We start from the raw sequence: 113534 nt of genomic DNA, 5'->3' as shown, positions 1-113534 counted from the left end.
CCCGCTGGCCGCCAAGGCAGGTTCGCCGACAACAGCTTTGGCACTGTGGGCAATTCCGGCCCTCATGGCACTGCTGGTCTTCATGCCGCTGGCGTTCTCGAGCAAGCGGACCACCGTCTCTCCAGGTGCTCACGTCTCTCCCTGGGCCTTGCTGGCTACGCGCAAGGGCCTGCTCTTCACCACAGTGTTCGGCATCCAGTCCTTGCTGGTCTACACGGTGGTCAGCTGGTTGCCCCACATCCTGATATCGAGGGGGCTGGAACCGGTCACCGCGGGCTTGATGCTGGGAATCGTTCAGGGGGTCAGCATTCTTGCCGTCCTGGCGGTGCTCTGGATGGCTTCGAAGCCGGGGCTGCAACGCGCAGCTTTCGTATTGACCGCCAGTTGCTCAGTCTTGGGCTTCGCTGCCTTGCTGTTCTTGCCGGTGGAATTGTCGCTGCTTACCTCGCTATTGATCGGGCTTGGATTCGGCGTGTTCCCGCTGGTCATGCTGATGCTCAGCCGCAGCGGGGGAAGCGCGGAAGAAACCACGGCCCTATCGACGGTGGCGCAATCGGTTGGCTACCTGATTGCCGCTATCGGCCCCTTTGCACTGGGGATCATGCAAGGCGCCCTGGGATCATGGACGACCGGTTTGGTGATCATCCTTGCCTGCGCCGTGGTGCAGCTGCTGTTCTGCTACAAGCTCGGGGGCCTTCGACAGGATCATGAATCAAGGTACCTCGTTGAGGTGGATGCGGCATCCGAGAAGGGGCAGGCATGAGTGCCACGCCGATGCGGCGGCCCCTGGCCGATGAAGTAGCCGCCAAGCTGCAAGACGGGGTAGCCCAGGGGCGCTGGCCCGTTGGCGAGCGCATTCCTTCCGAGCCCGAGCTGATGACGGAGTTCGGCATTTCGCGCGGTACCCTGCGCGAAGCCATCAAGGCCTTGGCGCGCACCGGCATGTTCGAAGTCCGCCGGGGCGACGGGACCTACGTTCGGGCCACCAATGAGATCAGCGGCACCGCGCAGCGGATTTACCGCGAGCACTCGGACCGTGACGTGCTGCAGGTTCGTTTTGCCCTCGACACCCAATCGGCGAGGCTCGCCGCCCACGCAGCCGATGCGCAAGTTGTCCAGCTTTTGCGCGCGCTCCTGGCGCAACGCGATGAAGCGTGGAAGGCTCGGGATTTCCAGGCCTGGTCGCAGGCCGATTGGCAGTTTCATCTGGAAGTGGCGCGCGCCTCCGGCGTCCCGCTGATGCATGAAATCTACGAGGGCTTCGGCGATGTTTTCCACGGTGCCAAGATGGTCCAGCGGCTCGCCGAGGGGTTTGATGGATGCCTGCGCGAGGGGCATGAAACTCTGGTCGACGCCATCGAAGCCAGAGACCCTGAAGCCGCGGCCAGAACCGTGATCGAGAATCTTGACTACTGCATGAGCTGGATGCCATAGCCGCCAAGACGGTCATTGCTGTTCCGGCGCTGGCTGGGCAAATTCCCAGCGGACGTTTTCCTTTGTGGATTCATTCAGGAAAATGCCCTGTGAGCTTGGCGACATTTTGCTTTCCCGTATCGATTGGCGGGCGGGTTGGCATTGGGGCGCGACCCCCGGAAATCAGCGTAATAAATAGCCTGACAATGCAATTTTCCACCAGCGTCCGGGTTCAAATAAGAAGTTGACAATATTCAACCTTTTTTAGATGGTTGAGTAATGTCAACTTCTGCACCGCCCTTAGAAACCGAGGCAAAACCTGCAGCCGCCATGAAGCCGGCGCAGGTAATGCTTTCCATTTCAGGCCTGATGGCCGCGATGTTCACCGTATTGGTGTCATCGACGGTGATCGCAACGCCAATGCCATTGATCGTTGCCGACCTGCACGGCACGAATACCCAGTACACCTGGGTACTGGTTGCGGCCTTCCTCTCCATGACCGTCACTACCCCGATCTGGGGCAAGCTCTCAGATATCTTCAACCGCAAGGCGATGCTGCAAATTGCCTTGATCATCTTCGTAGTCGGTACCGTAGCGGCTGGCTTCTCCAGCCAGATCGGTGGCGACTCCCACGAAGGTGCCATGTCATGGCTCATCGGCTGGCGCCTGGTCCAGTCCATTGGTACCGGTGGTCTGATGGCCCTGGTCCAAGTGGTGATCGCAGACATCATTTCGCCTCGCGAGCGTGGCAAGTACATGGGCATCATGGGTGCCGTCATGGCTGTCGGCCAGATTGGCGGTCCGCTGCTAGGCGGCGTTATAGCCGATAGCTGGGGCTGGGAATGGTGCTTCTTCGTCTGTGTACCATTCGCCGTTGGCGCATTGATCCTGATTCAGGCCACCTTGCGCATCAAGCACGTGCGGAAGGATGTCAAGATTGACTTCCTGGGTTCAGCCTTGATCATTGCCGGTATCAGCCTGCTGCTGATCTGGATCAGCCTTGGCGGCAAGGACTCTGATTCCGGTGGATTCGCTTGGAATTCCTCGCAGAGCATCACTATGGTCGCTGCGGCCGGCGTGCTGATCATCGCTACCGTGTTCTGGGAACTGCGTGTCAAAGAACCAATCATCCCAATCCGCCTGTTCGCACAACGCACCTTCGCTCTGGCATCGATCGCTTCGATCGCCGTGGGCGTCACCATGTTCGGTACCTCGGTCTTCCTGAGCCAGTACCTACAGCTTGCGCGCGGTTTCACTCCTACCCACGCAGGTCTGCAGACCCTGCCAATGGTTCTTGGCTCCATGTTCGGTGCCATCATCGTTGGCCAGCTGATCTCGCGCACAGGCCGCTGGAAGAAGTACGTTGTCGGTGGCGGCGTTGTCTTGAGCGTTGGCCTCTACCTGATGTCGCGTATCGACTACGACACCCCACTGTGGTTCGTTGACCTTGGAATGTTCCTGCTGGGTCTGGGCTCAGGTGTGCTGATGCAGAACCTGGTTCTGGTTACCCAGAACTCCCTGCCACCGCGCATGATCGGTGCCGGTTCTGGCGCTATCGCCTTCTTCCGTAGCCTTGGAGGAACCATCGGTGTTTCGGTACTTGGTTCGGTCTTGGGTACTCAAGTCGCCGACAAGATGAAAGACGGTCTGGCCAATGTGGTTGAAGAGATCAACAAGGCTACCGGTGTTCCACAGCTCTTGGTTGATAATCCAGACTGCGCAGACAGCCTTAAGTCCCTATCTAGCGGTACTGTTCCTGCAATCAATGATTTGTGCGAACCGGTACGCAACATTGTGGAAAGCTCTTACGGCCAGTCCATCGCCTTCCTGTTCTTGCTGGTTGTGCCGCTGGCTATCGTCACCTTGATCTGTGCAATCTTCCTGCCTAATAAGCCACTGTCCAAGAAGACTGCTTCGGAGCAGATTGAAGAGGAATTGGGTGGAGAACTTTCCGCACTTGAACCAGCTGAACGCGGTGGCCGTGGCTACGAGGAACTCGTTGCCACCGGCGCGATTACTCTGCCATCGGAGGATGAACTGAGCGAGGCTCGCCGCCAGGTGCAACAAGCCCGCCGCATGGACGAGCGTGACCTCGTCGAACAGGTCATGCGCACTCGAAGCGCTCAGCCAGGTGCTGACACCTACACCGACATCCACCAGCCGGGCACTGAGCCAACCATCTCCCAGCCACTTGAAGCGGCAGAGATCGATGCCCACCATGAGTCCGCTCGTGTCGAGTTCATGGTGGAAGAACTCCAGTCCACTCTGGACAAGGCACGTGCTGCCCACGCTCAGATTGAAGAGCAGGTTGGCGACGTTGTTCAGGCGTTGAAGTCTTACGACCTGCGTTTGAACGTGCTGGGGGAGCGTGTAAACGACACCGAGCGTGTTCAGCGTGAACTGCAACTGCAGGCTCGTGCCGAGCGCCGTGCGGTGAGCCGCATCCAGGGGCGCCACGCAGCTCAGGCAAACAGCCCAGAATCAGGGGCTGCTGAAGAGCCTATCAAGCCATCGCCAGCCAACAAGGAAGCAGCAGGCGGTGCGGCAGGGCAAACCCGAGGTGACGAGTCGTGAACCACGTGCACGGTGCAGCGCTAGATGATATCGAGGCGGCCTTTGCCCGTCTGGCTCCCGCGTTCAAAGGACGCATGGCACGCAATGCCAGGCTGTTCCATCCGGAACTGCGTGGAGCAGGTTTCTCGGTACTGCGCGCAGTCCTGCTCAGTGCCGTGAGTCGGCCTGATGCGGATCTGACCGTTTCCGAATTGGTTGCCGGTTGTCATATGGATAAGTCCGTAGTATCTCGACAGCTCAAAGATCTCAAGCAGTGGGATCTTATCCAGCTGGAGCGTTCTCAGCATGATGCGCGGGTCTATTTGGTTAGCCCCACAGATATGGCCATCAAGAGATTCCAGGAAATCAAGGGTTCAACTCGTGCTGATTACCATGACCTCTTTGCCACATGGGAACTGCAGGATGTCACGGAACTGGCTTCACTTCTCCTGCGATTCTCAGAGCAGATTGAAGAGCGCTTCCGCGACTAGGCGTTGACAGAGCAGAAGAAAGCCCTCGGGTGGTAGTTGATCAAAAGATCGCTTACCGCCCGAGGGCTTCTTGCATGCTTGGCGCTTCAGGTCATCGACAGGCTCTCGCCGCGGCACCAGCCGTTTTTGGGTGGTTCTTAGACAGACTTCATCCGCGCCACGTTATCGCGGACCACTGCTTGGAAATCTCCGCCCGATGCGGCGAAGACCTTGCGCTGGCGCTGGTACTCGGCACCGGATTCGATCAGGTGAATGATGCCTTGCAGTTCTTCGGAGCAGCCCAGTTGTTCTGCCACTGGGGCGAGGCGCTTGACCTCGGCACGCAGATGATCAGTCACCAGCATTTCATCACCCTGGGCGTTCAGAATGATGATGGCATCCAGACCATAACGGGCTGCACGCCACTTGTTCTCAACGCGGAACCAGGCTGGCATCACTGGAATCTTGTAACCAGCTTCGATCGACATTGACATGTCGTGCACCAGGCACTGCGTCAGGGCGGTAATCGCGGCAATATCATCCAGCGAGCTCAAGCCATCGCAGATGCGCATTTCAACGGTTCCCAAACGGGGTACAGGGCGGACATCCCAACGAATTTCTGAGACATCATCAATCACGCCGGTGTGCAGCATGTCTGCCACGTGTGCTTCGTATTCAGACCAGGAACCAAAATGGAATGGAATGCCTGCAGCAGGTAGCTGCTGGAACATCAAGGAGCGTTGCGAGGCATAGCCTGTGTCCTCACCACCCCAGTATGGGCTGGAAGCGCTCAATGCCTGGAAGTGCGGCTGGTAGTTGATCAGCCCATCGGTGATCGGCAAAGCTTTGTCGCGGTTGTCCAAACCGACATGCACGTGTACACCGTAGATGACCATCTGACGGCCCCACCATTGGGTCCGGTCAATAAGCTTGGCATAGCGGTCCTTATCGGTGACCGGCTGCAAAGTTGGCGGAGCAAAAGGATGGGAACCAGCAGAGTAAAGGTCCACCCCATGATCACCGGCAACATCGTTGAGCATGCGCACATTGCTACGTAGTTCATCTGCAGCACTGGCAACAGTGTTGTGCACTCCAGTGACAACCTCAACGGTATTCATCAGAAGTTCAGGCTTGACGGTAGGGTGCTCGTCCTCATGGCCAAGGCCGGCATCATCCTTGAGCCGATTAAGTACTTTTTCAGCAACAGAGCACAAGTCCGCACTTTCGCGATTGACCAAAGCGATTTCCCACTCAACGCCGATAGTTGATTGGGCTGATTGGGCGAACTCGATTTTTTGCACGGCGCTCCTAGTGATGACGTCTCGGACGGATCACTCCGGAGCCGATAAAACAGGACTGAAAATTCACCGAACACGATGTTTCTCCAAACCTATTCTATATATTGCAACTCACTGGACGGGATACTGAACCGGTGGGAGGTGTATCACCTCAGATTAGTGAGGAGCCACCTCAAAAGCCACACGTTTTTCACCAATACGTGCCAGCATCAACGTTGCCCGGGTCTTGGCGCTCTTCGATACACCCGCCAGCAGGATCTTTCGCAGTTCCTCAGGGGTCGCGTCAACGCCGCGCTTCTTGATGTCCAAAGTGCCAATGCCATTGGCCTTGACCCAGCTGCGAAGCTTCTTCACGTTGTAATCATGGACCGCCAGGACCTTGAAGCCGCGGGCGAAAGGGGTGAAGATTTGCTCTTCGTGGGTGAAGTACGCAATGTGCTCATCCAGGAGATGGCCACCGGTGGTCTCTAGAAGTCTTGAGATCAGGTGTGAGCGGATCACTGCGCCATCCGGCTCATAGATGTGAGCTGCTAGCTCTCCGACTTCTGCGGCCGGATCATCCTTGGCTGCTACAGAGCTGGTCAGTTCGTGTGCGCCATCTTTGTCTATGACCAAGGCTGCGCGTACAACATCCTCGCGCTTGAGCTTGCCGAACCACAGGCAGGCTTCGATGACAGAGCCGTGATCCGAAATCCATACGGATTCGGCGTTGGCGGGAATGGCTTCATGAGGCAGGCCCGGGCCCAGCTTCACGCCGACATCAAGGCCGGCGTCCACGAGTTTCTCAACAAACGACAGTGGAGGGGAGAAGGCTTCCGGATCAAAGAGCCGGCGGGTGCTTCCCGCGACATCGGTCCGTCGAGCCGGGTCTAGCCAGACGCCGTCGATTCCGGTGAGGTCAGTTTCCTCGGCACCGCCGTGAACAACCGTGGCATTTTCAAATGGCATCAGGTTCAAAGTGGTGGCTGCTGCGGTCGTTTCATCTTTCTCCACGGCAGTGACTTTGAGGCCAGCGCTAGCCAGTGCAATGGAGTCGGTGCCAATGCCGCACCCGAGGTCAGCTACATGGGTGGCCCCGGCTTTGGTGAAGCGCTGTGCATGCAGTCCCGCGATGGTCAGCCGGGTTGCCTGTTCCAGGCCTGCCGGTGTGAAGATCAACGAATCCGCGAAAGGGCCAAACTTCACCCGTGCTTTGTAGCGAAGCTCGGACTGCGCAATTGCAGCACGAACGACCTGAGGATCGTGGCCCTCCTTGCGCAGTTTTTCGTTCAGCGTCCACGCAGCATCCTTGGACGAGACCATGGATGGATCAATGGTGGAGAGCAATTGCCAACCTTCAGCTGAAAGCAGGGCGGCGAATTGTTCGTTGAGCGTTGAGTCGTTTGAAGCCTGGGCCATAGTTCAAGCCTAACGGTGATACCTTGCCTGCATGATCATGGAACTGGTCTCGTCTAACTGGCTGATGTGACCTATGTGACGTATTAGCGTCATATTCGGAATCTCTTAGCAGTGCTTGCGAGTCGCGTCAGCGGGGTCACAGGGAAAAATTCGCAATTTCTAATCCACCTGCTATGCAAGAAATTATGAAATGTGAATCCGCTTTGGATAAGTGATGCTTTTTCATGGAACGTCATTTGTTTAGGAAGCGTAATCCTTTGGGCAATCCCGCCAATCTTTCTAGCGGGTAAAGGATCGGCTCAATTACAGTCTGCCGCTCGGGTTCATCTATACGCCGCCAGTGCCTGCTGCTCCGGTCCACGATCAAGAATTGTTCGCGGATTAACTGAAGTGACTCAGGTCGCATTCGCGCATGCTTTGGTGTTCCATGGCACCTGTGAAGAAATCTATGCAGAGAACGACAATGACGTCGAGCAACCGAACTCCAGCAGACAGTGCCGCCCTGAGGGATCCTGCGCCACTGGCCCATAACCAGCTGAAGCGCGGCATGAGCAGCCGCCACCTTCAGATGATCGCCATCGGCGGTTCCATCGGTACCGGCCTGTTTGTCGCCTCGGGCGGAACCATTGCTCAGGCCGGACCCGGCGGCGCCTTGGTCGCTTACGCTGCAGTGGGCCTCATGGTCTACTTGCTGATGCAGTCGCTGGGGGAGATGACCGCCAAGATTCCAGTGGCCGGCTCCTTCCAAACCTTCGCCACCCGATTCGTCTCCCCATCCTTCGGCTTTGCCATTGGATGGAACTACTGGTTCAACTGGGCCATCACCGTCGCTGCTGAATTGGTCGCTGCCGGCATCGTCATGAGTTTCTGGCTGCCGGATGTCCCCGGCTGGGTGTGGGCAGGACTTTTCCTCGCGGCGTTGACCGCCCTGAACGCACTGTCAGCCAAGGCTTTTGGCGAAGGCGAATTCTGGTTGGCTTTGATCAAGGTAGTCACCGTGATTGCCTTCCTGGCTGCCGGCGTTCTGATGATCTTTGGAGTCCTCGGATCCCAAACTGATCCACTTGAAAACTGGAAGGAAGGTAAAGACGTCTTCCATGGCGGCTGGCTTTCGATCATCTCGGTCTTCATGATTGCCGGGTTCTCCTTCCAAGGCACCGAGCTGGTTGGCGTGGCCGCCGGTGAAGCCAAGGATCCCCGTCGCGAAGTGCCCAAGGCCATCCGCCGGGTCTTCTGGCGCATCATGCTCTTCTACATCGGCGCCATCTTCATCATTGGTTGCCTGATCCCATTCGCTGACCCAAGCCTGCTGGCCAGTGGCGAAGCCGACGTTGCCTCCTCGCCGTTCACCCTGGTCTTCGAACGCGCTGGCATTGCCTTCGCGGCGGCTGCCATGAACGCGGTCATCCTCACCGCGATTCTCTCCGCCGGCAACTCTGGCCTGTACGCCTCGACCCGCATGCTCTACTCGATGGCCCACGATGGAAAGGCTCCGAAGATCTTCGGAACGACCAACTCCCGCGGCGTGCCCGTGATGGCTTTGCTGGCCACAGCAGCGGTAGGACTCTTCGGATTCCTCACCGCACTGGTCGGCCAGGGTGCTGCCTACACCTGGCTGCTCAATGTCTCGGGCCTATGCGGCTTCATCGTCTGGGTGGGCATTGCCGCCTCGCACTATCGCTTCCGCCGCGGGTACCTGGCCCAGGGGTACTCCGTCAAGGATCTGCCGTACCGTGCACCGTTCTTCCCGCTCGGTCCCATCGTGGCGTTCCTGATGCTCATCGCGGTCATTGCTGGCCAGAACTACCAGGCAGTCCTGGCCGGACACGGGCTGGAAGTGCTTTCTTCCTACATCGGCTTGCCGTTGTTCCTGGGCTTGTGGCTGGTGCATCGACTGGTCACCAAGTCCAAGGTGGTCAAGCTTTCCGAAATGGACCTCACCGCTCCGGAAGATATCGAAGAGTCGGCGGCTGTGCGCTCTGCGCGAACCGGTGTGACGAACTAAGGGCTTTGATTAGCACTCGCCTTGACCGAGTGCTAAAGCTCGTCCTAAAGTCAGTGATGGAAGTTCTGCATGCTTGCATGCAGAATCACCGCCTGACTGGATACCACCAACTGGCACCGCGACGACGGTTGGTCCAATGCCATAGGGCGCACCCCTACCACCATTGGTTCATACACGAAAAGGAGAGACCATGTCTGTCTCCATCAAGCCGCTCGAAGACCGCATTGTCATCAAGCAGGTCGAAGCCGTTACCACCACCGCTTCGGGCCTGGTTATCCCAGACTCCGCCAAGGAAAAGCCACAGGAAGGCACCGTTGTCGCAGTAGGCCCAGGCCGCATCGACGACAAGGGCAACCGCGTTCCTGTAGACGTTGCTGAAGGCGACGTAGTCCTGTACTCGAAGTACGGCGGAACCGAGGTCAAGGTCGGCAACGAAGAGTACCTGGTGCTCTCGGCTCGCGACGTACTGGCAGTCGTCGTAAAGTAACGCCAACCTCGCAGCACCACGGATCCACGGATCCTGGTGCAGCCGAATTTTCAGGAGAAAATGCATGGCTAAGCAGCTAGCATTCAACGAGGAAGCGCGACGCGCACTCGAAGCGGGCATTGATAAGCTCGCGAACACGGTGAAGGTCACCCTCGGCCCACGTGGTCGCAATGTGGTGCTTGCCAAGACCTGGGGCGCCCCGACCATCACCAACGATGGTGTCACCATTGCGCGTGACATCGATCTGGAAGATCCATACGAGAACCTTGGCGCGCAGCTGGCCAAGGAAGTAGCCACGAAGACCAACGACGTAGCAGGCGACGGCACCACCACCGCCACCGTGCTCGCTCAGGCACTGGTCAAGGAAGGCCTGAAGAACGTCGCCGCCGGCGCCGCTCCAGGCGATGTTCGCAAGGGCATCGAGCTGGCTGCCGAGGTTGTCTCCGAGGCACTGGCCGCCAATGCTGTAGAGGTGGCCGACAAGGTCGCCAACGTAGCTGCCATCTCGGCCCAGTCCGACGAAATCGGCGAGCTGCTGGCCGAGGCTTTCAAGACTGTTGGTACCGACGGCGTCATCACCATCGAAGAGTCCTCCACCACCGCTACCGAATTGGTAGTCACCGAGGGCATGCAGTTCGACAAGGGCTACCTCTCGCCACAGTTCATCACCGACCAGGAGCGCCAGGAAGTTGTCCTGGAAGACGCCCTGATCCTGATCAACCCAGGCAAGATCTCCACCGTGGCAGAATTCCTGCCACTGCTGGAAAAGGTCCTAGAAGCCAAGAAGCCACTGCTGATCATCGCCGAGGACGTCGAGGGCGAGGCCCTGTCCACCCTGGTGGTCAACAAGCTGCGCGGCCTGCTGAACGTGGTTGCCGTCAAGGCTCCAGGCTTCGGCGATCGCCGCAAGGCCATGATGCAGGACCTGGCCATCCTCACCGGTGCCCAGGTTGTCTCCCCGGAACTGGGCCTGTCCCTGGACCAGGTTGGCACCGAGGTTCTGGGCTCGGCACGCCGCGTGACCATCACCAAGGATTCCACCACCATCGTTGATGGTGCCGGAACCGATGAGGATGTTGCCGAGCGCGTTGCTCAGCTGAAGGCTGAGCTGAACCGCACCGACTCCGAGTGGGACCGCGAGAAGCTCTCCGAGCGTCTGGCCAAGCTGGCTGGTGGCATTGGCGTCATCAAGGTTGGGGCTTCCACCGAGGTCGAGCTCAAGGAACGCAAGCACCGCATCGAGGACGCCGTGTCCTCGACCCGTGCTGCCCTGGAAGAAGGCATTGTTGCCGGTGGCGGTACCGCTCTGGTTGACGCACTGTCTGCTCTTGACTCCGATAGCTCCATCGTTGGCCTTGAAGGCGACGTTGCAGCCGGTGTGGCCATCGTGCGCCGCGCACTGGTTCAGCCGCTGTTCTGGATCGCTACCAACGCCGGCTTCGACGGCGCAGTAGTTGTCTCCAAGGTGGCAGAGTCCCCAGCCAACGAGGGCTTCAACGCCAAGACCGGTGTCTACGAGAACCTGCTGCACGCAGGTGTCATCGACCCGGTCAAGGTCACCCGTTCGGCACTGCGCAACGCAGCATCGATCGCAGCCCTGGTGCTGACCACTGAAACCCTGGTTGCCGAAAAGGCCACCGAGGACGAGGAAGAAGCACACAGCCACTAAGCCGCTGTTAAGGCTATGAAGCCGCCGCCGGACCACGTTTTCGCTTGGACCGGCGGCGGCTTCATTTTGCCCTGAAGTGGCCAGCAGGCGAGCATGAGATGAATTCATGGAATGCGCAGCGTGATGAGCATCAACGCGCCGAAAAGGACTGTGGGGGTTCGCGGTGACGCGCAATTAATCCGGCGCACGTCAGCTCACTACAGTCTGTGAATTTAATGCTTTGAGGGGTTCAATGGCTGAACTCCTCTGTAGGTGGCGCACAGGGTGAATTGGTAGCATGAATGGTTGTCTGACGTGTCAAGGATCAGTTCGACCGAAGACCTGCCCGAGTTCCCGACGGAAGCTTAGCCTGTGACTCACACCCTCAACCAGCCCGGAGAAAGCGCCAAAAGTGCAGCCTTCCGGGGCGACTTGCAGGGCCTTCGGGCCCTCGCAGTGCTGTTGGTGATGTGCTATCACATCTGGTTCTCCAAGGTCTCCGGGGGAGTGGACATCTTCTTGATGCTCTCCGCCTTCTTCCTCACTTCGTCCATCGCCCGACGGATTGCCCGTGGCAAGCGCCCGCCACTGATCACCGGTTGGTTGCACCGCTTTTCGCGGCTCATCCCGCAAGCGGCAGTGGTCATCATCAGCGTGGTGGTAGCCACTTGGATCGTCCTTCCCAGCACTCGTTGGCTGGAACTGATGGACCAATCCACGGCCTCCCTGTTCTACACGCAGAATTGGTATCTGGCCAATCACCAAGTCGACTACTACGCGTTCAATACCTCTTCGGCCTCTCCGCTGCAGCACTTCTGGTCTTTGTCTGTCCAAGGACAGATCTTCATCCTCTGGCCGATAGTCCTTGCTGTCAGCGCGCTGATCTGGAAGCTGTTCTTTTCCCGCTTCAACTTCGCTTGGGTGGCAGGCACTTTCTTCGGAGCCATCTTCATTGGCTCGCTGGCCTTCTCCATCAACATCACCGCAAACAACCAGCAGGTCGCCTACTTCCACACCGGAGCGCGCCTGTGGGAATTTGCCCTTGGCTCCTTGCTGGCCTTGGCCCTGCCATGGCTCTCAACCCTGCCCGAGAAGATCCGCCGCATCACCGGCTGGACGGGCATGTTCACCATCATCGTCAGCGGCGCGGTCTTGGACGTCCAAGGCCAATTCCCCGGCTTCATGGCACTGATCCCCACCGTTGCTGCCGCATTGATCATTGCCGCTCCGGAAACTCGCGCCTGGGCTAACCCTTCTGGCGTGCTCTCGCTCAAGCCGCTGGTGAAGCTCGGAGACCTGTCCTACGGCATGTACCTGTGGCACTGGCCGATGCTGGTCTTCTACCTTGAAATCGCGCACAAGGAGAAGGCCTCCTTTCTCGCCGGAGCCCTGCTCATCGCAGCAGCCATCACAGCTTCATGGATCACCACCAAATTCATCGAAAAGCCGGTCATCGCTTGGCAGAATAATTTCAGCTTCCCGCGCTGGATGCCCAACACCGGACTGAAGATCATCAGCCAGGTCGCCGTGGTGGGCATCGGCATGGGCGTTGCCAGCCTGGCGGTCACCGCATGGGAAAACAATGTGGAGCACCGCCGCGCCATGGCCGCCACGCAGACCGTGATGGATAACCCGGGTGCCACCGCCACCGATGACTGGGACCCGTCACCGGCAGCACTGACCCTGCCGCTGGCCACCGAGCTCGAAAACGAATGGCAGACCCCGGGCAACCCATGCGCCGGATCCAATAATCCCAAGGACGAGCGGATCATGTTCTGCGAGCAGGGCGGGAACTTTGATGGTTCCCCGGATCTGGTCATGCTAGGCGACTCGCATATGCAGCACTGGTCCTCGGCCGCGGCCGCTGCGATGGAAGAATCCGGCAGAAGCTGGGTCCTGGTCTTCCACCCCGGCTGCCGCTACGGTTCCGACGCAGACCGCGACGAAGCCGAATGCGCCGATTTCCAGGACGCTGCAGAAGAATACGTCGCCAACCTGGCTCCCAAGATGGTGCTCACCACCGCCAGCAAGACCGTGGCCGCTCCGGACGAGTACCTGCGCAGCCCGGGCGAGCAGGAGACCATGGTGGATCACTATGCCGAAGCGATCCAGCCGTTCCTGGATGCCGGCAGCCAGGTCATCGCCATGCGCGATACCCCGCGCTACACCTACTCCATCCCGGAGTGTGTCGATTCGAACCCAAGTCATCTCGAAGCCTGCGATGGCTCCGCCCACGAAGCGTTGGCGCAGATCAACCCCGTCCAGGAATTCCTGGCCGAGCACGATTACGGCTCGCAGGTGGTGTCATTGGATATGACAGGCTTGCTCTGCCCTGACGGGGTCTGCAAAGCTGTGATCGGCAATGTATCGACGTACCTGGATGATTCGCACCTGTCCAAGACGTTTGTGCTCAGTGCCAAGCGCCAGTTCGCGGACGCCTTCAAGGAGGCTACCGGCTGGCAATAAGTCCTCTCGGAGACCTGGTGGGGCATGAGCTTGGACACAGTGCCCCGCAAGGGAATAACTGCAGCGCCAAAAGGGCTCTACCATTTAATCAACCTCCGTTCTCGCCCCGAAAGGTTCCTACGTGACTGAGTTCAACCCCTTTGCATTTGAAGGACTCACCTACGACGACGTACTGCTGTTGCCTGGCCCGACGGATGTGATCCCCTCGGAAGCTGATACCACCACCCGCTTCACCAAGCGCATCAACATCCAGGTGCCCATCAGCTCGGCGGCCATGGACACCGTCACAGAAGCCCCGATGGCTATCGCACTTGCACGCCAGGGCGGCATCGGCGTGATCCACCGCAACCTTTCGATCGAGGATCAGGCCAAGCAGGTTGACCAGGTCAAGCGCAGCGAGTCGGGCATGATCACCGACCCTGTCACCGTGAATCCAGGCGCGACCTTGGCTGAATGGGATGAGCTGTGCGCGCAGTACCGCGTCTCGGGCCTTCCAGTCGTGGACGAGAACCGCAAGCTTCTGGGCATCATCACCAACCGCGACACCCGCTTTGTTCCCCGCGAGCAGTACATGACCACCAAGGTCTACGAAGTCATGACCGGCATGCCGCTGGTGACCGCCCAGGAAGGCGTAGCTCCTGAAAAGGTCATCGAACTGCTGTCCAAGAACCGCATCGAGAAACTTCCGCTGATTGATGACGAGGGCAAGCTGACTGGCCTGATCACCGTCAAGGACTTCGACAAGGCCGAGCAGTACCCGCTGGCCACCAAGGACGAGGAAGGCCGTCTGCGCGTTGCTGCTGCTGTTGGCTTCTTCGGCGAAGGCTACGAGCGCGCCATGACCCTGATCGACGCCGGCGTTGACGCGCTGGTCGTTGATACCGCGAACGGCCACTCCCAGGGCGTGCTGGAGATGATTGCCCGTTTGAAGAAGGACCCTGCCGCTGCCCACGTTGATGTGATCGGTGGACAGGCTGCAACCTTCGAGGGGGCCAAGGCCATTATTGATGCCGGTGCTGACGCCATCAAGGTCGGCGTGGGCCCTGGCTCCATCTGCACCACCCGCATCGTTGCCGGTGTTGGCGTGCCACAGGTGACCGCCATCTACGAAGCAGCCAAGGCCGCTATCCCAGCCGGCGTGCCAGTGATCGCTGACGGCGGCCTGCAGCACTCGGGCGACATCGGCAAGGCGCTGGTTGCCGGCGCTGACTCGGTCATGCTCGGCTCGCTGCTGGCAGGTACCGCAGAGTCCCCAGGTGATCTGGTGTTCATGGGTGGCAAGCAGTTCAAGGCCTACCGTGGCATGGGCTCGCTGGGCGCTATGGAGACCCGTGGCAAGAACACCTCGTACTCCAAGGACCGCTACTTCCAGGCTGACGCTCCTTCCAACGAGAAGCTGATACCTGAGGGCATTGAGGGCCAGGTTCCTTACCGTGGCCCACTCTCTGCAGTAACCCATCAGCTCGTAGGTGGCCTGCGCCAGACCATGTTTTACGTTGGCGGTCGCACTGTTCCAGAGCTGAAGGCTCGTGGCAAGTTCGTTCGCATCACCGCAGCTGGATTGAAGGAATCGCACCCACACGACATCATGATGACTGTTGAAGCACCGAACTACCGTTCGCGCTAATCACATTTGCAAATATCCCGTCCAGAATGACGCTTACGCGTTGTTCCGGGCGGGATTTTGTCTTAAGAAGTCAGCCTCATGCTTGGCCGTTTTGCGTCTGTTGACCGTGGAGTTTCCAGATCCACAGGGCCTAGCGACCCCGACGCATAGGCGAGGAAATGCTACTGCGATTCAGAGATGGAGCGTAGGATTCGGCGGCACCAAGTCCTGCAAAGCCACTTCTAAAAGGTGCGGAGCCCAGTGCCCAAACACTGAACCCGGCCGCCGTAGGATGAACCATTTAGAGGGCTTCAATAATGAGATTCAAGAGGGCCACGATAAGTCTCGAAACACTGGTGAGGGTTTGGACTTTCATGGCTCTTGGCTTGCAATTACAAGTCTTGAGGCACTTCTCGGGCTTATTTATTCACGCGACGAGTATCAAGAAATAGGCGCCTGGCGCGCCTTGCGATTCGACTGGATTCTCCACACGACAAGCCACATGCCTACGCCAAGCGCGCATCCCAAAGAATTGGCCACCACGTCGGTGAGCGTAGCGAATCGGTTGGGAAGGAAGAGATGCTGGCCTGACTCGATCAATCCAGAGGCCGCGGTTCCTAGCACGCACGCAGTGATCGGCCGGCGCAAACCAACGGCCAGAAAAAATCCCAGCGGCATGAAGAAAAGGACATTCGCAGAGAATTCCACGAATTCGTAGTTCACGAACTCAGGTACGCCGTGATCATGCAGCCAGTTCAACGTCCAGGCCAACTGAGGTCCGGCTGATGAGTCCACCGGTACAGGCCAAAACGCGATAGCAACCATCGCAAGTATGTACAGCACCGGCAACGCCCACATCCGGAGCGTTCGGCGGCAAGGCAGAGTTCTCAGTGGAATCCTCGGAAGAGCTTGTCAGTTCGAATGTCGTGGCTTTGTTGCCATCACTCGCTGAGTAAATTCTAGTACTTCCTAAGGGCCGGTTCGGTTGCCTTGCTACCGTGCATCAACCAGGCGGTTCAGACGTTCGGAGAAGACGAGCCCCATCGCGGCAAGAAGCAGGATGAAGATGGGGAAGAGCCACAATCCCACCCACGATGACAGGACGCCGAATAGCGGTGGCATCAACGTTGAGCCCAGGTATGCGGCGGCCATCTGGACGCCGATAATCGCGTGGGAGTGCTGCCGTCCGAAGCTAGCTGGCGTCGAATGGATAATCGCCGGATAGATCGGGGCCGAGCCCAGGCCGGCCAGAGCGAGACCTGCTAAAGCGACGGCATGTGTTTCCATCGGAAACAGAAGCATCAGGCCACCGAGTCCCACCAGCAAGAAACCGCCTCGAATCAAAGTGCGATCGCCGATGCGATCAGCGAAGAAGCCGGCGAGGAATCGTCCACCGGTGATGCCCAGCAGGAAGAACGACGCGAAAGCCGCTGCGGTCGCAGGGTTCACTCCACGGTCGCCGGCCAGGTAGGTCGTGGCCCAGAGAATCGATGTGTTTTCCAATGCGCAATAGGCGAAGAACGCCAAGAGAACCAACAAGACGCCCGGAATCCTGATGACTTGTTTGAGCGTCAGATGGGAAGTCCTGGAGGCAGATGCCTCAGAGCTTCCGGGACTGGCGTCGACTTCGGTGAGATGGGCGCCGCTCGGCGTCAACGTATTAACCTTGCCCCACAGCGGGAGGGTAAGAGCCAGAACAACGATGAGAATCACCTGGATGATGCCGACAACGTTGTAGGCTCCGGGCCACCCCATTCCGGAGGTCAGGGCATGGCTCATGATCAATGGGCTGATCGAAGCGCCGACACCCCAGAAGCTATGGAGCCAGTTCATATGGCGTGCCGCGTAGTGCAGAGCGACGTAGTTATTAAGGGCAGCGTCAACTGCGCCAGCGCCCAAGCCATAGGGGATAGCCCAGATGCATAGCATCCAGAATTCACTGGCGAAAGAGAACCCGAACAACGCGGTTGCCGTCAGCCCCACACTGACCGCGGTGACCAAGCCGGCTCCGAAACGGCGGGTCATCCGTTCCGAAGCCAAGCTGGAGAAGATGGTTCCAATGGCAATGATCATGGTGAGGATGCCAGCGAAGGATTGCGGTACCCCAAGGTCTTGATGCATCACCGGCCAGCCCGCGCCAACCAGGGAGTCGGGAAGGCCGAGGCTGATAAAGGCGAGATAGATGATGGTCAATAGAAGTGAATACATGAAGTGTTCGTGTCTTTCGCGGTGCTTGGGGTGAAAGCATCGCCACAGAACTGACGACCATTCAAATTATATGTACGAGTGTACTCAAATCTCGTGTATATTCACTGCCATGACTGGAAATTATTTTGAAGGAGACTCCCGCAGCAACCGCGAGCGCATGCTTGCAGGTGACTTGTACATCGCGGACGATCCGGAGAATGAACGCCTCCACCAGCGTGGCGTGCAGCTAGCAGACGCCTATCACCGGGCTGACGTGGCGGCAGATCCTAAAGCGCGCGAGATCCTCGCTGAACTTGTCGGCACCCTGGGGGAAGGCGCTCACGTCAATTCGCCGCTCTTCGTGGACTACGGGGAAAACCTGCACATCGGCGCGCGAACTTTCATCAACTACAACCTCACAGCACTGGACGTCGCCACCATCACCATCGGCGAAGACTGCCAGATCGGGCCAAACGTCCAGCTGCTGACACCCACCCACCCAATTGATCCACAGCCACGACGCGACAAGCTTGAAGCAGCGCAGCCGATCACGTTGGGGGATAACGTGTGGCTCGGTGGTGGCGTGATCGTATGCCCCGGGGTAACTGTCGGCGAAAACTCTGTGATCGGTGCAGGCTCCGTGGTCACCAAGGACATTCCAGCCAACGCCATTGCCGTGGGAAACCCGGCACGCGTGATCCGGAACATTGGATAATTCGATGCCCGCTCAACAGCCCTCCTCCGGTTCACGTCTGGGCCGCCGCAATGATCCAGAGCGCCGTGAAAAGATCATGGACGCCTGTTTAGAAGTCATAGCCCAGGCCGGGGTCACCGGCACGTCTCATCGAAAGGTCGCCGCCCAGACAGGCGTTCCGCTTGGAGCCATGACCTACTACTTTGACGGCATGGACGACTTGCTGCACAGCGCCTTCAGCCGTTTTGCTACCAGCATCAGCACCGGATTCGAGCGCCGCATGGCAGCGGCGACCGACCGGGACTCGGCGTGCGATGCGGTTTTCGAGCGGATCCTCGAAGCCAGCAGTGGCCAAGGCCATGAGCTGATTCTGTCCCACGAGCTCTACACCCTCGCCACCCGCGATGCCTCCTTCCGGTCCATCACCACCTGGTGGATGGGACGCAGCCAATTAGCGCTCGGGGCACACTTTGACCCGCTGACCGCGCGTCTGCTGGACGCCATGATCGAAGGGCTGACCATTCATCGAGCCCTCGACGCGGAACCTCGCGATCCAGAGGAAATCAAAAGCGCCATCGCCCGGATCGTTGGCGCATAGGGCGCGTGGCCGTTGAGGGACAGCGCACGCTGGAAGATCTTCATCCGTACGATTGTGTATTCGAGAGGTCCATCTGTTGGGCACTCTGAGTGCTGGAAAAGCTTCGCAGGCTCAATGAACGAGCCAGTCATAAGACGGCAGAAAAAGTGATCGCCCGAGATTTCTCACCCCATCCCCACGCTGGGGAACAGAGTGTGCACACGTAGAATAAAAACCAGAGCGCACCAACCGGAGCGGAATCCCACGCACCGTGCGCGACCGCCAATAAAGGACACTAATTTGGGCCAGCCAGCCAACCTGAAAAAGCAAGCACGAGAACGCATGGCGCGCACGGGGGAGAGCTACACCACCGCGCGCAAGAACATCCTCACCGGGAAACCGGAAAGCCCTAAGGCTGCCCGTGCTGCACAGGCCCGCGACTATGCCAAAGAAGCGCGAGAGGCCAAGGCAGGAGCCAAGCCCAAAGCCCCCAAGCCGGCACCAGCGCCAGCTCCACAAGATGAGCTGCCCGAATACCCTGCTCCAGAAGACGTCATTCAATACGACGCAGCACTCTGGCACCGAGTCCTCGTCCAGGCAGGCGTCACCAACCCGGTGACCGATGCCCCGCTGAGCCAGGCATTGTTGGCAGGCCTCGCTGGTGGCATCGGCTTCATGGTCTTCACCTTCGAATACGAAGAAACCACCACCGCAACCCTGGTCACCCGCGCCCACCCTGAGCCATACACCCAGAACCTGCTGGCTCGCTGCGGCGCCAAGATCAATGAACGCACCACCGGGTCATCCCAGAAGGCCGTCGAATACATGGATGCGGCACTGGATGCCGGACGCGCTGTCGTCGTCCGTGTAGCCATCAACGCCTTGCCATGGATCGATGGCAATGAAGTGGATGAAGCGGAAACCATTGACCTGGTAGTCGTCGGTGATCACGAAAATGATCTGCTGGTAGATGACGGTTCAGGCGTTCTGAACGTCATCAGCCCCGAAGACCTGGCTTTCGCCCGAGCCAAGCGCAAAAAGGAAAAGCACTGGCAGGCCTGGGTTCCATCCACGCGCTCGCCGAAGGCGGAGACCCTTGCTGCCAATGCCTTGGAAGCCATCGAAGAAACCACCTCGCGCCTGCTGGGAACCCGCGAGCTCTCCGGGATCCCGGACCACTTTGCCAAGAACTTCGGCATCACCGGCATGCACACCTTCGCCACCCGGTTGCGCGACACCACCACCAAGACCGGCTGGACCCGCATGTTCGCGGAACCTGCACGGCTGGCCGGTGGCATGAACCAGCTCTCCGGGTTCCTCACGGACACTCGTTTTGGCGGTGAAGGAGCACTGCGCGGACTGTACGCGGACTTCCTCGATGAAGCCTCCGGATTGCCTGGCCTATCGGCCCTGGGTGCGCACAGCGCGGATTATGTACGGATGGCCCAGCTTTGGGATGACTTCGCAGAACTGGTTGACCCGGACATCGATGTGGATGAGCGCAGCGCAATGTTCGAGCGCATGGCCCAGGCCATGGAGCGCATTGCCGAGGCCGAGCACAAGGCCGCCACAGCACTGGCGGCCACCGCACAATCATTGGCTTCCGAAGCCCGATAACGCAGACCAGACGCATTACCCGCCCCGCCCTTTGGTGAAGTCCGTTCGCCGAAAGGCGGGGCGTTTTTTGCCTCTACCTGTCACTAGATTGTTGCGGCAAGATGCTAGATATACATCATGGCCGATTGCCCCGGCACCAGGAAAAGCGGGAATTCGGCTCAGACTTGGTAACCTAGTTAGGTGAGTAACGAGATTGAGATCGGCCGCGGCAAGCGGGCACAAAAGGCATATTCCCTGGACGACGTAGCGATCGTACCGAATCGCCGTACCCGTGATCCGAAGGACGTTTCGGTGTCCTGGCAGATTGACGCATTCCAGTTCGACACCCCTATCCTGGGCGCACCGATGGACTCGGTGACCTCACCGGCCACCGCCATTGCCCTGGGCCAGCTCGGCGGCTTGGGCGTGCTGAACCTCGAAGGCCTGTGGACCCGTTACGAGAACCCGGAAGCCGTGCTGGCTGAAATCGCCGGTTTGAAGTCCGAGGCGGCAACCCGCAACGACCCGAAGATCACCGCAAAGCTGCAGGAACTGTACTCGGCACCCATCCAGCCGGAACTGATCACCTCGCGCATCTCCGAAATCCGCGACTCCGGCGTTGTTGTTGCCGGCTCGCTGACTCCGCAGCGCACCCAGGAGCACTACAAGACCGTGGTAGCTGCGGGCGTGGACATCTTTGTCATCCGCGGCACCACCGTTTCGGCTGAACATGTCTCGAAGACCACCGAACCACTGAACCTCAAGCAGTTCATCTATGAACTCGACGTCCCGGTCATCGTAGGCGGCGCCGCTGGCTACACCCCGGCAATGCACCTGATGCGCACCGGTGCTGCCGGTGTCCTGGTCGGCTTCGGCGGCGGCGCTTCGTCAACCACCCGCCGCACCCTGGGCATCCATGCGCCAATGGCTACCGCCATTGCCGACGTTGCCGCCGCACGCCGCGACTACATCGAGGAGTCCGGCGGACGCTACGTCCACGTCATCGCTGATGGCGGCATGGGCAACTCCGGTGACATCGTCAAGGCCATCGCCATGGGCGCCGACGCCGTCATGCTCGGCACCGCGCTGGCTCGTGCCGAAGAAGCTCCAGGTGCCGGCTACCACTGGGGCATGGAAGCCGTTCACGAGGCCAGCCCACGTGGGGACCGCGCCAAGGTCGGCACCGTTGGTTCGCTGGAAAAGGTCCTCTACGGCCCATCGCATGAAACCAATGGCACCTCGAACCTGGTGGGCGCGCTGCGCCGCTCGATGGCCACCACCGGCTACTCGACCCTCAAGGAATTCCAGCGCGTTGACGTGGTGCTTTCTCCTTACGAGTCTGACCGCTACTAGTCGCCAGGAATCGAGCCCAGTTCATGCACCTGAACTGGGTTCGATTCGTTTAAAGCCGCTGGCGCTCAACGAACAACCCACGCGGTTTGTTCCCACGGGCTAAAAATACTGCCGCTAGGCCAATCTCACGCCCTCATCATTTCGAGTTCTACGGCAAATAGAAGTACGGTTAGAGGGTGTTTAAAACCGCTCTGAAGCTCAAGTGGATCGGCGCCCTCCTTGCTGCGCTCGCCCTCGCCACCGGATTCGTCGCCCTCTCCGGATGGCAGTTCGGCGCCTCCGAGAGCGAACCGGTCGTCAAGGTCGACAAGACCGAGAAGCCGGTGGCGCTGACCAAGCACGTGGACATCGGCACCGAGCTGCTGGGCACCACAGCGGATCAAATCGTCACCTTCACCGGAGAATTCGTCCCCGGCACCGACCGCCTCATCGATGACCGCGTCGAAGATGGCCAAAAGGGCGTATGGGTCATCAGCGAATTCAAGGTCGATGGCGCCAAGCAGGACGCTGGCATTGCGGTGGTGCGCGGCTGGCAGCCAGAGGAAACCACGCCCTCGGCTGCTCCCACGGGCGAACTGAAAATCACCGGACGCCTGCTGCCGAACGAAGGCCCGGAAAACGAACACGACCTGCGCAGCACGACCCTGCCTTCGATCACCTCGGCGCAGCTGGCGAATATCTGGGACTCGGTCCTGTACAACGGATTCATCTCGGCCCACGAGATCACCACCGCCAAGGGCCAGGCTGTCGAGCAGCCGGGGATCGACATGATCTACGTCGGCCCGCAGCCGCAGGAAGCCCAGATCAACTGGCTGAACGTCTTCTACGGCATTGAATGGGTCCTCTTCGCCGGCTTCGCGATCTTCCTCTGGTACCGCATGGTCCGCGATGATTATCAGCGGGACCTTGATGAGATCGCCGAGCGCGCCGCCGAAGCCCGCGAAGCGAACCCCGGGCAGACGCCACCGGCCACCAACGACTAGCAACAAGCACACCGACCTCTTTCATGACTCGGAAGGAATCACCAGCCATGTCCAGCACCACCCCCGCACCGAAGCCCCGGAAGTTCGGCGGCACCCCAGCGCAGATCCGCAGCGCCGCGAAGTTCTACAAGGTCTTTGCCTACATCACCGGTGTGATGCTGCTGCTGCTCGTGGTGGAGATGATCTTCAAGTACTTCTGGTCCTTGGAACTCTTTGTCGGCGGCACCCTGGCCGACGGGGTGGCGAACTCCATTGGCCTGCACAACCGTGCCGAAGTGACCGGGGGAGCGAACATCTCCCTGGGCATCCTGATCGCCCACGGCTGGCTGTACGTGGTGTACCTGTTCGCCGACTTCCGCCTCTGGTCGCTGATGCGCTGGCCATTTATGCGCTTCATTACGATCGCCCTGGGTGGCGTGATCCCGTTCCTGTCCTTCTACACGGAGTCCAAGGTCCACGCTGAAGTCGACCGCGAACTGGCCGCCCACCCGAAGGCCGCGAAGCGCTACTAGACGGGCAAAAACCATCACGCGGCGGGCGAACCAGGAGAACGGGTTCGCCCGCTGCGTGCGTTGGGCAGGGGCATCGGGGGTAGCGGCGGGCCGCTAGGTGACGCTGATGACAGCGCTCCGGCTGTTTCGCGGGCGGCGAACCGCGTAGACTGTAACGGTGACTACTGCTCCCCTCAATCCAGAACATAAGCCGGTTCTGGTCGTCGACTACGGGGCCCAATACGCGCAGCTCATCGCTCGCCGCGTACGTGAGGCCCGTGTGTACTCGGAGATCGTTCCGCACACCCTGTCCACCGAAGCCATCCTGGCCAAGAACCCTGCAGCGATCATCCTCTCCGGTGGTCCCTCCAGCGTCTACGCCGATGGCGCCCCATCCGTCGGGGCCGACCTGTTTGAAGCCGGCGTGCCGGTCTTGGGCATTTGCTACGGCTTCCAGGCCATGGCCAACGCCCTGGGCGGAACCGTCTCGGAAACCGGCCTGCGCGAGTACGGCCGCACCGCAACCAACTTTGAGGGCGAAGCCCGCTCCATCCTGGCAGGCGCCGCACAGGCTCCCACCGTGTGGATGAGCCACGGCGACTCAGTCTCCCAGGCCCCAGAAGGCTTCGAAGTGCTGGCCACCACCGCCGGCGCGCCGGTTGCCGCCTTTGCCAACGAGGCCAAGCGCCTCTACGGCGTGCAGTGGCACCCGGAAGTCAAGCACTGCGAGTTCGGCCAGGACGTCCTGGAGAACTTCCTGTACAACGGCGCAGGCCTGGCCGGCGACTGGACCGCTGACAACATCGCTGACGAGCAGATCGAGCGCATCCGCGCCCAGGTCGGCACCGGCAAGGCCATCTGCGGCCTGTCCGGCGGCGTGGACTCGGCAGTTGCCGCGGCACTGGTGCAGCGCGCCATTGGCGACCAGCTGACTTGCGTGTTCGTCAACCACGGCCTGCTGCGCGAAGGCGAAGCCGAGCAGGTCGAGAAGGATTTTGTCGCTTCCACCGGCGCAAAGCTCTACATCGCTGACGAACGCGAACGCTTCCTTGCCGCACTGGACGGTGTCACCGATCCGGAGACCAAGCGCAAGATCATCGGCCGCGAATTCATCCGCGCCTTCGAAGCAGCCGAAGCAGCGATCATCGCTGAAGCAGCTTCCGAGGGCGAGCCGGTGAAGTTCCTGGTCCAGGGCACCCTGTATCCGGATATCGTGGAATCCGGCGGCGGCGAAGGCACCAGCAACATCAAGAGCCACCACAACGTGGGCGGCCTGCCAGAGGACCTGCAGTTCGAACTGGTCGAGCCGCTGCGCACCCTGTTCAAGGACGAGGTCCGCGCCGTGGGCCGCGAGCTCGGCTTGCCCGAGGAAATCGTTGGCCGCCAGCCATTCCCTGGCCCAGGCCTGGGTATCCGCATCATCGGTGCCGTCAACGAAGAGCGCCTGTCCATCCTGCGCAAGGCCGACGCGATCGCCCGTGCCGAGCTGACCGCTGCAGGCCTGGACGACGAGGTCTGGCAGATGCCGGTGGTGCTGCTCGCCGACGTCCGCTCGGTAGGCGTGCAGGGCGATCACCGCACCTACGGCCACCCGATCGTGCTGCGTCCGGTCTCCTCTGAGGATGCCATGACCGCCGACTGGTCGCACCTGCCATACGATCTGCTCTCGAAGATCTCCAACCGCATCACCAATGAGGTCGATGGGGTCAACCGCGTGGTTCTGGACGTCACCTCCAAGCCACCAGGAACCATCGAGTGGGAGTAATCCCGCGACCCTGCTAGCGAACCCGGCGTCCAGCTAGCGGATCGGAAGCGGAACCGGCTGGCCGGTGAGGTGCACCTCGAAGAGGTATTGCTCATCGTCCCCGGTTCCGCTTCTCGCAGTTAAAACGTGTTTCGCACACCTGATCTGCAGGGCTTGTGCACTACGTTAGAAAGAGGCGCATCTGCACCGCAGTGCGCCCGAAAATGGTCGGTTCAGTGAAGGGAATGACTGTCGTGGCTAGTGGACAGAATGCTGCCGCCGAGCGGGTGGCAACCTGGGTGAAATCCCTGGGGCAAAGTGCCGGTGCCGATACCACCTTGCGGTTTGCTCCGTCGACGTCCAACAGCATCGACATCACCCACGCCAACCCCTCGGGGCTGGCCCAGTTCCTGGCAGGACGGCGCACCCGGCTGTCCACGCTGCTGCACGACGCTGAGCAGTACGCCACCGCGCGCCGCACCGCCCGCGCCCTGGCCTCCAAGATCAGCGAGCTCTGGGAAGAGCGCGGCATCGACGTCGGCTACCTGGCCGCCGGTGTCGCCAACTGGCGTGCCGTGCACGATGGAAAGAGCGAACCGGTCTCCGCGCCGATCATGCTAGGCCGCATCACCCTGACCAAGCACGTGGATGCCGATGACTACGACCTGCAACTGGTCGGCCGCGCCACCGTGTCCCCTGCCTTTGTCCGCCAGTTCGAGGCAGACCACAATGCCAAGGTGGACGTCAGCGCCGTTGACTCCGCCGCCTACTCCATTGCCCGCTTTGATCCGGTGCGCGGCATGGATGCCCTGCGCCACCAGATGGCCGAGGTTCCCGGCGTGGTCGTGGGCCACCGGCTGCTGCTGTCCACCTTCTCCGAGCTGATGGACCCCGCAGACCCGGCCAAGCTCACCGGCTCGCACCCGGTCATCGAGGCGCTGATCCGCCATGACCTGAGCGAGAAGCAGGCCAAGAACGCCGCCGACTCCAAGGCCTCCGAAGCCCTGGCCAACCTCGTGGCCGCCAAGCCGGGCAATACCGCGGCCAAGCCCGAAGCGCAGAAGCCAGGCGAAGCCGCCAAGGACGCGGCCGCCAAGAGCAGCGAAGTGCAAAGCGATGAGGGCAAGCCGGGCGAAGACGGCGGCTCGCGCCTTCGCCGGGTGCGCAACATCCTCAAGGACAGCACCCGTCCCCGCAAGCAGGCCGGCGCACCGGAAGAACCCTCCACCCGCAAGGTCCACACCGGCAGCAGCACCCTGGCCAAGTCCTCGGATGAGCGCGACCCGGAAGACGAGCTCTACCTGCTGGATGCCGACGAGTCCCAGTCCAAGATGCTCGACTACATCGCCGCCGGCGAATCGGTGGCCATCAACGCCGCCGCCGGCACCGGTGCCACCCAGACCGCGCTGAACGCCGCTGCCCTCTTGGCAGCCCAGGGCAAGCGCGTCCTGGTGGTGGCAGAACAGCGTTCGGCCGCCGAAGAATTCGTGCAGCTGTTCAACGAGCAGCTGGATGCCGCCAGCCTCTTGCTGGAACCCAACGAGGATCCGGAGCAGCTGCGCACCCTGCTCACCAAATCCATCCTGCGCAATGAGAAGGCCACCGAACCGCAACTGGGTTCGATGTTCAAGCGCCTGCGCGAATCCCGCCACGCACTGCACGAACACGTGAAGTCCCTGCACTCGGTACGCAGCCGCTGGGGCTGCTCGCCCTACCAGGCCATGCAGGAGCTGGCACGCCTCTCCGCGCTGGAACCGGCACCGTCGACCACCGTGCGCCTGAAGCGTTCGGTCCTGGACTCCATGGGCCAGCGTGGACATGTCGCAGCGCAGCTCAAGCGCGCCGCCCAGCTTGGCGCCTACTCCAAGGAACACACCACCAGCCCATGGCATGGTGCGCCGCTGCGCAATGCCGAAGCCACCGAACAGGCACTGAACTTGGCCAGTGGCCTGGGCCGGGATTTGCCGATCCTCCATGAGCACATGGAGAAGATCGCCAAGCAGTCGCAGATCCGCCTGGAAGACAGCTACGACAAGTGGGGCGACCAGCTGCAGCTGCTGGTTGCCGTGCGCGGCTCCCTGGACAAGTTCGAGTCGGACATTTTCGAGGGCGACATTGATGATCTGATCGCCGCCACCGCGACCAGCGCCTGGCGCCGCGAGCATGGCGTGGAAATGGGCTCCATCGTCCGCTCCCGCCTGCGCAAGATCGCCAAGGAATACGTTCGTCCCGGCATGCACGTCGCTGACCTGCAGGCAGCCCTGCAGGCGGTCTCGGTGCAGCGCGACGCATGGCGCGCCATCGCCACCAGCCAGCGCAACCCGCAGGTCCCTGGCGGATTGCTTGACGTCGAGGCCGGCTACCACGACGCCGGAGCCCGCATCGACAAGCTGGCCGGCATGCTGCCGCCAGCCCTGGGCTCCCGCTTGCGCGAAATGCCTATCGCCGAATTGCTCGATACCGTCGCAGCCCTGGTTGACCGCCGCGAAGACTTGGGCGAACTGCCAGAGCGCACCCTGATCTCCGAGCAGCTCACCGAAGCTGGCCTGGGAGATCTGCTCGATGACTTCGCCGAGCGAGAAATCGATGCCGATGCCGTGGACAGCGAACTGGAACTGGCGTGGTGGCAGTCCGTGCTGGACGCCATGATTTCCGGCGATGACTTCCTCGCGATGAATGACGGCTCCAAGCTGGAGAAGATCGAAGCCGACTACCGCCTGGCCGACGGCGCGCACATCGCCTCCGGCCCGCAGCGCATCCGCTGGGCCCTGTCGCGCAGCTGGAAGGCCGCTCTGGCTGACCACCGTGCAGGATCCCGCGCGCTGCGTGACATGCTCAAGTCCGGTGCCCCGAGCATTGCAGGCTTGCTGCAGCTGGGCGCGCCATTGGCGAATTCGCTGACGCCGGTCATCGTTTCCGCCCCGCTGCTGCTTGGCAGCGCGCTGCCTGAAGATGCGGAATTCGACGCAGTCATCCTCCTGGAAGCCAACTATCTGGCCCTGCGTGAAGTGCTTGATGCGCTGCGCCGCTCCAGCCAGGTCATCGCCATCGGTGATGAAATGCTCGGCGGGCCAAAGCGCTTCGAAGTTTCCGTTGACCCCACTGCCCGCGTCATCGAGCACAAGCAGGATCGTTCGGCGCTCTCGGCACTGAACAAGGTGCTGGTCGCCGGCTCGCTGTCCACCGTGTACCGGGGGATTGACGAAGGATTGGTGGAGCAGCTGTCCACCACCTTCTACGACAACAGCATCTCGCGTCTGCCAATGGCTGTGAACATCAGCGGCAACTCGCCGCTGTTGCGCAGCGAATACGTACCGGACGCCACCGGCTCGCTGGCCAACAGCGAAGACGGCGTGCAGACCACCGCCGCCGAGGTAGCCCGCGTTGTTGATCTGGTCTTCGAGCACTTCAAGAACCAAGGCCATGAGTCCTTGGCGGTCATCGCTTCGAACCGCAGCCATGCCTCGGCCATCGCCGAAGCGATTCGCGTGCAGCTGCCGAATCACAAATACGCCATGGATTACCTGCGATCCAAGCAGGAATCATTCGTCGTGACCACTATGGACCGTTTGATCGGCCTGCGTCGCGATGCGGTGATTTTCGCATGGGGCTACGGGCGCACTCCTCATGGAAAGACCTTGCACGAATTCGGTGCGCTCTCGCGTGAAGGCGGCGAGCAGCTCTTTGTTGCAGCGATGACCCGTTCGCGCAGCCATATGACTTTGGTTTCCAGCCTGCTGCCAAGCGACGTGGACCTGAACCGCGTGTACCGCGGTGCCCGTCAGTTCTTTGAGCTCTTCGGACGCGTGGAAGCTGGCGATTCCGGTGTCAGCGCCATGCGCAACCCGCGATTTGACCCGCTGGTCTCGGACCTGGCCCGCCGCCTGCGTGAACGCGGTGCCATTGTGGCTGAAGACTACCGTGGTGTCCTTGACTTGTCGGCTCACGTCTTCGACTCGGCAGATAGCGGGATTCGCCCGCTGGCAGTGGTCTACGACGGCACCGAACATTATGCGGAATTGACCGTGCGCGAGCGCAGCCGTCTGCGCCCTGAATTCTTCGAGAAGCACGGCTGGCGTTATGTTCCGTTGTGGACTATCGATGTCTTCACGGATCCAGGAGCGGTGACTGAGCGCCTGGCCAAGGCCCTGCAGCTCAAGGCTCCAACCAGCGCGGCCACGACTGAAGACTCCTCATCGCGCAGCTCGGTGGCAGCGGCTCGTCCGGTATCGGCACGAGATGTGACTACTGAACCGGCACCAAAGGAAAAGAGCGGACTGCTGAAAACAGCGAAGTCCAAGTTGGATCCTAAGGCCGGCGCAGCCGCTGAGGTATCAGTCGAAGAATCAGCCGAGGACAACGAGGCGAAGGCGCCGGAAGCACCGGCGGCCGGTGAATCGAAGCCAACCACCCCGGCACCGGTTCCGGCCAGCCAGGCAACTGAACAGCCGGCGTCCGAGAAGTAATGACTTCTGAGCAGGAACCAACGCGCGGCCGTCGCAAGCGGCCGCGCGTGGTCGCACCACCACAACATCTGGAACAACGTGTCCAGCTCACCGGCAGTTACGCCCCGGTGCCGCACTCGGAGTCCGTTGACCGTGCCCTCGCTGAGCCGCAGGCTGCCGCCGGGTCGGCGACAGATGCTGCCGGGAAAACTCCACAGCGCAGCGCCGATCCGTTGGCGGAATTCATCGCCAAGGACCAGGACCCGCGACTGTGGGGCGAAGCTAAGGAAGATCTCGCGGAATTGATGAAGCGCGAGAAGCCACCGCACTGGGGCTGAGGTCCAAACTAGTCGACCAATACCGCAGAGACCTTGCCGCGAGAGACCGCGCCGGAAAGATCATCCGAGAGGCTGCTGGCCGCGGCGACAACGATGATCCCTTCGCCGCTCGGGACAGTGCCATTGAGCATCCCGAATTCCGAATCGGAAGCACTTTGAGGAACCCACAATACGGGTACGGATTTTGCGATCGTGCTGGATGCGATCTCACGGTCAAAACCATCGCCGGTGGTCAAGACGATGTCCACCAGCTGTCCGGGCTGGAGCAGGGTCACCGTGGCCGGATCACTCAAACGCAGGGGAACCGCCACGGTGCCATCAACGGCACCAGCCAATAATTGCTCGCCGACCAGCGCGTACTTGCGGATCACCGTTCCTGCATCCAATCCAATGGCGATGCGCTGGCCAACCAGCTGTTCCGGGGAATCAAAGATTTCGTCATCGGCAGGGTCAAGGCGAACGGTCTGCACCGAAAGGTGATTCGCGGAAATCTCGCTTCCCGCCGGAATATCGGTGGCCACAACCACCACTTCACGCTGGGTCAGCTGGCCTGAAGAAAAGACGTTGAGCAGGCCAGCAACGGCCAAAAGCGTGAAGGCCAATGCCAAGGGTTTTCGATAACGCCTCAGCAACTCGCTGCGGTTGCGGGCTGGGCGGACTTTCGGCCGGGGGATGGCGGGCGGACGGGCACGCGCGGAGGACTTGAAGAAATAGCTCATGGCACCATGCAAGCGGTGTGCCACGGGCCTGCGATGCTCTACGCGACGAATTGTGCGTAAGTGCCTCTCGCGCCAAGCCCTAGATGATCTGGTGGACTTCCGCCGGCGTGAAGACCAGATCCACCGGCTGATCATGCTCAGCCACGGGGAAAGACCCCGCTGGAACATATTCATTGTCATAGACAATCGCTGCGACACGCACCGGGGAGTCCTCGATCAATGGCAGGAAACGGTCATAGTATCCGCCGCCCTGGCCAAGCCGAAGCCCCTGCTCATCGATGGCCAGGGCAGGGATGATCAAGGTATTAATGTCATCGAAGATTTCAGTTCCAAAGCGGGGACCTGCTGGTTCCATGACCGGCGCCAGCGCGCTGCGCTGGAATTGCATGCCCGGGGTATAGGCGGCCCATGACAGCGCGAACTCCGGTTCGCACACGGGCAAAAAGACCTCGATGCCTTCATTGACCAATGCGTCGAGCAGCGTGGAGGTATCGGGTTCACCCAGGGAGGAAGTGTACGCGGCGACCTTGCGTACGATGCCGGTACTCTGCGTCAGATAGCCAAGAACAGTCTTCGCCAATTTCCCGCCCAGCTCGGCACGCGTGGCGTTATCCATGGAATCCCTCGCCGCGCGGATGGATGCACGGACGGCTTTCTTTCCGGAGTCGTGGTTCTTCGCAGGGTTCGCAGTCATGACTCCAGCTTACGCACAACGCAAAGAAATGCACCTGGCTTGCCACGCAGTGCGCTTATGCGACTCGGGAGTATTACGATGTGCTCATGCTCTTCTCTCGCCGTGCCACGCGACTGGTCCCCGAATTGAGCTCGGACCGCTTGCTGCTGCGTCAGTTGACCATGCGGGATGAGACCGAATGGATCAACCTGCGCTACGTCAATTCGCAGTGGCTGCAGCCATGGGATCCCACCAGCCCCATGGGCCCGCCTGAGTCCATGACCTTCCGCCAGATGATCGTGGGCAAGGACCAGGCAGCCCGTGAAGGAACCGGCTACTCGTGGGCCATTGCGCTGCCACAGTTGCATCAGTCCAGTCCACCGCTCATCGGGCAGGTCTCCGTATCCTCGGTGCAGTATGGGGCCGCGCGGACCGCTTCCATCGGTTATTGGATTGACCATCAGCATGCAGGCTTCGGCCTGATGACCGAAGCCTGCGCCGTGGTCATTGATCATTGTTTTGATGACCTCCAGCTGCACCGCCTTGAGATCAACATCCGTCCAGAGAATGCGCCGAGTTTGCGAGTGGCGGAAAAACTTGGATTCCGCGACGAAGGAGTACGAAAAGCGTACCTGCACATTGATGGCGCATGGCGTGATCACCGGACCTTCGCATTAAACCGCGAAGAGCTATCAAGCACGATGCTCGAACGTATCTACGAAGGTTGATTCTGTTTGCGTGCTTCTCAAGCCAATCCGCATTTGTGGAGCACAAAGTAGTGGCGAAAACTTATAGACACACCGACATATATGCGTGTCACCGCAAGATCGGTTGCATAGGGTTGATTTGAAAGAGCCGTATTCGGTTCTGGAAGATTTGACCGATCGAATCGGTGATGGAGGACGCACATGGCTGGCACGTCACAGAGCGCTTCGCAGGAAGTCGCTGCGAGAAAACTCAAGATACGTGTGCGCTATGGCCGATTGTCCGTCGCCCTGATCGGTGCACTGGCAGTTATCGCCACGGTCCTCGGAGTCGGGCTGGCTCCCTTCACCGCCTTATCCTTCGGCACCGTAGGCATCTTCGCTCTCGTCGCGGTGCTTTCCTTCGCCACCTTGCGCATGCTCGCCGTCCGCGACCGCAACCGCAAGCTGTTAGACCACTTGGAAGCCACCCGCCAAAAGGCGCTGCAGACCCCGGCATTCGAAGATGCAGCCAACCAGGTCATTCACCGCAAGCACGATGGCGACGAAGTCTTCGACGCTCGTCCAGGATCTTCCCGCCGCGCACCAGCCATCACCGCTGAGGAACTTCGCGCCGAAGCACTGCGAGTGGCTCACGGCCACGGCGGTGTGAAGCAGCCTGACACCTGGGCACCTACTCGCGTTCCCAAGCCAACCTACGTCGAGGCATCCGAGCGCATCGCCAAGGCTGCCAAGAGCGCGAATGAAACTCCTGCACCACGGGTACAGAAGACTCCATTGCCAGTTGAAGAGCCGCTGCGTCCAAGCAAGCAGATCAGCCTGAAGGCTTCGGAAGATGCCAAGCGCCTGGCCTCGGAGGTTTCTGCGGAAGATCGTGCCGCAGTAACCTCGGTGGCCTCCAAGCGCGAGGAGAGCGTCAAGGAGACCGCCGCCAAGACATCTGAGGCACCTGTCGCGGAAACCGCCGTTCCACCAGCAACTGGCACCTTGCCAACCACTGATCTCGCGGTATCAAATACCAAGCCCCGCTTGAACTTAGATGCCGTAATGCAGCGCCGCCGCGCCTAGAACTTGTTATAAGCAAACAGCTGGCCCTCACTGAATATTCAGTGAGGGCCAGCTGTTTGCCGAAGGCCGAGGACTCAGAGGATTACTCAGTTCATCATGTCTTCGGAAGGCAGTGGACCGCGGTTTCCACGGTGATGGGCGAAAACCAGCGTGGTTTCGGTGTGGCCCACCGATTCGTCGGTAGCCAGGTTGTCCAGCACCCAGTCGCGCAAGTGATCGGTGGAGCCCACGGCGATGTGCAACAGGTAGTCGGTGCCGCCGGAAACGTGGAACATCGACAGTACTTCTGGAAGGAGCGGGATGCGCTCGACAAAGGTATCGATCTTTTCGCGGTCGTGGGCGCGAAGCTTTACCGAGATGAGAGCCTGGACGGTGCGGCCTACGGTGCCGAGATCCACTTCGGCGTGATAGCCGGTGAGGATGCCGCGCTCTACCAGGGAACGGGTGCGCAGCAAGGCGGTCGATGGCGCGATACCTGCACGCTGGGCAAGCGTGGCATTGGAGATGCGCGCATTGGCGACCAATTCGTCGATGATGATTCGATCGATTTCATCTAGGTCGACGTTTGAGGAATGCTCTGAGTGCTGGGACATAAGAATATTTCATCACATCCGGATGCCTTCAGCGGGATATTTGGCCAATAATCCGTATCATGCCCTGAGCGATGGGGAAAATAAACGGTGAACAAACCGATATATTGGGGTTATGACACGACGTTCAGAGCATACCGGTGAATTCTTCGATACCAGACTCGCAGCATACTGCTTGGTGGAACACGAAGGAAAGATACTGCTGACGCTCTGGGATATGCGGCATCGTGATCCGAAATTCACCCCTCGCTGGTCGCTCCCTGGTGGCGGCATCGATCTGGGCGAGCCAATTATCGAAGGCGCCAAGCGCGAAGTCTATGAAGAGACCGGATACGCAGTAGGGGAGCTGACCCTGCTGGATGTCACCACCGGAGTGATTCCCGGCGCCAAGCGGTACTCCGGTGAAGGGCACGCCATGCAGACCGTGGCGGTGACCTACCGGGCAAAGCTCACCGGCGGCGACCTGCGCCACGAGGTCAACGGCTCGACCAGCCAGGCCGCGTGGTTCACGCGCGAGGAAATCCAGCAGCTCAATTGCATCGAGCGCGTGGACAGCATTTTGCGACTGACCGCGCCCCGCGAGTAACCGCCGGATCAAAAGACTCTGCCATAGAATCAATAGCGATATGAACTTGCGAAAAACCTCCCGTCTTGGTGTCTTGAGCCTTGCCCTGTTGTTGCCCCTGTCCGCCTGCACTGCTGATGAACAGAGCGCTCCCTCGGAGTCGAGCCAGAGTGCTGTGCTCAAGCTGGCGCGTGGCGAGCAGCCTGCGGAGCAGGCCCTAGCCGAGGTCTACAAGAACGCCCTGAAAGACAAGGGCTACGACGTTCAAATCAACAAGTCCTCCGAAAACCCGTACCAGCAGGTTATCGACGGGCAAGCAGATATCGCTGTGGACTACGCCGGCGCCGCGCTGAGCCTGTCCAAGGATCGGGCAACCATCGCCGGCGAAGACGGCGTGCTGTCGGTTGACGATCTCAAGAAGTTGCGCACCGAGATCAATGACTCGAATGACAAGATCGAGGCGCTGGATCTCAGCGCGGCTGATGCCGGCAAGGTCTTGGTGATGAGCTCGGCTGAAGCGCAGACACACAGCGTCGATTCTCTTTCGTCGCTGGCAGGCGCCTGCGAGAAGCTCACCATCATCACTGACGATTCGAATACCAAGAGTCTTGAAGCAACCTTGAAGACCGAAAAAGCAACCTTGAAGACCGAAAGCTGTGAAAAGCCGAAGGTCTCGGTGGTGAAGACCGATGATCTAGCCACCCAGCTGCGTGCCTCGGTGGACCGTGCAGTGGCCGTCAGCGCCGGCAACGCGATGATTTCCGATGAAGGATTCAAGAGCATTCCCGACACCGCCAAGCTCTTCGACGCGCAGCCGATCATGCTGCTGGCGAGCAGCGCCGTCGACGATAAGGCGCGCGGTGAATTGAACAAGGTCACCGGGGATCTGTCTCAGCAGACCCTGGTGGATCTTAACCGAATGGTCAACGCGCCAGGGGCGATGAAGCCCGCGCAGGCGGCGACCCGCTGGGAATGGATTATCGAGTAGCACTCCGTGGCACTGCTCCAGTAATTCGACCCCCCAAGGATTTCGGCCGCACCCGACGGCGGTCGAGTAACAAGGTGTGTTCTACACGCCTGACATGAGAAAGTGTAATCATGGCAGAATTCAAGCAATCGACGAAACTGCACAATGTCTTGTACGACATCCGTGGGCCGCTACTGGAGCACGCCCAACGCATGGAGTCCGAAGGGCACCGTATCCTGAAGCTGAATATCGGCAATCCCGCGCCGTTCGGCTTCGAAGCGCCTGACGCGGTGCTTGTCGACATGATTCGCAACCTGCCAAACGCCCAGGGCTACTCTGATTCCCGCGGCATCCTCTCGGCACGAACCGCGGTCTCGCAGTACTACCAGACCCGAGGCATCCAGACCATTGGCGTGGATGACATCTACCTCGGCAACGGCGTCTCCGAGCTCATTACGCTCTCGCTCAACGCGCTGCTGAACAACGGGGATGAGATCCTGATCCCTGCCCCCGACTACCCTCTGTGGACCGCTTCGGTCTCGCTGGCCGGCGGCACCCCGGTGCACTACCTGAATACCGAGGAAGAGGGCTGGCTTCCAGATCTTGAGGATATGGAATCCAAGATCACCGATCGCACCAAGGGCATCGTGATCATCAACCCGAATAATCCCACCGGTGCGGTGTACCCGAAAGAAACCCTTGAAGGGATTCTGGAACTGGCACGCAAGCACGGGCTGATTGTCTACTCGGATGAGATCTACGAAAAGATCCTCTACGATGACGCCGAGCACATCAACACGGCGTCGCTCGCCGATGACGTGTTGATTCTGACCTTCTCCGGCTTGTCCAAGGCCTACCGCGTGTGCGGTTTCCGTGCTGGATGGATGGCGATCTCCGGTCCAAAGCACCAGGCCGCCGATTACATCGAAGGCATCAACCTCCTGACCAACATGCGTCTGTGCGCCAACGTGCCAGCGCAGCATGCCATCCAGACCGCGTTGGGCGGATACCAGTCCATCAACGACTTGATCCTGCCTGGCGGACGCCTGCTCGAACAGCGCGATGCCGCCTACGACCTGCTCACCGCCATCCCGGGTGTCTCGGTGCAGAAGGCCAAGGGCTCGCTCTACATGTTCCCGAAGCTGGATCCAGAAGTTTATCCGATGCATGACGATGAGGTGTTCGCCCTTGAATTGCTCAAGGCGCAGAAAATCCTGATTACCCAGGGCACCGCATTCAACTGGGTACGCCCAGATCATTTCCGGCTCGTGACCCTGCCGAACGTGCGGGATCTGACGGATGCTGTGGGTCGTATCGGACAGTTCCTGGAGGACTGGCGCGCCCGCGCTTAGCCTTAGCGAGAAAAACACCATCGCGCGACACATTCAAAGTCATGCGGTGGTGTTTTTCTTTGCCGCGGCATGGCCAATTGACCGGCACGCGGATTTCTTCGGGACACCGCCAGCTGTTGCCAGTACGCTGGCAATTACCTAGATTCACAGTAGTGAAGTCCATAGAAGGAGTCGGTTGTGAGCTCGTACCCTGCGAACCTGGTTGAAGCCCTGCGCGCCGAGCCGGGCCTGAAACTATCAGAGAGGGCAGCCAAGGATCCTGACTGGTGGCCCGAGGACGCGCCGCAGGATAAGAAGGCCGCGCAGAAGCGCATGGAGGAGATCGCCCAGCCGCTCTCGGACCTGCAAGAGCGCCTGTTCGCCGCTTCGATCCAAGGTCAGGAAGCTCCGTCAGTGCTCCTGATCCTGCAAGGCATGGACACCTCGGGTAAGGGCGGAATCGTTCGCCACGTCCTTGGCATGCTGGATCCCCAAGGAGTGGAGCATCACGCGTTCAAAGCGCCAACGGCAGAAGAAGCCTCGCATGATTTCTTGTGGCGCATTACCAAACACTTGCCCGGCAGGGGAAAAGTCGGAGTTTTCGACCGCTCCCACTATGAGGATGTCCTGATTGCCCGGGTGAAGGAATTAGCCAGCCCGCAGACCTTGGACTCCCGCTATGCCAAGATCGTGGACTTCGAGAAGCAGCTGCTGGAGCAGAACATCCATCCCATCAAGGTGATGCTGCATATCAGCAAGGAAGAGCAGTATGAGCGGCTCGCCGAACGCCTAGAACGCCCCGACAAGCACTGGAAGTACTCGCCCGGGGATATCGATGACCGGTTGCTGTGGGAAGACTACCAGCAGGCGTACGAGATCGCCGTGAATCGGACTGATAACAAGACCGCACCGTGGCAGGTGGTGCCTGCTGACCAGAAATGGCGGGCACGCTTGTGCGTGGCTGAACTGCTGTTGGATACCTTGCAGCGAATCACCGTGCCGTGGCCCGAAGCAAACTTCGATGTGGCTGCTGAAAAGGTTCGGCTGGAAGCTACCAAGTAGGCAACCGTCAACGAGAAGCTATTCGCCGTCCGCGCCAACCTGCTTGGCGCGGGCCTGCTCCAGGCGCTGCGACACGCCATTGAGCCAATTCTCGCAGTGTGCCGCAAGCGCCTCGCCGCGCTCCCACAAAGCCAGCGAGGCCTCCAAAGCGACTCCGCCGGTTTCCAATTGGTTGACCACGGTGAGCAGTTCTTCGCGAGCCTGCTCGTAGGAGAGCTTGGCGATATCTTCGGGGATTTGTGCAGTCATGATGGCTCCAGGGTGTATCGAGTTAGTTCGCGGCATCGCCGGCGGGAATGGATTCAGTGGTTTGAGCGGCTAGCTGGCCGGAGGCTAACCGGATGAAAACATCGGTGTTGACCGGCGCATCAGCGGCTTCCCGTACGATGCTTCCATCGGCCAGCTGCGTCACCGAATAGCCCCGGTCCAAGGTTTGCTGCGGCGAAAGCGCCCGGACCTGCGACTTCAAATGGGTGATCTCGTCGCGGGCACGCTGCACCCGGTAATGCAACAGGTCGGTGGACCGCTGCCGATACCGGGCAAGGTCCTCTGCGCGAGTGGTCACCATGACCTGCGGATTGGCCAGCACCGGTCGTTCGCGGACGGCCGCCAGCAACTGGGTTTCGCGTTCCAGCAAGTTGTTAATGGAGCGCTCAAGTCGATTGCGGGCCAGCTGCAGGCCGGTGAATTCCTCATTGAGATCAGGCACGATGCGCTTGGCCGCATCCGTGGGGGTGGAGGCGCGCAAATCCGCCACGTCATCGAGGATTGGCCGGTCGGCCTCGTGCCCGATGGCCGAGACCACCGGAGTCTGCGCGGCGAAGACCGCGCGGACCAGGTCGTCGTTGGAGAAAGGCAGCAGATCTTCCAGCGCGCCGCCACCGCGGGCAATAACGATCACATCAATATTGGGGTCATTATCGAGCTCCTTGAGGGCCGCCATCACCTGGTTGGCTGCGTCCACACCCTGCACCGCGGTATTGATGACCCTGAATTGCGCCGAGGGCCAGCGCAGCGTGGCATTGCGCAGCACGTCCTTCTCGGCATCCGAGTCGCGTCCGGTGATCAGGCCGATGCGGCCCGGCAGCACCGGGAGCGCTCGCTTATGCTCCGGGGCGAATAATCCCTCGGCACCAAGGGCTTGGCGAAGGCGTTCCAGCCGAACCAGAAGTTCCCCCAAACCAACCGGCCGCAGATCCGTGGCGTTCAGCGACAGCCGTCCGGTCTTCGCGTAGAAGCTTGGCTTCACCTGCGCGACGACACGGGAACCAACCTGTGGCGTGGTCTCCAGCTTGCGCATGGTTGAGGCCCAGATGGTGACGGAGAAAGAGAAATCGGCGTCCACATCGCGCAGGGTGAGGTAGGCGTGTCCGTTGCGGACATTTGCTTCCAGCAACTGGCCTTCCACCCATACCACCGGGGAATTCTCGATATGGATCTTGAGCTTCTCCGAGAGGATGCGTAAGGGCCAAGGATTCTCCGCCGTGGTCTGCCCGGCGGTGCTTGGCAAGCTCGCTGGTGTCTGGGGCTCCATTCGGGCCGCTCCTTGGGAATCGAAACATGGCACCAGCAGACGCGATTGCTGCGGCACATGCGAGACTACCGCATGGCACCGACAGATCATTGAATTACGGGGAGGGTCGGGGTGGTCGAAGGTGGAGCGATGATGACGGAACGGGCGAAGTTTGTGGTCATTCTCTTGGTTCAAGATCCCCAAGCAGGGTATTTCCAACAATTTGGTTAAGTCCGGATTTTGCTCTTGCCCGGTCGCTTCGACGGGCGGACACTGTTGAGCATTGGGGAAGCACTTTTTGAAGGACGCAGTGCCATGTTTGGGGAAACATCTCGTCGCGCCACCGCACGATCTGTGGGCTCGGTGGCTCTGGCCATCGGGCTCATGACCGGATCGATTCCATTCGCTGCGGCCGCAATGCCCGCGGGCAACATAGTGCCGGCAGCCCGGACGGCAAGTGTCGCGGTGGCCGCCGAGCTATCCATCGACTTGCCAGCACGGGTGCGCACCACCGACATCCTGAACCTGCGCACTGGACCTTCCACCTCGTATTCGGTTCTGGCGAGCATTCCCAAGGGCACCTCGGTCCCGGTCCTGGGGCGGGCATCAAACGGCTGGTACAAGGTCAGCTATGACGGGCGCACCGGGTATGTCAGCAACTACTACGTCGTGGCAGCCACGGTGCGAACCCTCGACAGCCTGAACCTGCGCACCGGCACTTCCACCAGCTACCGGATCCTGGTGACCATCCCGAAAGGGGCCACGGTGCCGGCCTATGCCCGCGCCTCCAACGGCTGGTATCGGGTCAGCTACGGGGGATACACCGGCTGGGTCAGCGGCAGTTATGTCACTGCCTATCCCAAGCCACCGGCAACACCACTGAGTAAGGGGCCAAACCGCACTTCGCGGGTGGTGCTGACTTTTGATGATTGCCCAAGTAACCTGAGCTCCTACAAGGCAGCCATTGACTATGCAGCCAGTGCCAACATCGGCCTGGTGATAGCACCTACCGGCGATTGCCTGTCTTCCTATAAGTCCCGCTACGGGGCGGATCTGGCCAGCCTGGCCCGAGCCAAGGGCCAATGGGTGATCAACCATTCGGTCAGCCACCCTGATCTGCGGCCGCTGAGCTGCCAACAGGTCGGAGCGCAGCTGAGCGGTTCCGGAGTGCACACGAACTTTGGACGCCCGCCCTACGGGGCCATCGACGCTTCAGTCCGTTGTGGTTACGATTCGCGTGGCATGGCACCGTGGACCTGGACACGGGATACCGAGGACTGGAAGGTGAAATCCAAGTCCATCACCATCTCCAGGGCCTCCGCCGCCTCGACCGGCGACACCGTCTTGATGCACATGCAGTGGTACGGCTTCTCGCCGGATTCGCTGCGGCAGATCAAAGCCAACTTGGCCAAGCGTGGAATTGGGGTCTGCCGCGCCTACCGGGGCAGCGATTCGGCCGGCTCGATTCTCACTACCAGCGTCAAGCTGCCCAGCTCGCTGCCGTGCTGAGCAGTGACAGCGGTGCGGTGGAGGTGGAACTCACAGGGCGCAAAGGGTGGCACGCATCATATGAGCATGGGCTAACTTGCATGCAGTTCGTAGACTAGAGGTATGGCTACTTCCACTTCCATTCCGGTATCGCTGCCAGTCCCACGGATTCCGCGCGTTCGCCGCACTCCGGCCGAGATCGCAGCGGCCTCCCCGCAGGTATCCGAGCGCAAGGTCCTGCTCGCGGCCCCGCGTGGCTACTGCGCTGGCGTGGACCGTGCTGTAGTGGCCGTCGAAAAGGCCTTGGAGCACTATGGCCCTCCGGTCTACGTGCGCAAGCAGATCGTGCACAACCTGCACGTGGTCTCCGAACTCGAGGCCCGCGGGGCGATCTTCGTGGAGGAAAACGAAGAGGTCCCGGAAGGCGCACTGGTGGTCTTCTCCGCCCATGGCGTCTCCCCGGCAGTGGTCCAGTCCGCAGCCGATCGCAACCTGCAGACCATTGATGCCACCTGCCCGCTGGTGACCAAGGTGCACCGCGAAGCCGTGCGCTTCGCCAAGAACGACTACGAAATTCTGCTGATCGGCCACGAAGGCCATGAAGAAGTGGAAGGCACCTACGGCGAAGCTCCGGAAGTGACCACCATCGTGAACAATCCGGAAGAAGCCGACACCGTCCAGGTGAAGGATCCGGACAAGCTGATCTGGCTCTCGCAGACCACCCTGAGCGTGGATGAGACCATGGAGATCGTGCGCCGGTTGCGCAAGCGCTTCCCGAATCTGCAGGATCCGCCCAGCGATGACATCTGCTACGCCACCACCAACCGCCAGGCAGCGATCAAGAACATCGCCCCGCAGGCCGACCTGGTCATCGTGGTCGGCTCAGCCAATTCCTCGAATTCGGTCCGCCTGGTCGAGGTGGCGCTTGATCACGGGGCCAAGGCCGCCTATCGCGTGGACTTCGCCAACGAGGTGGACGAGTCCTGGTTCGAGGGCGTGTCCACCGTGGGCGTGACTTCCGGTGCCTCGGTGCCCGAGGTGCTGGTGCGCGAGGTCGTCTCGCTGCTGGCCGACTACGGATTCAACGACGTCTCCGAGGTGACCACCGCGGAAGAAGACATCATCTTCTCGCTGCCCAAGGAAATCCGCGGCAAGCTCAAGGAAGCCGGCGATGAGGAACGGGCCCTTGGTGGCCGCGGTGCCCGCCCGCAGGGCAACTAAAGAATTCACGCGCCAGTAGATAATTGAGCGCTCATCACTAGCAAAAGGTAGAATTTTCTCCCGTGGCTCTTACTATCGGAATCGTCGGACTGCCCAACGTTGGCAAGTCCACCATGTTCAACGCGCTGACCCGTGCCCAGGTGCTGGCAGCCAACTACCCGTTCGCAACCATTGAACCCAACGTGGGTATCGTGCCGTTGCCAGATTCGCGCCTGAAGGTTCTCGCCGGAATCTTCAACTCCGAGCGCATCCTGCCAGCGACCGTATCCTTCGTGGATATCGCCGGCATCGTCAAGGGCGCTTCGGAAGGCGAAGGCCTGGGCAACAAGTTCCTGGCCAACATCCGCGAAGCCGACGCCATCTGCCAGGTGACCCGTGCTTTTGTGAACGACGACGTCATCCACGTCAACGGCAAGGTGGACCCGGAATCGGATATCGAGACCATTGCTACCGAGCTGGTGCTGGCCGACCTGCAGACCATCGAGAACCAGCTGCCACGCCTTGAGAAGGAGCTGCGCAGCAAGAAGATCGAGAAGTCCTTCATGGACAACCTGCTGGCAGCCCAGAAGGTCCTGGAAGAGGGCAAGACCCTGTTCGCCGCCGGCAAGGCCAATGGCGTGGACCTCGAAGAGCTGGCACCGATGCAGTTGATGACCAGCAAGCCATTCATCTACGTGTTCAACACCGATGAGGCAGGCCTGGCCGACAAGGACATGCAGGCTAAGCTCTCCGAGCTGGTCGCCCCTGCCGAGGCCATCTTCCTGGATGCCCAGTTCGAGGCCGAGCTGGCCGAGCTGGAAGAGGATGAGGCGCTGGAGATGCTCGAAGATGCCGGCATCGAAGAGTCCGGGCTGGACAAGCTGGCTCGCGTTGGCTACGACACCTTGGGCCTGCAGTCCTACCTGACCGCTGGTCCAAAGGAAACCCGTGCGTGGACCATCCGCCGCGGCGCCACCGCTCCGGAGGCCGCCGGCGTGATCCACACCGACTTCCAGCGTGGCTTCATCAAGGCCGAGGTTGTGGCCTTCGATGACCTGGTGGAGCTGGGCTCCGTTGCCAATGCCAAGTCCGCAGGCAAGGCCCGCATTGAGGGCAAGGACTACATCATGAAGGACGGCGACGTCGTGGAGTTCCGCTTCAACGTCTAGGACTTCTCAGCTCAAGCGCCCTCGGTTTCCTTCGGAACCGGGGGCGTTCGTGCGTCTGGGAACCGAGTCATCGGAAAATTATTCTGGGCGGAGAAGATAGTTTCTCCGCAACACGGATGCCGTTCAAGGGGCACCAGCCATTTTCCCTTTAGGTGCAACGCCGAAAGCAGCCGACGCTACCAGGCCCCGCGTTGCGGCGGGTGAACGGACGGCCCCAGAACCTGATCCGCGCCGCCATCCGGTTGAACTTCGCTTGTCCCTAGGGTCCTAGCTAGGGGTGCAAACCGAAGCGCGCTACCGGGCCTGACCCATCCGGGTGCTCTTCTTCCGCCGGCCTCCGCACGTTTGAGGCCCATCGAAACATATGCGCGGAACCCAGCTCGTTTCGCAAACTTGATCCGTCGACGCTGCGTCTCGGTGAATCCGAGCTTGGTGTACAGAGCGAGGGCAGCGGTGTTGGTGTCCTTGATATCGCGCAGCACGAACTGGTCGGCGGGCAGTTCCAGAAGCCGGCGCATCAGCGCGGTAGCTACGCCTCGGCCCTGATGCTGCGGTGCTGTCGTGACGAAGGCAATCTCGGTCAGGCCATCGCGGGCATCATCGTATGACCCCATGAATTGGCTTTGGATGATCCGATAGCTGATCAACCCGTGTAGTGGACCGAGCACGCGCTGGAGCTCGTGCCGATCCAGCCGGAAGCACTCCTGTTCACCTTCGGTGACGGCCGCGACAGCGGCGGGCTTGCCATCGACCAGCGCAATATGGAAGCACTCCAGGACGAGCATCGGAGCGAACGCATCGGCGAGTTTTTTCGCGTTCTTGGAGAAGAAGGCGAAATCCTCGGCGAAACCTTGCGTGAGAACTTCCGAGATCTGGTACCGGCACTCCTCTCCGAGTTCGTCCGCACGGGCGACTTCGATATTCATTGTGGACCTCCAACTAGTACTCGCGGAATCAGGTCGACATCTGGCTGCGCGGATTCCTCGCCCAGGCCAACGTGCATGGTGGTGATGCCGGTCAGTATGACTGACGAGCAGGGAAAGGCAGCCCATGGCTTGTCGGCTGATTCATTGTCAGACGCCTCGAGGACTCTTCAGGGCCATTGCGTTCTGGATGGCCATCAAGGGTGCACGTGTTCCGCGGTTATGGCTATTGCCCTGCTACAGCACCGGCCGCGTAGGCGGCCTGGGCGACATGCTGGGTAGCATCATCAATGAGGGAGACCAGACGCACTCCACGAGTCACCGGGGGATCCCAGTCATGGTCGATCACCTCGTCCAGGTCTTCTTCTGAAAGCGTTCCGGTGTACTCGATGAGAGACTTCAAGCAGGCTTGAACATAGTCCACGAGCACCTGCTGGTCTGAAACCCGGATCTGATGGGCCTGATTGCTTGAATGGCCGTAACCTACGGAATCGCCGAGGTCACCCAGACCGAATTTGCCGCGGTAGGATTCCCAGACTTCGTTCCCTCCGCTCAGATGGGCCAGCTGAACGTCGATTTCCCTGCCTGCGTGCCACAGCAGCCAAGCAATCGAGTTCGGGTGCCCGGCTGGGTGGGCATTGAGCTGCTCGGCAGAAAGCGCCGGGAGGTTGCGGGCAGCCTCGACGGGGCGCTGGGCGAAATCGGCAAAGACATCCGTAATGTTCATAAGCCCATTCTGCACGCGTACTGGATCCTTGGCCATGAAAGCTGAAGTCCGAAGGCCCGGAGACCATGGGGAGAGGTAGGCTGAACCTGGCGACAGTGCTTCCTGAAACACGGAATGGACGAGGAAGGATGGCGATGGGCTCCGACGGATTATCCGCTCTGCGCACAGGCTGTGACTGTTAGCTTGATTTGGCGGTTTTCGCGCAGCTACTCAGGGCGGTTCAACCGATTCCGATAACGAGCGTGGAACGCGCTGCTTCAACAACGTCATCGGTAATTGTGTCCAGCTCACTGATCTTCATTACCCTCTGCATCTGTGCGAAGAGCCGATCAATCAGCCGGAAATTACCGCGCGTGATGCGCGCGATCGCCGCGACAGCTTGCGTATCGGTGAAGTCCTCCAAATCCAGGGTTTTGCCGAGGGCACGCCACTTTCGTTGCAGTACGAAATGCAGTTCATCCTGCGCAAGCGGACGGTATTCGTGGGCGAAGCCGACACGGCTATAGAGCTGAGGATATCGGCTGAACTGCTTTTCTATGCCGGGCATCCCAATCAGCATCAGAGCGATATTGTTCCTGTCATACCTATCTCGCAGCACTTCCAAGGCAGTGGCGTTGAGTCGTTCCGACTCGTCGACGATGATCAGCTCCACATGCTTGTCTTGATTCATCGGACCGTTCGTGACGCCTACAGTATCGAGATGTTGGTGAATGCCGATCGAGGTCCGATTAGTGATCAGTGAGAGCTCTTCTTTGATTTGCTTAGGTGTCGTCAATACCCCTGGGGTGAAGAAGACGGTCCGCGTTTTGGCTAGATCCTTATAGATTTGGAGGTCACTGTCCTCCAAGCGACCCCATTCCTCTACTAATGCCGCGGCTTTCGGGCTCCAGTTGGCATAGCGTTTAGCCGAGAGGGTTTTGCCGATTCCAGCTTGTCCGTAGCAGATCCCGATGGTCCGCTGCCGGCGCACAGCATTGGCGAACTCAGTGAAGCGGCGATGCGCCTTTGTTGCGATAAAAGTTGAAGGTGCCATTATTCGTCCTCTGCGTAGGTGCGCAACTTCGTTTTCTGCGCTCGGTGGACCGCCGGATCAGGCTGGGATACCTCCGTTGCTGGTTGCCCGGCCGGTAGAAATTCTGCGACGGCGGCGATTCGTTCTTTGATTTGTCCGCGCAATTGACGCTTGCGTGCGGAGCGTGGCTTCTGGATGTCCTTGAACGTCACTGTGGCTCGTTCATGCACGGGATCCACGGCTTTGCAGATGAGCTGGCCACGGTGAAAGACCTGGATCTCGGCAACGTCCCGCGGGTCATAGCGGAGAATGACGGATTCTCCGACGTAGGCAGCCAGCAACGGTGAAATGTAGCGTAGCCCTTGGAAATGCACGCCAACGCGGTGGACGATCCGTGGCTTGGCGACCGTGAGCAGCAGCAGGTTCAGTTCATCGATGGTTTCAGGCAGACGTGGTAACCAACCGTTGCCCTGCCACGCTGTTTGAGGCGTTTCCTTGATCTCTTGGTGCTCGCGCTGGTGGTAGTTCTGCCCAATGAACTCACCCAGCGCCATGTCCAGTTCACCGATGGACAGCCCCGGCTTGGGGTTGCGCGCATTGTGCAAGTAGCCGGGCAGCCGGGCTAAGAATTCGGTGTTGAGGGTGCCGAAGAATCGTTCAATCTTTCCCCTGCCCTGCGGCCGGGCCACAGCGGAGAAAATGATTTCGAAGTGCAGGTCTCGGGCGGCCTGCGCCAAGTGGTGGCTCGTGAAATCGGTTCCGTGGTCGACATAGAGCACATCAGGGATTCCGCACATCGCCCAATCTACTGTCTTTTTGGGCCAGATCGCCTCACGCAACGCCAATGCCGTATTCAAGGATGAGGGAGCACCGGTGAAGAGCATGTACCCGCAGAGGGCTCGCGAGTAATCATCCATGATCGTGGTGAGCCACGGTCGGACGGACTGGTGGCCAGAGCCAAAAACCAGGATGTCGAGCCCGGTATGATCGGCCTGCCACACCGCGTTCGGACGTTCGGCGCGGCGGCGCCAGACCAATTCATATTTATCGCGGTACACCGCCGTACCTTGCTGCGCCAGCGTCATCATCCCCGGATCTATCGCGCCGACGATCGAGCGGACGGTGGAGTAGGAAACCGGTGCCCATCCTTGGTGGAGCGCTACCTTGTTGACTTGTTCGTGGATGGCTGCCGTAGTCCTGGGCGGTTTAGCTAAGACGAGGCCTTCGACCAGGTTCACGAATTCGCTGGGCATCCGGCGTCCGCGTTTGCCCGGTGCCACCGGTTCCAGACCAGGCTTCCCGTGGAGCTTGAAGCTCTGGTGCCATCGCTGCATTGTCCTCAGGCCGATATGGTGTTCCCCTGCCAGAACCGTCAACGGCACTCCGTCTTCGACGTGTTGCCGCAGTATTTCCCAACGTGCTGTTGCTTTAGCCAGGTAGTCACTAGGAGTTCCTGCTTTCTCGGTATTGCTGCCAATCTGGTCTTGCCCCAGCGGTACGTCCCTGCGCGTTTCGCTTCGCAGGGACATGGCCGATCACAGACTCTTGGAAGATGCGGGCTCTTGGCCCAAGTGGCGGTAGAACGTTGCGCGGCTCCAGCCAACCATGCGTGCTGCGTCTTCGGCGGTGCGTCCCCTGGCGCGGGCGTCTTCGGCGGTGCGTCCCCTGGCGCGGGCATCTTTGGCGATCGCGAGCTTGTCGGCAATCACCGCCGGGTCCGAGACCGACCGGCCGAAACGGGTTCCGGATTGCCGGGCGGCGGCAATGTCGGCGTTGACTCGTTCAACGATCAATTCGCGCTCGTACTCGGCCAACGAAGCAAGCATGTTCAGCATCATCCGACCGGTCGATGTGGCCGGGTCGATGCCATCGGAAATGGAGCGGACAGTAATCCCGCGCCCCCTGCAAAAGGTTCACGGTATTCAAGACATCGATCAGGGAGCGGCCCAGCCGGTCAACCCGCCACACCACGACGGTGTCGCCGGCTTCGGCATAGTCCAGCAGCTTCTTCATCCCGGGCCGATCGATCGCGCTGCGGCTGCCGGAAGTCACGTCGGCGAACACGTCGCGCTTCTGCACCCCTGAAGCAACCAGGGCATCGAGCTGCAAGGCCGAGTCTTGGCTCGAAGTGCTCACGCGCGTGTATCCCAAATGTCTCACCTGCCCCAGTGTGGCTCAAAACCCCTGCACGGCAAGCAGGTAAGACCTTTTTGCGTTGGGACGACTTTGTAATACGGTTGGACTCCTTGCCGTTACGGAATATTGAGACGGCATGGCCGGGCTGAGGAGAGTGTCTCAATAATCTTTAGATTTGTAAGACAAGAACTAACGACTACCGAAGAGTGTGGCGCCCTGTCCATTCCTTGAATCTCGGGCATTTAGCGACTGGCGCGAGTGTGATCAATTGGGAATCCACCCAAACGCAGATGGGTGCTAGGGGATTGAATGTAGAAATAACTTAATCGAATGGCTTGCTATACCCCAATCGTATGATTAGGATCACTTTTATGACGAATAAGAAAGTAGCCCTCCTCTTCTCTGGAGGCCCTGATTCCAGCACACTCCTTTTTGATCTGATCGACCAAGGTCGTGAGGTTGTTGCACTCACTTTCGATTTTGGTGAAGCCGAAGGTTACAAAGAACTCATTGCCGCGAAATCAATTATTGGAAGGGTAGGGGTTGAACATCATTTCTTCGATTTCTCGGGTCCATTGAAGGAATTCTATGGGCTGAACCAACCACAATTCATGCGCGGGGCGCAGTGGACCACCATGGAAACCCCGCCAGTCAATGAAAGCAAAGACATTCAGCCGTTTGGTTCAAGTATTGCGCTCTTACTGGCCGCATCGTGGGCAGTGAAGAATGGTATCGAAGACGTTTTCTACGCTGTTCATGCTGAAGATGCTCGTTTCGCAGACAACAAACTCGATTACTTCTCCTTGCTTTCAGATGTAACAAGTAAGTGCGAAGGTGAGCAATTCCGCATTAAGTTCCACACTCCATATATCAGCATTCGTAAACACGAGGTGTTCGCGAAGGGTGCCTCATTGGAGGTGCCGTTCAATGAAACGTGGAGTTGCGGGAAAGGGCTCGAAGCCCACTGTGGAACCTGCCCCACTTGCCATGAGCGAGCTGGAGCATTCGCGGTGAATGGAATTAAAGATCCGACTCTGTACATCAACGAATTTGCACAGGTGTTGGAGCCAAATTCACTTTGAAAGAAAAAGTCTCCCTGACGCAAGAAGCCACACCGCTACCCTCAAGCAACAAGGCAGCGGTGTGGCTCCTTGCGGTGTCACAAGGATTACAGAGCTTCGGAACATCCGTCTTCGCAATCTCACTTGCCCTCTTGGCCGGGCAAAATGGTGACTTCCTTGGTCTTGGTCTCGTATTGGCGGCCCGCACCATACCGACAGTCGTAATTGCACTTTTCGGTGGAGTCGCCGCCGACTTATGGTCTAGAAAATTATTGGCTATCCTGACACTACTTGGTGTAGCCGTACTAAATGTTGCCACGCTATTCTCGGTAGTGCATCAAGGGCTTGGACCAATAACACAAGTGATCTCCCTAGCCAGTGGATTCATTTCTGCGTTTGGCGCTCCTGCCCTGTATACATTGCTCCCTAGTGTTGTAAGCGCCGAGAACAATTTCAGGGCAAATGCTGTCGTTAGAACCTTCCGTAATGCCGGCTCATTGCTGGGTCCTATTCTTGCAACCTTTGTCAGCACAACATTCCAGACGACTTCCGGCATCGCGTTGAGCTCTGTGTTCTTCGTTTGCTCTGCGCTTTGCATTCTGCCAGTCAGGATCTCTGGGGTGGCCGCTAGAAGTGAAGGCATTAAAAAGGACATCCGTGTTGCATTTTCAGCTTTGAAAGACCAGCGTTGGTTTGGTTACTTACTGCTATTTTGGGCTCTCTTCTTAGCACTGCAATCTGGCTTCACATCGGTATTACAACCAATAGCTGCAACAAGTAAAGCTGGCCCGGCCTCCTATGGTGCGATGGCAGCTGCGTTGGCTGTGGGTTACCTGATCGGAAGCCTTTTATGCGCCAAGTGGAAGGTCGAGAAATTCTTGCTCACTGCGAGCGTTGGTTTTTTTGCTTTGTGCAGTTTGCCCAATTTCGCGCTGGCGGCATTTGCACAGCCGTTGTGGTGGTGTCTAGCTGCGATTGTCGCAGGACTGGGGTTGGAAATATCGGGCGTAGCATGGGGCTCAGCTCTTCAAACGCGCGTTCCCGAAGAACATCTGGGTAAGTTCTCCTCTCTTGACTATGCTGTCAGCTTTGGACTGTTGCCAGTCGGATATGCCCTGTGTGGATTTCTCGGAGCGTCCTTGCCTACGAATTCATTATTACTTGTTGGTGGCTGGATTTTATTGTTGGGACCCTTAGCTTTTCTCACTGTTTCCCATCGGTTCGATGTTAAAAAGAGCCTGTCAGCAGGACGAACGGACTTTGAATCGTCTAAGAAGGTATGATCCTGCAAAGGTGTATTCCAAACCTGAAATACTCAAGGCAAACAGATGGTTCGAGGTGGCCAGCCGCCACCCAGCGTTACGATTCAACCGCCGTATGAAGTTAACAATCACTGCGTACAGGCGCATTCAGGCTGCCCGACGGCCAAGGGGCTACGCTAGAAACGCCGCGACGGTTTCGGGAATCGGATCGAAATCATGGCTCCTTCGGCATCGCCCAATGCGCCCGACAGCGAGGTGGATGAGAACCAATGAATCGAGAATTACTTGACTGATTACGACCCTCGAATTGTCGCGATGTACGACGGAGAAAATCCTGACGGGCCCGACCACGACTACTACCGATCCCTCGCCGCTCAGCCTGGCGTGCGGCGCATATTGGATCTCGGTTGCGGTACCGGAATTCTCACCGTCACCTTGGCGCAGGAAGGGCGTGAAGTCGTGGGCATGGATCCATCGCCGGCCATGCTTGACTATGCCCGCCAGCGATCCGGCGCTAGCGAAGTCCTATGGGTCGAGGGCGACTCACGCGCCCTTGATCATGGGCTGTTCGACTTGGCGGTCCTGTCGGGTAACGTGGTGCAGCACATTCCGGACCAGCAGTGGGAACGAACCTTGCAGGATTTGAGGCGCAGCCTGTCCTCCGGATCTGTTCTCGCCTTTGAAAGCCGAAACCCGGAACGGCGAGCGTGGGAATCCTGGGCGCGCGAAGAGCCATCCACCAAAGACACGCCATTTGGCCCGGTGACCGAATGGTGCCAGGTTCAAGAACTCAGCGAAGGGAAGATACTCCTGGAATCATTCTCGAAATTCGCGACCCCGGGAGCAACAGTGCAGGAAGACCAGGTGCTGGCCTTCCGCACCGTCGAACAACTGGAAGTCCAGTTGCAGGCAGCTGGATTCAAGGTCGACGCAATCAGGGGTGACTGGAACCGGACACCATTTGACGGAAGCCAAGCGGTCATGATTTTTGAAGCGCGGGCAGCATGAGCGTGTTCGGGCTCGTGGGACTTCAGGATGCGCGCGCTTTGCAACGGCTCATGGAATCCAACGCAGGCTATGCAGTGCGCATCCGGGGCCATGGCGTTGAGCCCGGAGCGGCGCAGGAAGCGCTCACGGCGCTGCCACCCAGCGCTGTTGCCGCCCAGAAGCGTGGTTATGGATTGTGAGAAGGCAACCGATTGCTGGCCTTCGCAGATGTCATCATTGGCTGGCCCGAGCCAGAGACCGCGCATATCGGGCTGCTCATGACCGACTCCGAGCGGGTTGGCGAGGGACTTGGACGAAGGCTGCATGAATCCATCGTCACGGAGTTGCGCGGAGCCGAAGGCCTGTGCTGCCTTCGGCTTGCCATCGTGGATGCAAATGCGGACGTTGCTGAACCATTCTGGAAGAAGATGGGCTATCAGCCCACGAGCCAGGTGGCACCCCATCGACAGGGGACCGTGGAATCCGCCTCGCGGATCTGGCGCCGACAGCTTGGCTGCGGCGCAGAAGCATCAGCCGGGACTATTTAGAACAGCGGCCAGGGAACTGCTGGCATCTCACCGCTCGGGCCGGGGAAGCGGGCATCCTGGCGAAGCCGGAGGCACCGCTGCTGCAAAGCCTCGAGCTCCACATCGCTGAGCAGCTTGCCCAATTCCTCGCCCAGCGTTGCGCCCAATGCGGTGGTGACCCGGTCAATGCCGGAGAGTTCCTCGTCGTCCAGCGGCTGGCCGATCCACCCCCAAAGCACCGTGCGAAGCTTGTGCTCATCATGGAAGCTCAGCCCATGGTCTACTCCATAACGGTGGCCGTCGGGCATCGCCAGCACGTGGTCGCCCTTGCGGTCCGCATTATTGGCCACGATGTCGAAGACCGCCATCCGGCGCAGCGCAGCGGTGTCCTCGTGGAGCAGGCTCACCTGGCGCCCCATATCGTCTTGACCGTGCAAGACCGTTTTCCAGCCTTCGGCGGGGAGATTGCCGGTGGCCACGAGATCCACCGCATGCTGCTCGGAGTCCACTTCTTGCCACAGCTGCACCATGCCTTCGCCAAAGGGGCCATCGCGCAGCCAGGTCTGCGGAACAAGGTTCCAGCCCAGCGCCTCGGAGACGAGGTAGGCGGCAACTTCGCGGTTGGCCAGGGTATGCTGCGGGAAATCCCAGAGCGGCTTTTCACCGGCAATGGGCTTGTAGACCACGCTCAGGCCACCGATGGTGCCCAAAAAGGTGGCGTTGGATGCCGTGGTGATACGGCCGGTGAGTTCGAGTTCGCCGGCGAGCAGATCCGGCTGGGTCATGGAAGCTCGGGATCCTGGCAGGTATGGCCCTCCGGATCAATTGGATAGCCGCACGAGGAGCAGACCGGGCGGCCGGCGGCAACGACTTCGTGCGTGCGCATGGCAAAGGCCCGTGCCGTGCCCACGGGCATGCGCACCTGCATGACGGCCTCGGGCTCGTCTTCGGGATGCGCTTCGTCAAGGGAAAATGCTTCCAGCACCACCTGGGCCACGGTGGCATCCCACCCCAGGTTCATAGACCCGACCCTGAAGGCTTCGTCGACCTCTTCCAGTGGATCGTTATCCACCAGCTCCACTGGAGTATGGGTCGGAACGCTGAAAGAATTCCCCGCTACGGTCGCGATCTGATCGAGAATCTCATCGATCATTTCCGCGACGACGGCTGCCTGCTGCTTTTCCAGGGCAATGCTCATCATGTCTGATCCGGCGCGTGCTTGCAGATAGAAGGTGCGGGAACCGGGCTCGCCGATGGTGCCAATGACCACTCGATCCGGCCAGTTGAATTCGTGGACTTCGCTCGCCATGTCTGCTTCCTTAGTTTCCTGCTCCGCCACCCACAGGGGCGTCAGCTGCTTGCAATCCAGGGGCCAGCCAAGACAGGTCCCCGTCGTCGGTATTAACCGAGTGCACACGAGGCGAACCCGAACCGTAGTGGACAATCGATGCAGATGCCGGGCCGACGGTGATGCGCTGGAACAGGTCCAAGTGCATGCCCAACGCATCAGCCAGTACCGACTTGATGATATCGCCATGGCTCACGGCAACCCACACCGCTCCCGTTCCATGTTCTGCCTCGAATCCGGCGTCAAGGCGCCGGATCTCGGCAACGGCCCGTGCTTGCATTCCCGCCATCGACTCGCCCTGCGGGAATATGACAGCAGAGGGGTTGGCTTGCACCTGGGTCCACAGTGCCTGGGCGGAAAGGTCTGCCAGGTTGCTGCCTTGCCAGGCGCCATAATCGCACTCGGTGAGCTCTGGTGAAAGTAGCAGTTCGCACGCGTTCTTTTGCGCTCGGATAATGTGTTGGGCGGTCTGCTGGCAGCGCTCCAGCGGACTTGAAACGATACCTGCCAGTGGCACATCGGCCAGCCGCAGCGCAGTTCTTGCCGCCTGCGTCTTGCCGGTTTCGTCGAGGCTTATTCCAGGGGCTCGTCCGGCCAGCACACCAGAGGCGTTGGCGGTAGTGCGGCCGTGCCGCACAAGAATTACTGTGGCCATGATCCCAGCCTAGCCATCTGGTGGAAGCCATGCGAGAATTTGGCGGTATTCCGCCCTGTTGCGAAGAAGCGCACCTTATGCCCAGAGCGCCTCGCAGCGGCCCAGGAGCACTGTCCTCCCTCGGGCGAATCAGCAAGAGCCTGCAAGCACAGGTGGCGGAAACCGCGCTAGTATCAGATCTGGTTCACCAAGCTGCGCGGCGTGGTGGGCAATCGGCCACATCAGGGGAGCGGACATGGGCAATGGCCAGTGGATTCAAGTAGGCAATGGCGTCTTCCAGCGGCGCTATGACCCGCTGGATGTTTCCATCGGACTGGTTTTGGGACCCGCCGGAGCAGTGGTCATCGACACTCGCAATAATCCCGCCGAGGCCTTGGCGATCATCGAGGATGCGGCCGAAGGCTTCGAGCTGCCCGTCATGGCCGCCATCAATACCCACGCCCACTACGACCATAGTTTCGGCAACCAGGTCTTCAAGGCCAAAGGCATCCCCATCTATGGGCACCATCTGATTGCCCGGCACTATGCGGACTACGAGAAACCCCATCTGGACAAGGTCAAGAACTATCCCGGCACGGAGCCTGACAAGTCGTGGCAGGAGGTAGTTCTCACCCCGCCCACCGTCCCGGTCGACGCGCCAACCACCATTAGCCCGGGCGGCAGGGACATCGAGTTGTTGCCGCTGGCGCCGGGCCATACCGATACGGATCTTGCCGTGCGCATCCCCGATGCAGGGGTCTGGTTCCTCGGCGACATCATTGAGGAATCAGGACCGCCGATGTTCGGATCCGGCGCGCATCCGCTGGGATGGCCACTGGTCCTCAAATCCCTGTTGGAGCGCATCGGCGAGTCTGATGCCATTATTCCTGGGCATGGGACGCCGGTGGATCGCGCTTTCGTTGTTCGGCAACAGCAGCAGCTTGAACTGCTCGCCGACGAAGTGAGCGCCGCCCACGCGCGAGAGATCCTGGCCGGGAAGATCCGATTTTCTGCGGGCCTGCTGCAAACCTGGCCAGTTCAATTCCTGCGCGAAGCGCTCCAAGACGTGTACGCCCAGTTGGGGGACTAGTACTCGTTCTTGATGACGAAGTAGGATCCGCGGATGGTGCCGGCCAGTTTGGACTTCTGGCGGGCGAACTTGAATTTGTCGGCGAGCTCCTCGGGAACCTCCATGCCATCAGACAGCTTGAACCCTACGGCGCGCTTGTCCCCCTCGGCAAGTCCGTAGAGCACGTTGATGGACAGCCCCGATTCGTAGAAGACGTAGGCCCGCTTGGCTCCGTCGGCTTCAAAGACACAGGCCTGCAAGGGGCGGGAAGCGATGTGGAGATCGCGTTCCTCGGCCAAGATGTTGTGGACCCATGCGATGACGCCGTCGGCATCCGAGGCATTTTCAAGCACCAGATCGTGATCGAATTTGTTCTTCAGGTAGCGGGCCTCATTTGCCCGCAATCCGGCAAGAGCCTGGGCCACGGGGGAGGATTCGAATCCCTCGGTGGCGACATCCTTGAAATCGACAACATACGCCATATTCAATCCTTTGCACTGGAACTTTGACGGTACAGCTCATCGTAGGCGATCAAAGCGGATGCTTTCAGCCGAACGCGCTCAACCCGGTCAGATCGCGGCCCAAGATCAGCGCCTGGATCGATTCGGTGCCTTCATAGGTATGCAGTGCTTCGATGTCCCCCACATGGCGGATCACATGGTTTTCCAACAATATCCCGTTGCCACCGAGCATGTCCCTCGCCGTCGCCGCGACCCGCCGGGCGGCCCGCGTATTGTGGTACTTGAGCAATGAAGCCTGTGCCGGACGAAGCCTGCCAGCGGATTGTTCGGCCGCCACCGCGGCACACTGCAGCTGCATGTTGGTCAGCTCTGCGAGCATTTGCGCCAGGCGCTCTTGCACCATTTGATGTGCGCCCAGCGGCTTGCCGAACTGTTCGCGCTGCTTGGCATATTGAAGCGCGGCTTCGAATACGAACAATGCATGGCCCAGCGCCGACCAGCCCACATTGACCCGGGTATCAACCAGCGCCTTCGATACATCCTTGAATGAAGTCGCGTTGGCCAGCAGGGCTGAACGCGGCACGCGCACCTCGTGGAGCCTGATCTCCGCTTGCTCGATGGCCCTGAGCACGCCCTTGCCGCGAACGGGGGTGGCCTCATATCCCGGTGCTTGCTGCTCAACGACGAATCCCTTGATTTGCCCATCAGCCTGGTCCCGGGCCCACACAATGGTGATGCCGCCTGCTGCTCCATTGCCAATCCATTTCTTGTGGCCGTTGAGTATCCACGAGTCGCCTTGCAAGCGAGCGCTGGTTTCCAGGCTGACGGAGTCAGAACCATGGTGTGGCTCGGTCAGCGCAAATCCACCCAGCAGTGTTCCGGTGGCGACCGGTTCGAGATAGCGCTCTTGTTGTTCCACGGTGCCGAAGAGCTTCAAGCTGCGCAGAACAAGTCCTCCCTGCACTCCGGCGGCGGCGGCCATCGATCCGTCCGCCCGGGAAATCTCCATGGCCACCAGGCCTGCGGCGATCGGGGAGAACACCGCATGACCGGGAATCTCCAGGCCATCGGTCAGCAGATCCAGCTTGCCCATACGCCGGACCAATTCCGCTGGATAGTGCGCTGCGTCCCAGTGCCCATTGATGACCGGGATGACTTCCTGGGCAAATAGCCGGGCCCGCTGCCAATGGCACCGGTCCGCCGGGGTGATTCCTGCGAAGGCTGATAGATAGTCGGTGTCCAGCGGCTGGCTCAGGTCGTAGGTTTTCCAAGGATCAGTGGTCACGATTTCTGCCCTTTCCCAGCGGCGCATATGGCCCGCAGATCTATCCGCTCCGGCGCAATGCTAAAGCCTTTCAATGATGGTGACGTTTGCCTGCCCGCCGCCTTCGCACATCGTTTGCAGGCCCCAGGTGGTGCCGCTGCGCTCCAGCTCGTGCAGCAATGAGGTCATCAAGCGGGCCCCGGTGGCGCCGATGGGATGGCCCAGGGCGATGGCACCGCCGTTGACATTGACCTTGGCCATGTCCGCGCCGGTTTCCTTCTGCCATGCCAGGACGACCGCTGCGAACGCTTCATTGATTTCAATGCGGTCCATGTCCTTTAGCGACTTGCCCGTGCGTTCCAGCGCATGCTGGGTGGCACGAATTGGTGCTGAGAGCATCATGATTGGATCATCGCCGCGCGCGGAGACATGGTGGATGCGCGCTCGTGGCTTCAAACCGTATCGCTTGACCGCCGCCTCCGAAGCTATCAGGAGCATGGCCGCGCCATCAGACATTTGCGAAGCAGTGGCAGCAGTATGCAGCCCGCCTTGGACGATGGGGGCCAAGCTGGCCATCTTGCCGCGATCCACAGCCCGGGGTCCTTCATCCGCCCGTAATTGGCCAAAAGCCAAGATCTCACGGTCAAAGTATCCAAGCTCCTGGGCTTTGAGCGCCCGTTCGTGGGAGCCGACAGCGAAGTCCTCGAGCTGTTCGCGCGATAATCCCCAATGCCTGGCCATCATTTCCGCACCACGAAACTGGGAGATCTCCTGACCGCCGTACCGGGCGGCCCAGAGCTTGGAACCTCGATAAGGGTCAGGGAAGCCGAAATCTGCAGCTGCGGAGTTGGAATAGGAAAGCGGGATGCTGGACATCGATTGGACACCGCCCGCCACCACAAGATCGCTGCTGCCGCTCATCACCGCTTGGGCCGCATAGGAGACTGCCTGCTGGCCGGAGCCGCATTGGCGTTCCACAGTGGTTCCCGGAACTTCTTCGGACAGCCCGGCAGCGAGCCATGCGTTGCGCGCGATGTCCATGGCTTGCGGGCCCACCTGGTCGATGCAGCCGAGAATGATCTCGTCATATTCTGTGGAATCAACGTTATTGCGGCGGACAAGTTCGGCAAGCGGAGCAGCAGCGAGATCCAAGGGGTGCAGATCCGCGAGCGACTTTCCGCGCCGTCCCACTGGAGTGCGCAATGCATCGATGATGTAAGCCTCGGACATGAGGTTCCTCCAGAAAATGCTCAAGTCATTAGTGGTTGCTTGGACAACAATGCCCAAGAGTGTGGCCGTTGTCTAGGACAGGGCGGTCAACGCAAGCATTGCCTGGGCGACCTGGGAAACCGCTTGACCGGGAATTGCCGTAGATGCCTGCTCCAGCACAAGCAATCTGGCGTGGGGAATCTCGCGTGCCAAGACCTGCCCGTTGCCAACTGGAAAGAACGGGTCCTCAGCACCGTGGACCACCAGCGTCGATTGAGTGATCTCGCCAAGGCGTTCGCGCCAACGCGGAGTGCAGTCGAGCCGTGAAAAGACCATGCCAAGCTGGTTGGCCATGTGGACGGATGAGGAAGGATCTGGCGTGCGGTCCCAGATGCGCACTGCTAGGCGCCGGGCCTCGTGTGGGTCGTTGCCCAATATGCTGGCGCCTTGCGCCGCATGCTCGGCCACTGCCTCGCGATCGGCCCAATCCGGCATCGGGCGAGAAAACAATTGGCCCATGGTGGCTTGTTCATGATCCGGAAGATCGCCGTCCACCGGGCCTGGTGCGACAGGCCGTGTCCCGTAGAGGGTGAGTGCCGAGAACGCTTCGGGATGCTCCAAGGCAGCAACTTGCGCGACCATGCCGCCTACACCGATGCCGGCCAGGTGTGCCGGCCGCTGGTCCAAGGCCCGGGCAAGCGATGCGGCATCCTTGGCCAGATCGCGCAAGGTATATGAGGGATTCAACGGATCCAGCGTCGTCGATTGGCCGCTATCGCGCAGGTCGTAGCGGACTACATGCCGGCCGGACGAGGCAAGTGCTTGGCACAGCGGATCAGGCCACGAGAGCATGGTCGTCCCGCCAACGCATAGCACGAGGGGATCGACGGGGTCGCCAAAGCCTTCCGCACCTAGTTGAACACCATTGATTGCATATGTTTCCATGTCTGGAGCACCTCATTGGATGATTGCGAACCTGCAGCTGCCTGGGGTCGTCCGATGCCTTTGGAAGCTGAACTCCCATGGCTCATCCTGTCCTTGATCGAGGGCACCGTCAACCAACGGGCCGCTGCATTCCTTGCGTATTTTGTTCTCCGGGTGCTTGCTATTATCACAGCATGGGAACCACGAGCCAGCAGCCATGTTCTCGGCAGCAGATGCGCCGACAGCGTGCCGGGAGCATTGGGCGTAGTGCTGGTCAAGAACGTGCGGTGTGGAATGAAAAGATTGCAAAGTACGGTCCCACGGATGAAGGAGCTCGTCAGATGGCCGAAGGATACTACCGCTTCAATGCGTAGGCGGATGTAGCGCGATGAGCAGATCACCCGAGAACATTTTGTTGTACCTGGAAGCGCAGGAAGAAGAGCAGCTTCGGGGAATCTTCGCTGATCTGGAATCGCGTGGATTTCCCAGGCAGAATCAAACTCCGCACATCAGTATCACCTTTGCACCGGAACTATCTGATGAAGTCGCGCTGCGTGCGGCTCAACTGCTTCCATCCGCCGTTCCGGCTAGGCTTCGACGTGTTGGCACCGTGGTTTTTGGAATCAAGCGCAAGCAGACCGTTGCGTGGCTCATGGAAACCACCGATGACCTTGAAATCGCAGCCAGGGAAATCAGCGCGCTGAATATCCACGGGCGCGGCCCACGGTGGGTACCGCACCTCACCATGGGATTACGGATTCCGAGGGAAATCGTCCCGGATTACATCAGGGCGCTAGATGAGCTGGGGAGCGAGCATCAGCTGGAGTTCACCGCAACACGTGCGGGGTTGTGGAAACCCAAAATTCAGCAATTGACCCTGCTAGCCGGAGAATAGCCCGGCAGCGGCATCGGATCATTTCGCATCGATGCCCTATGTCGGTGCCAGCGCGAGTTCTAGATCCGAGCGGCAGTCGCTGAAGCGCCTATTCTCGTTCCACGTTATCTGCAGAGGCATGGGACGGCATTGACTCCTAGGGATTGGTCTCCTCACCGGGTTGGTTGGCGGTTCTGGCTTCACTTCGCATGTACCTGAGGTAGCCGAATCCCACCACGATATGCAGCAGTGCCCCGGCATAGAGGATGTAGATGCCTGGAACATAGAAGATGGAGAGTTGCTCAATCCGTCCAGCCGCGACGAAGGCCAGTCCCAGCATGATCAATGCTGTCCGGAACTTGCCGAGAAGGGTTGAACTTGGCGGTTCGCTCAATCGCAGGAAAAAGTAGGCGCAGAGCAGGACCAAGTCGGTAGAGAAAATCACCACACCGATCCACGCCGGGATGAATCCGCCGGCAACGAGGGCCACGGCGATAGCGACGATGCCCAGGCGATCCGCTATGGGATCAAGCAATATGCCCCAGCTCGAGACCTGGGAAAATTTGCGAGCAATAAACCCGTCCACCCAATCGCTGAGTCCAAAGGCCAGCAAAAGTCCTGCAGTTAACACCGGGCGTGTGTCAGAGATCAAAAAACTGCAGATGGGGATGACCAGGAAGAAGCGAAGCAGCGTGATCGCGTTCGGGACAGTGGCCCAATCGTTGCGGCTTGCTGCTTCCATGGCCACGGTGCGCTCCTTTGCTCCTAAGATGAACAGTCGTCTACTGGAGGCGAAAAAGCAAGAGAAGCGTTCAACAAAAACCGGCTCCTCTGCGCCCGTGGCCCTCCGCGCGCAGATGGTTCGCCACTGCCGCTAGTCGGTCAAATCAGCCATCAGCTCAAAGTCCGTTGTTCCGGTAGGCAACCCATTAACTTGAAGAGCCACCGAGTGAGTGCCGGGGTAGTAGCGCCGGGTGGTGATCACCCTGAACGAATGGGATCGATTGATCTCCAGCTCTTCGCCGGGGGATAGGGTGCGCGTGGTGAGCTTGAAAACCTTGGCAGTTGTCGATCCGTTGGCCTTGCGGTGGTGCAGCACGTAATCTATGGCAAGGAGCATCGGCTCAGTGCCGGTGTTGCGCACGGTCGCGGTGAAAGTGAGATCTGCGCCCCATGGCACCTGCGGTAGGGCAATGTGCGGACCGTCGATCTCCACGGTTGGGGTGCCAAAGCCGAGCAATGCCAAGGCGTCAGGATTGCCGCGCTTGATCAGGGTCCGAAGTCCGTGCTTCACCACGGCCAAAGTGGTTGTTTCTGGAGCCTGCAACCAACGTTGTGCGGTGTGCAGTACTAGCTCGGGTTCGTGGCGGCTCAGATCATTGAGATGATTTGAGACCGAACGCCGAACATACTCGCTAGGATCTTGATACAGGGCGTCCAAGATTGAAACGGTGAGCGTGGGATTCTCGATAATTTGCGGGACACGAGCAGCCCATGGCAAGTATGGGCGGGTGCCTTCACTAGCCAGCCGCCTTACGTGCTCATCGGGCGAGGCAGTCCATTGCTGTGCAAAACGCAGGGCTGACTGAAGATCGTGTTTGAGCAGAACACGAATTGCGAATTCGGAGCTCAAGCGAGGGGTGAGCAAGGCCATCATGTCCATTGCATCCTCGAACGCGGACTGGGTATTTTCTCTCGCTGCCCGCGTGGCCAGGGCCGAGGTGACCGGCCAGAGCATCCAACCGGTGAAGGACGGTGATTCATGTGCTGCCTTGATGACGCCGGAGAGCTGGGAGTAGCTCTCCGGGAAGTCCTCCAGGAGCCCGTCGCGCAGTGCATCTGAGCGTTCTCGCAAGCTCAAATCAGGCAGACTTTTTGTTGCAGCGTTCAGCGAGCTCAAGGAATGCTCAGGGGCGGCGTCCTGCAGCTCGCGGATAAGTTGCTCGGCGACTGGAACGCCAATGAGTTGATCGGCAAATGGCATGAGCCCATTCTTTACCGGAACCCGGCGATGCGCGAATCAGCCGAGCATGTAACTCAAAATCAATGGGAGCCGCCAGAGCAGGCGACTCCCATTGGAAGCATGTGGGGTTCCCAGCCAGAGTGGGTTAGTTCTGAACCAAGATCTGGAAGCTGACGCCTCCCTGCTCATCAACGGCGGCGTCCAATACCTTGTCATCCAGCTCGTCAGCGACAAGCTCATCGAGGTATACGGGGCTGCCTTCACCGGAAATCACAGTGTCGGTTTCCTCTGGCTGGGGAACGATCTGAATGGCGAAGGCCGCTTCTTCAGGGGCGTTGGTCGTGTCGGACTGGTGAATGCGCAGTCCTGCGTTCTCGGCCTCGGACTGGTTGGTGACGATAGCGGTCACGATAGATGCTGCTTGATCGGTCAGCGCGAGCACGATGGCTCTCCTTCCGGTTGCGTACATACCAAGGTCAGGGCATGTGGGTGCCACGATTCCAAAAACATGAAAGAATCTCAACCCCGCTTAACAGCTGCGAAATATCCTCACGGGTAGGCTGGGGATTCAGATAGGGTCTGCCCCTTCGCCTTCCACCCGACCAACTACGAGCCCCAAGGATGATCGTCATCAAACCTGGATTTGAAGCTCCCAGCACATCCAGAACCACAGCGGAAGCACCGGGATCACGGCAGATAGCCGCCGTCGGCCCAAGGATTGCGCTCGCCGGGTTCCTGGCTCGCGACCTGATGGAGGTCCATGCCTACACCTCCGATCCGGAGGTCTGCCGCTATTCCTTGTGGGCCCGAATATTCTCGCGGAAACCGAAGCCTTTCTCGCTGATGCCATGATCTCCCGGCCCGGACGGGTGATGACGGCGGTGATGGTGGAGGCAAAGGTCATCGGATCCGCCGCTATCTGGCGAACCGATGACGCCCAGCTGGTGGGGGAGATGGGGTACACCCTGAACCAGGATTACTGGGGCCAAGGTTTTGCCACTGAAATCGCGGGCCTGCTCATTCAGCTTGGCCGCGAAAGGCTGGGCCTGCGCAGGATCGAGGAGACCTGCGACCCGGAGAACGCGGCATCCATCCGTGTCCTGGAAAAGTCCGGGTTCGCTCGTGACCAGCGTCGTCCAATCGCCAGCCAGTCGAATTCGCGCCGAAGCGAATCATTGATGTTTGCCCTGGGCTGAGCAGCTGTCACTGAAAGTTTGCGATAAGCCTATTGGCAATTGGTTCGGCCTCCGTAGACTGGGCTCGAACCACTAACTTCAGGAGGACGCATTGTCGGATTTCAAAGAACGTGCCCACAACCTCGCAACCCAGCACGCATCCGGGGAACTACTGGTCATGCCCACAGTGTGGGACACCTTTAGCGCCTCACTGGCAGCCGAAGCCGGGTTCGGCAGCTTGACGATCGGCAGCCACCCGGTGGCAGATTCCATCGGCAGCGCCGATGGGGAACAGATGGACTTCGCAGAGTACCTGGCCGCGGTTCAACGGATTACCGGGGCGGTGGATGTGCCGGTGAGCGCAGATGTGGAATCCGGGTATGGGTTGAGCCCGCAAGAGCTGTTTGAACGCGTCTTCGCCGCTGGCGCAGTCGGCGTGAATATCGAAGACGTCGTGCACAAGGAAGGCAAGCGCGTTCGCGACCGCCAAGAGCATGCAGACTACATCCACGGGGTCCGCGAAGCCGCTGACGCAGCAGGCGTGGAGTTCGTCATCAACGGACGTACCGATGCTGTGAAGCTCAGTGATCAATTTGCCGATCCGCTGGGAGAAGCTATTGCGCGCATCAAGCTGCTGGAGGAAGCCGGCGCCCGCAGCGTCTACCCGGTAGCACTGTCTACTGCCGAACAGGTCGAGCAGGCGGTCCAGGCAGTCTCGATTCCAGTGAATGTCACCGCCCATCCAGTAACCGCCCATGCAGCCGGGGATCTCACTGCCCTGCGCGCACTCGGCGTGCGGCGCGTGAGCTTCGGCCCGCTGTGGCAAAAGTGGTTGGCTGAAGTCTCAACTCAGCAACTGGATGCATGGCGCCAAAGCTAAAAAATATCCGCATAAAGGCGATCCCGCCGCAACGCCATCAGGTGCGGCGGGATTTGACCGTTGCCAAGGCGCTCGCCGAGAGCGGCAAATCCAAGTCGAGGATAGATGTACTGGGAAAATCTGGTTTTTGATGCTGTTTCCCCGCGCCAGCAGGGAAGGCACTGGGAAGAGCTGTTGGGGAGCGAGACCCGGACGGATAACGAGGGCGGGTTTGAAACCAGGATTGCGCTTCCCGAAGGACAATATCTGGATATTTGTTTCCCGACGGTCACTGATCCACAGCCCGAGTCGCAACGGGTCTTTCCGGTGCTGGCATCAACAGCGGACGGTGAAAAAACCACCGTTGATTACCAGAGTGCGACCCGCGGCGAATACGCGGAAGCGACAGGTCGAACCTATTTTGTTCTCGGCCAGCCATCCGAATCATCTCGCCCACTAGAATTGATAGCGGTGGAAATGCTGAGCGCTGATCCGGAACGAGATGCCATATTTTGGGCGAAGCTCACCGGATATCAAGCTGCCGAGCAGTCTTCGACAGTGCTCAGGCATCCGGCCGGTCTCGGACCAATGATTGTGCTGGTTCCAGAGAAGCAGCCGAAAACGTCCGCTAAATCTTCCGTCCATCTCGATCTGCGGCTGGAAGCGGGAGACGACGCAGAACAGATTCTGGCCATGGTGCTCGACACTGGGGCAACCAAGCTGCAGCATGCATGGGGCGAGGTTCCCTGGCAAGTATTCTTGGATCCATCCGGCAACGAATTCTGCATACTGCCGGCCCCAAGGCACTGATCGCGCACGGGCTAAAGCGGGCGCGGTGGATTCCGGAAGCCGCGGACCATGAAAACCGCAGGGCTCCGCCGGCGCCGATGAGGAAATGAGCTCAGCACAATGCATAAACTCCAGGGCAGTGGCTTGCCACTATTCATGGTCCACGGCAACGGGGTAGACCATCAAATCCTGTTGCCGTTGGACGAAGTGCTCGCCGAGTTGGGGATGTTCGAACGACATTATCTGGATTTGCCCGGCTTTGGGCAGCGTGAATCGCTGTCCAACGCAGGCGGATTGCCGGAGCTTGCTGACTGGTTGGAAAAAGAAATCCGCGCTGTGGTCGGCGATGGGCCTTTCGCGCTGCTTGGAAATTCCATGGGCGGGTTGTTGTGCCAGGAAATGGCCGACAGATTTAGCGGCTCTGTGCAGGGACTGTTCCTCATCGCTCCGGCAGTGTACGCGGACAGCAAGCAGCGCACGCTTCCTGATTCTGCGGTGGCCGTAGTGGATCAGCAGTTGCTGGAGTCGCTCAAGGAGAGGGACAAGCAGCTGTTCACCGACGTCGCAGCTATGCAAACGCGTCCAGCCTGGGAACGATTCTCCACGTGGGTACTACCAGGTCTCGAGGCGGCCAATTTGCGGGCGATGGCCAAGCTTTCCAAACGCTATTTTCTCCGGCCTCTGCCGCTTCATCGCGAAAGCCGGCTAACTATTCCGGTATCCATCGTGTGCGGCCGGCATGACCACGTCACCGGTTTTGAAGACCCTCGTCTTTTGGCCAAGCGCTACGCTGATCTTCACATAATCATTATTGAGCAGGCAGGGCACAACGTGCATATTGAGCAACCTGAAGCAGTCGAGCAGGAATTGCGGGCATGGTCAGCAAAAGTTCGACGCTCCGTATCGCCAACTGGCAACTTCCCTCCGGACAATCACCACTCGATGGGCTGATCAATTCCCGAAACAGTTGTTGAGTAAAACCTGCCGTAGGACTAGATTTCATTCAAGCACCAGGGCCGGTTGTTCGAAAGCAGGAAAATCGCATGGATGACCAAATCTTACTTCGTGAATGGACGAGTATCGATGAGGTTCCAGACCTATTAGATGTCTGGAAAAGTTCGGTGGAACGCCGTCTGGACTTCTTGTCGGCTGCTGATCTGGACGCCGTGGCGTCGGCTTTGGAAGCGGTATATTCGCAATCACTGCTAGTCCGTATCGCCCAGCAAGGCGAGAAGATCCTCGGCTTTGCCGCCTGGAATGAATCTGGGATTGAGATCCTTTGGGTACGCCATGAGGAGCGGCACCATGGGGTGGGGCGGCTCCTGCTCAACTACATCACCGAGCGTTGTCCCGCGGTGGTTGTGCATCTGGATTCGCGCCGCACACAAGCCATCGAATTCTTCCAATCCTGTGGATTCCAGCAAATGCCATCCCATCCGCTAGGGAATTCACTCCGGGTCGTACTGAGCTATGACTATTCATCGGTGAATAACGTGGCACGATAGTTTCATGAGTGAAAACAGCCGAGAAATCCGCGAAGTTAGTGTTCAGCGCACAGAATCACGAAAGTACACTGCTACCAGCCTTGAGAGCGGCGCAAGTATCGTATTCGGTCAGGGCGAGGGCCTGCTGACCCCGGTGGAGCTGTTGCTGGCCGCTATTGCCGGTTGCTCGTCCATTGACGTGGATGTCGCAACGACTCGTCGCAGTGAACCCGAGAAATTTGATGTACTCGCCAGCGGCTACAAGCTATCCGAAGATGGCGCCAGTCGCATGGAGGACATTCATCTGGGTTTCGATTTGAAGTTCCCGGATACCGACGAAGGCCGCAAAGCGGCCAGCATGGTCGAACGCATCGTGAAGTTGTCGCATGACAAATATTGCACCGTTTCACGCACGGTTGAGCTAGGCGCAAAAGTTGTCAGCGAAGTAGTTGGATAAATCATGAAGTCTCTGCTGCTCGGCGTTGGAGCTAGCGTCGATAGGCGGAAACCACAAGTCACTCCAAGGAAATTCACGGGATTGACGGCTGGCAAACTTTCAAATTTTTCGTGATCCAGCAGTGATCTAGATGGCTTTCTGCGTTTTCCGTTGAATCTCGTGGCTATGGTTTCGGTTTGAGTAGTTGAAGCTGTGAAAGTTCCATGAAACCAGCTGGGAATTCAACTCTTTGCCCTAGTCAGTGCCTGTCCTTCATCGTAGGGTCGAGTTGTCCCTACGTTGAAGGAGCAGACATGCAATCTGAGAACGTTTTAGGCAACATCGACTGGGCGTCAATGCTACAAAGGGTGGGCATTGCGCTAATCATTCTCATCGTTACGTGGCTCGTGGCGCGAATTGTCCGCTGGGCAGCAGCCAAGCTCGTATCCAGGGTGAAATTCCTGCAGAAGCAAGGAAATGACGGAGCTCAAATAGGCCAGTCCTTAGGCAAGGTCGCTGGACTGATTGTTTGGCTCTTTGGTCTCGTCGCAATCCTTCAGGTCTTTGCGCTTTCTGAAGTTCTTACGCCGGTCCAGGGCCTGCTTGGCGGAGTCATGGCGTTCATTCCGAACCTCATCGGCGCCGGCTTTATCTTCTTTATCGGCTACGTTATCGCCAACATTGTTCGGCAGCTGCTGACTACGGGTCTGGGAACGGTCGACTTCAGCGGCATCGTCCGCAAGCTGACCCCAGGCAGCGAGCCAGTGGATGAGATTAAGTCTCGCGAAACCCAAGCGAAGATCGTGGACATCATCGCGAACATCGTCTTCGCCCTGATCCTGCTGGTCGTCGCAATCTCTGCACTGCAGGTCCTGGGCATCGCCGCGATTTCGCAGCCTGCCGAGCAAATGCTGCAGCTGATCTTTACTGCGATCCCACAGGTCATCATGGCCCTGGTCCTGCTGGCGGTAGGTTTCCTGATCGCAAAGTTTGTCGGCCAGCTGTTGGAGTCCACCTTGCAGGGTGTTGGCACTGACCGCGTAGTTGCTGGCTGGGGCGTTGTCCCAGAAGGCAAGAGTGCATCGGGCATCATCGCCGGCATCGTGAAGATTGCAATCGTACTGTTCTTCGGTGTGATGGCTGCCCAGATGCTGAACTTCCCGGCAATCACCAACATCCTGAACGAGATTCTGGAACTGGGCGGCAAGATCCTCTTCGGTGCAGCAATAATTGCCGCCGGCTTCGTCGTGGCGAACGTCATCGGCAAGTTCATGGGTGACACTACAGCGTCGAAGATCATCCGCTACACCGCCATTGCACTGTTCGTGGCAATGGGCCTGAAGTACATGGGAATCGCTGACTCGATCATCAACATGGCCTTCGGCGCAATCGTCATCGGTGCAGCTCTTGCAGCCGCTCTCGCCTTCGGCCTTGGTGGTCGCGAAGCAGCGGCCCGTACCCTCGACAAGATCGATACCGACAAGCTGAGCTCCGACGGTCCGGATTCGGCACCGCCAGCACCGCCAACGTCACCAGGCATCTAACCATCCCGAACAGAACCTAAAAGGGACACAAAGACAGTCGCGGAATCCACCACGGATTCCGCGACTATTTTGCGTTCTGGATAAAGCATCACGCGAGCTGTAATGGCAAAGGCTGCACGTTGGAGGACGGATCTGTTTTCAGTCGGGCATAGGTATAAACGTCGATGCGTTCACCGTCGACAAGGAACTTGCCGCGCTCTATTCCCTCGGGCAGGAAACCGTTGCTCTCCGCCACATGCCGGGACCCGGGATTATTGGCCCGCAGGCCCAATTCCAGCCGGAATAGGCCCAGCTCGTCAAAAAGGTGATCAACCAAGGCCGCAACGGCCCTGGTCGCCAGTGACCGGCCGCGATATTCGTGATGCATCCAGTACCAGATCCATGCGTTGGCATTCGAGCGATCCACGGTACCGCATACCAGGCCCACTAATCGATCGTTGATCGTGATGGCCAGCGGGCATTGAACCTGGTCATTGCCCAGCAGGAAGTCTACGTAAGCCCGTGCTTTCGCAGGAGTATCAACGTCGCCCTGCCGCGCCATATCCGGGTGCGAGGTGAACGCCTCATGCACCGCGGCGGCGTCGGTGAACTTCAGCTTCCTGAGCACGCATACGTCGTCGCGGTCAGCCGACGGCGCAATCTCTGAACGTGCGTCAGTAGCTACCGGTTGGGCCATGAGGGTGCCTTGATGGAAGAGCATCTGCCATCGGCCTGCATCCCGAATCCATATGGAACTGCGCAATGCGGGGCGAGTCCCATCAGTGGCCCAGCGCAATTGGACCAGATCCTCTGCCAGGCGGACTGCCGACGGATCAACGACATGCAGTGCAGGAGCATCCGTATCTTCAACCGTGAGCAGGTTGATGGCTTCAGACCGGTCGAAGATTCGTCCGCTCGCGCCGATTTCGTAGAATTGCTCATGCAGGATGCCTTCCAGCCACGCTCCATCGTGGCGAAGCGAAGGGTCGAGCAGTTGCCGCTCCAGATCAACGACATCGCGGAACAGCGGGGAATCCGCCGATAAATTCATGGGATAGTCCTGTTTCTCCATGTCAGTTAGTACATCACAAAAGATGACGTCACTAAGTCAAGAACAGTTCGCTTTTAGGAGCTGCATCATGCTTATAATCGCAATTACTCCGCGGGAGCCTGACTCGACCAGGCTGAGAGGGCACTGAGCCGACCGCTACACCTGATGCGGGTCATGCCGCCGTAGGAAGGAATCGTGCCACCGTGCATGTCAATATTGTTGGCGCCGGAATCATCGGCCTCGCCACCGCCTTCGAGCTGAGCTCGCGCGGTCACAGCATCACCATCATCGATCCTGCTCCCGGCCAGGGTGCCAGCTACGCCGCAGCCGGAATGCTGGCACCGGCAGCGGAAACAGTGTGGGGCCAAGGCCCGTTGCACCAGCTGCTGGCCGCATCGAATGCCGGATATCCTCTGTTCGTTGATCGCATCGAAGCGGCCACCGGGGCGCGCCCGGACTACCTTAAAAGTTCCACACTCGTCATAGCCGCCGAACCCGCTGACCGCGAGGCCCTCCACGAGCTCGTCGAGTTGCAGTCATCGCTGGGACTTAGCGCCGAAAAACTCCTGCCAAGCCAGGCCAGATCCCTGGAGCCAGCCCTTGCCAGCAATATCGCCGGAGCGGTGCTGTGCGCCGAAGACCACCAGATCGATCCGCGCAGCGTGGTGCGCATCTTGCTCAAGCACTTCGGCCATCACGTGATCCGCGAACAAGCCGAAGAACTGCTCACCGACGAGTCAGGAACCAGCGCCGTGCGCACCTCGACGGGGCAGGTACTGGAAGCAGACCAAACCATCATCGCCACCGCCCTCGGAACCATCCAAGGGCTCAAAGGCCTTCCATTGCGTCCGGTATACGGCGACATCCTCAGGATCCAAGGTCCCGCGGGCTGCGCCATGCTCAACCGCATTGTGCGCGGCATTGTCCACCGGCGCAACGTCTACCTCGTCCCGCGCAAGGACGGAAGCCTGGTGCTGGGGGCCAGCGTCAGGGAAGACGGCAACCCGGAGGTCAACGTTGGCGCCATGTACACGCTCCTGGACGATGCACGCCGGCTCGTGCCGGGAATCAGCGACTGCACATTGAACGAAGTGATGGCCCGTCCAAGGCCAGCCACCGCCGATGACCGCCCGCTGATAGGGCGCCTGGACCCAGGGTTGGTGCTCTCCACCGGCTATTCGCGGCACGGCGTGCTGCTGAGCCCACTGGGTGCCGAACTGACCGCCGACCTCATCGAAAACAACACCACGCATCCCATGCTGGAAGACGTTGACCCCCAACGATTTGCAACCCATTCCTCAACTCTCGCACTGGAGCACCTCGGATGACCCCGATCAACATCACCTTCAACTCCCAGCAAGTCCGGCTCTCAGCAGGGACGAGCCTGCGTGAATTTGTCAGTTCGCAGATCGGCAAGGAACTGGACACCGAATCTCAAGCTGTTGACGGCAGCAAGCTCGGCGTGGCCGCCGCCGTCAATGGTGCGGTTGTCCCTCGCAGCAGCTGGAACAGCAAGGTGCTGGAAGACGGGCACAGCGTAGAACTCGTCACCGCAGCCCAAGGAGGCTAAAGATGGAATCGCAAGAAATCAACCGACTCGACGCGGACACCGACCCGTTCGTCGTCGCAGGGCGCACCCTGACTTCGAGACTGATCCTGGGCACCGGCGGGGCGACATCCCTGGCGACGCTGGAGAGCGCCCTGGCCGTTTCGGGCACCGAGCTGACCACCGTCGCCATTAGGCACTTTTCTGCTGCCGGGGCGGGGAACGTCTACGAGCTACTGCAACGCAATAGCGTGATCCCGCTGCCTAATACCGCCGGATGCTTCACCGCGCGGGATGCTGTATTGACCGCGCAACTGGCCCGTGAAGCCCTGGAGACCGACTGGATCAAGCTTGAAGTCATCGCCGATGAGCACACCTTGCTGCCGGATCCGCTGGAGCTGTATTCAGCCACCGAGCAATTGGTCGCCGAGGGCTTCCAGGTGTTTGCCTACACCAACGATGACCCGGCGCTAGCGCAGCGATTGCAGGATGCCGGGGTCGCTGCGATCATGCCTGCCGGATCCCGCATCGGCTCCGGGCTGGGGATCTTGAACCCGCACAATATTTCCACCATCGTTTCCCGGGCCAATGTGCCGGTGATCCTGGATGCCGGGGTGGGAACCGCCTCAGACGCCGCGCTGGCAATGGAACTAGGGTGCGACGCGGTCCTCTTGGCCAGTGCCGTCACCCGTGCCCATAACGCCCCGCTGATGGCAGCAGCCATGCGTGATGCAGTGCGCGCCGGCCGTGCCGCCCGGCTGGCTGGCAGGATCCCGCGCCGCGACACCGCGCTCGCCTCCTCGCCAACAGAAGGAATCATGCAAACCCTGGTCGGGGAATTCTGATGCCGCGCCCGCCGCTGTGCGAACCGGCGCCAAGCATCGACCCAGGCGTGCTGGCCCGCTATTCGCGGCACCTGACCCTGCCGGGGGTCGGCGAAGCAGGCCAGCGGCGCATCATCAACGCCAGGGTCCTGGTCATCGGCGCCGGGGGACTGGGCAGCCCGATCGCCAGCTACCTGGTCGCCGCGGGCGTTGGCCAGATCGGGGTCTTGGATGACGACACCGTTGAGCTCTCGAATCTGCAGCGCCAGATCATGCATCGGGAAACCGATGTCGGGTTGCCCAAGGTCGCCTCCGTGCAGCGGCTGGCCGGAGAACTCAACAGCACAGTGCGCATCCATCCGCTGAACGAACGCCTGAGCGAAGAAAACGCGATTGAACTTTTCGAGTCCTATGACTTGGTCATCGACGGTAGCGACAATTTTGCCACCCGGTACCTTGCCTCGGACGCGGCGGAAATCACCGGGACGCCATTGGTGTGGGGAACGCTCTTCCAGTTCTCGGGACAGGTATCGGTGTTCGACCCGCGAACCGGTCCGATGCTGCGCGATATTTTCCCCGATATTCCTGATGCTGATTCGGTGCCGAGCTGCGCCGAAGGCGGGGTCTTCGGAGCATTGTGCGGAGTGGTCGGTTCGGTAATGGCCACCGAAGCGCTCAAGCTCATCACCGGGATCGGGGCAACACTCAGCGGCAAGCTGTGGCTCTATGATGCCCTGAATGCGAGCGTGCGGACTTTGGGATTCACGGCGGACCCGCAACGGGAGGCGGTGAGCGAGCTGGGGGACTACCAGCCGGTTGCCTGTGCCATCGAGGACCCGGTCGCATCGCTGAGCGTGCGAGAGCTGCAGTCGTTGGAAGCCCTGCACCAATTGCTCGTCATCGATGTGCGCGAGTCCTGGGAGCGGGACATCGCGGCGATTCCGGGCAGCGTCCATGTGCCGTTGGAACAGCTGCTCGCCGGCGACTACCCGCAATTGCCTGAGAATGCCCACAGCCTGGTGACAGTCTGCAAGAGCGGTGTCCGCTCTGAAAAAGCCGCTCGGTCTTTGGCGCAGCGACAGCCAGCGCACCGCAAGATCTACAGCCTTGAGGGCGGGACGCTGCAATGGTTTGCAGAGGTTGAAGGACGGGAAATCACCTACTAGGGAGAACCGGAATTCCACCGGATCGCACTGGCTGGCATAATTGCGGCATGAGCTTCACCACCGACCTGGAATTTCGCGAACTAGCTAGTCAAGACGAGCAGCAAGCCATCGATGCTCATCATGCGATGCTGGCCGACGACTTCGAATTCTTGCCAACCTGGTCCGCAGATCAGCAGTGGGAAGAGTTCATCTACCGGATGAGCGCGGGAAGGCGCGCAGAAGGCATTCCCGATGGCTGGGTGCGCTCGGCGCTTTTTGCCGCCTTCGACGACGGAGAACTGGTAGGGCGTGTCTCCGTGCGCTACGAACTCAATGATTGGCTGCACCAATCCGGCGGGCACATCGGCTACGGGGTCGTTCCCGGGCATCGGCGCCGTGGCGTGGCCGCGGCCCTGTGCAAGTTCGGCCTGCGCGAAGTGCGAGCCGCGGGAGTGGACCAGGCATTGGTCACCTGCGACAGCACCAACGCCGGTTCCATCGCCACCATCCTCAAATGCGGCGGGGAGCTGGATCAGCAATTACCGCATCTGGATGCTCCAGACGGCACAAGGACCCTTCGATATTGGATTTCCACCCAATCCAACCTTTGATTTCCCGCGACTTTACGTGAAATTCTTGTATGTTCTGACACAGAGCACCGGAGTATTTGCAGGAACAGCGTAAACTAGTTTGTTGGGTCGACTTTGGCCCCGTCTCCTTAGACCCAAAATCCTCGAGCGGAAGTGAGCCTTCACGCATGTCAGCTAACACCATTAGTCGCGATGAACTTCGCAATGTAGCCATCGTTGCACACGTTGACCACGGCAAGACCACCTTGGTCAACGCGATGCTTCAGCAGACCGGCGCATTCGACAGCCATGGTGAAACCGAAGATCGCGTGATGGACTCCGGCGAGTTGGAACGCGAGAAGGGCATTACCATTCTCGCCAAGAACACCACCGTGTTCTACAACGGCCCAGCTGCTGACGGCAAGAACATGACCATCAACGTCATCGATACCCCGGGTCACGCTGACTTCGGTGGCGAGGTCGAGCGCGGCCTGTCCATGGTGGACGGCGTGGTTCTGCTCGTTGACGCTTCCGAAGGCCCACTGCCACAGACCCGCTTCGTGCTGCGTAAGGCACTGGGCGCCAACCTGCCAGTCATCATCGTGGTCAACAAGACCGACCGCCCTGACTCCCGCATCGATGGCGTCATCTCAGACTCCATGGACCTGCTGCTGGGCCTGGCTTCCGACTTGGCTGATGAAGCCCCGGATCTGGATCTGGACGCCATCTTGAACGTTCCTGTTGTCTTCGCCTCGGGCAAGGCCGGCTACGCTTCGATGAACCAGCCAGCCGATGGCACCCTGCCAGACAACGAAGATCTTGAGCCGCTGTTCGAGACCATCATCAAGCACGTTCCTGCACCGACCTACAACGAGGGCGAAGTTCTGCAGGCACACGTCACCAACCTTGACGCATCGCCGTTCCTTGGCCGTCTGGCTCTGCTGCGCATGATCAACGGCACCCTGCGCAAGGGCCAGCAGGTCAATTGGGCCCGCCAGGACGGCACTATGAAGCAGGTGAAGATCACCGAGCTTTTGGCTACCAGGGGCCTGCAGCGTGTTCCAGCTGAAGAAGCTGGCCCAGGCGAGATCGTTGCAGTTGCCGGTATCGAAGACATCATGATCGGTGAAACCCTCACCGACCTCGAGAACCCTAAGCCGCTGCCACTGATCACCGTCGATCCACCAGCAATTTCGATGACCATCGGTATTAACACCTCGCCACTGGCGGGCAAGGTCAAGGGCGCCAAGGTCACCGCCCGCCAGGTGAAGGATCGCCTGGACAAGGAACTGATCGGTAACGTTTCGCTGAACATCTTGCCAACCGAGCGTCCGGACGCTTGGGAAGTCCAGGGCCGTGGCGAATTGGCACTGGCTATCCTCGTTGAGCAGATGCGTCGTGAAGGCTTCGAGCTGACCGTCGGCAAGCCACAGGTTGTGACCAAGGTTGTCGATGGCAAGGTCCACGAGCCTATGGAACGCATGACCATTGACGTACCTGAAGAGTACTTGGGCGCTATCACCCAGCTGCTGGCTTCGCGCAAGGGCCGCATGACCGACATGTCGAACCACGGCACCGGCTGGGTTCGCATGGAATTCATGGTTCCGGCACGTGGCCTGATCGGCTTCCGCACCCGCTTCCTGACCGACACCCGCGGCGCCGGCATCGCTTCGTCGCTGGCTGAAGGCTATGAGCCATGGGCAGGTGCCATCGAATACCGCATCAACGGTTCCATCGTTGCCGACCGCGCTGGCGTTGTGACTCCATTCGCAATGATCAACCTTCAGGAACGCATGAACTTCTTCGTGAAGCCAACCGAAGAGGTTTACGAGGGCATGATCGTAGGCGAGAACTCCCGCGCCGACGACATGGACGTGAACATCACCAAGGAAAAGAAGCTCACCAACATGCGTGCAGCTTCCTCGGACAGCTTCGAGAACCTGACCCCACCACGCACCCTGACTCTGGAAGAGTCGCTGGAGTTCGCTCGCGAAGACGAGTGCGTTGAGGTCACCCCGGAAGCCATCCGTATCCGCAAGGTACTGCTGAACGCCAACGACCGTGCCAAGGCAACCCGTGCACGCGCTCGCTCCTAACCAGCGCGAAACCCGAGGCAGCAACCTCTCCGCGCTCTGGCGCGGAGTCGTTGTTGCCCTGGTTGCAGGACTTCTTGGCACTGCTATCCACGCGTCCATCAGCTACGTCGGCAATGACGTTCCGCTGGTGTGGGGCGTAGCGGTCGCCTGGCTGCTCCTGGGCCTTCTGGTCTACTGGGCCGCGGTATCCTCCGGAAAACTGTGGTCCGGAGCGCTGGGCTTCATTGGCTGCTATGTCTGCGTAGGATTGATCTCCTATGTGGGCAATGACCAATTGATCCTCGGCATGCAGTATTACAAGTATCTGCCCGGCCCGGCGCTAGCCTCGGCCCTGTGGATGTACGGAATGATTGTTCCTGCGATCATCGGCCTGGTGCTGGCCCTGCGAGTGATTCGCAAACAGCACCGTCAGAACTAGACGCAGAAGGTGAACTTCCCCGATCGGGAAGTTCACCTTCTGCATTTAATATCAGTTGACGCTGGGGGCGCTTGGGTCCTCGGAGCTGGAATTGCCAGTGATGTCCAAGTGGTGGGCCAGGAATAGCGATGTTGCTATGCCATCTTCCTCAGGATCGCGCATCGCATAGTCCTCGATGACTTCTCGAAGCCGGGACATCATCTCTTGCCGGGACTCGTCGCTGAGTTTCAGGCCGACACGGATGATCTGGATTTCCTGGGGATCCAGGCCTTCGATTTCCTGCAGGAAAGTATCAACCAGCATTGGAGCTGCGTCCGGGATACGTGTTCCCCAGGACTGCTTCGTGCTTCGGTAAGGAACTTCTTTCGCGCCGCGATTGCCGCGACGGGCCTCCTCTGGAGCGAGGTAGCCGTTGCTCACCAGCGTCCGCACATGGTGCAGGGAAGTGGCCGGGTTCAGATCAAGGATGTCCGCGATTTCCTTGTTCGTTCGTGACTCATGGAGGCACAAACGCAGAATACGCAGCCTCAGCGGTGAGCTGAGTGCACGTGCTCGCGATTGGACAAGTTTGTCAGAAGGCATAAAAACAGCATACGGGAAAATCGGCGAGTGATTGGCAGTATCAAATCACATGTTGCCAGTCAGCGGATTCCAGCACCGGATAGATCTTGATGAGCGCTAGTGCCTTGGCGTTCGCGGCCGGCGACGCGCCGGGGCCGGCGGAACCAATTTGGCGTGCGTGATCATTGAACGGGGGATGACCACCAGATCAGAGCGCGTCTGCACACTGATTGATTCATCGGTGACTGCCTGCAACTCGCCCAGTGCATCGCTAAAGTGCCCGCCAACGCCTGCGGCGTCCACGGACAAGCGATAACGCACAACTATGCGTTCACCGGGAGTCACATCACTAAAACTAAGCATTTTCCGCGTCATCTTTTCGTAAGAAGAATTCATCTAAACCCTCTGGAGCTGAAATGTGAATGGTCGGTTACGTCACAGCAGGCTCTCGGGCGCATTGATGTATTGATATCAGGACTAGACTGTAGTTTGAGCTGGTAGGGGATTCAAAGAGCATCCAGGAATCCGGCCGGCTCGTGTTGAAAACACCAAGTGCAAGGAAAGGTCTCGGCCCTCGTGACTTACATCATCGCTCAGCCGTGCGTCGACGTGAAAGACAAGGCTTGCGTCGAAGAGTGCCCGGTAGATTGTATTTATGAAGGCGAGCGCTCGCTGTACATTCACCCGGATGAATGCGTAGACTGCGGCGCCTGCGAACCAGTCTGCCCCGTTGAAGCCATCTACTATGAAGATGATGTGCCAGACGAGTGGGCCGACTATTACAAGGCGAACGTCGACTTTTTCGATGAACTTGGTTCCCCGGGCGGCGCCGCTAAAATTGGTAACACCGGTACTGACCACCCATTCGTCAGTGCTTTGCCACCTCAGAACCAAGGCTAGGTTTTACTTTCATGCTTGAGCTCCCCGATTACCCCTGGAACCAGCTTGCTCCATACCGCGAGCAGGCAGCAAAGCACCCAGGGGGAGTCGTGGACCTGTCGATCGGAACGCCGGTTGACGATACCCCACAGCTCATCCAGGACGCGCTGGCCGACGGCGCGAACTCGCACGGTTACCCCACCACGCATGGAACCGTTGAAGTTCGCCAGGCCATCGTGGACTGGTTCGAACGCCGCCGCCAAATCACTGGCCTGGGGATCAATGACGTGATGCCCACCGTGGGCTCCAAGGAAATGGTGGCTTGGCTGCCGCTGTTCCTGGGCATCGGCGCTGAGGACATTATCGTGCGTCCAAAAATCGCGTACCCGACCTACGACATTGGCGCGCAGCTTGTCGGAGCGACCCCGATTGCCACCGACGACCTTGATGCACTGAGCGACGAAGAGCTCTCGCGCGTCAAGCTCATCTGGGTCAACTCGCCTGGCAACCCCACCGGCAAGGTCACCAGCGCCGAGCAGCTGAAGATAATCGTCGAGCAGGCCCGGGAAATCGGCGCCGTTGTCGCATCGGATGAGTGCTACGCAGAACTTGGCTGGGATGAATACGAAGGCCAGGTGCCCAGCATCCTGGACCCGAAGGTCAACGGCGGCAACCTGGACAACCTGCTGGCGCTGTATTCGCTCTCCAAGCAGTCAAACCTCGCAGGCTACCGCGCGGCCTTTGTCGCTGGCGCGCCAAATCTCATGCCGACGCTGATCAACAGCCGCAAGCACACCGGGATGATCGTGCCTGGCCCGATCCAGCACGCCATGGTGGTGGCGCTGAACAACGACGAGCACGTAGCCACCCAACGAGAGCTCTACCGGGCCCGACGCGACGCATTGCGCCCCGCCTTGGAAAACTTCGGCCTGCGAATCGAGGATTCGGTGGCCGGCCTGTACCTATGGTGCACCCAGGACCGTCCAAGTTTTGAAACCATCGGCGCCCTCGCGCAGCTGGGAATCGTCGCTGGTCCTGGTGCCTTTTATGGAACTGCAGGAGAACGCCACGTGCGCGTGGCATTGACCGCCTCCGACGAACGGATCGCGGCCGCCGTTGAACGGCTGAATTCTTCCGCCAACCGGTGAAGATGACAGCCTGATTAGCGGGATGGGGTCAAATCGCGGTATGTTCTACGGTGACGACTGACCTTTCGGAACTACACGCTTTCCGGTTAGGAGAAGCAATGACAGATACTACATCTGCACAGCTACACTTTGGAGAATCCAATCTTGAGCTTCCGGTAATTCCGGCTGCTGAAGGCAATGACGGATTCAGCGTAGCCCCACTATTGAAGACCACTGGGAACGTGACCTACGATCCTGGCTTCATGAACACTGCGGCCACCAAATCCGCGATCACCTACATCGACGGCGATGCAGGCATCCTGCGTTACCGCGGTTACCCGATCGAGCAGCTGGCCGAGAAGTCCAGCTTCATCGAGGTCACCTACCTGCTGATCTACGGCGAACTGCCAACTGCAGACCAGCTCGCAGAATTCGACAACTCGCTGCGCCGCCACACCCTGCTGCACGAAGAGCTCAAGGGCTTCTTCGGCGGGTTCCCGCGTGACGCGCACCCAATGCCAGTGCTGTCCTCCGCAGTTTCCGCGCTGTCCACCTGGTACCAGGATTCCCTGGATCCAAAGGACGATGAGCAGGTCGAGCGTTCGACCCTGCGCTTGCTGGCCAAGCTGCCAGTGCTCGCTGCCTATGCGCACAAGAAGTCCATCGGACAGGCCCTGCTGTACCCGGATAACTCGATGAACATGGTCGAGAACTTCCTGCGCCTGTGCTTCGGCACCGCTGCCGAGCCTTACCTGCTGGATCCAGACGTGGTCAAGGCCCTTGACCTGCTGCTGATCCTGCACGCAGACCACGAGCAGAACTGCTCGACCTCCACCGTGCGCCTGGTTGGCTCTTCGGAAGCCAACATGTTCGCCTCGGTTTCCGCCGGCATCCACGCTTTGTCCGGCCCAGCCCACGGCGGCGCCAACGAAGCCGTGCTGAAGATGCTGCGCGAGATCCAGTCCTCTGGTATCTCACCGGAAGACTTCATGCAGAAGGTCAAGAACAAGGAAGACGGCGTACGCCTGATGGGCTTCGGCCACCGCGTGTACAAGAACTACGATCCACGCGCCAAGATCATCAAGAAGACCGCTCACGACCTGCTGGCCAAGCAGGGCAAGAACGAGCTGCTTGAGATCGCGATGAAGTTGGAAGAGACCGCGCTGAACGATGAGTACTTCATCTCGCGCAAGCTCTACCCGAACGTGGACTTCTACACCGGCCTGATCTACACCGCTATGGGCTTCCCTGAAAAGATGTTCACCGTGCTGTTCGCCATCGGCCGCCTGCCAGGCTGGATCGCACAGTGGCGCGAAATGATCAAGGATCCTGAACTGAAGATCGGCCGCCCACGTCAGCTGTACATGGGCGAGACCGCTCGCAACTACCCTGGCCTCTAAGCCGCAGGGCAAGTAGCGTCCACTGACAAGGAGCCTTCCACCATTCACATGGTGGAAGGCTCCTTGTCTGTATTAAGCGCGAAGACGGGAGTATCCTGTGAGTCTAAGACTGCGGGGGTATGCCTAAAAGTCAGGTGGTATGCATGTACTTTCGTCGTGGAAACAATTGGTCTTTGGCGGTAAAAACCAATCAGACGATGCTGATGGCCTTGTACTTACGTGAACTCGGCGGAGTCGATCCGGCTGAGGCTGGACCGAATTCGCGACTGACCTCCGTGGTGAAGAACCGCAATGGAGCCGATGCCGCTCATGGGCAGTTCAAGCAAGAGTGGAGTGCCTGGTGGGGCGCGTTGACCACGGGGGAGATCGCCCCGGAGGCAGCACCAGAAAAGTCGCTGCATGAGCATCTGGATCAGGAAGGCTACCCGGCACTAGCGAAGCTTGCCAAAGCCCATTACGGCCAAGCGACCCTTTTCGCCCAGCAGCATGCCGATGATTTTGTCGCCAAGAGCGTGGACTACGTGCCGCGCCGCCTGGATGAATTAGAGAGGATCCTGCTGGATCACGGGGTGGATCACGATACAACCGCGCCGCAGCAGCAGATACAGGTCATCGATGTGCCCTTGGACGAGCCTCGAGCCTGGCTCACCGGCCGAGCAACCATCCTTGCCAGCACGTTTTTGCTTCAAGATGCCAAGGCGTTCCACGGCTTCATCCAGCCCATGGTCACCATCATCTTTCCCGGCCGTTAAATGCAGCGAGGGCCAGCCGTGTCGGCTGGCCCTCGAACTGGCCTAGTTGGCGTGCAGTGCGCTATTCAGCTCGACAGTTTGGCCTGCGCGGGCCAATGCTTCCACAGCGCCGGAAATCGAGTTGCGGCGGAACAGCAGATTCGGCACTCCGGAGAGCTCCAGGGCCTTGACCTGCTTCTCGCCCAAGAGCACGCGGGTGCCTGCAGTAACGTACAGGCCAGCTTCCACCACGGAATCATCGCCCACGGAAATACCTACGCCGGCGTTAGCGCCCAGCAGCACTCGCTCACCAATGACGATGCGCTCACGTCCACCGCCCGAAAGGGTGCCCATGATCGAAGCGCCACCGCCCACATCGGAGCCGTTGCCGACAACGACAGAAGCCGAAATGCGGCCTTCGACCATGGAGGTGCCCAAGGTGCCTGCGTTGAAGTTCACGAAGCCCTCGTGCATGACGGTGGTGCCTTCTGCAAGGTGCGCCCCAAGGCGTACACGGTCAGCATCGGCAATGCGCACGCCGGTTGGCACCACGTAGTCGACCATGCGAGGGAACTTGTCCACGCCGTACACGGTGACCGCGCCGCGGGCACGCAGCTTCAGGCGGGTTACCTCGAAGCCATCAACTTGGCAGGGGCCGAAGTTGGTCCAGACCACGTTTGCCAGGTGGCCGAAGATCCCATCAAGGTTGATAGTATTCGGCTGAGCCAAACGGTGGGAAAGCAGGTGCAGCCGCAGCCACACATCGGCGGTGTCAGCTGGAGCCACGTCGAGGTCGATGGTCAGCGAGACAACCTTCTGGGTGGTGCCTCGGGCAGCATCGTCCTGGGCGGCGGCGGCGAGTTCGCCGGAAAGCTCTTGAGCCGCCGAAAGCTCGCCGAGGACCGGGGCTGGATACCAAACATCAAGGATGGTTCCATCCGCGGCAACCGTGGCAAGACCATGGCCTGAGGCCAAGCGGACAGAGGAGTCACTGGATGAAGTCACAGATTCTGAAGTCATACACTGATCGTATCGCCGAAACCCCGGGTAACGTTGATAGATGACAGGCTAGTGAAGCTAGAGACGTAGGACGCTGAATACCGTGAACGAATTGGACCTGCAACAGGACGTCGCAGTGCTGACCGAACAGATCATGAACATTGAATCTGTTTCCGGGAATGAACGAGAAATTGCCGATCAAGTACACCAGGCATTGCTCAAGCTGGAGCACCTGCAGGTACACCGCGATCAAGACGCCATCGTTGCCCGTACCAACTTTGGCCGCGAGCGCAGGGTCGTGCTCGCTGGCCACTTGGACACCGTCCCATTGCCGCGCACCGAGGGCGCCAGGGGAACGGTCCCGGCGCAGGTAATCGACGGGGTGCTGTACGGTCGCGGGGCCACCGATATGAAGGGCGGGGTAGCGGTGCAGCTGGCACTGGCTGCCGAGCTGACGGACGCCAAGTACGACGTCACCTACGTTTTCTACGACCACGAAGAAGTGGAAGCGGCCAAATCCGGACTCGGACGTTTGGCCAAGAACACCCCGGAACTGCTTGAAGCAGATTTCGCCATCCTGCTGGAACCGACTAACGGCACGGTCGAAGGTGGATGCAATGGCACCAGCCGTTTCGTGATTCGCACCCGTGGTAAGGCAGCGCACTCAGGACGCGCCTGGATGGGGCACAACGCCATCCATGATGCCGCGCCGATCCTGCAGCGACTGGCCGACTATCAGCCGCAGACCATTACCGTGGAGGGCTTGGACTACCGCGAAGGAATGAACGCGGTGCGCATCAACGGCGGTATCGCGGGCAACGTCATTCCGGACTACTGCGAAGTCGAAATCAATTACCGTTTTGCCCCCGACAAGACCCTCGCGCAGGCTGAAGCCCTGGTCTTCGAGCTCTTTGAAGGGTTCGATATCGAGCGCACCGATGGCGCCGAAGGGGCCAAGCCGGGACTGGATCAGGAAATCGCAGCTGACCTGATCAAGATCCTTGGGCAGGAACCGAAGCCGAAGTACGGTTGGACCGATGTGTCCCGTTTCTCGGCGCTGGGGGTCTCGGCCGTGAATTTCGGTCCTGGTGATGCGCTGCTCGCGCACAGCGACGACGAGCATGTTCCGCAGGAAGATATCCGCGCTTGCCTTAGCTCCTTGCGGGCCTGGCTCAGCTAGCCAACCTGATACTTCTGACACAGACAGAACGGGCCGTTCCTCGCGTCAAGCGAGGAACGGCCCGTTCTGTCTGTGTCGAGTTGAGCGAAGCCCTACTCGTTATTGATCTTTTGAACCAGCATCTGTGCTGGCCTCGGCGAAGGTCACGGCGGTGGTGCCAACTACTGCCGCAGCGTTCTTGTCCTTCTTGATACGGCTGCTCAGGCGCCGTGAGACGATTTCTGCAATCTTGCTCAAGGTGAAGTTGATCAAGATGAAGATGACCGCAGTGACAATCAGCGCCTGCAGGACGTTGCCGTTAGGCGACGAGTAGGTGCGGGCGAAGAACAGCAGTTCGTTGAAGCTGATGATGTAGCCCAGCGCGGAGTCCTTCAAGATCACGACGAACTGGCCGATCAGGGCCGGCAGCATCGCCACCAGCGCCTGCGGGATTTCGATATGGCGCAGCGACATGCCACGGGTCAGGCCGATGGCAATGCCGGCTTCGCGCTGTCCCTTGGGCAGGTTGTGCACGCCAGAGCGAACCAGCTCTGCAACGACGGAACCGTTGTAGAAGACCAATGCGGCAACAACGGCCCACAACGCGGTATCGCCGGGCAGCTCAAGAGACCGGGAGAAGAACACGTTGAAGAACACGATCATCAGCAGCACGGGCACGGCACGGAAGAATTCCACAATGATCGTGCAGAATCCGTTGATCAGCTTGTTCTGCGACAGGCGACCGACGCCGAAGACCAAACCGAAGACCACCGAGCCGATGATGCCCAGAATTGCTGCCTTGACGGTGTTGAGCAAGCCTGGAAGCAGATAGTTCTCCCAGGTGCTTGCTTGGATGAAGTCGTCCCATTGCTCGGGCTGCATCTGCCCCTTGGCGGCGAGGCCAAAGAAAATCCACGCCACAATACCCAAAGCGAGCAGCGCGCCGATGATATTGATAATCAGGATGCGGCGACGAGCCTTGGGCCCGGGGGTGTCAAATAGAATTGATGCGCTCATCGTGCCACCGCCAGTTTCTTCGAAGCCCAAGTAGTCAACAGTCCGACAGGAATCACGATGATCACGAAGCCGATAGCGAAGGTCAAGAAGATCGGGATGACGATGTCCGAGCGGAACTCGATCATGGTCTTCATGACCGACGAGGCTTCGGTGGCGACGGAGCCAACGGCAGCGACGGTGGAGTTCTTGATCAGTGCAATCAGGGTATTACCCAGCGGAACGATGGCGCCGCGGAATGCCTGGGGCAAAATCACCAATCGAGCTGCCGGCAGGAAGCTCAACCCTATTGCACGGGCGGCTTCGGCCTGTCCCAGCGGAACAGTATTCACGCCCGAGCGAATAGCTTCGCAGACGAAGGCCGCATGGTAAACGGCCAGGCCCAAAACCGATAGCCGGAAGAAGTTCGCTTGGAAATCTCCGCCCAAGGTGAACCCCAGCTGGCCATACAGGGCCAGGACCGCGAACAGGATGATGATCGTCAGTGGGGTATTTCGAACCAAGTTGACGTAGCTGGTGCCGATGGCCTGGAAGCTGGCCACGGGGGAGATGCGAAGCAACGCAAGAATCGTGCCCAGCACCAGCGCGCCGATGGCCGCCCAGAAAGTTAGTTGGATATTGACCCAGAATGCTCCGGGAATGTCGTACTCAGTGAATATGGATAAGTAATTCTCCACTGCAAGCCTCTATCTCGATGGCCGTAGTGCGGGCCAAGCGGCTATGGGATCGAAGAACGAATACTCGTTCATCGGGAAAACAAGAATGCCGCGGGGGCCAAGTACAAGGCTTGACCCCCGCCGCATCGAAAATGCTAAGCGCAGGTATCTGCGAGCTTTGGAGGGTTGGTCTTCGAGTTCGGCTTGTAGCCGGTACCCTCGGTGTTCTTGTCCAAAGCCTTCTGCCAGTCGCCGGAGTCGATCATCTTGGTGATCGCCTCGTTGATGGCCTTGCACTTGTCGGTTCCGTCCGGCAGGCCGACACCGTAGTTCTCTTCCGAGAATGGAGCGCCAACGACCTTGAACTTGCCCTTGTAAGCAGGCTGGGCGGCCAGACCTGCGAGGATGATGTCATCGGTGGTTACTGCGTCGATGGTGCCACCGCTCATCTGGGTGACGCACTCTGCATAGCCCGGAAGCTCCTGCAGGTTGGTGCCTTCAGCGTAGTTGTCCTTGACCTTCTGAGCGGAGGTGGAACCGGTGACCGAGCACAGGTTCTTGCCATTCAGGGCCTCTGGGCCGTTGATGTCGGAATCCGAAGCCACCAGCAGATCCTGGCCGGCAACGAAGTATGGGCCAGCGAAGTCGATGACCTTGTTGCGCTCATCGGTGATCGAGTAGGTTGCGAAGATCATGTCGACCTGGTTGTTCTGCAACATGGTCTCGCGGTTGGCCGAGGGGGCCGAAACGAATTCGATCTTGTCCTCGGAATAGCCCAGTTCGTTCGCTACGTACTTTGCGACGTCGACATCGAAGCCGGTGTAGTTATCGCCATCCTTGAAGCCCAGGCCCGGCTGGTCGAACTTGATGCCGATGCGGATCTTGTCGCCGTCAGCTTCGCTGTCCGAACCGCCACATGACGTCAGAGCCAGTGCTGCGACGGCTGCCATTGCTGCAATGGTGCCAAAACGAGACTTACGCATAATTCCTCCTGTTGGATGCGTGGTGATGAAATCAGTGATTGGTGATGAGCTTGCCGAGGAAGTCCTTGGCACGATCAGATTGCGGATTGGTGAAGAACTCTTCCGGGGTTGCCTGCTCAACGATTTGGCCATCGGCCATGAAGATCACTCGATCGGCAGCCTTGCGGGCGAAGCCCATCTCGTGGGTAACCACAAGCATTGTCATGCCTTCCTTGGCCAGTCCCACCATGGTGTCGAGCACTTCATTGATCATTTCCGGGTCCAGCGCACTGGTAGGCTCGTCAAAGAGCATGACCTTTGGCTTCATGGCCAGGGCCCGGGCAATGGCGACGCGTTGCTGCTGGCCGCCAGAGAGCTGAGCCGGAAGTTTTTCCGCCTGGTTGGCCACGCCAACTCTTTCCAGAAGCTGAAGGGCCAAATCCTTGGCCTCTGCCTTCTTCATGCCCTTGACCTTGATCGGCCCTAGGGTCACATTCTCCAGGATGGATTTGTGCGCAAAAAGGTTGAAGGACTGGAAAACCATGCCGACGTCCGCACGCAACTTGGCCAGGGCCTTGCCTTCAGATGGAAGTGTATTGCCATCGATTTTGATGGTGCCTTCATCGATGGTCTCGAGTCGGTTGATGGTACGGCACAAGGTTGATTTACCTGAACCTGACGGACCCAAGATCACGACAACCTCGCCCTTGGTGACTTCGAGGTTGATGTTGTTGAGTACATGCAGGGCACCGTAGTGCTTATTGACCCCAGCCAGTTGGACGATGGGGTCCGCTGTAGAAGCCTGAGCCTGATGATCGCTGTTCATGAAATAGACATTACTTGATGTGACGCGTACTACGCGTCACTTCGAACAAGTCACACATAAGTTGTTACATAACTGTCACTTTAACAGTGCTGCGACACAGTCCGGGTCACAAGGAATTACCCGATAGAGTGAAGTCATGGTTCATCAGCGAAAGAGCGAAGAGAATGCTCGTGAGGGGCAACGCAACGTCGAAGCGAATTGGCCTGGGAAGCGTCCGGAAGACCAGCTCGACCACTATCTTTTGGAGAGCCCGCAAGAAGACGTCACCCATACCGACGTTTGGCGCGTTCTTCGGATCCAATCCGAGTTCGTTAATGGATTCGGAACCTTGGCTGGCACCGGGCCGGCGATTGCCGTCTTCGGTTCAGCGCGCACCGACCCGCAGAGCCCGTACTACGCGATGGCTCACCGCATTGGCAGCCGTTTAGCTGAAGCGGGGATCACCACCATCACCGGTGGCGGTCCGGGTGCAATGGAAGCGGCCAACAAGGGCGCTGCTGACAATGACGGCATCTCAATCGGGTTGGGCATTGAACTGCCATTCGAGACCGGGCTGAATTCATCGGTGAATAAGGGCCTGAACTTCCGGTACTTTTTCGTGCGCAAGACCATGTTCGTGAAGTACTCGCAAGGCTTCATTGTTCTGCCTGGCGGTTTCGGCACCTTGGACGAGCTCTTCGAGGCTTTGACGCTGGTGCAAACCCAGAAGATCACGAGCTTCCCAATAGTTCTTGTCGGCAAGTCCTATTGGGGCGGCCTGGTGGAATGGCTGACGAATACCGTGGCCGCCGAGCGCGCCATCTCGCCTAAGGATTTGAATTTGTTCATGGTGACGGATGACCCCGATGAGGCAGTGGACCTGGTGCTCGGAACAGCCGACAAGCAGCCGGCTCCGGAAGAAGTGGTGTAGGGGATACTGATGCCATTCTTGTTGATTCTGATTGCGCTGCTCCTGGTCGGGGCGGTGGCGCTGCTGCTCTCCAGCCAGCGAAAGAAGTTGGGCGTGGGCCGCCATTTCGAAGCTCCCAGCGAGCCAATCGTCGGACTGGTGGAACATGAGGCTTCTTTGCCACCGGTGCTCCTGCCTGAAAATCCCCGTGCTGAACACATCGATAAAGTGCGTTTTTCATTGGGGCTGCGCGGCTACCGCTGCGATCAGGTTGATGACGTGCTGGATGTGCTCGCTGCGGAAATCACCAGTCTGGAAAATACCATTCGTGACCTTGAGTCACGGCGTGTGATTAGCGACACGGGCGAAAATTAGTAATAATAGAAGATAAGAGTCCCAACTCAGCCGGGAATCTTGGCAGATGATGGACAAGGCATTCGGATGTGCGCAACGCAAAAATTGTTGCGCGCGTTAGCCACAGACGAAGGGAACAGCTTAATGGCTGCTATGAAGCCACGCACTGGTGATGGGCCAATGGAAGTCGTTAAAGAGGGCCGGAGTCTGATCCTGCGCTTGCCAATCGATGGCGGCGGACGACTGGTCGTCGAGTTGAACGACGCTGAAGCGACCGAACTGCGCGACTGCCTGTTGAAGGTCACCGATTAATCTAGCTTGATCGCAACCATGCGACCCAAAAAGGCCGACATATGTCGGCCTTTTTGCGTGCTATCTATTTTTAGGGGCGGCCGGAGGCAAGACGGTGGCCACGAACAATCCTTGCTCGGTGGGGAAGAAGTGGGTCTGCAATCGCGGGTCCTCTCGCAGCATCCGCAAGGCATCGCGGGTCATGACCGTGGAAGTCTTGCGCACGGCGGGCTTAGCCAACCGGTGCTCATCAAAAGCGTTGTTCAAGATGATCACGCCGCCCACGCCGACAATACGTTTGGCCTCGGCGACGTACTCCAGTAGTAAATCAGCACCGGCATCGATGAGCACAAGATCATAAGCATGATCCGCCAAACGCGACAGGACGTTTTCCGCGCGTTCGTTGATGATCCTGGCCCGCGCCGATGGAATACCGGATTCGCGCAGGCCCAGGCGCATCGCGTTGGCGTGTTCCAGATCTGATTCAATCGCGGTCAACGTCAATGATGGGCCGACAGCTTCGAGCATGGCGAGCGACGCGACGCCCACGCCGGATCCGATCTCTACCGCATTGCGCGGGCGGCGCAAGGTGCATAGCAGCTGCAGCATGGAGCGTCCCGCCGGATCGACGCAACGTACGCCCAGATCTTCGGCACGTTCGCGAGCCTGGACAACATGCTCGGGCTCGCTGATGTGGTTCTGGGTGTAGGTCCAGCTCGCGAAGAGTTCTGGATTCATCGAAGGCATGCGTAGGGATCCTCAATAACGTTTTCTGTTGACGGCCACTATCAATCGTACCCAGCGCGGGATGCGAAGTTGTTCAACTTGATAGTTCTCCTGTAGGGGATTCTTAGCTTCAGCTCAGCTTTCCAACTCATACTTGAAGAGTGAACAATGCACCAAGTGAATCAGTTTCTGCCATTGCGGCTCCGGAAACTTCGACGCCGACGTGGGATCAGATGGTCCAAGGACATGGCGAACAGGTCTTCCGACTGGCTTACCGTTTAACTGGCAACCGCCATGACGCGGAGGACCTCTCCCAAGAAGCATTCGTTCGCGCCTTCAAGGCACTGGACGGGTACACGCCGGGAACCATGGGTGGCTGGCTGCACCGCATCACGACCAACCTCTTCTTGGATCAAGCCCGGCGCAAGAGCAAGATCCGCTTTGACGGATTTGCCGACGGTGCTGAGGACCGCCTGCCTGGTAACGTGATTTCCCCTGAACGCTACTTTGAGTTCAATAACCTGGATGTCGACGTGCAGGAAGCCTTGCGCGCCCTCTCGCCGGAATTCCGCGCAGCCATCGTTTTGTGCGACATGGAGGGCTTCTCCTACGAAGAAGTCTCCCAGATCTTGAATGTGAAGCTCGGGACTGTTCGTTCAAGAATTCACCGTGGACGAGCCATGCTGCGTGATGCCCTGGCACACCGCAATCCGGCCAACCGTCCAGCTAAGACCATGTCTTTGCCACGTCTTCCCTTGGGACTGCGGGCCGCGAATTAGTAGGCCAATAGCCGTGCCACGGTGTGCGCCGTGGCGCGGTGACTTCGTGAGTTCGTCCGGGACAAGGTAATCTTTTTACGTGGATCTTTTTGGAATCAATGGTAGCGAGTTCATTGTTCTCGCAGTGCTCGCGGTTGTCATTCTTGGCCCGGAAAAGTTGCCTGAGTACGCCAAAAAGCTAGCCAACCTCGTCAAAGAAGTACGGCGCATGGCCAATGGGGCCAAGGAGCAGTTGCGCGAAGAAGTCGGCGACGAAGTTGCCGATATCGACTGGCGGAAACTCGATCCTCGTCAATACGACCCGCGCCGCATCATCAAAGAAGCGCTGGTTGATGAATTTGATGACGCCATCAACGTCGCCAAGAGCTCACCTAATGCTTCTGTGGCACCAGCTCCGGTACGTACCGCCATTGCCCCGGAAACCCAGAAGCAGGCCCCTCTGGCAGCAAACGAAGCGGCTCCCTTCGATTCCGAAGCCACCTAAAGCACAAAAAGTCAGAATGACATTGGCAGCGATCGCCCGGCTAGTCCGCGCGGTCGCTGTACTAGTTTCTCCACTAATTCCTGCAGGGCAATGGCCGCTGGCGCCTGGCGCGCGCTGAGGACCACCGGGGTGCCTTGATCCGAGCCCACGCGGACGGATTCTTCCAGCGGGATCTGGGAAAGCAGATTGACCTCATAGCCCAGTTGGCGGGTCAGTGATTCACTGAGTTTTTCTCCGCCACCAGATCCGAAGACCTCCATGCGGGAGCCATCAGGCAACTGCAAGAAACTCATGTTCTCCACGACGCCAATTACCTTTTGATCGGTTTGCAATGCAATCGTTCCGGCGCGTTCAGCGACCTCGGTGGCCGTGGACTGCGGTGTGGTGATCACCAGCAGTTCGCTGTTCGGCAGTAGCTGGGAGACCGAGATGGCCATATCTCCGGTGCCCGGCGGCAGGTCGAGGAACAGGTAATCCAGGTCGCCGAAGTGCACATCGGAGAGGAACTGCTCCAAGGCACGGTGCAGCATGGGTCCACGCCAAATCACCGGCTGGTTGGAATCCAGGAACATGCCAATGGAAATGACCTTTACGTCATGGGCCACCGGTGGCAGGATCATATCGTCCATGCGCGTGGGGTTCTGGGTAATGCCCATCAACGAGGGGATCGAGAAGCCATGGACATCGGCGTCAATCAGGCCCACCTTCAAGCCCTGGGCTGCCAGTTGTGTGGCCAGGTTCGCGGTGATCGAGGATTTGCCAACGCCGCCCTTTCCGCTGGCCACCGCGATCACGCGGGTCAGGGAATCAGGGTCGGAGAACGGAGTGCGCCGACTGGCAAGCCGTTCGCGCAGTGCGGCACGCTGCTGGGGATCCATAACGCCAAGGCTCACCTCGACGTCTTCAACGTCAGGGACATCCAGCAGCGCAGTGGTGACATCCTGTTCAATAGTTGAACGCATAGGGCAACCTGCAATGGTCAACAGGATCGTCACACGTGCGGTCTGCCCATCAAGCTGCGCGGACTGCACCATATCAAGTTCGGTGATCGGGCGGCGCAGCTCGGGATCATTAACGCTGTTCAGTGCATCAAGTAGGACTTGCGAATTGCTCACTTGCTATTGTTCTTCCGCTGCTGTGACTGCTGAGGATTGACTGTTTCCATGATGCCCGTCTGCGGCGAGGAATTTTTGCCGCCGCTCTTCTTCTTGGCTCGAAGGTGCAGCTCTTCGCCGTCGGTGGTTTCCAGCAGCTCTTCGAGGACATTTCGCAGTTCCGAGCGGACATAGTCGCGGGTTGCGACATCGCGAAGGGCCAGGCGCAGGGATGCCAACTCCCGGGTGAGGTATTCGGTGTCATACAGATTGCGTTCAGCGCGCGCGCGGTCTTCAGACAGCGAGACGCGGTCGCGGTCATCCTGGCGGTTCTGGGCCAGCAGCAACAGCGGCGCAGCGTAGGAAGCCTGAAGCGAAAGCATCAGTGTCAGGGCTGTGAAGCCGATGGTGGCATCGTCAAAGCGCCAGTTCTGGGGCGCCACGGAATTCCAGATCAGCCAGAAGGCACAGAACACTGTCATGTACAGCAGGAACTGGGGCGTACCCATGAATCGGGCGAACTTCTCCGTGACCGAACCAAACAGGTCTGGGTTAGGCGTAAATTTCGGCCAGAAACGTTGTCGTGCTGCCAGTGGGGTGTCCAGGCCATTCGTCTTACGCTGCTCAGCCATAGCTGGAACTCCTCTGCTGATCTGTCTAGTGATGATGCTCGTCTAGTCTTGCGAGCGCCAATCATCGGGAAGGATGTGGTCCAATACGTCATCGACGGTGATGGCTCCAACGAGCCGGCCCTCTTTATTGGTGACACCAACGCTGGTGAGGTTATATGTGGCCAGATGCCGCACGACCTCGGAAATGTCCGCGAGGTCTGACATCGACTCAAGTTCGGTATCAAGAATATCGCCCAGGGGCTCAGGTGGTGCTGCTCGGAGCAACGCCTGGATATGAACCTGGCCCAAGTACCGGCCGGTAGGCGTTTCCAGCGGAGGACGCACCACATAAACTGTGGAAGCCAATGCCGGACTGAGTTCTTCAAGGCGAACCGAGGCCAGAGCTTCGGCGACCGTTGACTCGGGGGTGAGGATCACCGGAACAGGCGTCATGATCGAGCCGGCGGTGCCTTCGGGGTAGGCCAGCAATCGGCGTACGTCCTTGGCTTCGTCCTCGTTCATCAGATCCAGCAACTGGTGCTTGGTCTCTTCGCCAATGCCCGCCAACAAGTCGGCGGCATCGTCCGGGTCCATCTCTTCGAGCACATCGGCGGCACGTTCAAGGCCCAGTGCCGAGAGGATCTCTACCTGCTCGCGGTCCGGCAATTCCTGGAGCACGTCGGCAAGACGCTCATCTTGCAGATGTGCAGCAATTTCAAGGCGGCGTTTCTCATTCATTTCATGCAGGGCGTCGGCAAAGTCAGCGGGCTTCATTTCATCGTGGGTGGCCACGAAGGTATCAGCCGATTGCGGTTCTTCCTGCGACCCATGGCGCACGTCATCCCACGAGACCAGCACCTTGTCGCGTCGACGCGGGCGAAGGCCCAGCAAGGAGGAGCTGGGGACTCCGCGCTGCACGTAGTATTCGTTGATCTCCCAGTCTCCTCGGCGGGTCTGAGTCAGGCCGATATCCTCGATGACACCGCGGCCAGAGCCGTCGATGAAGCTGATCGTGCGGTCGAACATCTCGGCAACAACCAGGATTTCCTGGCCACGCTGCTGGAAGCGGCGCATGTTGACCAAGCCCGAGCAGATGACCTGGTTGGCTTCCATGGATTGGATACGGGTCATCGGAACGAAGACCCGGCGCTTGCCGGGGACCTCGACGACCAGGCCCACACAGGCGGCAGGCTTTTGCGGACCACGGGACACGACAACAACATCGCGCAAACGGCCCAAACGGTCGCCCAAGGGGTCGAAGACATCAAGCCCGAGAAGCCGGGCGACGAAGATTTTAGACACTTGTGCGCTCACCCCTCTAGACTATCGTGTCCGAATGGGCATTGCGGTGTGCAAGGACACAAGCGGTTCACTGTTTCTTTCACCCACAGCGATAGTTAGTTCACAACTAGGCAGGCTCACAGTAAACCTGTGCACAATATAGATATGACCTCGCCTCATGGAGTAAATTCGATCAGCCCCAACGGTTTGCCTCGCGGAGAACTGCTTGGACGTTATACCAGCTACCTCGATGCGCAGAAGCTCGTCGACTACTTGGCAGATAATGATTTTCCCGTCGCGTCGGTGAGCATTGTCGGTAATGACGTACGCACGGTGGAGCGAGTGACCGCGAAACTTTCCTACCCTAAGGTGGCACTGGCTGGCGCAGCCCAGGGCGGCATGATGGGCCTGTTTGTCGGCCTGCTGCTGTCTCTCTTTGGCGGCGGAGGCAATGGCCTGTACCAGATCCTGTCGTCCATCGGCTTGGGCATGGCCATTTGGATGATCGCTGGCGTGGTGAGTTATTCGACCCGCCGCGGCAAGCGCGACTTCGCATCCTCCAGCCAGTTCGTCGCCACCAGTTTTGATGTAGTGGTTGACTTCGAACATGCGCAGGCTGCACGAGCCCTTGCATCCAAGCTGCCCATGCGCCCGCACCCAGGTGCTGGCCAGCCAGCTGAGACTCAGGTTCAGCAGCAGGCGCCAGCGGCCCCGGTCACCGCACCGGCTCCGACCCAGGCGGCGGTCAAGCCCAGTGAGTCCACTGATCCTCGTCGCGGACAGTTCCCGGATCTTCCGGATGGACGCCCGCGTTACGGCGTTCGTGTTGAAGATCCGAAGCCAGCCGCGGAGCCTGCAGCCAAGCCGCAAGAGCAGCCTGAGGCGTCGACGCACAGCGAGCAGCAGGCACCAGCCTCGGAGGATTCTACCGGTGACACACGGCAGGAGCAGGATCTCTCAAGCGTGGAGCCGAAGGTGAACCCCGAAAATCATCCATCGGCGCCGTCCACGGATGACGAGCCAAAGGCATAGAGCAGCAAAAACACAGGAGGGTCCGGGTTCAGTTACTTTTGGTAACTGAACCCGGACCCTCCTTTGCGTCAATACGCGACCGCCGGCATTAGCCGCGCAGCTTGGCCATCCATGCTTCAACCTCATCCGGGTTGCGGGGAAGCGCCGCGCTCAGGTTCTCCGCGCCGTCTGAAGTGACGAGAATGTCATCTTCGATGCGCACGCCCAGGCCACGGTATTCCTCAGGAATCGCCAGATCTTCATCCTTGAAGTACAGGCCGGGTTCGATGGTGAACACCATGCCTTCCTTCAGTTCTGCTTCCAGGTACAACTCGGCGCGGGCCTGCGCGCAGTCGTGCACATCCAGGCCCAGGTGATGGCTGGTGCCGTGCGGCATCCAGCGGCGGTGGTGCTGGCCTTCCTGGCTCATCGCTTGCTCAACCGATACCGGAAGAATGCCCCATTCGGAAAGGCGCTCGGCCAGAACGCGGGTAGCGATCAGGTGCAGGTCACGGAACTTGAGCCCCGGCTTCACGGCAGCAAATGCGGCATCAGCGGCATCCAGAACCGCCTGGTACACCTTGCGCTGGACATCGGTGTACTTGCCGGAAACTGGAAGGGAGCGGGTGATGTCCGCGGTGTACAGCGAGTCGGCTTCAACGCCGGCGTCCAGCAGGAGGACTTCGCCGTCGTTGACGGAGCCGGTGTTGCGGATCCAGTGAAGGATGGTGGCATTATTGCCCGAAGCCGCGATGGTGTCGTAGCCCAGCTCGTTGCCTTCCAAACGGGCTCGCGCGAAGAAGGCGCCTTCGACAACTCGTTCACCGCGCTGGTGCGCGATAGCCTGATCGAGGCTGCACACGACATCTTCGAAACCGTTGATGGTTGCGGCGACGGACTTGCGCAATTCAGCGATCTCGTACTCGTCCTTGACCAGCCGGATTTCCGAGACGAATTCGGCGAGTTCGGTATCCAACGAGTCGCTAGCTTCCAGATCCTGGCCGGTGTTGATTCGCGAGGTATCAACCAGCGCGTCCATGTTCAGGTCGACCTCGCGCACCAAGCGAATGCGGATGCCGCCCAGAGCCTGGGGACCGGAATTCTTCGTGACCGCCATTTCCAACTGGTCCAGCGAATCGGTGGGCAGGCCGGTGCGGGCAGCCAATGACGAAAGGGTCGGACGTGGACCAACCCAGAACTCGCCGGAACGCGAGTTCAGGTAGAAGTCGGTGCTGTCGCGCCCCGCCATTGGAGCGAAATACAGGGTGGAGACGTGGTTGGTGCCCTGTTCGCCCGCGCCGTCGTCGGTAGGTTCCATGACCAGCACGGCGTCTGGTTCGTGGTCAACGCCCAGGCCGGTCAGGTGGGCGAAGGCCGAGTGCGGGCGGAACCGGTAATCGGTGTCGTTGGATCGGACCTTGAGCGGACCGGCCGGAATGACAAGGCGTTCACCCGCGAAATTTTCCGAGAGCTTGGCGCGGCGAGCCGCCGCGTAGCTGGCAGCTTCATCCTGCTGAGGCAGTTCAGAAGTATCGGTAGCCCATGAAGAGGCCATGAATTCTTGGAATGCCTTGGACGTTGGACGCTGGGAACGGTTGTTCACTCGGTCTTCCAACGGCTGATCTGTGCCTTGCGCAGTTGATTCTTGATTGGTCATAGTCCAAGTGTGTCACCATCGGAGGTATCCCAGCAAAGTATCAGCGCAAGGGATAATCTAGGCATATGCGAATTGACCTGCACACCCACTCCAATGTGTCTGACGGAACGGAAACTCCTTCCGAGCTGATACGCTCCGCGGCCGCTGCAGGCCTGGACATCGTGGCGCTGACGGACCACGATCAGACCACCGGCTGGGCATCGGCGGCAGAGTCCGCACAGGAAGTGGGCATCGGGTTTGTTCCAGGGATGGAAATCACCTGCCAAGACCCCCAAGGCATCAGCGTTCACCTGCTCAGCTACCTCCATGACCCCAACTACCAGCCGCTGCTCGATGAACTTGATCTCGCGCTGAACGCCCGAATCATCCGCGCCCAGCGTATCGTTGAACGCCTGGCCGAGGACTACCCGATCAATTGGGATCTCGTGCGGGACCACTGCCAACCAGGATCAACCGTGGGCCGTCCGCACATTGCGGACGCCCTGGTGACCGCGGGCATCGTGGCCAACCGCAATGAAGCGTTTGCCAACGTGCTCTCCTACCGTTCGCGCTACTACGTCGCTCATCCGGCAGTGGACCCGGCCAAAGCAGTGCAATTGGTTCGCGAAGCCGGGGGAGTGCCGGTCTTTGCCCACCCGAAGGCGTCCAAGCGCGGGCGTGTGGTTGCCGACTCGACCTTCTACGACATGATTGACGCGGGGCTTGGCGGGGTTGAAGTCCACCACCGGGACAATACCGAAGAAGGCAAGCGCTGGCTGTTGGAGCTTGCGGCTCAAAACGACCTGATCGTCACCGGTTCCTCCGATTATCACGGGACCGGAAAACTGAACCGGCTCGGTGAGAATCTCACCGAGCCGGAAATGCTGCAACGTATTATTCAGGAAGGTACCGGTTCTCAGGCCTTGGTATAGGCCGTGGACTCTGGCAGTCGTGAACGCATCACGTCAATAGCTTCAGGATTCTGGTCCACGAGGACAAATTGGCGGTCCAGCTTGGCTGCCACGGCACCGGTGGTTCCGGATCCTGCAAAGAAGTCCAGCACCCAGTCGCCTGGACGTGAAGAAGCTGTGATGATTCGTCGCAGGATCCCTTCGGGTTTCTGCGTGGGATATCCGGTCTTTTCCTTGCCGGTGGGCGAAACAATGGTATGCCACCACACGTCGGTGGGAAGCTTGCCCAAGGCGCGCTTCTCCGGGGTGACCAAGCCTGGAGCCATATAAGGCTCGCGGTCCACCTCTGAAGAATCAAAGTGGTAATGCTTCTGATTCTTCACATAAACCAAGATGGTGTCGTGCTTTGCCGGCCACCGGTTCTTGGCCCGGGCTCCGTAATCGTAAGCCCAAATCAACTCGTTCAGAAAACAATCGCGCCCGAAGATCTCATCAAGCAGCACCTTGACGTAGTGCACTTCGCGGTAATCGAGGTGCACGTACAAGGTGCCGTCTTCGGTCAGCAGCCGGTGCGCTTCGCGGAGCCGAGGCTCGATGAAGCTGAGGTAATCATCAAAGGTGTCGTGATAGGAACGCGCCGTGCCAAGCTCGGTGTTGTAGGCGCGTCCCTGGAAACCCGTGCGATCGCCTTCTCCCTCGGCCGCCCGCACCATGGTGCGCTGTGCCCGGGTCTGCTTCCGCCCGGTATTAAATGGCGGATCCACATAGATCAGCGTGAAGCTCTGCCCCGGCAAAGAGGAGAGGACGCTGAGGTTATCCCCGTGGTACACGGTATTGGCTGAGGCCGGACCTGCACATGCCGGGGCATGAGTAGGTCCGGTGCCAGGTATTGCTGATTCTTCGGGTTGGGCAAGCACCGCTGGATTAGCTTCCTTTCGGAATAACGAACTAACGAGGGGACTAGGAACTAGTCCTGTCCACCTTCATCGGTGCTGCGGGTACGACGGCGCGGACGGCGACGACGAGCCTGCGCTGGAGCCTGCGAGTTCTCGTCGCCTTCGGTGCCAGGCTGGTGGGTCTCGCGGTGCCGTTCGTTCTCGCGGGCTGGCCGATCCTGCTTGCCCTTCGAATGTCCGTGGCGCGCACCTTCTTGTTCGGTGCCCTCGCCCTGGACGGCACGCTTTTCAGCGCGCTGGCCATTGACGGTGCGGGTGCGCGAGCGGGAGTTGCTGCGACGGCGCGGGGTGCGTGGCGTGTTCTCCGAGGCCTCCGAGCCTTCGCCTCCGGCGGCGTTGGCTTTCTTGGCGCGCGGCAGGCGTCCCTTGGTTCCCTTAGGGATATCAAGGTCGGTGAAGAAATGCGGGGAGGAGGAGTAGGTCTCTACCGGCTCTGGCACATTCAGGCCCAGCGCCTTGTTGATCAGCGACCAGCGAGGCACAGAATCCCAGTCCACAAAGGTCACCGCGGTGCCGGTGTTGCCGGCACGACCGGTGCGTCCAACACGGTGCAGGTAGGTGTTCTCGTCATCTGGGCACTGCAGGTTCACGACGTGCGTCACGTCGTCCACGTCGATACCTCGGGCGGCCACGTCGGTGGCAACCAAGATGTCGACCTTGCCGGAGCGGAAGGCCTTCAAAGCCTGTTCACGGGCGCCCTGGCCCAGATCACCGTGCAGCGAGCCGGCGTTAAAGCCGCGGTCTACCAGTTCGTCGGAAAGCTTGGCTGCCGAACGCTTGGTCTGGGTGAAGATGATGGTCTTGCCTCGGCCCTCGGCCTGCAACAGACGCGCAACCATCTCGTCCTTGTCCATGTTGTGCGCGCGGTAGACCAGCTGTCGGATGTTGCGCTTGGTCAGCGAGTCGTCATCGCCCGGGTCCTGCGCGCGAATGTGCGTTGGGCGGGTCATGTAGCGGCGAGCCATGGTGATCACGGCGCCTGGCATCGTGGCGGAGAAGAGCATGGCCTGGCGTACCGGCGGCAGAGCCGCGAGAATGCGCTCGACGTCTGGCAGGAAGCCCAGGTCCAGCATTTCGTCAGCCTCGTCCAGCACCACGGTACGCACCTGCTTAAGGTTCAGAACGCGCTGGCGGTTCAGATCGATCAGTCGGCCCGGGGTACCGACAATCACGTCGGTTCCGGCCTTCAGCGCTGCGATCTGCTCTTCGTACGGGCGTCCACCGTAGATGGTGGTGATCGAAATGTTGGAGTGCTTGGAAGCCTGGGCCAGATCGGCGCCGACCTGGATGGCCAATTCGCGGGTGGGGGCGACAATCAGTGCCTGTGGCGCGCCCGGGAATTCGAGATCCTCGAAGCCCTTGTCGCCCTTGCGGATTACGCGCTGCAGGGCCGGAATGCCGAAGCCCAGGGTCTTGCCGGTACCGGTTTTGGCCTGGCCGATGATGTCGTTGCCGCCCAAGGCAACCGGCAGGGTGAGTGCCTGGATGGGGAACGGATACAGGATCCCGGCTTCGGAAAGCGAAGCCACGATGTCTTCGCGCACGTTCAGTTCAGCAAAGCTTCGCTGCGCCGGTTCAGCGGCATTCTTGTTGTCTTGCGGTTCGACGGCCTCTGCCGTCAACGTCGTGTCACTCACGATAGTTATATTCTCGTTTCATGTGGGCGCAGAACCTGCCCATCCCGTGCTTGAATTCAGCAACGGGTGCTCGGTGCTGCACAATTCCAGCGGAGCCGATCGCGTCTTTCACTCAGGGGAATTCCTTGGCCCCTGGGGAATGGTGACCGCTGGGAAGCCACCAAGATACTGTTTAATTTCTCAGCCCATTGCGATCGGGCATCCTATTTTCTAATAGCCCAAGCATAACGGGTTTTGCCCGAAAACCGTGGGTTAGGAGTTTTGGGCCACGATTTCAAAATTAATCTGGCGCTGCTGAGGATCGGCATGAACGAGCTTCACCGTGGCCAAGGTGCCGGGTTCAGCCGCTCCCGTGAAGCTTGCGGTGACTGGAAGATCCACCAACTGGAGCTGCCCGTCAGAGTCCTTTCCTTCACCATTGTTCTGGGCCTGGAGGATGATCGCCTGGAATTCTTCACCGACGCGATTCTGCAGGACAAACGCTTCCATCAGATCCAAGGAAGCGCGGTTGACCCGGTTCGCGGCAGTGGAGCTCGCGCGCATCAGGCTCGGCAATTCTTCGAGCGCGGCGGTGAGCTCGTCTGGAACGCTTTCTCCGGTGGTGAGCAAATGGCAGGTCAGCAGCACGAAACGGTCTACAAGCCGGCGCAGCGGGGCAGTGGTGTGGGCGTACGGCGCGGCCAGCGCTGCCTGGACGAGTTCTTCTTCTGGCTGGCCATTGATGACGTGGTAATCGGCGCCGCGGAACAAGGACGCCGCGCGATGCATGATGACCAGCTGCTGGGGCTCGCTGACATCGAGCGAATGCAGATACTGGCCGTAGCTGATTTCTTCGCCCCAAGCATGCCCCAATAGCTGGGTTTGCGTGCGGAATTCCTGCAGGCGCTTCTCTTCTGGCTGCGGCATCGTCCGCAGGATTCCTACCCCGGCGTCAAGCATGAGCCGGGCCGCGGCAATCCCGGTGAGCAGGGATATCTGGGCGTTGTGATCTTCCAGAGGAAGGGGGACCCGGCTCACAAGCTGGTAGCCGTCACCGTCTTCCTCGATTTCCTGATCCGGAAGATTCAGCGAAGCGCCGCCACGCAGCTTTTCCTGCTCGATGCGCAACGCGCCGATTTCGGCCAAGAGCGCGAGCTGTTCATTGGCCGAGCCATTTTCAAGTTGCTGTTGCGCCCCGGCGTAGTCCAGCTGGGCGCGGGATCTCATCCGCACGCGCCGCAGTTCCACCGGACCCAAGGCGCCCTGTTGATCGAGGCGGATCTTCCAGTGGAATGCAGGGCGGATCTGGTCCGGCAGCAAGGAACCTTGGTCCTCGGAGATCAACGGAGGGTGCAAAGTGATCTTGCGATGCGGCAGATAGTAGGTTTGGCCGCGGTCCCGGGCTACCTGGTCCAAGGTGCTGCCGAGTTCCACGAAGGCGGGCACGTCGGCGATGGCGTAGTTGACGATGTAGCCGTCATCGGTTTTTTCCAGATGCATCGCCTGATCCAGATCGGTGGCGCCTTGTGGGTCAATGGTGAAGAACGGGATATCTGTGGCATCCTCTGCAGGCATTGCGACGTTGGCTACTGCGCTCTCGGCGGCCGCGAGTGTCGCTTCATCGAAAGGCGTAGGCACATCGAACTCGGTTTCAAGTCCCAGCAGCAGCTGGGCGAGGTCGCTGGCGGGTACAGGGCGGGGGCTACGGATTCGTCGATCACTCACCCTTTAGCACTACCACAGTTGCGTGAACTAAATCACCATTGAGACAAAGAATGGCTGGTTTCCCCAAGGAGGGGAAACCAGCCACGTCCAGCAGGCGCCGGGCGCCTGATGCATTGCGGAATCTACTGCGCGAAGCCTACGCGACGGACCTCTTCCGGGCCGATCTCGACGTAAGCGATGCCAGCAGATGGAATCAATACTTCGCGGCCTTTAGGGTCCTTGAGCGCCAGGCTCGTTCCATCGGCAATAGCCTTTGAAACCAGATCGTTGACTTCCGCGTTGCTGAGCTCGGATTCAAGTACAACTTCGCGGGCTACATTCTGAATGCCAATCCGGATTTCCATGATTGTCGCTGATCCTCTCGAACGAATTAGGTGTCCCGTATGGGTCCTCTGGAAACTAATCTAGCTAGTTTTCCTTGGGGAACTGCGAAATTCCGCGCCAAGCTAAACGGGAAATCAGATCCACGGCCGTGGCTTGCTCCACCGCTTCGTCCGTGGAGGCCCAATACCGCGCAGAAACCTGGCTGAGGCCAGCCAACGCGCGGCCAGCCAATAGGCCTTCGGCTTCGCTCAATTCGGTGTCCTGGACGACGACACGGGCGATGGATTGCGCCAAGGCGTTGTTGAATCGCTCGATGCGCCCGGCAATGAGGGTGTCCGCAAGCACGTCTGATTCAAAAATCAGGCGGTATGCCTGGGACTCGCCCTTGATGTAGCTGTAATAGGTGTTGATGGTGGCGAAGACCCGCTGCCGGTTATCCGTGGTCGAATTAATGGCATCATCAAGCTGCCGGCTGAAGTCTGCAAGATGCGAGTCGAGCAATGCCAGGTAGAGTTCGCGCTTGCCGGGGAAGTGCTGGTACAACACTGGTTTGGAAACCAGGGCCACTTCAGCGATTTCGTCCATGGATGCGCCGTGGTAGCCGTGGGCAACAAAAACCTGGTGTGCCGCTTGCAGGAGTTGACGGCGTCGAGCCTCGCGAGGCATCCGCTGCGAGCGGGCACCTTTGATATTTTCAAGTTCCGCCATGTTCATCCGGCCTTTCGAGCTACTACGCGACCAACTCCCAGATTCGCCTCACAAGTAGAGGGAAGGGATCTAGTTGACTGTAGTATTCCATGCTTTGACTTGGAATGCAGAACTGAAAATCAATACTCGTGTATAAGCTACGCGGTTTTTGATTCAGCGGTTACCGGGCAGTTGGCCACTGGCGTGCTGGAATTCCCGGCAACGCGATGCACTTCTGCCTCTTTGCCGCCCGGTTCGGAGATCTCCAAGCCATACAGGGTTCCAAGGGCTGCGACGTACTCATCGGTGCGGCCTTCGCCAGCCAATTCGCGGGCGCGGACGGTAGGGACATGCAGGAGCTGGCGGACCATTCGGCGCATGGCCAGTTCGACTTCTTCAGCCGCCGCGGAGCAACCGTGTTGTGCGCGCACCTTGGCGATCTCCGCATCAAGCACGGTTTTGGTGTGCTGGCGCAGGGCAACAATCGCGAAATCGGCTTCGCGCTCGCGCTGGGCAGCGGCAAATTCCGCGGTGGCCTTCTTCACGATGCGGCCGGCGGCGTGAACTGCCAAGGCCTGCTCGGTGGGGGCGGCCATGCGGACCGACTCGAGGGTGATCAATTCGGCGTCCGGCAATTCAACCAGGGTCGGATCAAAATCGTGGGTCAACGCCATGTCGATGGCAATCAACGGGTGGTTCTTGACGCGGAGCTCTTCAAGTTCGGCACGCGAGAGCTGGTGCCCGCCACCTGAGCAGCCGACAATGACGTCTGCTTCGCGCAATGCCTGCGGCAGCAGTTCATCGGACAGCGGGAAGCCGCCGCGCTTGGCAGTGAAGTCCGCTGCGCGACCTGAATGCGAGTAGACCGAAATGCGCTTGACGCCGCGTTCCTTGAGCAGGGCCATGGTGGCGCCCGCGTAGGATCCGGTGCCGAAGAGGACCACATCCTGCTCCGACCAATCACGGTCACCGGCCATCAGCTCTTCAGCCAGGTCAAGCGCCACGGAAACCACGGATTTGCCCTGCAAGCCCAGATCCGTATTCGAGCCGACATCCTTGGCAGCTCGGGTGGCGTTCTGGAACAGCCGGGTGAGGTCGCTGGTGGTGGTTTTCTCCTGCTGGGCCTGGGTCAGTGCGCGGCGGACCTGTCCGGCAATTTCGCGTTCGCCCACCACAGCCGAATCCAGGCCGGCACCTACCGAGAAGAGGTGTTCGATGACCGGTTCGCCTTCAAGAGTAGTCAGGCGGCGGGCCAGGAAATCAGGGGAGAGGTCGGTGGACTGTGCCAGCGTGCTGACCAGGTATTCGGCGGCGTCATCAACTTGTTCTACATCCGCGTACACCTCGAAACGGTTGCAGGTGGCAAGGACGACGGCACCATTGATGGCCGCCGAGCCGTTAACGGAGGCAGCTGCCAGCCCGTCGGCCGAGGCGCTGATTTGCGCGACGGTCTCAAGATCGAGCTGCGAATGCGAAGCGACAAGAGATAAGAAAACCACAGTGTCCCTAGAATAAGCCGGAACGGACAGCCAAACAACGCAGGTTTGCCTAAATTCCGGCACTTGCCGCGGGTTAGGTTGCTCACCTTCGGCCACCGGCGAACGTCCTGAATGAGCATTTAAACTCAAGAGTTGGCAGAATTGGATCATGACCCTGTCGCAGAACCATCCGATGCTTGATGGACGTACCCAAGATTCCGCTTTGATCCAGGCGCTGACCGGCAAAACGCCGTCGCATCACCCCGTGTGGTTCATGCGCCAGGCTGGCCGCTCGCTGCCTGAATACATGAAGCTGCGCGAGGGCGTGAGCATGCTGGATTCCTGCCTGGACCCTGCCATGGCCAGCGAGATCACCTTGCAGCCGGTACGGCGCCACAAGGTGGATGCAGGAATCTTCTTCTCCGACATCGTGATCCCACTGCGGCTGGCTGGCATCGGCGTTGACATAGTCCCGGGCGTCGGCCCGGTGCTCGATACCCCTGTCCGCACCGCGCAGCAGGTGGCCGAGCTGCCAGAACTCACCGACGAGTCGCTGGAGCCGATCCGCGAGGCAGTGAAACTCACCGTGGCCGAACTGGGCAAGACCCCGTTGATCGGTTTTGCCGGGGCGCCATTCACCGTGGCCGCCTACATGGTGGAGGGCAAGCCAAGCCGCGACCATCTGGGCCCGCGCACCATGATGCACGGCGACCCTGAGGTCTGGGATGAGCTGATGAAGTGGGCCGCCAAGGCCTCGGGCCTGTTCCTGCGCGCGCAGGTTGAAGCCGGTGCTTCCGCCGCCCAGCTCTTCGATTCCTGGGCCGGCTCGCTGTCGCTGCCGGACTACGAGAAGTACGTCGCCCCATACTCCGGCCTGGCTCTTGACCACGTGCGTGATTTGGGTGTGCCGATGATCCACTTCGGCACCGGCACCGGCGAGCTGCTCACCGCCATGCGCGATGTGGGCGTGGACACCGTGGGCGTGGATTACCGCATTCCGCTGCAGACCGCCATCGGCCGCCTTGGCCAAGAGGTCTCCGTGCAGGGCAATATCGACCCTGCTCTGCTCACCGCACCATGGGAGGTGCTCGAAGCCCACGTGCGTGAAGTAGTCGAAGCCGGAAAGCAGGCGCGCGGCCATGTGGTGAACCTGGGCCATGGCGTGCCGCCAACCACCGACCCGACGGTGCTGACTAAAGTGGTCGAGCTCATTCACTCGCTGTAATTCATCGGGTCTAAGCTGGAAGCAATGCCTTGGGAGCGCCAGCGCAATATGTTGCCCAAGACGGCCGCCGCAATTCGTGAAGGTAGAAGGTGCTAAGTACGTGAGCAAGGAATCAACGCCCGCAACAGCCGCGCGTCGGGACAAATCTGCACAAGCGCCCGCCCATGCCCTGCGATTGCTCGGGAAGGTGCGCAAAGCCAGCGAAGCCCGTCATGCCAAGGCAGCGGCCAGCGAATCGGACAAGGCCCCGGCACCGCATGCGGTGGTGGTCGGCGGCGGCATCGCCGGCCTGGTCGCCGCCCGCGACCTGCGCCAAAGCGGCCACGAAGTCACGGTCCTGGAAGCCGGCGAGAGCTTCGGCGGGTGCGTGCGCACCACCGAGGTCGCCGGGCTGGACATCGATGCTGGGGCAGAATCCTTCGCCGTGCGCCAGGGAACGGTCGCCAGCTACCTGGACGAGCTGGACCTTGCTAGCCAGATCGCCAAGACTTCAGGGAAGCCGGCGTGGATGATCCAGTCCGATGACCAGCAGATCCTCGCCCACCCGATGCCGGCCACCTCCTTGATGGGCATCCCCGCCGATGTCCGCACCGACGAGGTCCGCAATATCATCGGCCGTGCCGCCACGGTGCGCGCCGCCGCGGACCTGATTTCCCCGATGAACAAGAAGTGGGCCAGCGAAAAGCTGTCCATCGCCGGGGTGGTCCGCACGCGCATGGGCCAGGCGGTCCTGGACCAGCTGGTCGCCCCGGTGATCAACGGGATCTACTCCACTGATCCAGCCAAGATTTCCATCGACGCCGCTGCGCCCGGACTGCGCCAGGCGATGCAGGAAACCGGCTCGCTGGCCAAGGCCGTGGCCCAGTTGCAGGCCTCTGCGCCGGCTGGCTCGCGGGTCGGTGGGCTCAACGGCGGCATGTACACCATGGTGCAGGCCCTGGTGCAGCAGCTGGAAGCCGACGGGGCGGCACTGGTGCGCAACTCGCCGGTCACCTCGATCAGCTACGACGCGGCGGCACCGATGCCATATGCCCTGGGCAGCCTCGGCGAAGAGATCCGCGCCGACCGCGTGGTCATCGCCACCCCGGCAGCCCCGGCCCTGGACCTGATCAACCCGCTGCTTGGCGATGAGAAGAAGATCAGCGGCGAACAGCCGGCGAACTCCATTGCCCTGGCCATCCTGGTGGTGGACAAGCCGGAGCTGGATGATGCGCCCAGGGGTTCGGGCGTGCTGGTCTCCAAGCAGGCGCCGTTGACCGCCAAGGCGTTGACCCACTCAACTGCGAAGTGGCCGTGGCTGGCCGCTGAGGCGGGACCCGGAACCCACGTGCTGCGCCTTTCCTTCGGACGCATCGGCGAGCATGAGCCCGTGGTGGAATCCGGGGATGACCAGCAGCTGATCGAGGTGGCGATCAAAGACGCTTCAAAGATTCTCGGTGTTCAATTGCATCGGGATGACGTCCTGGGCAGTGCCGTCTCGCGGTTCAGCGACATGGTGCCGCTGCAAGGCGACGCAGCCTTGGAACGCCGGAAGCAGCTGGAGACAGCGCTGGCGCCATTTGACGGGCTGGCCGTGGTTGGCGCCTGGATTTCAGGCACCGGCTTGGCCCGGGTGATCGGCCAGGCGCGCCGTGCCGTGGCGATCAGCGCCCGCTAGGAACGAAGGAAAGTACCTCGGATGCCAACATCCATTTTCAGATCCCCAGATCAAGGAGAACATCACGTGAGCAACGCACCGCAACACAATTCGCCGGTAATCAATGAACGGGCGAATGCGGGGGAGAACCCGACCTTCTTCTACACGCTCTGGACCATCTTCAAGCGCTCTGAGCTGATCGATCGCAGCGAAGCCGCCGCGACCGAATTCGACGCGCTGATCGAGCAGCTGGCCGCCGAGGGCGCCACCGTTCGCGGCATCTACGATGTGTCCTCCATGCGCGAGGACGCCGACATCATGGTGTGGGTCCACGGCCCTACCGCGCAGCTGCTGCAGGCCTCGATGCGCAAGATCCGCCGTTCGGCACTGCTGGAGGGTACCGAGATCGTGTACTCGACCATGGCCGTGCACCGCGAAGCTGAATTCGCCAAGAACCACTCGCCAGCTTTCGTCCGCGGCATCCGGGCCAAGGAATGGATGACCGTCTACCCGTTCGTGCGCTCCACCGACTGGTACACCATGGATCCAGCCTTGCGCGGGAAGATGCTGCGCGACCATGGCATCCTGGGCCGTGAATTCCCGAATGTCCTGGCCAATACCGTGGCCGCCTTCTCCTTTAGCGACTACGAATGGCAGATCTGCCTGGAAGCCGATGACATGATCGACCTGGTGGACATGATGCGCCACCTGCGGTACACCGAGGCACGCCACCACGTGCGCGAGGAGACCCCGTTCTACACCGGGCGCAAGATCACTGCCGTCGAGGCGCTTGAGGTATTGAAGTGAGCCGGAGTTTTGACCCGCGCCAAGGGTACGACCCCAATGGCCGGATGGCTCCCAAGGCGTACGACGCCCTGCTGCTGGCCTCCTTTGGCGGCCCCGAAGGACAGGACGATGTGCTGCCCTTCCTGCGCAATGTCACCGGCGGGCGCGGCATCCCGGACGAACGCCTCGAAGAGGTGGCCGTGCACTACCGCAAGAACGGCGGCATTTCGCCGATCAACGAGCAGAACCGTGCGCTGAAGGCCGCGCTGGAAAGCGAACTGGCCACCCGCGGCATCGACCTGCCCATCTACTGGGGCAATCGCAATTGGCATCCCTTCGTCAACGACACGCTCAAGCAGCTGGCCGATGACGGGCACCGCACGGTGCTGATGCTGGGCACCGGCGCCTACGCCGGGTACTCGGCCTGCCGCCAGTACCGCGAGGATCTGGGCATGGGGCTGCTGGCCACCGGCCTGGACCACGAGGTCGAGGTCGACAAGCTGCGCCAGTTCTTCGATACCCCCGCCTTCGTGCAGCCCTTCGTCCAGGGCCTGCGCCAGTCGCTGGCCTCGGTGCGCACCCAGCTCGAAGTCGCCGGCAAGGACGAGGGCGAGATCAAGATCGTCTTCGTCACCCACTCGATCCCGCTGAGCGACGCCAACGCCGCCGGGCCTGAAGGGATCCGCACGGCACAGAGCGAAAACCTGTACACCGCCCAGCACCGCGCGGTGGCCCAGTACATCCTGTCCCAGGTCCAGGAGGCCGCCGGCCTGGAGCATTCGCTTGTGTACCAGTCGCGTTCGGGCGCGCCGGGTACCCCGTGGCTGGAACCGGATATCAATGACGCGCTTGAGGCCGACGCTGCTGCCGGCGTCGACGGCGTCGTCGTGGTGCCCATCGGCTTCATCTCCGATCACATGGAAGTGCTGTGGGACCTGGACACCGAAGCCAAGGACACCTGCGCGGAATTGGGCTTGGCCTTCGACCGCGTAGCGACCCCGGGCACCCACCAGGCGTTCGTCTCCGGGCTGGTGGATCTGATCGAGGAACGCCTGCTCGGCGCCGATGGCAAGGCCCTGCGCGAAGGCCGCCAGTCGGTGGTGGCCGGCGGCCCGTGGTTTGACGTCTGCCGTCCGGGATGCTGCGAAAAGCGGGCCCTGGATGGGACGCTGCGTCCAACCATCGCCGCGGTCGATTCGGAAGTGGGAGTACCCCGGGCATGAGCGAAACTTTCCGCGTAGGAACCCGCGGCAGCGCCCTGGCCACCACCCAGACCGGCTGGGCCGCGCAGAAGCTCTCGGAGATCTCCGGGCTGGGCGTGCAGACCGTGCTGGTCAAGACCGAAGGCGACGTGGTGACCGGTTCGCTGGCCAGCCTCGGCGGTACCGGGGTCTTCGCCGCCGCGCTGCGCCAGCACCTGTTGGATGCGGGTTGCGACCTGGCCGTGCACTCCTTGAAGGACCTGCCGACCGCGCAGCCTGAGGGCCTGGTGCTTTCCTGCATCCCGGAGCGCGAGGACGTGCGCGATGCCCTGTGCTCCCGCGACGGGCTCGTGCTGGAGAAGCTGCCGCACGGGGCCAAGGTGGGCACCGGTTCCCCGCGCCGCGGCGCGCAGTTGCTGGCCCACCGCCCGGATCTTGAGATCGTTGATATCCGCGGCAACGTGCCCACCCGATTGGGCCGGGTCAAGGGGATCGGCGAAACCCTGGACGATGGCAGCGTGGGCCGCGCTACGCAGGGCGATCTGGATGCGGTGATCCTGGCCGCCGCGGGCATGCGCCGGCTGGGCCTGGAAAAGTACATCACCGAATACCTGGATCCTTCGATCATGCTTCCGGCCCCGGGACAGGGCGCCCTCGCCCTGGAGACGCGCAGCGCCGGCACCGGCCACGCTGCCCTCGATGCGGCGCTGGCGTCATTTGATGACGAGGCAACCCGCCTGCAGGTAGTTGCCGAACGATCCTTGCTGGCCACCTTGGAGGCCGGCTGCGCGGCACCAATCGGCGCCCTGGCGCACGTGGAAGGCAACGAGCTGGTGCTCCAGGCCGTGGCCTGCAACCCCGATGGGTCCCAGACCATGCGCCGCAGCGCCCGCAGCGCCATTGACGGTGTCGCTTCGGCGCAGCAACTGGGCCGCGATCTGGCAAGCACGATGATTGCCGACGGCGCCGCAGTGATCGCCGGATTGGCCTAGAGCCTTTGCCCATGGCCTACCACGCATTGATCCTGCGCAACCCGGCGCGAGCAGAAGCCACGGTGCGGCAGTTCGAGCAGCTGGGCATCACCTCCTGGTGCGCCCAGCTGGTGACGGCCATCTGGCCGGAGGACCGGCAAGCGCTCGACGCGATGGCGCAGCGATTGGTTGATGGCGCGTATTCGTGGCTGGCCATCACCTCGGTGAGCACCGTGCAGGTGCTCGAACAGGTGCTCGGCTCGCGAACCTTGCCCAGCTCGCTGCGCATCGCCGCGGTGGGTGAAAAGACCAGCCAGGCCATTGCAGCGAAGCTGGGGCGAAGCGTGGATTTCCAGCCGCAAGTGCAGTCGGCGGCCGGAATGCTCGACCTATGGCATCCAGAACCTGGCTCCGTGATTTGCTATCCCCACGGGGATCTGGCCAGTTCCACCTTGTCCGGGGCCCTGGCCGGCAAGCCGGTCACCGTGGATGAAGTGATCGCCTACCAGAGCGTGGACGCCCCAGCGGGCGGCGCCCCGGTGGATACTGCCCGGGTGCCCGCCTCGGTTAATGTCCTGCAGCCGGGGGACATCGGTGGGAAACTGGGTCAGATGGATCTGATCGTCTTCTCGGCTCCCAGCATCGTGCGCCGTTTCGCTCAGCTGGCCGGTGGCCGGATGCCCCAGAACGTGCGCGCCCTTGCGATCGGCGCACCCACGGCCAAGGCGCTGGAGGCCGCTTGCCTGCCGGTGGATGCGATCGCGGCAGAACCAACCCCGCAGGGCCTGGCCCGAGCGGCCAAAGAATTGCTTCAGCCAGGCGGCGTTGCCGCGGCTGGAGAGACCAAGTAGTCAAGATAGAAAGTAGAGCGATGGGTTTTCCTCAGCATCGTCCCCGCCGGTTGCGGCAGAATCCTGCGATTCGCCGGCTGGTCGCCGAAAACGAGCTTTCAGCGCGCCAGCTGATCCTCCCCGCCTTTGTGCGCGAAGGATTGAGCCAGCCCAACGAGATCACCTCCATGCCAGGGGTCTTCCAGCACTCCATGGACTCGCTCAAGGCCGCCGCCAACGACGCAGCTGAACGCGGACTGGGCGGCATCATGCTCTTCGGCATCCCCGAGGACCGCGACGAAACCGGCTCCGCGGGCCTGGACCCGCAGGGCATCCTCAATCAGGGCATCGCCGCGGTCCGCGCCGAGGTAGGCAATGAACTGGTTGTCATGTCCGATGTGTGCCTGGACGAATTCACCTCCCACGGGCACTGCGGGGTGCTTGATGCCAACGGCGTCGTGGACAATGATGCTACCTTGGAAATCTATGGCCAGATGGCCGTGGCCCAGGCTGAGGCCGGTGCCCATATGCTCGGCCCATCGGGCATGATGGACGGACAGATCGGCGCGATCCGCCAGGCCCTGGATGCCGCTGGACGCCAGGATGTGTCCCTGCTGGCCTATAGCGCGAAGTATGCCAGCGCCTTCTACGGGCCATTCCGCGAGGCAGTCGACTCCCAGCTGCAGGGCGATCGCCGCACCTACCAGATGGATTCGGCCAACCGCAGCGAAGCAGTGATCGAAGCCGAATTGGATCTCGCCGAGGGTGCCGACATGATCATGGTCAAGCCGGCCATGAGCTACCTGGACATCGTGCGCGACATCGCCGAATTCTCCCCGGTACCGGTCTCCGCCTACCAGATCTCCGGCGAGTACTCGATGATCGAAGCGGCCAGCGCCAACGGCTGGATCGACCGCAAGGCATCGGTGCTCGAATCCTTGCTGTCCATCAAGCGGGCCGGTGCCCAGCAGATCCTCACGTACTATGCAGCCGAAGTTGCCGGCTGGCTCAAGGAAGGAAAGTAAGACCGATGTCGAACTCTGAACAGCTCTTTGCCGAGGCCCGCGAGGTCATGCCCGGCGGCGTGAACTCCCCGGTGCGTGCCTTCGGCTCCGTCGGTGGCATTCCGCCCTTCATGGTCGGCGCCAAGGGCGCCTACCTCACCGATGCCGACGGCAAGGAATACGTTGACCTGGTCTGCTCGTGGGGTCCGGCGCTGCTCGGCCACGCGCACCCGGAAATCCAGGCCGCGGTGCACGCCGCGGTGGATCGCGGTCTGTCCTTTGGCGCCTCCACCCCTGACGAGGCCAAGCTCGGTGCGCTGATCAAGTCCCGCGTGGGCGGCGTTGAGCGCGTGCGCATGGTCTCCACCGGCACCGAGGCCACCATGACCGCTGTGCGCCTGGCGCGCGGCTTCACCGGCCGCGAACTGGTCATCAAGTTCTCAGGCTGCTACCACGGCCACCTCGACGGGTTGCTGGCTGACGCCGGCTCCGGCGTCGCCACCCTGGCGCTGCCAGGCTCTGCCGGCGTTACCGCGGCCACCGCCGCCGAAACCCTGGTGTTGCCGTACAACGATCGTGCCGCCATCGAAGCCGCCTTCGCTGAACACGGCGCCAACATCGCCGCTGTGATCACCGAGTCCGCTCCATGCAACATGGGCGTCGTGGCTCCGGAAGAGGGCTTCAACAAGTTCCTCAAGGAGACTACCGCCAAGCACGGTGCCCTGCTGATCCTCGACGAGGTGCTCACCGGTTTCCGCGCCTCGTCCTCCGGCTACTGGGGCTTGACCGGCAAGGTCGAGGATTGGACCGCCGACCTGTACACCTTCGGCAAGGTCATTGGCGGTGGCCTGCCGACCGCCGCCCTCGGTGGACGTGCCGAGGTCATGGATTACTTGGCGCCACTGGGTCCCGTGTACCAGGCTGGCACCCTCTCCGGCAACCCTGTCGCCATGGCCGCCGGCATCGCCCAGCTGACCCATGCAACCGAGGATGTATACGCCCACCTGGGCAAGCAGTCCGAGGCCCTGCAGGCCGCGATCACCGAGTCCTTCAACGCCGCCGGATTGGATCACTCCATCCAGCGTGCCGGCACCTTGTTCTCGGTCGCCTTTGGCACCTCCGAGAAGGGCGTGCACAACTACGCTGATGCACAGGCCCAGGAGGGCTTCCGCTACGCTCCGTTCTTCCACTCCATGCTTGATTCCGGCATCTACCTGCCACCGAGCGTATTCGAGGCATGGTTCGTCTCTGCGGCGCATGACGACGCTGCCATGGAGAAGATCTTCGCTGCGTTGCCGGCAGCCGCCAAGGCCGCCGCCGCTGCCCAGGCCTAAGCGCTAGAACAGGCCTCTGGCCAACAAAAAATGCCCGAGTTCCATATGGAACTCGGGCAGTTTGCTTCGTCATGTCCTCGGGTCAGCGACCGGGAACAAGACTGGATTAGAACGCTGGGATAACGCTTCCGTCGGTCCAGGTCTTTTCGATGTAGGCGCGAACCTCATCCGAGTGCAGCAGCTCTTCGAGCTTCTTGATGGCTGCGGTCTCTTCGCCCTCACGCCAGGTCAGGAAGTTGGCGTTCGGGTTGTTCTCGCCGGATTCCTGAGCCAGGATTTCGTCCTTGTTCAGCTTGGCCTGGACGATGAAGTTGCCGTTGATCACGGCCACGCCGATGGAGTCGTCGCTCTTGTAGTACTGGACGACCTGCTCCGCGTTGGCGTCCTTGAGCTTCAGGGACAGCGGGTTCTTGTCCTTGTCGTCCTGGACGGTGAGGATAGAATCATCGTCCGCAATGTTCTTCAGCAGTCCGGCCTGCTCCAGAACGCGCATGCCACGGATCTGGTTCACTGGGTCGTTGTTCAGCAGAACCGTGGTTCCCTCGGTGACGTCCTTGGGGTCCTTGAAGGTCTTCGAGAAGGCGGTCATCGGCTCAACGTGGATGCCAGCGCCGTGGGCGAACTTGTAGCCCTTTTCCTCGGTTTCAGTCTTCAGGTAGGCCTCGGTCTGGAAGTAGTTGGCATCGAGGGTGCCTTCATTGAGCGAGGTGTTCGGAGTGACATAGTCGTCGATTTCCACGACGTCCAGGTCGATGCCGGCGTCCTTGGCCAGGTTCTCGTCAATGTAGTTCAGGATATCGGACTGCGGGACCGGGCTGGCACCGACCTTGATGGTCACCGGGTTTGCTGGGTCCAAAGTTGCATTGGCGTCTGCCGATGGATCGCTGCTGCCGCAGGCGGTCAGGGCGAACGCGGTGGCGATGCCGGTGATTGCAAGTGCGAGCTTTTTGCGCATGGCTTGTTTTCCTTTTGGTTTCGGGCCGTGGGGCACGGTTGCGAGTGAGTTTTGCCGTGTCATGACATATTCCACGGCTCCACCGGCAGGACCGGTGGAAATCTGGGTTGCCCTAGCGGTGGTCGACCTTGCGGGCGACAGCATCGCCAATGATCTGGACCAACTGCACCAAGACGACAATAATAATGATTGTCGCGAGCATGATCGGCATGTTGTAACGGGTATAGCCGTAGGTGTAGGCCATTCGGCCCAGTCCGCCACCGCCCACCAGGCCCGCCATGGCCGAATATCCAATCAGGGTCACGACAGTCGTGGTCACGGCTGCGATGATGCCGGGCATGGCTTCAGGGACGAGCACTTTGCGGATGGTCTGCATCTTCGTGGAACCCATGACCAGCGCAGCATCAACTTTGCCGGTGGAGACATCACGCAGTGCCGTCTCGACGAGGCGGGCAAAGAAGGGGATGGTGCCGATGGTCAGCGAGACCGAGGCGGCGATGGGGCCGAGCGAAGCTCCAACCACCATGGCGGAGAAGGGGATCAGCGCAACCATCAGAATGGCGAACGGAATCGATCGGGTGATGTTCACGATAATTGAGGACAGGATGACGTTGAGCCAACGAATAGGCGTCAGGCCACCCTTGCCGGTCACGTGGAGAAGAATGCCGAGAACCAAACCAATGACGACAGTGATGATTCCTGAGATTACTACCATCTGAAGGGTTTCAACCGTGGCTGTACCCATGGCCTTGAGGACTGTTGGCGTAAAGAAATCCATGATCTATTTGGCTCCCTTCACGGTCACTGCGATTCCGGTGGCGGACAGGTGATTCACGATTGATTCCAAATCAGCGTCTGCATTGAGCTGCAGGCGCAGGTGGGCATACTGCTGCTCACCAAGTTGTTCGACGGATCCAGCCAAAACATTGACATCGGTATTGAACTGGCGGGCCAGCGAAGAAATCACTGGCTCAGTGGCCTGCTGGCCGGTGTAGAGCAAATCAAGGATCGGTCCGGATCCTTCAGCGCGTGGAGCATCGCCAGGAAGCGGCAGCAAAGTTGAAGCCAGACGGCCCGAGGCGTTGGTGATCACGGCTTCGATATCTCCATGCTCAACGATCTTTCCGCCTTCGAGCAGGGAGACCGAGTCGCAGGCCTGCTTCACGACGTGCATTTCGTGGGTGATGATCAAGACCGTAATGTTCAGGCGATCGCGCAGTTCCTTAACAAGCTCAAGGATTTCATCCGTTGTCTTCGGATCAAGTGCACTGGTTGGCTCATCGCACAGAAGAACATCCGGGTCGGTGGTCAGTGCGCGGGCAATGCC

Annotated in this window: 112 protein-coding genes, 1 pseudogene and 1 riboswitch (2 of these 114 cut by a window edge); of the genes and pseudogenes, 68 read left to right on the top strand and 45 right to left on the bottom strand. The window is 60.0% G+C overall.

The window, feature by feature from the left end:
- The 4 genes from OF385_RS10845 to OF385_RS10830 all read left to right on the top strand — a co-directional run.
- On the top strand, nt 1-763 hold the 3' portion of the coding sequence (locus OF385_RS10845) for a CynX/NimT family MFS transporter (RefSeq protein WP_264275396.1). 509 nt of this gene lie to the left of the window's left edge; only the last 763 of its 1272 coding nucleotides appear in the window; its start codon lies off the left edge, out of view; it ends in the stop codon at nt 761-763.
- Nucleotides 760-1434 (top strand): FadR/GntR family transcriptional regulator, encoded by a 675-nt coding sequence (locus tag OF385_RS10840; RefSeq protein ID WP_264275395.1) that lies wholly within the window; start codon nt 760-762, stop codon nt 1432-1434. Before OF385_RS10845 ends, OF385_RS10840 begins: the two co-directional genes overlap by 4 nt.
- Nucleotides 1435-1692: 258 nt before the next feature.
- On the top strand, nt 1693-3987 hold the full coding sequence (locus tag OF385_RS10835; protein WP_264275394.1) for an MDR family MFS transporter: 2295 nt from the start codon (nt 1693-1695) through the stop codon (nt 3985-3987).
- The gene (locus OF385_RS10830) at nt 3984-4457 is read left to right on the top strand and encodes a MarR family winged helix-turn-helix transcriptional regulator (RefSeq protein ID WP_264275393.1); all 474 of its coding nucleotides are present in this window, start codon (nt 3984-3986) and stop codon (nt 4455-4457) included. The genes OF385_RS10835 and OF385_RS10830 overlap by 4 nt, the downstream gene beginning before the upstream one ends.
- A gap of 137 nt (nt 4458-4594) precedes the next feature.
- Here OF385_RS10830 and OF385_RS10825 read toward each other — a convergent pair whose 3' ends face one another.
- Together OF385_RS10825 and OF385_RS10820 are read right to left on the bottom strand one after the other, a co-directional pair.
- Entirely contained in the window at nt 4595-5737 is a 1143-nt protein-coding gene (locus tag OF385_RS10825) for a glutamate--cysteine ligase (protein ID WP_264275392.1), read from the bottom strand.
- A 153-nt stretch (nt 5738-5890) separates the two neighbouring features.
- Entirely contained in the window at nt 5891-7132 is a 1242-nt protein-coding gene (locus tag OF385_RS10820) for a class I SAM-dependent methyltransferase (RefSeq protein ID WP_264275391.1), read from the bottom strand.
- Nucleotides 7133-7595: 463 nt separating this feature from the next.
- On the opposite strand from OF385_RS10820, the gene OF385_RS10815 reads away from it, so the two are divergent.
- The 5 genes from OF385_RS10815 (at nt 7596) to guaB (ending at nt 15365) form a co-directional block, all read left to right on the top strand.
- Nucleotides 7596-9137 (top strand): amino acid permease, encoded by a 1542-nt coding sequence (locus OF385_RS10815; RefSeq protein ID WP_413467977.1) that lies wholly within the window; start codon nt 7596-7598, stop codon nt 9135-9137.
- A gap of 190 nt (nt 9138-9327) precedes the next feature.
- A complete protein-coding gene (gene groES, locus OF385_RS10810) occupies nt 9328-9624 on the top strand; it encodes a co-chaperone GroES (RefSeq protein WP_022874060.1) in 297 nt (98 codons plus the stop codon).
- 64 nt (nt 9625-9688) lie between these two features.
- Nucleotides 9689-11293 carry a chaperonin GroEL gene (gene groL, locus OF385_RS10805; protein WP_264275390.1) on the top strand — a complete coding sequence of 535 codons (1605 nt, stop codon included), beginning with the start codon at nt 9689-9691 and terminating at the stop codon, nt 11291-11293.
- A 351-nt stretch (nt 11294-11644) separates the two neighbouring features.
- A complete protein-coding gene (locus tag OF385_RS10800; protein ID WP_264275389.1) occupies nt 11645-13738 on the top strand; it encodes an acyltransferase family protein in 2094 nt (697 codons plus the stop codon).
- A gap of 121 nt (nt 13739-13859) precedes the next feature.
- On the top strand, nt 13860-15365 hold the full coding sequence (gene guaB, locus OF385_RS10795; protein WP_264275388.1) for an IMP dehydrogenase: 1506 nt from the start codon (nt 13860-13862) through the stop codon (nt 15363-15365).
- Nucleotides 15366-15785: 420 nt separating this feature from the next.
- On the opposite strand, the gene OF385_RS10790 is transcribed toward guaB, so the two are convergent.
- Both OF385_RS10790 and OF385_RS10785 read right to left on the bottom strand, forming a co-directional pair.
- On the bottom strand, nt 15786-16187 hold the full coding sequence (locus OF385_RS10790; RefSeq protein ID WP_264277904.1) for a VanZ family protein: 402 nt from the start codon (nt 16185-16187) through the stop codon (nt 15786-15788).
- A gap of 150 nt (nt 16188-16337) precedes the next feature.
- Nucleotides 16338-17552 carry an MFS transporter gene (locus tag OF385_RS10785; protein ID WP_264275387.1) on the bottom strand — a complete coding sequence of 405 codons (1215 nt, stop codon included), beginning with the start codon at nt 17550-17552 and terminating at the stop codon, nt 16338-16340.
- Nucleotides 17553-17661: 109 nt separating this feature from the next.
- On the opposite strand from OF385_RS10785, the gene OF385_RS10780 reads away from it, so the two are divergent.
- The 9 genes from OF385_RS10780 (at nt 17662) to OF385_RS10740 (ending at nt 29752) form a co-directional block, all read left to right on the top strand.
- Nucleotides 17662-18246 (top strand): sugar O-acetyltransferase, encoded by a 585-nt coding sequence (locus tag OF385_RS10780; RefSeq protein ID WP_264275386.1) that lies wholly within the window; start codon nt 17662-17664, stop codon nt 18244-18246.
- A 4-nt stretch (nt 18247-18250) separates the two neighbouring features.
- Nucleotides 18251-18823: a TetR/AcrR family transcriptional regulator gene (locus OF385_RS10775; protein WP_264275385.1), complete on the top strand. Its 573-nt coding sequence runs from the start codon at nt 18251-18253 to the stop codon at nt 18821-18823.
- Between the two features lie 279 nt (nt 18824-19102).
- On the top strand, nt 19103-20419 hold the full coding sequence (locus tag OF385_RS10770) for a BtrH N-terminal domain-containing protein (RefSeq protein ID WP_264275384.1): 1317 nt from the start codon (nt 19103-19105) through the stop codon (nt 20417-20419).
- A 180-nt stretch (nt 20420-20599) separates the two neighbouring features.
- The gene (locus tag OF385_RS10765; RefSeq protein WP_264275383.1) at nt 20600-21751 is read left to right on the top strand and encodes a GuaB3 family IMP dehydrogenase-related protein; all 1152 of its coding nucleotides are present in this window, start codon (nt 20600-20602) and stop codon (nt 21749-21751) included.
- 176 nt (nt 21752-21927) lie between these two features.
- A complete protein-coding gene (locus OF385_RS10760; protein WP_264275382.1) occupies nt 21928-22734 on the top strand; it encodes an SURF1 family protein in 807 nt (268 codons plus the stop codon).
- A 47-nt stretch (nt 22735-22781) separates the two neighbouring features.
- Nucleotides 22782-23246 (top strand): DUF3817 domain-containing protein, encoded by a 465-nt coding sequence (locus OF385_RS10755; RefSeq protein WP_264275381.1) that lies wholly within the window; start codon nt 22782-22784, stop codon nt 23244-23246.
- A 157-nt stretch (nt 23247-23403) separates the two neighbouring features.
- On the top strand, nt 23404-24990 hold the full coding sequence (gene guaA, locus OF385_RS10750; protein WP_264275380.1) for a glutamine-hydrolyzing GMP synthase: 1587 nt from the start codon (nt 23404-23406) through the stop codon (nt 24988-24990).
- A gap of 224 nt (nt 24991-25214) precedes the next feature.
- Nucleotides 25215-29435 carry a DUF4011 domain-containing protein gene (locus OF385_RS10745; protein WP_264277903.1) on the top strand — a complete coding sequence of 1407 codons (4221 nt, stop codon included), beginning with the start codon at nt 25215-25217 and terminating at the stop codon, nt 29433-29435.
- The gene (locus OF385_RS10740; protein WP_264275379.1) at nt 29435-29752 is read left to right on the top strand and encodes a hypothetical protein; all 318 of its coding nucleotides are present in this window, start codon (nt 29435-29437) and stop codon (nt 29750-29752) included. The genes OF385_RS10745 and OF385_RS10740 overlap by 1 nt, the downstream gene beginning before the upstream one ends.
- An 8-nt stretch (nt 29753-29760) precedes the next feature.
- Here the strand turns inward: OF385_RS10740 and OF385_RS10735 are convergent, their stop codons facing one another.
- Together OF385_RS10735 and OF385_RS10730 are read right to left on the bottom strand one after the other, a co-directional pair.
- Nucleotides 29761-30471, bottom strand: coding sequence for an SAF domain-containing protein (locus tag OF385_RS10735; protein ID WP_264275378.1), 711 nt, complete (start codon nt 30469-30471; stop codon nt 29761-29763).
- Between the two features lie 79 nt (nt 30472-30550).
- Nucleotides 30551-31165 carry a 5-formyltetrahydrofolate cyclo-ligase gene (locus OF385_RS10730; protein WP_264275377.1) on the bottom strand — a complete coding sequence of 205 codons (615 nt, stop codon included), beginning with the start codon at nt 31163-31165 and terminating at the stop codon, nt 30551-30553.
- Nucleotides 31166-31251: 86 nt separating this feature from the next.
- Between OF385_RS10730 and OF385_RS10725 the strand changes: the two genes are divergently transcribed.
- Nucleotides 31252-31872, top strand: a complete 621-nt coding sequence (locus OF385_RS10725; protein WP_264275376.1) for a GNAT family N-acetyltransferase — start codon at nt 31252-31254, stop codon at nt 31870-31872.
- Nucleotides 31873-32052: 180 nt separating this feature from the next.
- Nucleotides 32053-32916, top strand: coding sequence for a hypothetical protein (locus OF385_RS10720; RefSeq protein ID WP_264275375.1), 864 nt, complete (start codon nt 32053-32055; stop codon nt 32914-32916).
- Nucleotides 32917-33002: 86 nt separating this feature from the next.
- Here the strand turns inward: OF385_RS10720 and OF385_RS10715 are convergent, their stop codons facing one another.
- Nucleotides 33003-33509 carry an Lrp/AsnC family transcriptional regulator gene (locus tag OF385_RS10715; RefSeq protein WP_264275374.1) on the bottom strand — a complete coding sequence of 169 codons (507 nt, stop codon included), beginning with the start codon at nt 33507-33509 and terminating at the stop codon, nt 33003-33005.
- A 112-nt stretch (nt 33510-33621) separates the two neighbouring features.
- Here OF385_RS10715 and OF385_RS10710 point away from each other — a divergent pair, with 112 nt between their 5' ends.
- The 4 genes from OF385_RS10710 (at nt 33622) to OF385_RS10695 (ending at nt 37431) form a co-directional block, all read left to right on the top strand.
- Entirely contained in the window at nt 33622-34092 is a 471-nt protein-coding gene (locus tag OF385_RS10710; protein ID WP_264275373.1) for an NUDIX hydrolase, read from the top strand.
- Between the two features lie 40 nt (nt 34093-34132).
- The gene (locus tag OF385_RS10705) at nt 34133-35059 is read left to right on the top strand and encodes a glycine betaine ABC transporter substrate-binding protein (protein WP_264275372.1); all 927 of its coding nucleotides are present in this window, start codon (nt 34133-34135) and stop codon (nt 35057-35059) included.
- Nucleotides 35060-35169: 110 nt separating this feature from the next.
- Complete coding sequence (locus OF385_RS10700; protein WP_022874035.1) at nt 35170-36390, top strand: pyridoxal phosphate-dependent aminotransferase; 1221 nt, start codon at nt 35170-35172, stop codon at nt 36388-36390.
- Nucleotides 36391-36567: 177 nt separating this feature from the next.
- The gene (locus OF385_RS10695; RefSeq protein WP_264275371.1) at nt 36568-37431 is read left to right on the top strand and encodes a PPK2 family polyphosphate kinase; all 864 of its coding nucleotides are present in this window, start codon (nt 36568-36570) and stop codon (nt 37429-37431) included.
- An 18-nt stretch (nt 37432-37449) separates the two neighbouring features.
- On the opposite strand, the gene OF385_RS10690 is transcribed toward OF385_RS10695, so the two are convergent.
- Nucleotides 37450-37680: an exodeoxyribonuclease VII small subunit gene (locus OF385_RS10690; protein WP_022874033.1), complete on the bottom strand. Its 231-nt coding sequence runs from the start codon at nt 37678-37680 to the stop codon at nt 37450-37452.
- 22 nt (nt 37681-37702) lie between these two features.
- The gene (xseA, locus tag OF385_RS10685; RefSeq protein WP_264275370.1) at nt 37703-38965 is read right to left on the bottom strand and encodes an exodeoxyribonuclease VII large subunit; all 1263 of its coding nucleotides are present in this window, start codon (nt 38963-38965) and stop codon (nt 37703-37705) included.
- Nucleotides 38966-39259: 294 nt separating this feature from the next.
- On the opposite strand from xseA, the gene OF385_RS10680 reads away from it, so the two are divergent.
- The 3 genes from OF385_RS10680 (at nt 39260) to ychF (ending at nt 42801) form a co-directional block, all read left to right on the top strand.
- Nucleotides 39260-40453 carry an SH3 domain-containing protein gene (locus OF385_RS10680; protein ID WP_264275369.1) on the top strand — a complete coding sequence of 398 codons (1194 nt, stop codon included), beginning with the start codon at nt 39260-39262 and terminating at the stop codon, nt 40451-40453.
- Nucleotides 40454-40555: 102 nt separating this feature from the next.
- Nucleotides 40556-41653, top strand: coding sequence for a 4-hydroxy-3-methylbut-2-enyl diphosphate reductase (locus OF385_RS10675; RefSeq protein ID WP_264275368.1), 1098 nt, complete (start codon nt 40556-40558; stop codon nt 41651-41653).
- A 62-nt stretch (nt 41654-41715) separates the two neighbouring features.
- Complete coding sequence (gene ychF / locus OF385_RS10670; RefSeq protein ID WP_264275367.1) at nt 41716-42801, top strand: redox-regulated ATPase YchF; 1086 nt, start codon at nt 41716-41718, stop codon at nt 42799-42801.
- A gap of 176 nt (nt 42802-42977) precedes the next feature.
- Here the strand turns inward: ychF and OF385_RS10665 are convergent, their stop codons facing one another.
- The 5 genes and pseudogenes from OF385_RS10665 to OF385_RS10645 form a co-directional block, all read right to left on the bottom strand.
- Nucleotides 42978-43727 carry a GNAT family N-acetyltransferase gene (locus tag OF385_RS10665; protein ID WP_264275366.1) on the bottom strand — a complete coding sequence of 250 codons (750 nt, stop codon included), beginning with the start codon at nt 43725-43727 and terminating at the stop codon, nt 42978-42980.
- A gap of 223 nt (nt 43728-43950) precedes the next feature.
- Entirely contained in the window at nt 43951-44451 is a 501-nt protein-coding gene (locus tag OF385_RS10660) for a mycothiol transferase (protein WP_264275365.1), read from the bottom strand.
- Between the two features lie 220 nt (nt 44452-44671).
- Nucleotides 44672-45484, bottom strand: a complete 813-nt coding sequence (locus OF385_RS10655) for an AAA family ATPase (protein ID WP_264275364.1) — start codon at nt 45482-45484, stop codon at nt 44672-44674.
- Nucleotides 45484-46992, bottom strand: coding sequence for a Mu transposase C-terminal domain-containing protein (locus OF385_RS10650; protein WP_264275363.1), 1509 nt, complete (start codon nt 46990-46992; stop codon nt 45484-45486). Before OF385_RS10650 ends, OF385_RS10655 begins: the two co-directional genes overlap by 1 nt.
- Before the next feature lie 6 nt (nt 46993-46998).
- Nucleotides 46999-47623, bottom strand: a pseudogene (locus tag OF385_RS10645) (recombinase family protein).
- 347 nt (nt 47624-47970) lie between these two features.
- Here OF385_RS10645 and OF385_RS10640 point away from each other — a divergent pair.
- The 5 genes from OF385_RS10640 to OF385_RS10620 all read left to right on the top strand — a co-directional run bounded on the left by OF385_RS10640 (nt 47971) and on the right by OF385_RS10620 (nt 51457).
- Nucleotides 47971-48681, top strand: a complete 711-nt coding sequence (locus OF385_RS10640) for a 7-cyano-7-deazaguanine synthase (RefSeq protein ID WP_264275362.1) — start codon at nt 47971-47973, stop codon at nt 48679-48681.
- On the top strand, nt 48678-49943 hold the full coding sequence (locus OF385_RS10635; RefSeq protein ID WP_264275361.1) for an MFS transporter: 1266 nt from the start codon (nt 48678-48680) through the stop codon (nt 49941-49943). The genes OF385_RS10640 and OF385_RS10635 overlap by 4 nt, the downstream gene beginning before the upstream one ends.
- Before the next feature lie 264 nt (nt 49944-50207).
- On the top strand, nt 50208-50930 hold the full coding sequence (locus OF385_RS10630; protein ID WP_264275360.1) for a class I SAM-dependent methyltransferase: 723 nt from the start codon (nt 50208-50210) through the stop codon (nt 50928-50930).
- Entirely contained in the window at nt 50927-51109 is a 183-nt protein-coding gene (locus OF385_RS10625) for a hypothetical protein (RefSeq protein WP_264275359.1), read from the top strand. Before OF385_RS10630 ends, OF385_RS10625 begins: the two co-directional genes overlap by 4 nt.
- A 12-nt stretch (nt 51110-51121) precedes the next feature.
- Nucleotides 51122-51457, top strand: coding sequence for a GNAT family N-acetyltransferase (locus tag OF385_RS10620; RefSeq protein WP_264275358.1), 336 nt, complete (start codon nt 51122-51124; stop codon nt 51455-51457).
- Here OF385_RS10620 and OF385_RS10615 read toward each other — a convergent pair.
- The 3 genes from OF385_RS10615 to OF385_RS10605 are packed head-to-tail and all read right to left on the bottom strand — an operon-like array spanning nt 51454 to nt 53439.
- Nucleotides 51454-52221: an SCO1664 family protein gene (locus OF385_RS10615; RefSeq protein ID WP_264275357.1), complete on the bottom strand. Its 768-nt coding sequence runs from the start codon at nt 52219-52221 to the stop codon at nt 51454-51456. The genes OF385_RS10620 and OF385_RS10615 overlap by 4 nt on opposite strands.
- Nucleotides 52218-52745, bottom strand: a complete 528-nt coding sequence (locus tag OF385_RS10610; RefSeq protein ID WP_264275356.1) for a DUF3090 domain-containing protein — start codon at nt 52743-52745, stop codon at nt 52218-52220. Before OF385_RS10610 ends, OF385_RS10615 begins: the two co-directional genes overlap by 4 nt.
- Before the next feature lie 10 nt (nt 52746-52755).
- The gene (locus OF385_RS10605; RefSeq protein ID WP_264275355.1) at nt 52756-53439 is read right to left on the bottom strand and encodes an MSMEG_4193 family putative phosphomutase; all 684 of its coding nucleotides are present in this window, start codon (nt 53437-53439) and stop codon (nt 52756-52758) included.
- Between the two features lie 235 nt (nt 53440-53674).
- Between OF385_RS10605 and OF385_RS10600 the strand changes: the two genes are divergently transcribed.
- Nucleotides 53675-54508 (top strand): MBL fold metallo-hydrolase, encoded by an 834-nt coding sequence (locus OF385_RS10600; RefSeq protein ID WP_264275354.1) that lies wholly within the window; start codon nt 53675-53677, stop codon nt 54506-54508.
- Here OF385_RS10600 and OF385_RS10595 read toward each other — a convergent pair.
- The 4 genes from OF385_RS10595 to OF385_RS10580 form a co-directional block, all read right to left on the bottom strand.
- The gene (locus OF385_RS10595) at nt 54505-54969 is read right to left on the bottom strand and encodes a phage tail protein (RefSeq protein ID WP_264275353.1); all 465 of its coding nucleotides are present in this window, start codon (nt 54967-54969) and stop codon (nt 54505-54507) included. The genes OF385_RS10600 and OF385_RS10595 overlap by 4 nt on opposite strands.
- 64 nt (nt 54970-55033) lie before the next feature.
- On the bottom strand, nt 55034-56260 hold the full coding sequence (locus OF385_RS10590) for an acyl-CoA dehydrogenase family protein (RefSeq protein WP_413467970.1): 1227 nt from the start codon (nt 56258-56260) through the stop codon (nt 55034-55036).
- 33 nt (nt 56261-56293) lie between these two features.
- On the bottom strand, nt 56294-57442 hold the full coding sequence (locus tag OF385_RS10585) for an acetyl-CoA C-acetyltransferase (RefSeq protein ID WP_264275351.1): 1149 nt from the start codon (nt 57440-57442) through the stop codon (nt 56294-56296).
- A 72-nt stretch (nt 57443-57514) separates the two neighbouring features.
- Nucleotides 57515-58366: an alpha/beta fold hydrolase gene (locus OF385_RS10580; RefSeq protein ID WP_264275350.1), complete on the bottom strand. Its 852-nt coding sequence runs from the start codon at nt 58364-58366 to the stop codon at nt 57515-57517.
- 367 nt (nt 58367-58733) lie between these two features.
- On the opposite strand from OF385_RS10580, the gene OF385_RS10575 reads away from it, so the two are divergent.
- The gene (locus OF385_RS10575; protein ID WP_264275349.1) at nt 58734-59240 is read left to right on the top strand and encodes a 2'-5' RNA ligase family protein; all 507 of its coding nucleotides are present in this window, start codon (nt 58734-58736) and stop codon (nt 59238-59240) included.
- Nucleotides 59241-59376: 136 nt separating this feature from the next.
- Here the strand turns inward: OF385_RS10575 and OF385_RS10570 are convergent, their stop codons facing one another.
- The 3 genes from OF385_RS10570 to OF385_RS10560 all read right to left on the bottom strand — a co-directional run bounded on the left by OF385_RS10570 (nt 59377) and on the right by OF385_RS10560 (nt 61624).
- Nucleotides 59377-59961 carry a CDP-alcohol phosphatidyltransferase family protein gene (locus OF385_RS10570; protein ID WP_264275348.1) on the bottom strand — a complete coding sequence of 195 codons (585 nt, stop codon included), beginning with the start codon at nt 59959-59961 and terminating at the stop codon, nt 59377-59379.
- Between the two features lie 132 nt (nt 59962-60093).
- Entirely contained in the window at nt 60094-61203 is a 1110-nt protein-coding gene (locus OF385_RS10565) for a DNA alkylation repair protein (RefSeq protein ID WP_264275347.1), read from the bottom strand.
- 124 nt (nt 61204-61327) lie between these two features.
- Nucleotides 61328-61624, bottom strand: a complete 297-nt coding sequence (locus OF385_RS10560; protein ID WP_264275346.1) for a Fe-S cluster assembly protein HesB — start codon at nt 61622-61624, stop codon at nt 61328-61330.
- Nucleotides 61625-61982: 358 nt separating this feature from the next.
- Between OF385_RS10560 and OF385_RS10555 the strand changes: the two genes are divergently transcribed.
- The 7 genes from OF385_RS10555 (at nt 61983) to OF385_RS10525 (ending at nt 67469) form a co-directional block, all read left to right on the top strand.
- Nucleotides 61983-62378: a GNAT family N-acetyltransferase gene (locus tag OF385_RS10555; RefSeq protein WP_264275345.1), complete on the top strand. Its 396-nt coding sequence runs from the start codon at nt 61983-61985 to the stop codon at nt 62376-62378.
- 91 nt (nt 62379-62469) lie between these two features.
- Nucleotides 62470-63237, top strand: coding sequence for an isocitrate lyase/PEP mutase family protein (locus OF385_RS10550; RefSeq protein ID WP_264275344.1), 768 nt, complete (start codon nt 62470-62472; stop codon nt 63235-63237).
- 105 nt (nt 63238-63342) lie between these two features.
- Complete coding sequence (locus OF385_RS10545; protein WP_264275343.1) at nt 63343-64026, top strand: VOC family protein; 684 nt, start codon at nt 63343-63345, stop codon at nt 64024-64026.
- Nucleotides 64027-64125: 99 nt separating this feature from the next.
- Entirely contained in the window at nt 64126-64956 is an 831-nt protein-coding gene (locus tag OF385_RS10540) for an alpha/beta fold hydrolase (protein ID WP_264275342.1), read from the top strand.
- Between the two features lie 92 nt (nt 64957-65048).
- Complete coding sequence (locus OF385_RS10535; RefSeq protein WP_264275341.1) at nt 65049-65510, top strand: GNAT family N-acetyltransferase; 462 nt, start codon at nt 65049-65051, stop codon at nt 65508-65510.
- A gap of 4 nt (nt 65511-65514) precedes the next feature.
- Nucleotides 65515-65946, top strand: a complete 432-nt coding sequence (locus OF385_RS10530; RefSeq protein ID WP_264275340.1) for an OsmC family protein — start codon at nt 65515-65517, stop codon at nt 65944-65946.
- Between the two features lie 293 nt (nt 65947-66239).
- Nucleotides 66240-67469, top strand: a complete 1230-nt coding sequence (locus OF385_RS10525) for a mechanosensitive ion channel (protein WP_264275339.1) — start codon at nt 66240-66242, stop codon at nt 67467-67469.
- Between the two features lie 88 nt (nt 67470-67557).
- Here the strand turns inward: OF385_RS10525 and OF385_RS10520 are convergent, their stop codons facing one another.
- Nucleotides 67558-68499 (bottom strand): GNAT family N-acetyltransferase, encoded by a 942-nt coding sequence (locus OF385_RS10520; protein ID WP_264275338.1) that lies wholly within the window; start codon nt 68497-68499, stop codon nt 67558-67560.
- Between the two features lie 101 nt (nt 68500-68600).
- Nucleotides 68601-68705, top strand: a riboswitch (TPP riboswitch).
- Between OF385_RS10520 and thiO the strand changes: the two genes are divergently transcribed.
- The 7 genes from thiO (at nt 68703) to OF385_RS10485 (ending at nt 75097) form a co-directional block, all read left to right on the top strand.
- On the top strand, nt 68703-69827 hold the full coding sequence (gene thiO, locus OF385_RS10515) for a glycine oxidase ThiO (RefSeq protein ID WP_264275337.1): 1125 nt from the start codon (nt 68703-68705) through the stop codon (nt 69825-69827). Its footprint overlaps the riboswitch before it by 3 nt.
- On the top strand, nt 69824-70069 hold the full coding sequence (gene thiS, locus OF385_RS10510; protein ID WP_264275336.1) for a sulfur carrier protein ThiS: 246 nt from the start codon (nt 69824-69826) through the stop codon (nt 70067-70069). The genes thiO and thiS overlap by 4 nt, the downstream gene beginning before the upstream one ends.
- A 2-nt stretch (nt 70070-70071) precedes the next feature.
- Nucleotides 70072-70890 carry a thiazole synthase gene (locus OF385_RS10505; RefSeq protein WP_264275335.1) on the top strand — a complete coding sequence of 273 codons (819 nt, stop codon included), beginning with the start codon at nt 70072-70074 and terminating at the stop codon, nt 70888-70890.
- Nucleotides 70890-72035 carry a ThiF family adenylyltransferase gene (locus OF385_RS10500; protein ID WP_264275334.1) on the top strand — a complete coding sequence of 382 codons (1146 nt, stop codon included), beginning with the start codon at nt 70890-70892 and terminating at the stop codon, nt 72033-72035. Before OF385_RS10505 ends, OF385_RS10500 begins: the two co-directional genes overlap by 1 nt.
- A gap of 47 nt (nt 72036-72082) precedes the next feature.
- Nucleotides 72083-72625: a GNAT family N-acetyltransferase gene (locus OF385_RS10495; RefSeq protein WP_264275333.1), complete on the top strand. Its 543-nt coding sequence runs from the start codon at nt 72083-72085 to the stop codon at nt 72623-72625.
- A 146-nt stretch (nt 72626-72771) separates the two neighbouring features.
- Complete coding sequence (gene typA, locus OF385_RS10490) at nt 72772-74679, top strand: translational GTPase TypA (RefSeq protein ID WP_264275332.1); 1908 nt, start codon at nt 72772-72774, stop codon at nt 74677-74679.
- Entirely contained in the window at nt 74660-75097 is a 438-nt protein-coding gene (locus OF385_RS10485; RefSeq protein ID WP_264275331.1) for a hypothetical protein, read from the top strand. Before typA ends, OF385_RS10485 begins: the two co-directional genes overlap by 20 nt.
- 51 nt (nt 75098-75148) lie before the next feature.
- Here the strand turns inward: OF385_RS10485 and OF385_RS10480 are convergent, their stop codons facing one another.
- Complete coding sequence (locus OF385_RS10480) at nt 75149-75679, bottom strand: helix-turn-helix domain-containing protein (protein ID WP_264275330.1); 531 nt, start codon at nt 75677-75679, stop codon at nt 75149-75151.
- A gap of 555 nt (nt 75680-76234) precedes the next feature.
- Between OF385_RS10480 and fdxA the strand changes: the two genes are divergently transcribed.
- The 4 genes from fdxA (at nt 76235) to OF385_RS10460 (ending at nt 79816) form a co-directional block, all read left to right on the top strand.
- Nucleotides 76235-76558 carry a ferredoxin gene (fdxA, locus tag OF385_RS10475; protein ID WP_060703425.1) on the top strand — a complete coding sequence of 108 codons (324 nt, stop codon included), beginning with the start codon at nt 76235-76237 and terminating at the stop codon, nt 76556-76558.
- Between the two features lie 11 nt (nt 76559-76569).
- Entirely contained in the window at nt 76570-77685 is a 1116-nt protein-coding gene (gene dapC, locus OF385_RS10470) for a succinyldiaminopimelate transaminase (protein WP_264275329.1), read from the top strand.
- Between the two features lie 98 nt (nt 77686-77783).
- Complete coding sequence (locus tag OF385_RS10465; protein ID WP_022873974.1) at nt 77784-79064, top strand: citrate synthase; 1281 nt, start codon at nt 77784-77786, stop codon at nt 79062-79064.
- Between the two features lie 203 nt (nt 79065-79267).
- Nucleotides 79268-79816 carry a hypothetical protein gene (locus OF385_RS10460; protein WP_264275328.1) on the top strand — a complete coding sequence of 183 codons (549 nt, stop codon included), beginning with the start codon at nt 79268-79270 and terminating at the stop codon, nt 79814-79816.
- A gap of 42 nt (nt 79817-79858) precedes the next feature.
- On the opposite strand, the gene dapD is transcribed toward OF385_RS10460, so the two are convergent.
- Nucleotides 79859-80815, bottom strand: a complete 957-nt coding sequence (dapD, locus tag OF385_RS10455) for a 2,3,4,5-tetrahydropyridine-2,6-dicarboxylate N-succinyltransferase (protein ID WP_264275327.1) — start codon at nt 80813-80815, stop codon at nt 79859-79861.
- A 133-nt stretch (nt 80816-80948) separates the two neighbouring features.
- On the opposite strand from dapD, the gene dapE reads away from it, so the two are divergent.
- Nucleotides 80949-81974: a succinyl-diaminopimelate desuccinylase gene (gene dapE / locus OF385_RS10450; protein WP_264277902.1), complete on the top strand. Its 1026-nt coding sequence runs from the start codon at nt 80949-80951 to the stop codon at nt 81972-81974.
- A gap of 99 nt (nt 81975-82073) precedes the next feature.
- Here the strand turns inward: dapE and OF385_RS10445 are convergent, their stop codons facing one another.
- The 4 genes from OF385_RS10445 to OF385_RS10430 form a co-directional block, all read right to left on the bottom strand.
- Nucleotides 82074-82970 (bottom strand): amino acid ABC transporter permease, encoded by an 897-nt coding sequence (locus tag OF385_RS10445; RefSeq protein WP_264275326.1) that lies wholly within the window; start codon nt 82968-82970, stop codon nt 82074-82076.
- The gene (locus tag OF385_RS10440) at nt 82967-83644 is read right to left on the bottom strand and encodes an amino acid ABC transporter permease (protein ID WP_264275325.1); all 678 of its coding nucleotides are present in this window, start codon (nt 83642-83644) and stop codon (nt 82967-82969) included. The genes OF385_RS10445 and OF385_RS10440 overlap by 4 nt, the downstream gene beginning before the upstream one ends.
- A gap of 134 nt (nt 83645-83778) precedes the next feature.
- Nucleotides 83779-84606, bottom strand: a complete 828-nt coding sequence (locus tag OF385_RS10435; RefSeq protein WP_264275324.1) for a glutamate ABC transporter substrate-binding protein — start codon at nt 84604-84606, stop codon at nt 83779-83781.
- Nucleotides 84607-84637: 31 nt separating this feature from the next.
- On the bottom strand, nt 84638-85369 hold the full coding sequence (locus tag OF385_RS10430) for an amino acid ABC transporter ATP-binding protein (protein ID WP_264277901.1): 732 nt from the start codon (nt 85367-85369) through the stop codon (nt 84638-84640).
- Nucleotides 85370-85547: 178 nt separating this feature from the next.
- On the opposite strand from OF385_RS10430, the gene OF385_RS10425 reads away from it, so the two are divergent.
- The 3 genes from OF385_RS10425 to OF385_RS10415 all read left to right on the top strand — a co-directional run bounded on the left by OF385_RS10425 (nt 85548) and on the right by OF385_RS10415 (nt 86966).
- Nucleotides 85548-86321 carry a TIGR00730 family Rossman fold protein gene (locus OF385_RS10425; RefSeq protein WP_264275323.1) on the top strand — a complete coding sequence of 258 codons (774 nt, stop codon included), beginning with the start codon at nt 85548-85550 and terminating at the stop codon, nt 86319-86321.
- A 21-nt stretch (nt 86322-86342) separates the two neighbouring features.
- The gene (locus OF385_RS10420) at nt 86343-86675 is read left to right on the top strand and encodes a DivIVA domain-containing protein (protein WP_264275322.1); all 333 of its coding nucleotides are present in this window, start codon (nt 86343-86345) and stop codon (nt 86673-86675) included.
- Between the two features lie 123 nt (nt 86676-86798).
- Entirely contained in the window at nt 86799-86966 is a 168-nt protein-coding gene (locus OF385_RS10415) for a DUF3117 domain-containing protein (protein ID WP_074439749.1), read from the top strand.
- Between the two features lie 60 nt (nt 86967-87026).
- On the opposite strand, the gene OF385_RS10410 is transcribed toward OF385_RS10415, so the two are convergent.
- Complete coding sequence (locus OF385_RS10410) at nt 87027-87692, bottom strand: O-methyltransferase (RefSeq protein WP_264275321.1); 666 nt, start codon at nt 87690-87692, stop codon at nt 87027-87029.
- 212 nt (nt 87693-87904) lie between these two features.
- Between OF385_RS10410 and sigE the strand changes: the two genes are divergently transcribed.
- Nucleotides 87905-88450, top strand: a complete 546-nt coding sequence (gene sigE, locus OF385_RS10405) for an RNA polymerase sigma factor SigE (protein ID WP_264277900.1) — start codon at nt 87905-87907, stop codon at nt 88448-88450.
- 79 nt (nt 88451-88529) lie between these two features.
- The gene (locus OF385_RS10400; protein ID WP_264275320.1) at nt 88530-88934 is read left to right on the top strand and encodes a sec-independent translocase; all 405 of its coding nucleotides are present in this window, start codon (nt 88530-88532) and stop codon (nt 88932-88934) included.
- Nucleotides 88935-88945: 11 nt separating this feature from the next.
- Here the strand turns inward: OF385_RS10400 and OF385_RS10395 are convergent, their stop codons facing one another.
- The 3 genes from OF385_RS10395 to OF385_RS10385 are packed head-to-tail and all read right to left on the bottom strand — an operon-like array spanning nt 88946 to nt 91953.
- Nucleotides 88946-90049, bottom strand: coding sequence for an Mrp/NBP35 family ATP-binding protein (locus OF385_RS10395; protein ID WP_264275319.1), 1104 nt, complete (start codon nt 90047-90049; stop codon nt 88946-88948).
- Complete coding sequence (locus OF385_RS10390; protein ID WP_264275318.1) at nt 90046-90660, bottom strand: DUF1003 domain-containing protein; 615 nt, start codon at nt 90658-90660, stop codon at nt 90046-90048. Before OF385_RS10390 ends, OF385_RS10395 begins: the two co-directional genes overlap by 4 nt.
- A gap of 42 nt (nt 90661-90702) precedes the next feature.
- Nucleotides 90703-91953 carry a magnesium transporter MgtE N-terminal domain-containing protein gene (locus OF385_RS10385; RefSeq protein WP_264275317.1) on the bottom strand — a complete coding sequence of 417 codons (1251 nt, stop codon included), beginning with the start codon at nt 91951-91953 and terminating at the stop codon, nt 90703-90705.
- 132 nt (nt 91954-92085) lie between these two features.
- On the opposite strand from OF385_RS10385, the gene OF385_RS10380 reads away from it, so the two are divergent.
- Nucleotides 92086-92952 (top strand): general stress protein, encoded by an 867-nt coding sequence (locus OF385_RS10380; RefSeq protein ID WP_264275316.1) that lies wholly within the window; start codon nt 92086-92088, stop codon nt 92950-92952.
- An 88-nt stretch (nt 92953-93040) separates the two neighbouring features.
- On the opposite strand, the gene OF385_RS10375 is transcribed toward OF385_RS10380, so the two are convergent.
- The gene (locus OF385_RS10375; protein WP_264275315.1) at nt 93041-94588 is read right to left on the bottom strand and encodes an aminopeptidase P family protein; all 1548 of its coding nucleotides are present in this window, start codon (nt 94586-94588) and stop codon (nt 93041-93043) included.
- A 65-nt stretch (nt 94589-94653) separates the two neighbouring features.
- Here OF385_RS10375 and OF385_RS10370 point away from each other — a divergent pair, with 65 nt between their 5' ends.
- A complete protein-coding gene (locus tag OF385_RS10370) occupies nt 94654-95499 on the top strand; it encodes a PHP domain-containing protein (RefSeq protein ID WP_264275314.1) in 846 nt (281 codons plus the stop codon).
- On the opposite strand, the gene OF385_RS10365 is transcribed toward OF385_RS10370, so the two are convergent.
- The 6 genes from OF385_RS10365 to OF385_RS10340 form a co-directional block, all read right to left on the bottom strand.
- A complete protein-coding gene (locus tag OF385_RS10365) occupies nt 95484-96368 on the bottom strand; it encodes a DNA-methyltransferase (RefSeq protein WP_413468153.1) in 885 nt (294 codons plus the stop codon). The two genes, OF385_RS10370 and OF385_RS10365, sit on opposite strands and share 16 nt — an antisense overlap.
- Before the next feature lie 77 nt (nt 96369-96445).
- Nucleotides 96446-98071, bottom strand: a complete 1626-nt coding sequence (locus OF385_RS10360; RefSeq protein WP_264275313.1) for a DEAD/DEAH box helicase — start codon at nt 98069-98071, stop codon at nt 96446-96448.
- 252 nt (nt 98072-98323) lie between these two features.
- Nucleotides 98324-99775 carry an RNB domain-containing ribonuclease gene (locus OF385_RS10355; protein WP_264275312.1) on the bottom strand — a complete coding sequence of 484 codons (1452 nt, stop codon included), beginning with the start codon at nt 99773-99775 and terminating at the stop codon, nt 98324-98326.
- 122 nt (nt 99776-99897) lie between these two features.
- A complete protein-coding gene (locus OF385_RS10350) occupies nt 99898-100119 on the bottom strand; it encodes a DUF3107 domain-containing protein (protein WP_022873951.1) in 222 nt (73 codons plus the stop codon).
- A gap of 64 nt (nt 100120-100183) precedes the next feature.
- Entirely contained in the window at nt 100184-100807 is a 624-nt protein-coding gene (locus tag OF385_RS10345) for a TetR/AcrR family transcriptional regulator (RefSeq protein ID WP_264275311.1), read from the bottom strand.
- Between the two features lie 137 nt (nt 100808-100944).
- Nucleotides 100945-102285: a glutamyl-tRNA reductase gene (locus OF385_RS10340; protein ID WP_264275310.1), complete on the bottom strand. Its 1341-nt coding sequence runs from the start codon at nt 102283-102285 to the stop codon at nt 100945-100947.
- Between the two features lie 148 nt (nt 102286-102433).
- Here OF385_RS10340 and hemE point away from each other — a divergent pair, with 148 nt between their 5' ends.
- From hemE to hemL, 8 genes are all read left to right on the top strand, one after another.
- Nucleotides 102434-103489: a uroporphyrinogen decarboxylase gene (hemE, locus tag OF385_RS10335; protein WP_264275309.1), complete on the top strand. Its 1056-nt coding sequence runs from the start codon at nt 102434-102436 to the stop codon at nt 103487-103489.
- Nucleotides 103490-103589: 100 nt separating this feature from the next.
- On the top strand, nt 103590-105146 hold the full coding sequence (gene hemG / locus OF385_RS10330) for a protoporphyrinogen oxidase (protein WP_264275308.1): 1557 nt from the start codon (nt 103590-103592) through the stop codon (nt 105144-105146).
- A gap of 66 nt (nt 105147-105212) precedes the next feature.
- The gene (gene hemQ / locus OF385_RS10325) at nt 105213-105932 is read left to right on the top strand and encodes a hydrogen peroxide-dependent heme synthase (protein ID WP_413467969.1); all 720 of its coding nucleotides are present in this window, start codon (nt 105213-105215) and stop codon (nt 105930-105932) included.
- Nucleotides 105929-107134 (top strand): ferrochelatase, encoded by a 1206-nt coding sequence (locus tag OF385_RS10320; protein ID WP_264275307.1) that lies wholly within the window; start codon nt 105929-105931, stop codon nt 107132-107134. Before hemQ ends, OF385_RS10320 begins: the two co-directional genes overlap by 4 nt.
- Entirely contained in the window at nt 107131-108105 is a 975-nt protein-coding gene (gene hemC / locus OF385_RS10315; RefSeq protein WP_264275306.1) for a hydroxymethylbilane synthase, read from the top strand. Before OF385_RS10320 ends, hemC begins: the two co-directional genes overlap by 4 nt.
- A gap of 11 nt (nt 108106-108116) precedes the next feature.
- Complete coding sequence (locus OF385_RS10310) at nt 108117-108935, top strand: uroporphyrinogen-III synthase (protein WP_264275305.1); 819 nt, start codon at nt 108117-108119, stop codon at nt 108933-108935.
- A 20-nt stretch (nt 108936-108955) separates the two neighbouring features.
- Nucleotides 108956-109939 (top strand): porphobilinogen synthase, encoded by a 984-nt coding sequence (hemB, locus tag OF385_RS10305; RefSeq protein WP_264275304.1) that lies wholly within the window; start codon nt 108956-108958, stop codon nt 109937-109939.
- A gap of 5 nt (nt 109940-109944) precedes the next feature.
- The gene (hemL, locus tag OF385_RS10300) at nt 109945-111252 is read left to right on the top strand and encodes a glutamate-1-semialdehyde 2,1-aminomutase (RefSeq protein ID WP_264275303.1); all 1308 of its coding nucleotides are present in this window, start codon (nt 109945-109947) and stop codon (nt 111250-111252) included.
- Between the two features lie 106 nt (nt 111253-111358).
- Here the strand turns inward: hemL and OF385_RS10295 are convergent, their stop codons facing one another.
- The 3 genes from OF385_RS10295 to OF385_RS10285 all read right to left on the bottom strand — a co-directional run.
- Entirely contained in the window at nt 111359-112207 is an 849-nt protein-coding gene (locus OF385_RS10295; protein WP_264275302.1) for a MetQ/NlpA family ABC transporter substrate-binding protein, read from the bottom strand.
- 112 nt (nt 112208-112319) lie between these two features.
- Nucleotides 112320-112985 (bottom strand): methionine ABC transporter permease, encoded by a 666-nt coding sequence (locus OF385_RS10290; RefSeq protein WP_264275301.1) that lies wholly within the window; start codon nt 112983-112985, stop codon nt 112320-112322.
- Nucleotides 112986-112988: 3 nt separating this feature from the next.
- A protein-coding gene (locus OF385_RS10285) for a methionine ABC transporter ATP-binding protein (protein WP_264275300.1) crosses the window boundary here: on the bottom strand, nt 112989-113534 show its 3' portion. It continues 447 nt past the right edge of the window; only the last 546 of its 993 coding nucleotides appear in the window; its start codon lies beyond the right edge, outside the window; its stop codon occupies nt 112989-112991.

It is taken from the genome of Glutamicibacter sp. JL.03c, assembly GCF_025854375.1.
In the GTDB taxonomy this organism is placed as follows: Bacteria; Actinomycetota; Actinomycetes; order Actinomycetales; family Micrococcaceae; genus Glutamicibacter.
The sequence above is the reverse complement of the archived record's forward strand: the minus strand, read 5'-3'. Positions and strand labels throughout refer to the sequence as shown.

What these genes read in the sequence shown, in the direction of transcription:
- hemE (WP_264275309.1), top strand. Translation starts at nt 102,434, where the DNA reads ATGACCCTGTCGCAGAACCATCCGATGCTTGATGGACGTACCCAAGAT.
- OF385_RS10660 (WP_264275365.1), bottom strand. Translation starts at nt 44,451, where the DNA reads ATGAACATTACGGATGTCTTTGCCGATTTCGCCCAGCGCCCCGTCGAG.
- OF385_RS10715 (WP_264275374.1), bottom strand. Translation starts at nt 33,509, where the DNA reads ATGTCCCAGCACTCAGAGCATTCCTCAAACGTCGACCTAGATGAAATC.
- OF385_RS10445 (WP_264275326.1), bottom strand. Translation starts at nt 82,970, where the DNA reads ATGAGCGCATCAATTCTATTTGACACCCCCGGGCCCAAGGCTCGTCGC.
- OF385_RS10460 (WP_264275328.1), top strand. Translation starts at nt 79,268, where the DNA reads ATGGCCTTGTACTTACGTGAACTCGGCGGAGTCGATCCGGCTGAGGCT.
- OF385_RS10680 (WP_264275369.1), top strand. Translation starts at nt 39,260, where the DNA reads ATGTTTGGGGAAACATCTCGTCGCGCCACCGCACGATCTGTGGGCTCG.
- OF385_RS10615 (WP_264275357.1), bottom strand. Translation starts at nt 52,221, where the DNA reads ATGACCCAGCCGGATCTGCTCGCCGGCGAACTCGAACTCACCGGCCGT.
- xseA (WP_264275370.1), bottom strand. Translation starts at nt 38,965, where the DNA reads ATGGAGCCCCAGACACCAGCGAGCTTGCCAAGCACCGCCGGGCAGACC.
- OF385_RS10495 (WP_264275333.1), top strand. Translation starts at nt 72,083, where the DNA reads ATGAGCTTCACCACCGACCTGGAATTTCGCGAACTAGCTAGTCAAGAC.
- OF385_RS10725 (WP_264275376.1), top strand. Translation starts at nt 31,252, where the DNA reads ATGCTCTTCTCTCGCCGTGCCACGCGACTGGTCCCCGAATTGAGCTCG.
- OF385_RS10545 (WP_264275343.1), top strand. Translation starts at nt 63,343, where the DNA reads ATGTACTGGGAAAATCTGGTTTTTGATGCTGTTTCCCCGCGCCAGCAG.
- OF385_RS10500 (WP_264275334.1), top strand. Translation starts at nt 70,890, where the DNA reads ATGCCGCGCCCGCCGCTGTGCGAACCGGCGCCAAGCATCGACCCAGGC.
- OF385_RS10815 (WP_413467977.1), top strand. Translation starts at nt 7,596, where the DNA reads ATGACGTCGAGCAACCGAACTCCAGCAGACAGTGCCGCCCTGAGGGAT.
- OF385_RS10525 (WP_264275339.1), top strand. Translation starts at nt 66,240, where the DNA reads ATGCAATCTGAGAACGTTTTAGGCAACATCGACTGGGCGTCAATGCTA.
- dapC (WP_264275329.1), top strand. Translation starts at nt 76,570, where the DNA reads ATGCTTGAGCTCCCCGATTACCCCTGGAACCAGCTTGCTCCATACCGC.
- hemB (WP_264275304.1), top strand. Translation starts at nt 108,956, where the DNA reads ATGGGTTTTCCTCAGCATCGTCCCCGCCGGTTGCGGCAGAATCCTGCG.
- OF385_RS10720 (WP_264275375.1), top strand. Translation starts at nt 32,053, where the DNA reads ATGGCTGGCACGTCACAGAGCGCTTCGCAGGAAGTCGCTGCGAGAAAA.
- OF385_RS10540 (WP_264275342.1), top strand. Translation starts at nt 64,126, where the DNA reads ATGCATAAACTCCAGGGCAGTGGCTTGCCACTATTCATGGTCCACGGC.
- OF385_RS10465 (WP_022873974.1), top strand. Translation starts at nt 77,784, where the DNA reads ATGACAGATACTACATCTGCACAGCTACACTTTGGAGAATCCAATCTT.
- groL (WP_264275390.1), top strand. Translation starts at nt 9,689, where the DNA reads ATGGCTAAGCAGCTAGCATTCAACGAGGAAGCGCGACGCGCACTCGAA.
- dapD (WP_264275327.1), bottom strand. Translation starts at nt 80,815, where the DNA reads ATGACTTCAGAATCTGTGACTTCATCCAGTGACTCCTCTGTCCGCTTG.
- OF385_RS10295 (WP_264275302.1), bottom strand. Translation starts at nt 112,207, where the DNA reads ATGCGCAAAAAGCTCGCACTTGCAATCACCGGCATCGCCACCGCGTTC.
- OF385_RS10780 (WP_264275386.1), top strand. Translation starts at nt 17,662, where the DNA reads ATGACTGGAAATTATTTTGAAGGAGACTCCCGCAGCAACCGCGAGCGC.
- hemC (WP_264275306.1), top strand. Translation starts at nt 107,131, where the DNA reads ATGAGCGAAACTTTCCGCGTAGGAACCCGCGGCAGCGCCCTGGCCACC.
- OF385_RS10840 (WP_264275395.1), top strand. Translation starts at nt 760, where the DNA reads ATGAGTGCCACGCCGATGCGGCGGCCCCTGGCCGATGAAGTAGCCGCC.
- OF385_RS10745 (WP_264277903.1), top strand. Translation starts at nt 25,215, where the DNA reads ATGACTGTCGTGGCTAGTGGACAGAATGCTGCCGCCGAGCGGGTGGCA.
- OF385_RS10585 (WP_264275351.1), bottom strand. Translation starts at nt 57,442, where the DNA reads ATGTCCGAGGCTTACATCATCGATGCATTGCGCACTCCAGTGGGACGG.
- OF385_RS10625 (WP_264275359.1), top strand. Translation starts at nt 50,927, where the DNA reads ATGAGCGTGTTCGGGCTCGTGGGACTTCAGGATGCGCGCGCTTTGCAA.
- OF385_RS10710 (WP_264275373.1), top strand. Translation starts at nt 33,622, where the DNA reads ATGACACGACGTTCAGAGCATACCGGTGAATTCTTCGATACCAGACTC.
- OF385_RS10435 (WP_264275324.1), bottom strand. Translation starts at nt 84,606, where the DNA reads ATGCGTAAGTCTCGTTTTGGCACCATTGCAGCAATGGCAGCCGTCGCA.
- OF385_RS10575 (WP_264275349.1), top strand. Translation starts at nt 58,734, where the DNA reads ATGAGCAGATCACCCGAGAACATTTTGTTGTACCTGGAAGCGCAGGAA.
- OF385_RS10605 (WP_264275355.1), bottom strand. Translation starts at nt 53,439, where the DNA reads ATGGCCACAGTAATTCTTGTGCGGCACGGCCGCACTACCGCCAACGCC.
- OF385_RS10730 (WP_264275377.1), bottom strand. Translation starts at nt 31,165, where the DNA reads ATGACTGCGAACCCTGCGAAGAACCACGACTCCGGAAAGAAAGCCGTC.
- OF385_RS10835 (WP_264275394.1), top strand. Translation starts at nt 1,693, where the DNA reads ATGTCAACTTCTGCACCGCCCTTAGAAACCGAGGCAAAACCTGCAGCC.
- OF385_RS10410 (WP_264275321.1), bottom strand. Translation starts at nt 87,692, where the DNA reads ATGCCTTCGATGAATCCAGAACTCTTCGCGAGCTGGACCTACACCCAG.
- OF385_RS10735 (WP_264275378.1), bottom strand. Translation starts at nt 30,471, where the DNA reads ATGAGCTATTTCTTCAAGTCCTCCGCGCGTGCCCGTCCGCCCGCCATC.
- OF385_RS10505 (WP_264275335.1), top strand. Translation starts at nt 70,072, where the DNA reads ATGGAATCGCAAGAAATCAACCGACTCGACGCGGACACCGACCCGTTC.
- OF385_RS10820 (WP_264275391.1), bottom strand. Translation starts at nt 7,132, where the DNA reads ATGGCCCAGGCTTCAAACGACTCAACGCTCAACGAACAATTCGCCGCC.
- OF385_RS10650 (WP_264275363.1), bottom strand. Translation starts at nt 46,992, where the DNA reads ATGTCCCTGCGAAGCGAAACGCGCAGGGACGTACCGCTGGGGCAAGAC.
- OF385_RS10665 (WP_264275366.1), bottom strand. Translation starts at nt 43,727, where the DNA reads ATGAATATCGAAGTCGCCCGTGCGGACGAACTCGGAGAGGAGTGCCGG.
- OF385_RS10390 (WP_264275318.1), bottom strand. Translation starts at nt 90,660, where the DNA reads ATGGCTGAGCAGCGTAAGACGAATGGCCTGGACACCCCACTGGCAGCA.
- OF385_RS10690 (WP_022874033.1), bottom strand. Translation starts at nt 37,680, where the DNA reads ATGACTGCACAAATCCCCGAAGATATCGCCAAGCTCTCCTACGAGCAG.
- OF385_RS10370 (WP_264275314.1), top strand. Translation starts at nt 94,654, where the DNA reads ATGCGAATTGACCTGCACACCCACTCCAATGTGTCTGACGGAACGGAA.
- typA (WP_264275332.1), top strand. Translation starts at nt 72,772, where the DNA reads ATGTCAGCTAACACCATTAGTCGCGATGAACTTCGCAATGTAGCCATC.
- hemL (WP_264275303.1), top strand. Translation starts at nt 109,945, where the DNA reads ATGTCGAACTCTGAACAGCTCTTTGCCGAGGCCCGCGAGGTCATGCCC.
- OF385_RS10655 (WP_264275364.1), bottom strand. Translation starts at nt 45,484, where the DNA reads ATGGCACCTTCAACTTTTATCGCAACAAAGGCGCATCGCCGCTTCACT.
- OF385_RS10700 (WP_022874035.1), top strand. Translation starts at nt 35,170, where the DNA reads ATGGCAGAATTCAAGCAATCGACGAAACTGCACAATGTCTTGTACGAC.
- OF385_RS10480 (WP_264275330.1), bottom strand. Translation starts at nt 75,679, where the DNA reads ATGCCTTCTGACAAACTTGTCCAATCGCGAGCACGTGCACTCAGCTCA.
- OF385_RS10775 (WP_264275385.1), top strand. Translation starts at nt 18,251, where the DNA reads ATGCCCGCTCAACAGCCCTCCTCCGGTTCACGTCTGGGCCGCCGCAAT.
- OF385_RS10740 (WP_264275379.1), top strand. Translation starts at nt 29,435, where the DNA reads ATGACTTCTGAGCAGGAACCAACGCGCGGCCGTCGCAAGCGGCCGCGC.
- OF385_RS10290 (WP_264275301.1), bottom strand. Translation starts at nt 112,985, where the DNA reads ATGGATTTCTTTACGCCAACAGTCCTCAAGGCCATGGGTACAGCCACG.
- OF385_RS10415 (WP_074439749.1), top strand. Translation starts at nt 86,799, where the DNA reads ATGGCTGCTATGAAGCCACGCACTGGTGATGGGCCAATGGAAGTCGTT.
- OF385_RS10785 (WP_264275387.1), bottom strand. Translation starts at nt 17,552, where the DNA reads ATGTATTCACTTCTATTGACCATCATCTATCTCGCCTTTATCAGCCTC.
- OF385_RS10350 (WP_022873951.1), bottom strand. Translation starts at nt 100,119, where the DNA reads ATGGAAATCCGGATTGGCATTCAGAATGTAGCCCGCGAAGTTGTACTT.
- thiS (WP_264275336.1), top strand. Translation starts at nt 69,824, where the DNA reads ATGACCCCGATCAACATCACCTTCAACTCCCAGCAAGTCCGGCTCTCA.
- OF385_RS10345 (WP_264275311.1), bottom strand. Translation starts at nt 100,807, where the DNA reads ATGGCGGAACTTGAAAATATCAAAGGTGCCCGCTCGCAGCGGATGCCT.
- OF385_RS10590 (WP_413467970.1), bottom strand. Translation starts at nt 56,260, where the DNA reads ATGCGCCGCTGGGAAAGGGCAGAAATCGTGACCACTGATCCTTGGAAA.
- OF385_RS10675 (WP_264275368.1), top strand. Translation starts at nt 40,556, where the DNA reads ATGGCTACTTCCACTTCCATTCCGGTATCGCTGCCAGTCCCACGGATT.
- OF385_RS10595 (WP_264275353.1), bottom strand. Translation starts at nt 54,969, where the DNA reads ATGGCGTATGTTGTCGATTTCAAGGATGTCGCCACCGAGGGATTCGAA.
- groES (WP_022874060.1), top strand. Translation starts at nt 9,328, where the DNA reads ATGTCTGTCTCCATCAAGCCGCTCGAAGACCGCATTGTCATCAAGCAG.
- OF385_RS10520 (WP_264275338.1), bottom strand. Translation starts at nt 68,499, where the DNA reads ATGAATTTATCGGCGGATTCCCCGCTGTTCCGCGATGTCGTTGATCTG.
- OF385_RS10380 (WP_264275316.1), top strand. Translation starts at nt 92,086, where the DNA reads ATGACCTCGCCTCATGGAGTAAATTCGATCAGCCCCAACGGTTTGCCT.
- OF385_RS10565 (WP_264275347.1), bottom strand. Translation starts at nt 61,203, where the DNA reads ATGCCATTTGCCGATCAACTCATTGGCGTTCCAGTCGCCGAGCAACTT.
- OF385_RS10425 (WP_264275323.1), top strand. Translation starts at nt 85,548, where the DNA reads ATGGTTCATCAGCGAAAGAGCGAAGAGAATGCTCGTGAGGGGCAACGC.
- OF385_RS10310 (WP_264275305.1), top strand. Translation starts at nt 108,117, where the DNA reads ATGGCCTACCACGCATTGATCCTGCGCAACCCGGCGCGAGCAGAAGCC.
- OF385_RS10375 (WP_264275315.1), bottom strand. Translation starts at nt 94,588, where the DNA reads ATGACCAATCAAGAATCAACTGCGCAAGGCACAGATCAGCCGTTGGAA.
- OF385_RS10530 (WP_264275340.1), top strand. Translation starts at nt 65,515, where the DNA reads ATGAGTGAAAACAGCCGAGAAATCCGCGAAGTTAGTGTTCAGCGCACA.
- OF385_RS10610 (WP_264275356.1), bottom strand. Translation starts at nt 52,745, where the DNA reads ATGGCGAGCGAAGTCCACGAATTCAACTGGCCGGATCGAGTGGTCATT.
- OF385_RS10580 (WP_264275350.1), bottom strand. Translation starts at nt 58,366, where the DNA reads ATGGAAACATATGCAATCAATGGTGTTCAACTAGGTGCGGAAGGCTTT.
- sigE (WP_264277900.1), top strand. Translation starts at nt 87,905, where the DNA reads ATGGTCCAAGGACATGGCGAACAGGTCTTCCGACTGGCTTACCGTTTA.
- OF385_RS10755 (WP_264275381.1), top strand. Translation starts at nt 22,782, where the DNA reads ATGTCCAGCACCACCCCCGCACCGAAGCCCCGGAAGTTCGGCGGCACC.
- OF385_RS10705 (WP_264275372.1), top strand. Translation starts at nt 34,133, where the DNA reads ATGAACTTGCGAAAAACCTCCCGTCTTGGTGTCTTGAGCCTTGCCCTG.
- OF385_RS10535 (WP_264275341.1), top strand. Translation starts at nt 65,049, where the DNA reads ATGGATGACCAAATCTTACTTCGTGAATGGACGAGTATCGATGAGGTT.
- OF385_RS10640 (WP_264275362.1), top strand. Translation starts at nt 47,971, where the DNA reads ATGACGAATAAGAAAGTAGCCCTCCTCTTCTCTGGAGGCCCTGATTCC.
- OF385_RS10570 (WP_264275348.1), bottom strand. Translation starts at nt 59,961, where the DNA reads ATGGAAGCAGCAAGCCGCAACGATTGGGCCACTGTCCCGAACGCGATC.
- OF385_RS10600 (WP_264275354.1), top strand. Translation starts at nt 53,675, where the DNA reads ATGGGCAATGGCCAGTGGATTCAAGTAGGCAATGGCGTCTTCCAGCGG.
- dapE (WP_264277902.1), top strand. Translation starts at nt 80,949, where the DNA reads ATGAACATTGAATCTGTTTCCGGGAATGAACGAGAAATTGCCGATCAA.